A 111069-nucleotide genomic window follows, 5' to 3' on the forward strand; every position below is an offset into this window, starting at 1 on the left:
TCAGTGGTTTTTTCTTGTGTTCTTGGTGTTTGTGTGTCGTGTGGGGGTGGCGGGGGGGGGGGGGGGGGGGCCGGGGCCCGGGCGCGGGGGGGGGGGGGGGGCGCCCCCCCCCCCACGCCGGGTTCACGGGCTACGGGCTAGGAGTTCACGGGCTACGAATTCACGGGCTACGGGTTACGGCTTACGGGTTCACTTGGCGGTGAACTTCTCGTACTCCTTGAGGACCTCGTCCGTGGGTCCGTCCATCCGCAGCTCGCCGCGCTCCAGCCAGAGCACGCGGTCGCAGGTGTCGCGGATCGACTTGTTGTTGTGGCTGACCAGGAAGACCGTGCCGGCCTGCTGGCGCAGTTCGCGGATGCGGGCCTCGGAGCGCTTCTGGAACTTGCGGTCGCCGGTGGCCAGCGCCTCGTCGATCATCAGCACGTCGTGGTCCTTGGCCGCCGCGATGGAGAACCGCAGGCGGGCCGCCATGCCGGAGGAGTAGGTCCGCATGGGCAGGGTGATGAAGTCGCCCTTCTCGTTGATGCCGGAGAAGTCGACGATCTCCTGGTAGCGCTCCCTGATCTGCTCGCGCGACATGCCCATGGCCAGGCCGCCGAGTATCACGTTGCGCTCGCCGGTCAGGTCGTTCATCAGGGCCGCGTTGACGCCCAGCAGGGAGGGCTGGCCGTTGGTGTACACCCGGCCCCGCTCGGCCGGCAGCAGGCCGGCGATGGCGCGCAGCAGGGTGGACTTGCCGGAGCCGTTGGAGCCGATCAGGCCGATGGCCTCTCCCTTGTAGGAGACGAAGGAGACGCCGCGCACGGCGTGCACCTCGCGCACCCCCCGCTCCTCGCCCCGCCGCATGATGCGGGAGAGCGCGGCGGTGGCGCTGCCCTTGCCCTTCTTCGCGCCGTTGACCTTGTAGACGATGTGCAGGTCGTCCGCGATCACCGTCGGGACGCGGGGTTCCGCATGCTGCTCAGCCACGTCCGTACCTCTCCTCGGCCTTCCAGAAGTACACGAAGCCGCCGGCCAGGATCACCACGGCCCATCCCAGCGCCACCGCCCACACGTGCGGCGGCAGGTTCTCGGAGCCGTAGCCGTCGATCAGCGCGAAGCGGATCAGGTCCATGTAGACGGCGGCCGGGTTCCACTGGAGCACGTCGGCGATCCACTGCGGCCTGCCCTCGAGCATCGCCGGGATGGAGAACATCACGCCGGAGGCGTACATCCAGGTGCGGGTGACGAACGGCATCAGCTGCGCCAGGTCGGGGGTGTGCGCTCCGGCCCGCGCCATGATCAGCGCCAGTCCGGTGTTGAAGGCGAACTGGAGCACCAGCGCGGGGACGATCAGCAGCCAGGACAGCGAGGGCCGGCTGCCGAAGATCATCACCACCACGAAGAGCACGATCATCGACACCAGCAGCTGCTGGAGCTGCTGGAGGGCGAAGGAGATGGGCAGCGAGGCCCGGGGGAAGTGCAGGGCCCGCACCAGGCCCAGGTTGCCCGAGATGGCGCGGACGCCCGACATCACCGACGTCTGGGTGAAGGTGAACACGAAGACGCCGGTCACCAGGAACGGGATGTACACGTCCTTGGGCAGGCCGCGGCCCGCGTCCAGGATGAGCCCGAAGATCAGGTAGTAGACCAGCGCGTTGAGCAGTGGCGTCACCACCTGCCAGAGCTGGCCCAGCTTGGCCTGGCTGTACTGGGCGGACAGCTTGGCCCGGGAGAAGGCGACGATGAAGTGGCGGCGGTTCCACAGCTGACGCACGTACGCCGGGACCGGGGGCCGGGCGCCGCTCACGGTCAGGCCGTACCGGGCGGCGAGCTCCGCCGCCGTCAGGCCGTCGTCGGGCGACGGACGCGGACTCACCGCGACCGGGCCGTCATGCGTTGACTCACTCACTGCTCGAACTCTCGCTGTCTCGGGTGGATACGGCGTGTCGGGGGGCCGACGCGCCGATGCACGGGTGGGGACGGGCACGGCGGGCGCCGGGGGCGGGGCGAAGGGTACGGCCCCGGCCCGGTCCCGTCCGGTCCCGCTCCGACGAGCTTCTCAGATGACCGGGGGCCGGCCCAGTCGGGTCAGCCGCCACACGGTACGCCACCGCATCGGCCGGCGGGGACCGCACGGGCCGCTCCAGCCCTCCTTGAAGCCGCCGAACCACGCCTTGAGCGCGGACCCCGAACGGGTGCGCAGCAGGGTGAGCGCCATCCACACGCCCAGGTAGACCGGGACGAGCGGGGCGGGCAGGTTGCGGCGGGCCAGCCACACCCGGTTGCGCGCCACCATGCGGTGGTAGACCGCGTGCCGGGAGGGGGCCGTGGTGGGGTGGTACAGGACCATGTCGGCCCGGTAGTCGATCATCCAGCCGGCGTCCATGGCGCGCCAGGCCAGGTCGGTCTCCTCGTGCGCGTAGAAGAACGCGTCGGGGAGCCCGCCCACCTGGGCCAGGACCTCGGTGCGCACCGCGTTGGCGCCGCCGAGGAAGGTGGTGACCCGGGAGGAGCGCATCGGGTCGGAGGCGCGCAGCCGGGGGACGTGGCGGCGCTGGGTGACGCCGGTGTCGGGGTCGGCGATCCGGAAGCTGATGATGCCGAGCTCCGGGTCCGCCTCGAAGGCGCGGCGGCACAGCTCCGCGGTGTCGGTGCGGGCGAGCAGTCCGTCGTCGTCCAGGAAGAGCAGGACGTCGACGTCGGTGCCGCCGGGGCCGAAGGCCTCGATGCCGACGTTGCGGCCGCCGGGGATGCCGAGGTTCTCGGGCAGCTCCACGGTCCGCACGCCCTCGGGCACCTCGGGCACGGGCGCGCCGTTGCCGACCACGACCACCTGGACGGGGTCGCCCTCCTGGCGGGCCACCGAGTCGAGCAGCGCGCGCAGCTCGGCGGGGCGGTTGCCCATGGTGATGATGACCGCTCCCACCGTGATCGGCCGGGGGCCGTCGACGGGGGCTGCGTCCGGCTGGGTCCCGGTCACGGCGTCCTTCAGGGATTCGTTCATAGGGCGCTCACCGCAGTCTGCTCGAGGCGAGGATGGACACGAGGTGCAGCAGGGTCTGCAGGATCGCGATGCCTGCCAGCACGGCGATGCCGAGGCGGGTCCAGAACAGGCCGCCGCCGGCGATCAGGTCGGCGATCGCGACGACGAGGACGAACAGGCTCGCCTCGACGCCTCCGACCAGCCGGTGGAACTTCAGCGCGGCCGCCGCCCGGCGGGCCAGCGCCAGGCCGGAGGAGCGCGGCGCGGCGGCCTCGTCCCGCACGGCGGCCAGACCGCTGCGGCTGCGCGCCACGTCGACCAGGTCGGTCTCGGCCTTGATGAGGATGGCGCCCAGGGCGGCCAGCGTGCCCAGGAAGGCCCACAGCCACTCGGGGCTCTCCGCCCCGTCCCACAGGTCGGCGCCGCGCAGGCCGAAGCCGACCAGCAGCGCGGCCTCGGAGAGGTAGTGGCCGATCCGGTCCAGGTAGACGCCGGTGACGGAGGTCTGCTTCCGCCAGCGGGCGATCTCCCCGTCGACGCAGTCCAGCAGCAGGTACAGCTGGATCAGGAGGGCGCCGACGAGCGCCCCGGCGAGGCCCGGCACCAGGAGTGCCGCGCCCGCCAGGACGCCCGCCACCACCATCAGGTAGGTGAGCTGGTTGGGCGTCACCCGGGTGTTCACCAGGTAGCGGTCGACCCTCAGCGAGATCTCCCGCATGTAGAGGCGGCCCGCCCAGTGCTCGCCGCTGCGCCGGTCCTTCACCCCTGCGGGGTGGACGACGGGTCGCAGTTCAGCTACCGATGGCCTTGACATAGTCGGCGTACGCGTCCTTGATCTCGTCGGTCCGGAGGTCGAGGTGCTCGAGGATCGTGTAACGGCCGGGACGGGTCTCCGGCGCGTACTCCACGACCTTGACGAACTCCTCCGCGGTGAAGCCGATGTCCTCGGCGAGCACCGGCAGCGCGTGCCGGCGCAGCACCTCGGCCATCTGACCGGCCTCCTCGTGGGCGCCGCGCAGGTGCATGGCGAAGGCCGCTCCCAGACCGCACTGCTCGCCGTGGCTGGCGGCGCGGCGGGGGAAGAGTATGTCGAAGGCGTGGTTGATCTCGTGGCACGCGCCCGAGCAGGGGCGCGAGTCGCCGGAGACCGACATGGCGATGCCGCTGAGCGCCAGCGCCTCGGCGAGCACCTGGAGGAAACCGTTCTCCTCGATGCCGCCGGGGTGCCGGAGGACCGCCTCGCCGGCCTGGCGCGCTATGGCGGCGGCCAGACCGTCGATCTTCTCGCCCTTGACCCGGTTGGCCAGCTCCCAGTCCGCGACGGCGGAGATGTTGGAGATGGCGTCGCCGATGCCGGAGCGCACGAAGCGGCCCGGGGCCTCCCGGATGATGTCGAGGTCGATGACCACGGCGATCGGGTTGGGCACGCCGTAGGAGCCGCGGCCCGCGTCGTTGTCCAGGGTCGCGACCGGCGAGCACAGGCCGTCGTGCGCCAGGTTGGTGGGCACGGCGACGAGCGGCAGGCCGACCCGCGCCGCGGCGAACTTGGCGCAGTCGATGATCTTGCCGCCGCCGAGTCCGACGACCGCGTCGAAGCGGTCCGCCTTCATCTCGCCGGCCAGCCGGATCGCGTCGTCGAGCGTGCCGCCGCCGACCTCGTACCAGGTGGCGCCGGGCAGCGACGGGGCGAGCCGCTCCCGCAGCACGGCCCCGGAGCCGCCGCTGACCGCGACGGCCAGGCGGCCGGAGTGCGAGATCCGCTCGTCCGCGAGCACGGCGGCCAGGTCCTCGAGGGCGCCGGGCCGGATGTCGACGACGACGGGGGACGGGATGAGCCTCGTCAGTAGCGGCACGCGATCTCCCGCCCACGGGCCAGGTCCTCGTGGTTGTCGATCTCCACCCACGCGACCTCGCCGATCGGCGCGACGTCGATCTTGAAGCCGCGGTTGACCAGCTCCTGGTAGCCGTGCTCGTAGAACTGCTGCGGGTCGGTCTCCCAGACCGTCTTCAGCGCGTCGCCGAGCTCCGCGGCCGCGTCGCCCTCGATCAGCGTGACGCCGATGTACTCACCGGTGGCCTCCGCCGGGTCCATCAGCTTCGTGATCTTGCGGACGCCCTTCTCGGGGTCCACGACGACCTTCATCTCCTCGTCGGCGAGGTTCTTCACCGTGTCGAGGGCGAGGATGATCCTCTTGCCCTCGCCGCGGGCGGCGAGCAGCGTCTTCTCGACGGAGACCGGGTGGACGGTGTCGCCGTTGGCGAGGATCACACCGTCCTTGAGGGCGTCACGGCCGCACCACAGGGAGTAGGCGTTGTTCCACTCCTCGGCCTTGTCGTTGTCGATGAGGGTGATCTTGAGCCCGTACTTGGCCTCGAGGGCCTCGCGGCGCTCGTAGACGGCCTCCTTGCGGTACCCGACGATGATCGCCACCTCGGTGAGGCCGATCTCGGCGAAGTTGCCGAGGGTCAGGTCGAGGACGGTCAGGCTCTCCTCGTTGCCCTCGGGCCCCACGGGCACCAGCGCCTTGGGAAGGGTGTCCGTGTAGGGGCGCAGGCGGCGTCCGGCGCCTGCCGCCAGCACGAGGCCGATCATGCGGGTTCTCCTTCGTCGTGTACAGCGGGTGCGCCGGCCCGGTGGGCGGACACCCAATAGCGGATGCTCTCGACGAGCACCAGGACGGCCACGGCCACGGCGAGCGCCGTGAGTGCGACCGAGAACTGCGCCGCGGTCAGCAGCGCGGCGAGCACGGCGACCACGAGGGTGCGGCCCTCGTGACCCAGCGCCGCCCGCACCAGCCAGTGCGGGGGCGCGCCGGCGTTCCCGCGGATGCGGTACACCGTGTCGTAGTGATGGTAGGCGACCGCCGCCACCAGCCCGAAAGCCGCGGGAAGGGCTTTGTTCACTTCCGCGTCGGCCGCCAGCAGCAGAACGACGCCATACTCGGCGGCGCGGAAGAAGGGGGGAACGAGCCAGTCCAGCGCGCCCTTGAGGGGCCGGGCGACCGCGGCGCCGGAGAGCAGGGCGTAACCCGCCGCGCCGGCGACGGCGATCCAGGAGGCGCCGAAGAGTGCGGCGAGGATCACCACGAGCAGGGCGCCCGCGGCGGCGACGAACGGGGCGGATCCGGACGGAACGAGACGCCGGGTGAACCGGGCCGCGGTCTCGGCGAGGGGACCGCTGTCGGCGAGGTCGGCGAGCGCGCGGGCGGCGCGGTCGGTGCGGCGTGCCTTGCGGGTGAGCGAGCGCAGCAGCCGGCCGGCGGTGGTGTAGCAGGCGGCGAAGGCGCAGCCGATCAGCAGGACGACGAAGGTGATGCGCGGGGTGGATACCGCGGTGAGCACGGCGATCATCGCCCAGCGCTCGCCGATGGGCAGGACGATCATGCGGCGCAGCCACACCGTCCAGCCGAGGTTGTCCAGCTTGTCGGAGAGTGCCGCGGTGGGGCTGGTGTTCGCGGCGGCGTCGTGGTTGGCCTCGTTGAACGAGAAGTCGACCACGTGCCGGCAGGTCTGCAGGATCATCGCGCCCAGGGCCAGCGCCCACACGTCGTCCCCGCCGCGGGCGGCGCCCAGCGCCAGGCCCGCGTAGTAGGCGTACTCCTTGGCGCGGTCGAAGGTGGCGTCCAGCCAGGCGCCCAGCGTGGAGTACTGGAGCGAGTAGCGGGCCAGCTGACCGTCCGCGCAGTCCAGGACGAACGAGGCGATCAGCAGGACGCCGGCGGCGACGAAGCCGCCGCGGGTCCCGGTGGCCGCGCAGGCCGCGGCGACCAGCGCGGTGAGCAGCGAGGCGGTGGTGACCTGGTTGGGGGTCAGGCCGCGGCGGGCGCACCAGCGGGCGACGTACTTGGAGAAGGGGCTGATGAAGAAGGTGGTGACGAAGCCGTCGCGGGCCTTCACCGCCGAGCGGAGCCGGACGGCCTCCTCGTCGACGGCCGCGAGGGCCTCGCGGGTCGCCTGACGGTTCTGCGGGTCGCCGGGGGCGGCCGCGACCAGGCTGCCCAGTTCGGGCCGGTGCACCGGATCGCCGTCCGCCTCCAGGGCGGCGGCCAGCCGGTCGGCCAGGGTGCCGCCGTCCGCGGCGGCCGCGCCTCCGGCGTCCACGGCCGCGGAGCTGGCCCGGGCGATCGCGCGGGTGAGCGCGGTGCGCGCCTCGGGCTTGACCGAGACGGCGCCGGGGATCGCGGAGGCCGGGAACCGCGGGTCGGTGAGACCGAGGCGCAGGGCGTGCAGGTGACCCATGAAGCGGGCGTCGACGAGGGCGACCCGGCGGTCGCCCGGGACGGAGGCCAGCAGCGCCTCCGTCTCACCCACGTCGGCGGCGTGCCGCACCTCGAAGCCGAGGGCCCCGAGATCGTCCACCAGGGAGGATCCGGGAACCGGCGGACCGGTGACGATGGCGGTCGGCAACCGAACTCACTCCCTGGGATGCGGCGCGCCTGGGCGCCGGCGACGTTGCGTGGTGGCCTGCCCGGCGAGGGGCCGGTGCGTGTCGGCAGAGGTTATCGGATCGTCGGGCCCCCGCGATCACCGCCCGCCTTCCGGCCGATGACCTGCGCATCGTTTGCGCAGGTCAGAGGATATGACAACGGTGTTCAGCACCACGTTGCCCCTGGCCGCGGGACGTAGTTCACTGAGGGCGGCGGCGATCACGGAGGGGCGGTTCTCATGGGGTCCGGACATCAGCATGGCCATGGCGCGGGCGCGGGGGCCACGGTGACGGCGGCGTACCGCGGCCGGCTGCGGGCGGCGCTGGCGATCACGTCACTGGTGACCGTCGCGGAGATCACCGGCGGGCTGCTGGCCGGCTCGCTGGCCCTGGTCGCCGACGCCGCGCACATGGCGACCGACGCGCTGGGACTGGGCATGGCACTCCTCGCGGTCCGCTTCGCCGGCCGCCCGGCGAGCGGCCACCGCACCTTCGGCTTCGCCCGGGCGGAGATCCTGGCGGCGCTGGCGAACTGTCTGCTGCTCTTCGGGGTGGGCGGTTACGTGGTGATCGAGGCGGTCGGCCGTCTCCTGGAGCCGGCCGAGGTGGAGGGCGGCCTGACGCTGCTCTTCGGCGCCGTGGGACTGGTCGCCAATCTGGTCTCGCTGCTGCTGCTGATGGGCGGCCGGCGGGAAAGCCTGAACGTGCGGGGCGCCTTCCTGGAGGTCGCGGCGGACGCCCTGGGGTCGGTGGCGGTCCTGGTCTCGGCGGCCGTGGTGCTGCTCACCGGCTGGTCGGCGGCGGATCCGGTCGCCTCCCTGGTGATCGCCCTGATGATCGTGCCGCGCGCCTGGCGGCTGCTGCGCGAGACGGTGGACGTCCTGCTGGAGGCGGCCCCGCGCGACGTGGACCTGGCCGAGCTGCGGGCGCACCTGCTGGCGCTGCCGGGCGTCGACGACGTGCACGACCTGCACGTGTGGACGATCACCTCCGGGCTGCCGGTCCTCTCGGCGCACGTGGTGGTCGGCGCGGACGTGCTGGAGGGGCGGGGGCACGAGCGGATGCTGCGCGACCTGCAGTCGTGCCTGGGCTCCCACTTCGACGTGGCCCACTGCACCTTCCAGATCGAACCGGCCGGCCACGCGGCGCACGAGGCGGGGCTCTGCCACTAGGGCCTGTCCGGCCTGTGCGGCGGCGCGAGGCGTCCCCGGCGTCCGGCGTCCGGCGGCCGGCGGCCGGCGGCCCGGCGCTTCCCCGCGTCCGGCGGCCCCACGTCCCCGCAAGGACGCGCCCCGCCCGCGCCACCGGTTCCGGTACGGCAGACTAGGGGGCATGCCGAGCACACCTGTGAAGACGACGACGGACGAGACCATCCTCCTGGAGCTGGTCGACGAGCAGGGTGTGACCATCGGCACCGAGGAGAAACTCGCGGCCCACCGGGCGCCCGGTCTGCTGCACCGCGCGTTCTCCGTGTTCCTCTTCGACTCCCGGGGGCGGCTCCTGCTCCAGCAGCGGGCGCTCGGCAAGTACCACTCCCCCGGTGTGTGGTCCAACACCTGCTGCGGCCACCCCTACCCGGGCGAGGCACCCTTCGCCGCAGCCGCCCGGCGCACCTTCGAGGAGCTCGGCGTCTCCCCCGCACTGCTCGCCGAGGCGGGCACGGTGCGGTACAACCACCCGGACCCGGCCTCGGGTCTGGTGGAGCAGGAGTTCAACCACCTCTTCGTCGGCCTGGTGACCGGCACGCCCGGGCCGGACCCGGAGGAGGTCGGCGACATCGCCTTCGTCACGCCGGAGGAGCTGGAGAAGCGGCACGCGGCCGACCCGTTCTCGGCGTGGTTCATGACCGTGCTGGACGCGGCCCGGCCGGCGATCCGCGAGCTGACCGGCACGTCGGCCGGCTGGTAGGGCGGCCCCGGCGGCCCGGCGGTCTCAGTACGGCCGGGCCGGGCGCAGCGGCAGCGCCACCCAGATGATCTTCCCGCCGGTGGTGGTGTGCTCCACCTCGCAGGCTCCGCCGAACTCCCGTGCCGTCTCGCGGACCAGCAGCAGGCCCCGCCCGCCGGTCTGGCCGGTGTCCGCGACCAGCGCGGTGGGCCGGTAGGGGTGGTTGTCCTCCACGGACACCCGGATCCACTCCGGGCCCACCGCGACCTCCACCGCCAGCACGGGCGACAGCAGGGCGGCGTGGCGGACGGCGTTGGTGACGAGCTCCGAGACGATCAGCAGCAGGCCGTCGACCACGTCCTCGTCGGCCGGCACGCCTTGGCGCCTGAGCAGGTCCCGTACGGCCCGCCGCGCCTGCGGCACCGAGGCGTCCACGGCGGGGGCGGTGAACCGCCACACCCCCTCGTAGGACGCGTGCGCACCGGGGAGCGCGACCGCTCCCCCGGGCCCTTGGTGGCCCGGATCGTCGCCGCGCCCTCGGTCCTCCATCGTCCGGCCCCCGCCCTCGTGCTCGACTGTCACCACATGTCCGAGTGTGGGAAACGCCAGGTCACGGCCTGGACACTGACCACAAGACGTCGACTATCGACCACTTTTGATCGCTGACGTACGCCAAAGGCGGTTGCGAGACCATTCCTGCACGCCTTGCGGCGGCTTCGCGAACTCTTCCGCTTATTGGGGCGGAACGTCCCCTCCGCGCCCGCGGTCCTCGTGCCCGGCGGCGTCCTCGGCGGCCGTCCGGTGACCGGTCGCGGCGTTCCGGTCGGCGTCCGGGCGGCCCGCGTAGTAGGCGTCGCCCCCGAGGTCGCGGTCGGCGCTCTCCGCCTCGGTGACCATCCCGACCACGTTGCGGCCGCCGAAGCCGGTGGCGATCAGGCCCAGTCCGTCGAAGAGCAGGGCCAGCGAGAAGAAGGTGCCCAGCGCGTAGCGGCTGTCGCTGGGCCAGGCGTTCAGCACCAGGATGCCCAGCAGCAGGCCGAAGACGCCCTGCACCAGGGTCCAGCCGAACTGCGGTCCGCGCACCACCAGGCTGCCCACCACCCGGAAGACGCCGCCGGTGAGGAAGAGCAGGGCCGCGAAGAGGGTCAGGGAGACGGCGGCCGCCTCCGGCCGCACCAGGATCACCGCGCCGGCGGCGATGTTCAGCGCGGCGACCACCGTGCCCAGCCAGAAGAAGCCGGTGCCGCGCGCCTGCACGGCGTGCATCAGCCCGACCACTCCGCCGACCAGGAGCAACCAGCCGAACAGCAGCATGCTGGTGAGCGTCGCCAGCCCGGTGTAGAGGAGACCGACCACGCCGGCGATCACCAGCACGACCCCGAGCGCGGCCAGCCAGCCGAAGCCCCGGCTGAGCCGCGTCCTCTCGTCCTTCGCCCGGAACCTGCTCATAGGGGCCTCCTCGCTCGCCGTACACCCGTCGTGCCGCCGAGTACCCAGGCCGCCGGTACCATCCGCCGCATGCCCCATCTGTCGCACCGCGTCGCCGACGGCGTCGCCACCGTCGTGATCAGCCATCCCGCCCGGCGCAACGCCATGACCAACGCGATGTGGCGGGCACTGCCGCCGGTGCTGGAGGCGCTGGCCGCGGACGACGCGGTACGGGCCCTGGTCCTGACCGGTGAGGGCGCCACCTTCTGCGCGGGCGCCGACATCTCGGGGCTGCGCGACTCCTCGGAGGTGACGCGGCGGCTCGCGACGGAGGCGGAGGAGGCGCTGGCCGCGTTCCCCAGGCCGACCCTGGCGGCGATCCGCGGCCACTGCGTGGGCGGCGGCACCCAGCTCGCCGCCGCCTGCGACCTGCGCTTCGCCGAGGAGGGCGCCCTCTTCGGCGTGACCCCGGCCAAGCTGGGGATCGTCTACCCGTCCTCCTCGACCCGGCGGCTGGTGTCGCTGGTGGGCCCCTCGGGCGCGAAGTACCTGCTGTTCTCGGGCGAGCTCGTCGACGGCGAGCGGGCGCTGCGGACCGGTCTGGTGGACGAACTGCTGCCGGCCGGCGAACTCGACGCCCGGGTCGCCGCGTTCACCCGGATCCTGGTCTCCCGCTCGCGGCTCACCCAGGCCGCGGCGAAGGAGTTCGCCGACGGCCGCACCGACCGGGACGCCCACTGGGCCGCCGCCGCGCGGGCGAGCCGGGACCTCGAGGAGGGCGTCGACGCCTTCCTGGAGCGCCGCAGCCCGGAGTTCACCTGGCCGCGCTGACCTGCCCTCCGACGGGCCCCTGACCTGCCCCCCGGCCTGCGTGCCGACCGGCCCCCGACCTGCTCGCCGACCGGCCCCGCGCCCGGGTGTTCGCCCGGGTGGGCGCCGGGTTCCGGTGCCGGTCCGGGAGGAATCACGCATGTCCGCCGCGGGGCCGGTTACCTGTAGGGTCCCCGGCCCGGGACCTCCGGCCGGGGCTCCGAGGAAAGGTGACCAACCGTGTTCCGAGCTGTAGCGGACGTCCTGCGCCAGATCGCCGGCGCGATCGCCACCGTGGTGACGCTGCCCTTCCGGGCCGTGGCCCGGCTGTTCGGCGGCGCCTCCTCCACCGCCCGCGGTCGTCGCGCCTGAGTCGCACGAACCCGTCGATACGCGCGGGGGCCCGGCCCGACGGCCGGGCCCCCGCGCGTTGCGCATGCCCTCACCCCCTGTCGTCGGCGCGACCTGCCAGAATTGCCGCGGAACCTCGAGGCTTCAGAAGGCGGTACGGGAACGTGACGACACCCCTGGCAGCGTCCATCGAAGGCAGGATCGCCGAGGAACTCGGCGTACGGGAACGGCAGGTGCAGGCCGCCGTGGACCTCCTGGACGGCGGGTCGACGGTGCCCTTCGTCGCCCGCTACCGCAAGGAGGCGACCGGCGGGCTCGACGACGCCCAGCTGCGCACCCTCGAGGAGCGGCTGCGGTACCTGCGGGAACTGGAGGAGCGCCGCACGGCGGTCCTGGAGTCGGTGCGCGAGCAGGGCAAGCTCGGCCCCGAGCTGGAGGCGCGGATCCGGGAGGCGGACACCAAGGCGCGCCTGGAGGACATCTACCTCCCGTTCAAGCCGAAGCGGCGCACCAAGGCGCAGATCGCCCGGGAGGCGGGGCTCGAACCGCTGGCCGACCGGCTGCTGGCGGACCCGTCGGCGGAGCCGTCGGCCGTCGCGGCGGAGTTCGTCGACGCGGACCGGGGCGTCGCCGACGCCCAGGCCGCTCTGGACGGCGCGCGGGCCGTCCTCACCGAGCGGTTCTCGGAGGACGCCGACCTGATCGGCGAGCTGCGCGAACGGATGTGGACGCGGGGCCGGCTGGTCTCCCGGGTCCGCGAGGGCAAGGAGGAGGCGGGCGCCAAGTTCGCCGACTACTTCGACTTCTCCGAGCCGTTCGCCGAGCTGCCCTCGCACCGGGTGCTGGCGCTGCTGCGCGGCGAGAAGGAGGAGGTCCTCGATCTCGTCCTGGAGCCGGAGGAGCCGGTGGAGGGGCCTTCCTCCTACGAGGGGATCGTCGCCCACCGCTTCGGCGTCGCCGACCGCGGCCGGCCGGGCGACAAGTGGCTGAAGGACACCGTCCGCTGGGCCTGGCGGACGCGGATCCTGGTCCACCTGGGCATCGACCTGCGCCTGCGGCTGCGCACGGGCGCCGAGGACGAGGCCGTGCGGGTGTTCGCCGCCAACCTGCGCGACCTGCTGCTGGCCGCCCCGGCCGGCACCCGCGCCACCCTGGGCCTGGACCCCGGCTACCGCACCGGCGTCAAGGTGGCGGTGGTGGACGCGACCGGCAAGGTCGTCGCCACGGACGTGATCCACCCGCATGTGCCCGCCAACCGGTGGGACGAGGCGATCGCCAAGCTGGCCCGGCTGGCGCAGCAGCACGCGGTCGACCTGGTCGCCATCGGCAACGGCACGGCCTCCCGGGAGACGGACAAGCTGGCCGGCGAGCTCATCTCCCGCCACCCCGAGCTGAACCTCACCAAGGTGATGGTCTCCGAGGCGGGCGCATCCGTGTACTCGGCCTCCGCCTTCGCCTCCCAGGAACTGCCGGAGCTGGACGTGTCGCTGCGCGGCGCGGTCTCGATCGCCCGGCGGCTGCAGGACCCGCTGGCCGAACTGGTGAAGATCGACCCCCGCTCGATCGGTGTCGGCCAGTACCAGCACGACCTCTCCGAGGTGAAGCTGTCCCGCTCGCTGGACGCCGTGGTCGAGGACTGCGTGAACGGCGTGGGCGTGGACGTGAACACCGCCTCGACACCGCTGCTGGCCCGGGTCTCCGGCATCTCCTCCTCGCTGGCGGAGAACATCGTCCGCCACCGTGACGAGAACGGGCCGTTCCGCTCGCGCGCCGCGCTGAAGAAGGTGGCCCGGCTGGGGCCCAAGGCGTACGAGCAGTGCGCGGGCTTCCTGCGGATCCGCGGCGGCGACGACCCGCTGGACGCCTCCAGCGTGCACCCGGAGGCGTACCCGGTGGTGCGCCGGATGGTGAAGGACAGCGGGCAGGAGGTGGCCGCGCTGATCGGGAACACCTCGGTGCTGCGTTCGCTGCGTCCCGAGCGGTTCGTGGACGACACGTTCGGGCTGCCGACCGTGACCGACATCCTGAAGGAGCTGGAGAAGCCGGGGCGCGACCCGCGGCCGGCGTTCCGGACCGCCGGGTTCAAGGAGGGCGTCGAGAAGATCTCCGACCTGGAGCCGGGGATGATCCTGGAGGGCGTGGTCACCAACGTGGCCGCCTTCGGTGCCTTCGTGGACGTCGGCGTGCACCAGGACGGCCTGGTGCACGTCTCGGCGATGTCGCGCACCTTCGTCAAGGACCCCAGGGACGTGGCGAAGCCGGGCGACATCGTCAAGGTGAAGGTGCTGGACGTCGACATCCCGCGCAAGCGGATCTCGCTGACCCTGCGGCTGGAGGACGAGAAGACGGCCGAGCGTCCCGCCCGGGGCGAGCGGCAGCAGCGCGGCGGGCGCCCGCCGCAGCAGCGCCGCGCCAAGGAGGGCCGGGGCGGCGGCGGTGACGGCCGCCGGTCGCAGCCGCCCGCCGACGGGGCCATGGCCGACGCGCTGCGCCGGGCCGGCCTGCTCTGACCTGCCGCGCGGTGGCGGCCGGCCGGGCCTCGCGGGCCGGCCGTCACCGCGGCACGGCCGCCACCCGCACCTCTCCGGAGGTGCGCGCCACCAGGAAGGCGTCGCCCTTCAGGGCCTTGCGGTCCAGCGGGAGACGGTGGCTGCCGGACGGCAGCACGTCGTCGAAGGCGATGTGCTCGTGGGTCCGGTGGAGCCGGTCCAGCCGGTAGACGGTGAGGCCCACGCGGCAGTCGGAGCTGATCTCGACCACCGCCTCCCGTACGGTGGCCCGGAGTCCGGCGATCCGGCGCCCGCCCTCCGGGCGCCGGTCCAGCGCCTCCTCGGTCTGGGCCACCAGCAGCGGTATCACCGGGGCCAGGCCGCTGACGTACCTCACCTCGGCCCCCGCCGCGCGGAACGCGGCCCGGACCTCCTCGCGCCGGTCCTCGGTCACCGCCCGGCCGAACGCCACGACCGCGTAGGCGCGCAGTTCCTCCGTCGGCACGTCGGACGGGTCGTCGGTGATGTCGGCGCCTATGCCGATGGAGCGCAGTGCCGCGGCCAGCTTGTTGAGCACGGCGGCCCGCGCGCCGATCAGCAGCACCCGGCGGCCCTCCTCCCGGGTGCCGTCGGCGTGGTCCAGCAGGCCGGTCAGCGCCCGGCGGTACTCGGCGCCGCGGAAGCGGAAGGGCCCGAGGCCGTGGTAGCCGTTGAGCTGCAGGTCGGGCCGGTCGCCGGTCTGCCAGGCGAAGTCCCGCCAGACGTAGTCGTCCTCGCCCGCCCGCTCGATCACCGCGGTGACCGCCCCGCAGGCGAGGTCCGCGCACTCGGGGCAGCCGTAGATCAGGTAGCGGCCGCCGGGCAGCGGGGCCGGCGCCTCGAGCAGCAGCGCCCGCACCTGTGCGGCGAAGATCGCGGGCGGGACGTCGGCCGCGAGGGGTGAGACCGCGTCCAGGTCGGCGAGCCGGAACAGCAGGGGCTGCCCGTCGACCACGAAGTCGGTGAAGTCCCGGTGGGTGACCTGTGCCCCGCCCGCGAGGACCGCGCCCGCGCGGGTCGCCGGGGCCAGGGCGAAGGACGCGTGGGTCCCGTGCTCGGCAGCCATGGTGCGAGTATTCCCACAGTGCGGGCGCTCTGTTCCCGGTCCCGGGCATTCCGTTACGGTCCGCGCATGGAACGGTCTCGACCCTGTGAAGTGATCGTCGTCGGCGGCGGTGTCATCGGCCTGACCACGGCCGTGGTGCTGGCCGAGGGCGGGCGCCGGGTGCGGATGTGGGCGCGCGAACCGGCCGAGCGGACCACCTCGGAGGTGGCGGGCGGGCTGTGGTGGCCCTACCGGATCGAGCCGGAGGAGCGGGTCGGCGAGTGGTCGCTGGCCTCCTACGAGGTGTACGCCGCGCTGGCCGCCCGGCCCGGGGAGACCGGCGTGCGGATGGTGCCGGGGGTGCACGGCGGGGCCTCGCTCGACGGGCTCGGCCCGTGGGCCGCCCGGGTGCCGGGGATGCGCACGGCGACGCCCGAGGAGTGCCCGGGCGGCGGTCTGTGGGCGCGGGTGCCGCTGATCGACATGCGGGTGCACCTGCCCTGGCTGCGGGAACGTTTCCTCGCGGCGGGGGGCGTGGTCGAGCAGCGGGCGGTCACCTCGCTGGACGAGGCGGTCGCCGAGGCGCCGGTGGTGGTCAACGCGACCGGGCTCGGCGCGCGGGAACTGGTGCCGGACGCGTCGGTGCACCCGGTGCGGGGGCAGTTGGTCGTGGTGGAGAACCCGGGGGTGGACACCTGGCTGACGTCGGTCGCCGACGACAGCGCCGGGTCCACGTACTTCCTGCCGCAGCCGGGCCGGCTGCTGCTGGGCGGGACGGCGGAGGTGGGCGCGTGGTCCACCGAGCCGGATCCGGCGGTGGCGGAGGCGATCGTGGCCCGGTGCGCGGCGGTGCGGCCGGAGATAGCGGGGGCGCGGGTGCTGGAGCACCGGGTGGGGCTGCGGCCGGCGCGGCCCGCGGTGCGGCTGGAGCGGGAGGAACGGCCGGGCGGGCGGGCGCTGGTGCACAACTACGGCCACGGGGGCGCGGGCGTCACCGTGGCCTGGGGCTGCGCCTGTGAGGCGGCGGCGCTGGCGGCCTGAGCGCCCGCGAGCCCGGGCCGCGCCCGCGCCGCGCACCGGCGCGCAGCCCGAGCGCCCGCCCCACGCGTCCGCCCCGCGCAGGACACGCCCGCCCACGGGCCCGCGCCTGCCGCGCGCCCGCCTGCCGCGCGCGCCCGCCTGCCGCGGCACCGGCGGCACGCGCCCCGGGCGCCGCGGCACCGCTGCACGTCCCCGCACCCGGCGGCACCCGCCCCGGCCGTGGCGGGGCGGCGGCCGGGGACGGATCCCCGGCCGCCGCCCTGCCACGGGCCTGCCACGGACCCCGCGGTCAGAGCCGGTCGAGTTCCTCGCGGGTGATCTCGGTGAGGTCCCCGTCGGCCAGCAGCCAGCGGGTGATGCCGATCGAGTCCAGGAACGGCAGGTCGTGACTGGCCACCAGCAGCGCGCCCTGGTGGGCCTCCAGCGCATGCGTCAGCTGCCGCACGCTCGCCATGTCCAGGTTGTTGGTGGGCTCGTCGAGCATCAGCAGCTGCGGCGCGGGCTCGGCCAGGAGCAGCGCGGCCAGCGCCGCCCGGAACCGCTCGCCGCCGGAGAGCGTCCCGGCCGGCTGGTCCGCCCGGGCCCCGCGGAACAGGAACCGCGCCAGGCGGGCCCGGACCTGGTTGACGGTGGCGCCCGGCGCGAAGCGGGCCACGTTCTCGGCGACCGACAGCCGGTCGTCGAGGATGTCCAGCCGCTGCGGCAGGAAGCGCGCCGGCACGTGCGTGCGGGCCTCGCCCTCCGCCGGGGCCAGTTCCCCGGCCAGGGTGCGCAGCAGCGTGGTCTTGCCGGAACCGTTGCGGCCCACCAGGGCGACCCGCTCCGGCCCGCGAACCTCGAACACGCCTTCCAGCCGCGCCCCGTGGACCGGCCGGAGCTTCTCCAGGGTCAGCACGGTCCGGCCGGGCGGCACGGCGGTGGCGGGCAGGTCGACGCGGATCTCGTCGTCCTCGCGCAGCGCGAGCTCCGCCTCGTCCAGCCGCTCCCGCGCCTCGGCGAGGCGTTCCTGGTGGAGCGCCCGGTGCTTGCCCGCCGACTGCTCGGCGGCGTTCTTGCGCAGGCCCATCACGATCTTGGGCTCGCGCTTCTGCTCGGCCATCTTCTGGCCGTACTTCTTGCGCTTGGCCAGCTTCACCTGGGCGTCGGCGAGTTCCCGCTTCTGGCGGCGCACGTCCGCCTCGGCGGCGCGCACCGTGCGCTCGGCGGCCTCCTGCTCCGCGGCCAGGGCGGCCTGGTAGTCGGAGAGGTTGCCGCCGTACCAGGCGACCTCGCCGGAGCGGAGGTCGGCGATGCGGTCGGCGAGTTCCAGGAGTTCACGGTCGTGGCTGACCATGATCAGGATCCGGGAGCCGCCGCTCCAGCGGGCCACCGTGTCGTACAGCCGGCGGCGCGCGAAGACGTCCAGGTTGTTGGTGGGTTCGTCCAGCAGCAGCACGTCGGGGCGGCGCAGCAGCAGCGCGGTGAGCCGCAGCAGCACCGACTCGCCGCCGGAGAGTTCGCCGACGGTGCGGTCGAGGCCGAGGTGGCCCAGGCCGAGTTCGCCCAGGGTGGCCAGCGCGCGCTCCTCGACGTCCCAGTCGTCGCCGACCGTCTCGAAGTGCTCCTCGGCGGCGTCCCCGGACTCGATGGCGTGCAGGGCGGCGCGCCGGGCGTCGATGCCCAGCGCCTGGTCGACGCGGAGGGAGGTGTCGAGGGTGACGTTCTGCGGGAGGTGGCCGGTCTCGCCGGTCACCCGGACGAATCCGTCGGTGGGGGTGAGCTCCCCCGCGATCAGTTTGAGCAGGGTGGACTTGCCGGCGCCGTTGACGCCCACGAGCCCGGTGCGGCCCGCGGGGAAGGAGACGTCGAGGTCCTCCAGGACGGGCGTGCCGTCCGGCCAGGAGAACGACAGGGACGCGGCGGTGACGGAAGGGGCAGTGGTGGTGGACACGAGGCCTCGCGGTGGTGGGATGCGGTCGGGTGATCGCGTATCGAGACACCGTGCCGAGGCCTGAAGAGGAGAGGATCGGCCCTGCGGCGGCGGAGGACGGCTCAGACGTCCGAGGTCGCACACGCGACGCGGCAGCCCCGGGAAGAGGGGGGTGCGACGCGGTGTCTCATGACCTCAGACGAGCAACGTCCTTCTCCGATCGACGGCAACAGAACCACCGCCAGGTTACCCGCCGGCTCCCGCGGAGGCGAGCGAATTGTCCGGCGGCCCCGCCTGGCCGGCCCGCGGCCCCCTCAGAGGACGTCCCGCATCAGCTCGGCCAGGTCGTGGTCCAGGTCGAGGTGCAGGTGCTCGCAGCCGAACGGCACCAGGGCGGCGGTGGCCGCGAGGAACCGGCGCACCTCGTCGGTCGCGACGTGCACCACGGCCGCGCCCTCCGGGGAGTGGAACTCCAGCGCCGTGCGGCCGTCCTCGTAGGGCAGCACCCGCACGTCCCCCGCGCCGTGCGGGAGGCGCAGCCCCTCGGTCAGCAGCTCCCGGGCGAACGTCCAGCACACCTCGACCCCCTCGAGGGTGGCCGGGCCCGGGAAGGTCATCCGCACCGCGAAGGGATCGGCGGTGTCGTAGTGCAGCGTCGACGGGATCACCGTCATCCGCGGTGCCGCGGCGACGAGACGGGCCTGAACCGGGTGCTCGATGACGGTGGACAAACGTCTGCTCCCCCTAGTAGTCGGCTGGCCGAACGCCGGGCTGGTCGGACCCGCGCACTGGAACAGAGGCCGGACCGCGGCAATCCGTACACCCCCGCAGCGTGACCTGCGTCACCCGACCGAATCCCCCCGGCACCATTCCCCCACGGCATCTCCAGGACTCGTCCCCCGCATCGGCCGTCCCATGCGCGCGGACGGCCGTGCCGTTCGGCCGTCGCCGCGTGGCGGTCCCCCATGCCCGTACGGAACATGGGTAACCGTGCAGCTCCGGCATTCCCGACATGGAGGAGTGGCAGACCATGCCCCGTGGTTCCAGCCCGAAGAGGGAACGGCAGTACGAGCACATCAAGGACAGTGAGGAGTCGCGCGGCGCGTCGACCGGCCGGGCGAAGGAGATCGCGGCGCGCACCGTGAACAAGGAGCGGGCCCGGTCCGGAGAGTCGAAGAGCGCGAGCCGCACTTCCACGCAGGACAAGTCCTCGGGCAGCCGCGGCGGGCAGCGCTCCGGCAGCGGCTCCCAGGGGCCGACGTACGACCAGCTGTACCAGGAGGCCAGGAAGAAGAACGTCCACGGCCGCTCGGACATGAACAAGCAGCAGCTGCGGGAAGCCCTCGGCAAGTGATCCGGGCGGCCTCTGCGGCCCCGTGAGCCCTCCGGTCCGCCGGGGGGCTCACGTAGTCTCTTCGGCCGTGAACGACATCCAGGCCGTCACGGCGGCGACCGCGCGCGTGCCCGAGGACTGGCCCACCACCGAGGCGGCCGCCCTGGCCGTCCAGGACGAGCTGCGGGAACGGCTGGTCCTCGACGAGCCGGGCCCTCCCCCGGGCACCGGCCCGGTCACCGGTGTGGACGTCGCCTACGACGACGCGCGCGGTGTGGTGGCCGCCGCCGCGGTCACGCTGGACGCGGCCACCCTCGCGGTGACCGGCCGGGCCGTCGCCGTCGGCCCGGTGGCCTTCCCGTACGTTCCGGGCCTGCTGGCCTTCCGTGAGGTGCCCGCGGTGCTGGCCGCCCTCGGGGCCCTGCCCGGGCCGCCCGGGCTGGTGGTGTGCGACGGCTACGGCCTCGCCCATCCCCGGCGCTTCGGCCTCGCCTGTCACGTGGGGGTGCTCACCGGGCTGCCCGCCATCGGCGTCGCCAAGAACCCGTTCGTCTTCGCCGCGAGTCCGCCCGGTCCCGCCCGCGGCGACCACACCCCGCTGCTGCTCGGGGACGAGGAGGTCGGGCGCGCGCTGCGCACCCGGGAGGCCGTGAAACCGGTCTTCGTCTCGGCGGGTCACCGGGTCTCCCTGGAGAACGCCTGCGCGCACACCCTGGCGCTGACCCCGCGGTACCGCCTGCCCGAGACCACCCGGCTCGCCGACGCCCTCTGCCGCGCGGCGCTCAGGGAGGCCCTGGCCGGCTGAGGCGCCACGCCCGACTGAGCGCTTGCTTGCCCGGCTCTTGTGCGCGCCCCCGCACCTTCGTAGCATCACCGGTGTGACATCAGTGGTGTCACATGCGGGCACGCCCAGGCCGTGCCGCGAACAGTGGGGGCTGCGATGACAGTGGCGAAGGCGCCGCAGGACCCGGGAGACGGCCCCGGGACGGACGATCCACGAGGTCCGCTGGACGGCGTGCGCGTACTGGAGCTGGCGGGCATCGGCCCCGGCCCGTTCGCCGCCATGCTGCTGGGCGACCTGGGCGCCGACGTGGTGCGGGTCGACCGGCCCGGCGGGATCGCCGTCGCCCCCGACCCGGAGTACGACGTCACCAACCGCAACAAGCGGTCGGTGGTGCTGGACCTCAAGTCGCCCGAGGGCGTGGAGCGCGTCCTCGATCTGGCCGGTCGCGCCGACATCCTGATCGAGGGCTACCGCCCCGGCGTCGCCGAACGCCTCGGCGTCGGCCCCGACGCCTGCCGTGCCCGCAATCCGCGCCTGGTCTACGGCCGGATGACCGGCTGGGGCCAGGACGGCCCGCTGGCCGACCGGGCCGGGCACGACATCGCCTACCTGGCGCCCACCGGCGTCCTCGGCATGATCGGCGAGGACGGCCGACCCCCGGTCGTCCCGGTGAACCTGCTCGGCGACTTCGCGGGCGGCTCGCTCTACCTGGTGACCGGTGTCCTGGCCGCCCTGCACCACGCCCGCGCCACCGGCACGGGGCAGGTGGTCGACGCGGCGATCGTCGACGGCGCGGCCCACCTGTCGACGCTGATCCACGGCATGCTGGCGGCCGGTCAGTGGCAGGACCGGCGGGGCGCGAACCTGCTCGACGGCGGCTGCCCCTACTACGGCGTGTACGCCTGCGCCGACGGCCGCCACATCGCGGTCGGAGCGCTGGAGCCGCGCTTCTACGCCGAGTTCCTGGACCTGCTGGGCCTGCCCGGGCATCTGGACGCCCATCTCGACCTCGCCCGCTGGCCCGCCCTGCGGGAGGCCGTCGCCGCCCGCTTCGCCACCCGTGACCGCGACGAGTGGGCCGCCGTCTTCGAGGCCTCCGACGCCTGCGTGGCGCCGGTGCTCTCGCTGCGCGAGGCCCCGCACCACCCGCACCTCGCCGCCCGCTCGACCTTCGTCGAGCACTCCGGCATCGTCCAGCCGGCGCCCGCCCCGCGCTTCTCCGCCACCCCCACGAGCGTGCGGACCGGACCCGCGCGGTCCGGCGCGGGAACCGAGGAGGTGGCGCGGGACTGGGACCTGCCCGCCCTCCTGGGGGACACCCCGGGCCACGACGGCGCCCCCGCGTCCGACGACGACCACTCCGCACCCCTGCGAAAGGCTGACCAGTGAGCACCGAAGCGTACGTGTACGACGCGATCCGCACCCCCCGCGGGCGCGGCAAGGCCAACGGGGCCCTGCACGGCACCAAGCCGATCGACCTCGTCGTCGGGTTGATCCGCGAGATCCGCGGCCGTTTCCCGGACCTCGACCCGGCGGCGATCGACGACGTCGTCCTCGGCGTGGTCAGCCCGATCGGCGACCAGGGCTCCGACATCGCCCGGATCGCCGCGATCGCGGCGGGGCTGCCGGACACGGTGGCCGGCGTCCAGGAGAACCGCTTCTGCGCGTCGGGGCTGGAGGCGGTCAACATGGCCGCCATGAAGGTCCGTTCGGGCTGGGAGGACATGGTCCTGGCGGGCGGCGTGGAGTCGATGTCCCGCATCCCGCTGGGCTCGGACGGCGGCGCGTGGGCGATGGACCCGATGACCAGCCTGGAGACGGACTTCGTCCCGCAGGGCATCAGCGCCGACCTGATCGCCACCCTCGAGGGCTTCTCCCGCCGTGACGTCGACGAGTACGCGGCGCTCTCCCAGGAGCGGGCCGCCACCGCCTGGAAGGAGGGCCGCTTCGGGCGTTCCGTGGTCCCGGTGAGGGACCGCAACGGCTTCACCGTCCTGGACCACGACGAGCACATGCGCCCCGGCACCACCGCCGACTCCCTCGCCAAGCTCAAGCCGTCCTTCGCGGGCATCGGCGACATGGGCGGCTTCGACGCCGTGGCCCTGCAGAAGTACCACTGGGTCGAGAAGATCGACCACGTCCACCACGCGGGCAACTCCTCCGGCATCGTCGACGGCGCCGCCCTGGTCGCCATCGGCAACAAGGAGACCGGCGAGCGCTACGGCCTGACCCCGCGCGCCCGGATCGTCTCCGCGGCGGTCTCCGGTTCCGAGCCCACCATCATGCTCACCGGCCCGGCCCCCGCCTCCCGCAAGGCGCTCGCCAAGGCGGGGCTGACCGTCGACGACATCGACCTGGTCGAGATCAACGAGGCCTTCGCCTCCGTGGTGCTGCGCTACGTCAAGGACATGGGGCTCTCCCTGGACAAGGTCAACGTCAACGGCGGCGCCATCGCGATGGGCCACCCGCTCGGCGCCACCGGCGCGATGATCCTGGGCACGCTGATCGACGAACTGGAGCGCCAGGACAAGCGCTACGGCCTGGCCACCCTGTGCGTCGGCGGCGGCATGGGCATCGCCACGATCGTCGAGCGACTCTGATCCTCCCCAGCGGCCCTACGACACCCGAGACTTCAACGGAGACCCCGTCATGACCGAGAGCACCGCCATCCGCTGGGAGCAGGACGAGACCGGCGTCGTCACGCTGGTCCTGGACGCCCCCGGCCAGTCCGCCAACACGATGAACCAGGCGTTCCGCGTCGCCCTGCGCGCCGTCGCCGACCGCCTGGAGGCCGAGAAGGACTCGGTCCGCGGCGTCGTCGTCACCTCCGCCAAGAAGACCTTCTTCGCCGGCGGCGACCTGCGTGAGCTGATCAAGGTGACGCCCGAGACCGCCCAGGACCTCTTCGAGGGGGGCCTGGAGATGAAGCGCGACCTGCGCCGCATCGAGACCCTCGGCAAGCCGGTGGTCGCGGCGATCAACGGCGCGGCGCTGGGCGGCGGTTACGAGATCGCCCTGAGCTGCCACCACCGCGTCGCGCTCGACGCCCCGGGCTCGAAGATCGGCCTGCCCGAGGTGACCCTGGGCCTGCTGCCGGGCGGCGGCGGCGTGGTCCGCACCGTGCGCAAGCTGGGCATCACCGACGCCCTGCTGAAGGTGCTGCTGCAGGGCACCCAGTACGGCCCGCGCCGGGCGCTGGAGAACGGCCTGGTGGACGAGGTGGTGGACACACCCGAGGAGATGATCGCCCGGGCCCGCGCCTTCATCGACGCGCACCCCGAGTCGGCGCAGCCCTGGGACGCCCCGGGGTACCGCATCCCCGGCGGCACGCCGTCGAACCCGAAGTTCGCCGCGAGCCTGCCCGCCTTCGCGGCCAACCTGCGCAAGCAGACGGCCGGCGCCCCCTATCCCGCCCCGCGCGCCATCCTGGCCGCCGCGGTGGAGGGGTCCCAGGTCGACTTCGAGACCGCGCAGATCGTCGAGTCCCGGTACTTCGCCGAGCTGGCGGCCGGGCAGACCGCCAAGAACATGACCCAGGCGTTCTTCTTCGACCTGCAGGCCGTCAACTCCGGGGCCAACCGTCCGCAGGGCTTCGAGCCGCGCGCGGTCGCCAAGGTGGCCGTGCTCGGCGCGGGCATGATGGGCGCGGGCATCGCCTACTCCTGCGCCCGGGCGGGCATCGAGGTCGTCCTCAAGGACGTCACCGCCGAGGCCGCCGCCCAGGGCAAGGCGTACTCGGAGAAGCTCTGCGCGAAGGCCGTCTCCCGCGGCCGGACCACCCAGGAGAAGGCCGACGCCCTGCTCGCCCTGATCACCCCGACCGCGGACGTCCAGGACCTGGCGGGCTGCGACGCGGTGATCGAGGCCGTCTTCGAGGACACCTCCCTCAAGCACAAGGTGTTCCAGGAGATCCAGGACGTCGTCGCCCCGGACGCGCTGCTGTGCTCCAACACCTCCACCCTGCCGATCACGGAGCTCGCCGAGGGCGTCGAGCGCCAGGCCGACTTCATCGGCCTGCACTTCTTCTCGCCGGTCGACAAGATGCCCCTGGTGGAGATCATCAAGGGCGCGCGCACCGGCGACGAGGCCCTGGCCCGCGCCTTCGACCTGGTGCGCCAGATCCGCAAGACCCCGATCGTGGTCAACGACTCGCGTGGCTTCTTCACCTCCCGCGTCATCGGCCACTTCATCAACGAGGGCGTGGCCATGGTCGGCGAGGGCGTCGACCCCGCCTCCGTGGAGCAGGCCGCGGCGCAGGCGGGCTACCCGGCCAAGGTGCTGAACCTGATGGACGAGCTGACCCTGACCCTGCCGCGCAAGATCCGCAAGGAGACCAAGGAGGCCGTCGAGGCGGCCGGCGGCACCTGGACGGCCCACCCGGCCGAGGCCGTGGTGGACCGGATGGTCGACGAGTTCGGCCGCACCGGCCGCAGCGGGGGCGCCGGCTTCTACGACTACGTGGACGGCAGGCGGGCCGGGCTGTGGCCGGGGCTGCGCGAGCACTTCACCGAGCCGGGGCACACCATCCCGTTCGAGGACATGCAGGAGCGGATGCTGTTCTCGGAGGCGCTGGACACCGTCCGGCTGCTCGAGGAGGGCGTGCTCACCTCGGTGGCCGACGCCAACATCGGCTCCATCATGGGCATCGGCTTCCCGGCGTGGACCGGCGGCGTGCTCCAGTACGTCAACGGCTACCCGGGCGGGCCGGCCGGCTTCGTGGCCCGGGCCCGGGAGCTGGCGGAGAAGTACGGCGACCGGTTCCTGCCGCCGGCGCTGCTGGTGGAGAAGGCCGAGAAGGGCGAGGTCTTCACCGACGCCCGCTGATCCCCCGCCGGCGCGACCCCGTCGTCCGGCACCACCCCGTCGTCCGGCACACCCCCGTCGTCCGGCACGACTCCCGGCGGCCGGTCCCGTTCTCAGGGCCGGCCGCCGAGCCAGCTCTGCAGCTCCTGTCGGAGCGACCGCTGGAAGGCGGTCAGCAGCGCCTGCACCACCAAGGGCTGCATGTGGACGGAGAGCGACCGCACGGCGTCCGGTTCCCGTTCCGCCGACGCCTCGCGGAGAAGTCCGGAGAGCGCCTGCGCTGCCGCCCGGGAGTGCTCCATGAGGACTTCCCGGGCGGCCAGCAGCGTCTCCTGGGCGAACGGCATGTCCAGCAGTTCGACGCCCAGCCGCAGCAGCCCGGTGTCCACCCGGTGGGTGCCGTCGCCGTCGGGTTCCACGCCTTCCAGGACGCCGAGCTGGGCGAGCCGCTCGAGGTCGGCCGCGTCCAGTGCGCGTCCGGCCAGGCGTTCCAGTTCCGCGCGGTCCAGGCGCTCGCTGGTCTCCGGCGCCCAGGAGGCCACCACCGCGCGCTGCAGGGCGAGGTCGTGCGCGGTCACGTCGGGGGGCAGTCCGCGCAGGTGGCGTTCGACGCCGGCCAGTGTCATGCCCTGCCGCTGCAGTTCCTCGATCAGCGCGAGCCGTGCCAGGTGTCCGGGACCGTAACGGCCGACCCTGCGGGGCCCTATCTCCGGCGGCGGCAGCAGCCCCCGGGTGCTGTAGAAGCGGACGGTGCGGACCGTCACGCCCGCGCGCGCGGCCAGTTCGTCGACCGTGAGCGTCGGCTCCTCCGTGTCGGTCCTCATGCGGAACAGTATTGCTGTCTCACCGGGTGTGCGAAAGGCGTCGTGTGACACCCGCCACTGCACATTGTCATGCGGAATGAGAGATTCACCTGCGGTCCGCATCCCCGCCGGGCGCCACAAGCGCAGGTGGAGCGGCCGCAGCACCTTTTCCAACACCCCGTGCCAACAGCGAAGCGGGGCGCACAGAGTGGAACACGCGTGAGCAAGGACGTCGCGACCGCGACGGCTGAAGAAGCCGTCGTGAGCACCGACCTGACCGCCGAACCGCCCGCGGACGCGGGCGACGCCGGTTACAGCAAGGACCTCAAGGCCCGCCACATCAACATGATCGCCATCGGGGGAGCGATCGGCACCGGCCTGTTCCTCGGCGCCGGCGGCCGCCTGAACAGCGCCGGTCCCGCGCTCGCCCTTGCCTATCTGGTCTGCGGCGTCTTCGCCTTCTTCGTCGTCCGGGCGCTCGGTGAGCTGGTCGTCTACCGGCCCTCCTCGGGCTCCTTCGTGTCCTACGCCCGCGAGTTCCTCGGGGAGAAGGGCGCCTACGTCGCCGGCTGGATGTACTTCGTCAACTGGTCCACGACCGGTATAGCCGACATCACCGCGGTGGCGCTCTACACCCACTACTGGAGCATGTTCTCCGACATCCCCCAGTGGGTGCTGGCCCTCGCCGCGCTCGCCGTGGTGCTGGTGGTGAACCTGATCTCGGTGAAGTACTTCGGCGAGATGGAGTTCTGGTTCGCGATCATCAAGGTCGCCACCCTGGTGCTCTTCATGCTGGTGGGCGTCTTCCTGCTGGTCACCCAGCAGGACGTGGGCGGCACCACCCCGGGTCTGTCGGTGATCACCGACAACGGCGGCTTCCTGCCGCACGGTGTGCTCCCGGTCGTCCTGGTGATGCAGGGCGTGGTCTTCGCCTACGCCTCCCTGGAGCTGGTGGGCACCGCGGCCGGCGAGACCGCCGAGCCCCGCAAGGTCGTCCCGCGCGCGGTGAACTCGATCATGTGGCGGGTCGGCCTCTTCTACGTCGGCTCGGTGGTGCTGCTGGCCCTGCTGCTGCCGGGTTCGGTCTACTCCGGCGACGAGAGCCCCTTCGTCACCGTGCTCTCCCGGATCGGCGTGCCGGCGGCGGGCGACGTGATGAACCTGGTGGTCCTGACCGCCGCGATGTCCTCGCTGAACTCGGGCCTGTACTCCACCGGCCGCATCCTGCGCTCCATGGCGGCCGCCGGTTCCGCCCCGAGGTTCACCGGCGTGATGAACCGGAACCAGGTGCCCTACGGCGGCATCATGCTGACCGGCGCGGTCTGCGTCCTGGGCGTGGGCCTGAACTACCTGATGCCGGGCCAGGCCTTCGAGATCGTGCTCAACGTCGCCTCGCTCGGCATCATCAGCACCTGGGTGATCATCATGATCTGTCACCTGGTCTTCGTCCGGCGCGCCAAGGCCGGCCTGCTGACGCGGCCCGCCTTCCGGCTGTGGGGCAGCCCGGTGACGGAGATCGTCACCATCGCCTTCCTGGTCTCGGTGCTGGTGCTGATGTGGGGCGACCCGGAGGTGGGGCGCAAGACGCTGCTGCTCATCCCGGTGATCGCCGTGGCGCTGGTGCTCGGCTGGTTCGGCGTGCGCCGCCGGGTCACCCGTGCGGAGGACTCCGGGATCTCCGCCCCGACCGGGCGCTGACCGTGTGCCGTGCGGCCGGGCGGGTGGCCCGGCCGCACGGGGACGGTGGCAGGGGGGTTACGCGGGTGAGAAACGCGGGATACGTGGTAGCTGCGTAGCGGAACCAATCAAGATCCGCTCGGCGAAAGGTGCCGCAGTGTCGCAAGACGCCCCCAATCCGTCACAACACCACCCCAAAGGGTCCCTGCCGGGCACGGAGGCCGGCCTGCCCGGACCTCAGCGCCGGGGGACCGACTGGGTGGTCTTCGGGGTGACCGCGGCGCTGACCCTCTCCTTCGTCCTGTGGGGAGCCTTCGGCACCGACTCGCTGGAGAGCGTGTCGGGCAACCTGCTCGGGGAGCTGATCCACACCTGCGGCTGGGCGTTCGTCCTGGCCGCCTCCGGCTTCGTGATCTTCGCCCTCTGGCTGGCGATCAGCCGCTACGGCCGGATCCACCTCGGCTCGGAGCACGAGAAGCCCGAGTTCCGCACGGTGTCCTGGGTCGCGATGATGTTCAGCGCGGGCATGGGCATCGGCCTGATGTTCTGGGGCGTGAGCGAGCCGCTGGCCCACTACGTCGACGCGCCGCCCGGGACCCGCCCCGGCAGTTCCGGCGAGCGGATGTCGAACGCCATGGCGACCACGCTCTTCCACTGGACGCTGCACCCGTGGGCGATCTACGCGGTGGTGGGTCTGGGCATCGCCTACAGCACCTTCCGCAAGAAGCGCCGTCAGACCATCAGTTCCGTCTTCACCCCGCTGATCGGCCGCCGGCACGCCGAGGGCGCGGTCGGCCGGATCATCGACATCCTGGCCATCGTCGCCACCGTGTTCGGCTCCGCGGCCTCGCTCGGCCTGGGCACCCTGCAGATCGGTTCCGGTCTGGAGGAGGTCGACTGGCTGGGCACGGCCGGCACCGGTCTGCTGGTCGCCATCATCGCCGTGCTGACCCTGGCGTTCGTCGCCTCGGCGGTCTCGGGGGTGGAGCGGGGCATCCAGTGGCTGTCCAACACCAACATGGTGCTGGCGCTGCTGCTGGCGGTGTTCGTGTTCGTGGTGGGGCCGACGATCGTCATCCTCGACCTCCTGCCCACCTCGTTCTTCGCCTACATCGGCGAGCTGCCGCAGCTGGCCGGGCGCACCGAGATCAGCGGCGGCCCGACCGTCGACGCGTGGCTGTCGAGCTGGACGGTCTTCTACTGGGCCTGGTGGATCTCCTGGACGCCCTTCGTCGGCATGTTCATCGCCCGGATCAGCCGCGGGCGCACCATCCGCCAGTTCATCGGCGGTGTGATCCTGGTCCCCAGCACGGTGAGCCTGCTCTGGTTCGCGATCTTCGGCGGCACGGCCATGCGGCTCCAGGAGCGGGGCGCGCTCGACGACGCGACCACGGTCGAGGGCCGGCTCTTCGCGGTGCTGCGGGAGTACCCGATGGCCACGGTCACCTCGCTGCTGGTGATGATCCTGGTCTCCATCTTCTTCGTCTCCGGTGCGGACGCGGCCTCGATCGTGATGGGCACGCTCTCCCAGCGCGGCGCGCTGGAGCCGCAGAAGTCGGTGGTGATCTTCTGGGGCGTGGTCACCGGCGCGGTCGCCGCGATCATGCTGCTGGTCGGCAGCGGCAAGGGGGACGCGCTCACCGGCCTGCAGAACCTGACGATCCTCGCGGCGGCGCCGTTCGTCCTGGTGATGATCGGGATCTGTGTGGCCCTGATGCGGGACCTGCGCCGCGACCCGCTGATGCTGCGGGAGGAAGCGGCCAACGAGGCGCTGGAGGACGCGGTCGTGCAGGGCTACCGCAAGTTCGACGGGGACTTCGAGCTCCAGGTCCGGCCCGCGCAGGGCACCGGCCCCTCCTCCGGCTCCACCGTCGCCGAGGACTCCCCCCTGTGACCCGGGCGCCCGCGGGCCCCCTCCCGACGACCGAACGTGAGGCAACGATGCTGACCACCGACTTCGTCCCCGGCTCACCGAACTGGGTCGACCTGGGCACGCCCGACATCAACGTGGCGATGACCTTCTACGGCGGCCTGTTCGGCTGGCAGTTCCGCTCGGCCGGTCCGGAGGCGGGGGGCTACGGCTTCTTCACCTCCGGCGGACGCACCGTGGCCGGCGGCATGGAGCTTCCCGCCGACACGGCGCCGCCGTCGTGGACGGTCTACTTCCGCTCGGACGACCCGGACGCCACCGCGCGGGCGGTCCGGGAGGCCCAGGGCTCGGTCGTCATGGAGCCGGACGACGTGATGGACAAGGGCCGGATGGCGGTCTTCACCGACCCGATGGGCGCGTGGTTCGGCGTCTGGAGCCCCGGGACGCTGGCGGGGCTGGACGTCACCGGGGAGAACGGCGCGCTGTGCTGGGTGGAGCTGCACACCACGGACGTGGCGGGGGCGGCGGGCTTCTACCACTCGGCGCTGGGCTGGGAGACCTCGGCGGTGTCCTTCCCGGGCGGCTCGTACACCGCCGTCACCCCGGTGGGCACCGGGGAGGACGGGGCGTTCGGCGGCTACGTCGGAGCGGCGGGCGACAAGGTGGAGGGCGGGGCGCACTGGCTCCCGTACTTCGCCGTGGCCGACGTGGACGCCGTCACCGGCCGGGCCCGCGAGCGGGGCGGCGAGGTCCGGGTGGAGCCGGTCGACATCCCGGGGGTCGGGCGCATGGCCCACCTCGTCGACCCGCACGGAGCCCGCTTCGCGGTCCTGCGCCCGGACCCCTCGCAGAGCTGACTCCGTCCCGCGTCCGCCCGTGCCGCTCCGGCGGCGCGGGTGCTCCGGCGGCGCGGGCGGGCGCGGGCGTCTCAGGCCTTCCTGGCGCGGCTCGGCTGCACCCGCTTCGGCTCACCCGGCATCTTCGGGTACTCCGGCGGGTACGGCAGGTCGCCGAGCCCGTGCTCCGCCTCGTCGCGGCGGGCGAGGTCGAGCAGCGGCTGGAGGGAGAAGGCGTGCTCCTCCATGTCCGCGTGGACGTCGCCGAGCTCGGCGTACCGGGCGGCCATGGTGCGGATGTCGAAGTCCTCGGGGCGGGCCTCCCCCACCTCCTCCCAGCGCAGCGGCGCCGAGACCGGGGCGTGCGGGCGCGGCCGGACGGAGTACGCGGAGGCGATGGTCCGGTCCCGTGCCGTCTGGTTGTAGTCGACGAAGATCTTCTCGCCCCGCTCCTCCTTCCACCACTTGGTGGTGACCCGCTCCGGCATCCGCCGCTCCAGCTCCCGGCCGGCCGCGATCGCCGCGCGCCGCACCTCGGTGAAGGTCCACCGCGGCTCGATCGGCACGAAGACGTGGACGCCGCGGCCGCCGGAGGTCTTGGGCCAGCCGCGCACGCCGTGCTCCTCCAGGACCGCGCGGAGTTCGTGGGCCGCGGCGACGGCGTCCTCGTACCCGGTGCCGGGCTGCGGGTCGAGGTCCAGGCGCAGTTCGTCCGGCCGGTCGACGTCGGCCCGCCGCACCGGCCACGGGTGGAAGGTGATGGTGTTGAACTGCACGGCCCAGACCACGGCGGCGATCTCGGTCGGGCACATCTCGTCGGCGCTGCGGCCGCTGGGGAAGGTGATGTGCGCGGTGGGGATCCAGTCGGGGTGGTTCTTCGGGACCCGCTTCTGGAAGAACCACTCCCCCTCGACGCCGTCGGGGAAGCGCTGGAGGGTGGTGGGCCGCTCGCGCAGGGCGCGCACGACGCCCGGACCGACGGCGAGGTAGTACTCGGCCAGGTCCCGCTTGGTGTAGCCCTTCTCCGGGAAGAGCACCTTGTCCGGGTGGGACAGGCGCACCTTCCGTCCTCCGGCGTCCAGTTCCACGGCGTCGTCACCCATGTGTGCCACGGTAGGCGTGCCCCGGGCGGCGCGCACACCCAGAATCGACCCCATGGACCTGCCGGTGATGCCGCCCGTGAAGCCGATGCTCGCCAAGTCGGTGGCGAAGATCCCCGAGGGGATGCACTACGAGGCCAAGTGGGACGGCTTCCGCGCACTCGTGTTCCGCGACGGCGGGGAACTCGAGCTCGGCAGCCGGACGACCAAACCGCTCACCCGCTACTTCCCCGAGCTGGTGGCCGCCCTCGAGGAGCGGCTGCCGGACCGCTGCGTGGTGGACGGGGAGATCGTGATCGCCCGGGAGGGGCGGCTGGACTTCGACGCGCTGACCGAACGCATCCATCCGGCGGACTCCCGGGTCCGCATGCTGGCCGAGCGCACCCCGGCCTCGTTCGTCGCCTTCGACCTGCTCGCGCTGGACGACGAGTCGCTGACCGATCGGCCGCTGACGGACCGGCGGGCGCTGCTGGAGCGGATGCTGCACCGTGTGGAGCCGCCGGTGCACCTGGCGCCCGCGACGGAGGACATCGAGGTGGCGCGGCAGTGGTTCGAGCGGTTCGAGGGCGCCGGGCTGGACGGGGTGGTGGCCAAGCCGCCGACGCTGCGGTACCGGCCGGACGAGCGCGCCATGTTCAAGATCAAGCACGAGCGGACCGCCGACGTGGTGGTGGCCGGCTACCGGCTGCACAAGAGCGGGCCGGTGGTCGGCTCGCTGCTCCTGGGCCTGCACGACGACCAGGGGGTGCTCCAGCACGTGGGGGTGTGCGCCGCGTTCACCATGAAGCGGCGGGCGGAGCTGGTGGAGGAGCTGGAGCCGCTGCGCCTGGAGGACGTGACGGGGCACCCGTGGGCGGCGTGGGGCGACGCGGCGGCGCACGAGACGGCCCGGCTGCCGGGGGCGCCGAGCCGCTGGTCGGGGAAGAAGGACCTGTCGTGGGTGCCGCTGCGGCCCGACCTGGTGGCCGAGGTGGCGTACGACCACATGGAGAACGGGGCGCGGTTCCGGCACACCGCGCGTTTCCGCCGCTGGCGTCCGGACCGCACCCCGGGGAGCTGCACCTTCGCCCAGCTGGAGGAGCCGGTGCGCTACGACCTGGCCGAGGTGCTGGGCATGGAGTGAGGGGCCGTCAGGGGTTGATGACCACCTTGACGGCGCCGTCGCGCTTCTTCTGGAACATGTCGTACGCCTCGGGGGCCTCGGAGAGCGGCACGTGGTGGGTGGCGAAGTCGTCGACGCCCAGCGGGTCGCCGTCGGTGAGCAGCGGCAGGATGTCGTCCGTCCAGCGCCGGACGTTGGCCTGGCCCATTCGCAGCTGGATCTGCTTGTCGAACAGGGTCAGCATCGGCATGGGGTCGGCCATGCCGCCGTAGACGCCCGAGAGCGAGATGGTGCCGCCGCGGCGCACCATCTCGATGGCGGTGTACAGCGCCGCCAGCCGGTCGATGCTGAACCGCTCGGCGAGCGGGCCGCTGATCTTGTTGGGCAGCAGCGCGGTGGCGTTCTGGGCCAGCCGGGCGACGGCGCTGCCGTGCGCCTCGGTGCCGACCGCGTCGACGACCGAGTCCGGGCCGCGTCCGCCGGTGGCGTCCCGGACGGCGGCGACCAGTTCCTTCTCGCTGTCGAAGTCGCGCAGGTCGTAGGTCTCGACGCCGCGGTCCCGCGCCCGGCGCAGCCGGTCGCCGACCAGGTCGACGCCGATGACCCGCTCCGCGCCCCGGTGCAGGGCGATCCGGCAGGCCATGTCCCCGATCGGGCCGAGGCCGAGGACGGCCAGGGTGCCGCCCGGCGGGACGGACGCGTACTCGACGGCCTGCCAGGCGGTCGGCAGCACGTCGGAGAGGTAGACGTAGCGGTCGTCCGGCGGCCCCTCGGGCACCTTGATCGGCCCGAAGTGCGCCTGCGGGACGCGCAGGTACTCCGCCTGGCCGCCGGGAACGGCGCCGTAGAGGCGGGTGTAGCCGAACAGCTGGGCGCCCATGCCCTCACCGGTGACCTGGGTCGTCTCGCACTGGGTGTAGAGGCCCTGGCCGCACATCCAGCAACTGCCGCAGGAGATCTGGAAGGGCACCACCACACGGTCCCCGGGCGACAGGTTGGTCACCCCCGGCCCCACTTCCTCGACGATGCCCATCGGCTCGTGGCCGAGGATGTCACCGGGGGTCATGAAGGGGGTGAGGACCTCGTAGAGGTGCAGGTCGGAGCCGCACAGTCCGGTGGAGGTGATCCGGACGACGGCATCGGTCGGTTCCTCGATCGTCGGGTCGGGGACGGTCTCCACCCGGACGTCCCGCTTGCCCTGCCAGGTCACTGCCTTCATCGCGTGCGACTCCCTGCTTCGGCGTGCTCTCGTCCGTGCGACGGGTACCCGGACGGCCTACACGAAACCGGCCGTACCGGCACGGGTCGCCCACCGGAGGTGCGGTGGAGGGCGCGCCGGGGTAAGGCCCTGACGGACCGGCTCAGGCATATGGACCGATGATCGGTGGGCGGTGGGGCGCGATGGGCACGAGGTGCACGAGGGGCACACCGGCAGCCGGGAGAGCGACGGGTACCGGGCGAGCGACAGGGCCCGGTAAAACGAGAGCACTGCTCGCCTCCGCGATCGCCGCTCTCGTCGTGGCGTCGGGCTGCACCGGCGGCCCCTTCGATCCGGAGGGCTCCGAGACCACCTCGCCCGCCTCGGCCCGCCCGCCCGACGAGGTGCTGGCCGTCAAGATCGACAACGTGCTCCCGGCGCGCCCGCAGACCGGGCTGGCCCAGGCCGACGTCGTCTACGCCGAGCGGGTGGAGGCGGGCCTCAGCAGGCTGATGGCGCTCTACGCGACCAGGCTCCCCGAGGCGGTCGGCCCGGTGCGCAGCGCCCGGGAGACCGACCTGCGGCTGCTGCGGCAGTTCAACGAGCCGGTGCTGGCCTACTCGGGGTCGCAGAGCCGGCTGCGGCCCCTGATCGAGTCGGCGCCCCTGCGGGCGGAGTCCCCGGGCAACCGGCCGGAGGCCTGGTACCGCGACGACGCGCGCCCGGCGCCGCACAACCTGTACCTGCGGCCGCGCCGCCTGGTGGACGGGCCCGCGGGGCGGGAGGCGCTGACCGCCGCGGGCTTCCGCGAGGGACCCGCCCCGGCGGGCGGCGACCCGGAGGAGCGTCGCACCGTCACCTTCCCCTCCGCGCGCTTCGCCTTCACCTGGTCCGCGGAGCGGGGCGGGTGGCTGGTGGAGACCGACGGCCGCCCCACGACGGACGGCGGCGTGCAGCTGGCCCCGCCCACCGTGATCGTGCAGTACGTGACGGTGCGGGCGTCCGGCTTCCAGGACCGGGGCGGCAACAACACGCCCTTCAGCGAGACGGTGGGCACCGGGACCGCGGACCTGCTGCGGGACGGCAAGGTGTGGAAGGCGCGCTGGCAGCGCGCCACGGAGGCCGACGGCACCCGGTTCACCACGGAGGGCGGCGCGCCGGTGAACACGGGCGACGGGCAGGTGTGGGTGGTGCTGGCGGAGCGGTGAGGGGGCGTCCCCGGCCGAGCGGTGAGCGGGTGTCGCCGGCCGGGCGGGGCGCGAGTGTTCCCCGGCCGGGCGGAACAGGGGTTGAGCCGGCCGACGGAACGCGGGGGCGCCGGCCGGGCGGAGCGCGCGTCCCCAGGTGTCCCCGGCCCCGGGCAGGCGCCGCCCGGGGATACGGGCCGGGCCGCCACCGGCCGTGCACCGACCGCCGGCGGCCCGGGTGTCGCCGCTCGGACCGTGTCGCCGCTCGGGCCGTGTCACCGTCCCCGCGGCGGGGGCCTCACCGCAGCAGGCGGGTCGGGACCGCGTCCGCGAGCGCCCGGTATCCGGCCGGGTTGAGGTGGAGGTGGTCCCCGGTGTCGTAGGCGGGCAGCAGCCTGGTGGGCGCCTCAGGGTCGCGGACCGCGCGGTCGAAGTCGACGACGGCGTCGAACACCCCGCTGTGCCGGATCCAGTCGTTGACCCGCTGCCGGGCCCGCTCGCGGTGGCCGGCCGGGTCGTCGTACATCTCGTTGCCGCCGAGGGGCGTGAGGGTGGCGCCGTAGACGGCGAGGCCCTGGGCGTGGGACCGCTCGACGATCTGGCGGTAGGCGGCGATCAGGTCGTCGGCGGTGGCCTGCTGGGCGGAGGCGGTGGCCTCGGCGGTGCCCAGGTCGTTGACGCCCTCGAACACCAGCACCCACCGGGCGCCGCTGCGCACCAGGACGTCGCGGTCGAGGCGTGCGAGCACGTTGGGGCCGAGGCCGTCGCGCAGCACGCGGTTGCCGCCCGCGCCCTCGTTCAGGACGGCCACCTGGTCGGTGGCGGGCGAGCGGAGCAGACGGCGGTGGAGCTGGTCGGTCCAGCGGTCGTTGCCGTTCGTGGTGGAGCCCCGGCCGTCGGTGAGCGAGTCCCCGATCACCACCAGCCCGGCGGCGCGCGGGGTGTCCACCAGGGTCTCCACCCCGCTGAGGAAGTACCAGTGGTCGGTGCGGGTGGCGCCCGGCAGGTCGGCGGCGGTGGTGTGGTCGCCCCGCAGCAGGTGCGAGGTGGTGCGGGAGCCGGGGTGCGAGGTCACCGACGAGGAGGACTGGCCGTCGGCGAGGTAGACCGTCACGGTGAGGTTGGTCCCGGCCGGCACCTCCATGTCCACCGGGTCGGAGACCACCTGGGCGCCCGTCGGCACCACGGTCGCGGCCCGCCCGGCAAAGGTGACCTGCCGTGCGGTGCCGGGCTCGATCGCCGGGACGCCCGCCGCGCCGCCGGACGGCAGCGCCACCGAGACCCGGGTCAGCGGGAGTTCGGCCCCGCCGAAGGCGTTCGAGAAGCGCAGCCGCAGCTTCTCGCCCGCCACGGTGGTGCGGACGGTCTGCCGCAGGGTGCTGTCCTTCAGGACCGACTCGCCGTCCGTGAAGGGCGCCGGCGGCATGTTGTGCGGCTCGGTGAGCTGGGGCATGGAGACCCAGGTGTCCACCCAGCGGTCACCGCCGGGGCCGACGCCGGGCTCGCGGCCGCGGTCGGCGTCCGCCCCCGGAGCGCCGGTCGCGGTGGCCGCCACGGTCACCATGACCACCACCGAGGCGACCGCTGCGGTGCGGAGCAGGGCCCCGGCACGGAGCCGGAGCCGGGACCGCACGGCCACGCGGCTCCATCTTTCGCGAAACGAGGACGAGGACGGCATGGGGCTCCCTCACGATGCGCGGCTCCGCGCCCCACGCCGTGGTGCCGGACCGGCGGGGGACGCCTGTTCGAAACTTTCGGCACGTACGCGAAAGTTTCCGCGACGGAAGCTACGGAGGACGGCCCCGGGCGTCAACACCGCGGACAAAATTGACCGTTGGGACGACAGAGCGGCCGCCCGGACCAGGCGAACCCACGGAAGAAGGTCCCGAAAGTTTCGGAGGGCCGGAGCCGCTCCGCCGGTCAGCCCTGGCCAGGCTGCCGGAGTGTCTCCGCGGCCTCGGAGACCCTGCGGATGAGGCCGACGAAGAGGTCCTGCTCCTCGGCGCTCAGCGGGGCGAGCAGCACCTGGTTCATCCGCGCCGCACGGACCGCGAGCCGGCGGTGGAGGCGCGCGCCCTCGTCGGTGAGGCGCAGCAGGTAGCGGCGCCCGTCCTGCGGGTCGCGGACCTTGTCGAGGAGGCCGCGGCGGGTGAGCCGGCCGACCACCTCGGCGACCGTTGAGCGGTCCAGCGACACCCGCTCCCCCACCGTGCGCTGGTCGAGGCCGGGCTCGGCCGTCACGGCGCTCAGCACCGCGAACTGCGGGGAGGTGATCTCCTCGGAGACCATGGTGTTCCAGAGCAGGGTGTGGGCCTGCTGCAGACGCCGGGCGAGGTGCCCGGGATGGGTGGTGACGTCCACCGCGGCCATGCGCTCTCCCGTGGGTGCCGTTTTTCGTTGGTGCACTGAACAATACCCACTCGGCCGCAACCGCGCCGCCTCTCCGCCCCGAACACCACCCCCCTGTTTCCCTGGCAATCGGCAACGTCTTGACTCCCGGGCGGCAGCGGTGAAAGCGTGTACCCGCCCCGCCGAGATCATCAGTGCACTGACTGATTGCCTGATTGCTCCGGTCCGGCCGGGTCGTGACCGCGGTGGGCGCGGTCCGAAGGGGTGTGCCGGCCTCTTCGGCCCGTCTCCCGCCCGACGAAGGCCTCGCGAGCGAAGGCCGACCGAACGAAGGAGAGTCGCCGCCACCATGGCCCTCACCCAGCACGACATCGACAAGGAGATCGCCGCCGAGCGCGAGGCCTACGAGCAGCGCGTCGCGGACGGCGCTCCGGTGCAGCACCACCCGGACCGCGGGTACGCCCCGTACCGCTCCTCGGTGCTGCGGCACCCCAAGCAGCCGCCGGTCAACATCGACGTCACCAAGGACCCGGAGCTGGTGGAGCTCTCCTCCCCCGCCTGGGGCGAGCGGGACATCACCGAGATCGACAACGACCTGACCCGCCAGCACCGCGGCGAGCCGGTCGGCGAGCGCATCACCGTCGAGGGCCGGCTGCTGGACCGCGACGGCCGCCCGGTCCGCGGCCAGCTCGTCGAGATCTGGCAGGCCAACTCGGCCGGACGGTACGCCCACCAGCGCGAGCAGCACGACGCCCCGCTGGACCCGAACTTCACCGGCGCCGGCCGCACCATCACCGACGCCGACGGGTTCTACCGGTTCACCACCATCCAGCCGGGCCCGTACCCGTGGCGCAACCACACCAACGCCTGGCGGCCGGCGCACATCCACTTCTCTGTGTTCGGCCGGTCGTTCACCCAGCGCCTGGTCACCCAGATGTACTTCCCGAACGACCCGCTGTTCCCGTACGACCCCATCCTGCACGCGGTGACCGACCAGGCCGCCCGGGAACGCCTGGTCGCCCGCTACGACCACAGCCTCTCGGTGCCGGAGTTCTCCCTCGGCTACCGCTGGGACATCGTGCTCGACGGCCCGAGCGCCACCTGGATGGAAGAAGGACGCTGACCGCCATGACCGACATCGCCACGCAGGACACCACCGGCGGCGAGGCCGTGCTCCCGACGCCCTCGCAGACCGTCGGCCCCTTCTACGGCTACGCGCTGCCCATCCCGGACGGCGGGAACATCGCCCCCGTCGGCCACCCGGACACCGTCACGGTGCACGGCTACGTCTACGACGGCGAGGGCAACCCGCTGCCGGACGCGCTGGTCGAGCTCTGGGGCCCCGCCCCGGACGGTTCCGTGCCGACGGCGACCGGCTCGATGCGCCGCGACCCGGCCTCCGGCGGCTTCCTCGGCCGCAACGGGCTGGAGTTCACCGGCTGGGGCCGGATCCAGACGGACGCCGACGGCCACTGGGTGGCCCGCACCCTGCGCCCCGGCGCGCGCGGCGGCAACGCCCCCTACATCGCGGTGTGCGTGTTCGCCCGCGGCCTGCTGATGCACCTGTACACCCGGATCTACCTGGCGGGCGACGACGCGGCGCTCGCCGCCGACCCGGTGCTGCGGCAGGTTCCGGACGACCGGCGCTCCACGCTGATCGCCGAGGAGCAGGCCCCGGCGACGTACCGTTTCGACATCCGCCTGCAGGGCGAGAACGAAACGGTCTTCCTGGAGTACCAGTGACATCGCTGCACCACCCCGCGCCCGACGCCGGTCTGCTCTCCCCCGGGCGGGCCGGCTCCCCCGCGGCCGAGGCGACCGGCGACGCCGCCTTCCTGGCGGCGCTGCTGGAGGCCGAGGCCGCGCTGACCCGCGCCCAGGCGTCCCTCGGGCTGGTGCCCGCGGAGGCCGCCGCCGCGGTCGCCGAGGCGGCGGTCCCCGACCGGTTCGACCTGGTGGACCTCGCCCGGCGGGCCGCGTCCGGCGGCAACCCGGTCATCCCGCTGGTCGCCGACCTCACGGCGGCCGTCGGGCCGGAGCACGGGCCGTACGTGCACCGGGGCGCCACCAGCCAGGACATCATGGACACCGCCGCCATGCTGGTGGCCGCCCGCACCGTCGACCTGGTCCTCGCCGACCTGGACCGCACCGAGGGCGCGCTCGCCCGGCTGGCCGCGGCCCACCGCGACACCCCGATGCCGGGGCGGACCCTCTCCCAGCACGCCGTGCCGACCACCTTCGGGCTGAAGGCCGCCGGGTGGCGTTCGCTGGTGCTGGACGCCCGGGACCGGCTGCGGACCGTCCGTGCCGCGCTCCCCGTGCAACTCGGCGGCGCTGCGGGCACGTTGGCCGCGTTCGCGGCGTACGGGGCGGAGGATCCGCGGGAGTTGGTCGCCGCCTACGCCCGCGAACTGGGCCTCGCGGAGCCCGTGCTGCCCTGGCACACGCTGCGCACGCCGGTCGCCGACCTCGCCGGGGCGCTGGCGCTCACCACCGGCGCCCTCGGGAAGATCGCCGCCGACGTCCTGGCACTGGCCCGCACCGAGATCGCCGAACTCGCCGAGCCGACCGGCGGCGGATCCTCCGCGATGCCGCACAAGGCGAACCCGGTACGGTCCACCCTGATCGCCTCGGCGGCCCGCCGCGCCCCGCAGCTCGCCGCCACCCTCTTCGGCTCCCTGGTCGCCGAGGACGAGCGTCCGGCCGGCGCCTGGCACGCCGAGTGGGAGCCGCTGCGCGACCTGCTGCGCCTGGCCGGCTCGGCCGCCCACCAGGCCGCCGGACTGGCCGAGGGGCTGCGGGTGGACGCCGCCGCGATGCGCGCGCATCTGGGCGTCACCCACGGCCTGATCGTCTCCGAGCGGCTCTCCATCGAGCTGGCTCCCGTGCTGGGCCGGTCCCGGGCCAAGGAACTGCTCACCGAGGCCGCGCGGCGGGCCTACGCCGAAGGGCTGCCGCTGCTCGACGTCCTCTCCTCGGAACCCGAGTTGAGGAATCTCGACCTGGCGTCGGCGACCGACCCGGCCGACTACACGGGGTCCGCCGCCGCCCTCACCGACCGTGCTCTGGAGCGACGTTGACCGAGAAGCCGCTGAACCACCGTGCCGAGGGCCCCGCTTCGGGCGAACCGCTGCTGCTGGGGCCCTCGCTGGGCACCTCCCTGGCCCTGTGGGACGCCGTCGCCCCCGAACTGGCGGCGACCCACCGGGTGATCCGCTGGGACCTGCCCGGACACGGTGCCTCCCCGGCCGACCGGATCGGTCCGGGTGCCACCGTCGCCGACCTGGCGGGGCTGGTGCTGGAGCTCGCCGACGGCCTGGGCGTGGAGCGGTTCGCCTACGCGGGCGTGTCGCTGGGCGGGGCGGTCGGCCTGCACCTGGCGATCCACCACCCCGAGCGGGTCTCGTCGCTGGCCGTCATCTGCTCCTCCGCCCACTTCAACGGCGCCCGGCCCTGGGAGGAGCGGGCGGCCACGGTCCGCCGGGGCGGGCGGGCCGCGATGGAGGAGCTCGCCGGATCGGCCGACGCGCGCTGGTTCACGCCCGGTTTCACGGTGCGGCGGCTGGTCGAGGACCACCGGGCCGCCGACCCCGGCGCGTACGCCGCCTGTTGCGACGCGCTGGCCGCGTTCGACGTGCGGGAGCTGCTCGGGTCGGTGCGGGTGCCGACGCTGCTGATCGCCGGGCGGGACGACCCGGCGACGCCGCCGGCCCACCTGCGGGAGATCGCGGACGTGGTGCCGGGGGCGACGCTCACGGAGATCCCGGGCGCCTCGCACCTCGCCCCGGCGGAGCGGCCGGAGGCCGTGCTGGCGGCGCTGCGGGGGCACCTCACCGGGTTCGCCCGGCGGGGCATCGCGGTGCGGCGCGAGGTGCTGGGCGACGCCCACGTCGACCGGGCGCAGGCCCGGCAGACGCCGTTCACCGCGCGGTTCCAGGACTTCATCTCGCGGTACGCCTGGGGCGAGATCTGGACCGACCCCACGCTCTCGCGGCGGGAGCGGTCCATGGTGACGCTCACGGCACTGGTGGCGCACGGGCACCTCGACGAGCTGGGGATGCACGTGCGGGCGGCTCGGCGGAACGGGTTGTCGGCCGACGAGATCGGGGCGGTCCTCCTCCAGGCCGGCGTGTACCTCGGCGTGCCCGCCGCCAACTCCGCCTTCGCCGTCGCCCAACGCGTCCTCGCCGAGGACGACACCGCCTGACCCCGCCCTCGCGGTGCCCCCGCCGTCCTGCGGACCGGGCGCGGGGGCACAGGCTCAGGTCGTGGTGGTCAGGTGCTGGAGGGCCGTGCGGGCGCGGTGGGAGAGGGCGTCGGCGCCGCAGGAGTCGGCGAGGGTGAGCCCCCGCCGCAGTTCGGCGACGGAACCGGACAGCTCCCCGTACTCCACCCGCGCCGCCGCGTGCTCGTACTGGCACGGTGACTCCTCGAGCAGCTTCGCGGCCCGCGCCGCGAGCTCCACCGCCCGGGGCCGCGGCGCGAGCGCCGCCTCGCACCGCAGCGCCTCCCCGATCGCCGTCCACGTGCCGAACCGCTCCGCGCCCGCCCGCACCGTCGCCGCCAGCTCCCGCGCCCGTTCCGGGTCCCGGTCGGCCAGCGCCCGCGCCAGGTCGGCGGCCCAGGGGGCGACGAGGTGGTTCCGGTGGCCCCGCTCGGCGGCGGTGCGCCCCGCCGCCTCGAGTTCCTCGACGGCCTCGTCCACGCGCCCGGCCGCCAGCAGCAGCCGGCCGCGGATGGACCGGGCGTCCGGCAGCAGGATCGTCGACGGGTACGGCGTCCCGAACCGGTAGCGCTCGGCGACCTCCATCGCCTCGTCGTGGTGCCCGCGCGCGATCAGCGTGTCGATCAGGTTGCAGAACGCCGTCCAGTGCAGCGGCAGCCGGTACCCCACCCGGTCGGCGAGCCGCAGCGACTCGCGCAGGGTGGACTCCGCCTCCCGCAGCCGTCCCCGGCGGCGCAGGGCGAGTCCGAGGTAGCCGTAGGAGAGCGAGACGTGGCCGCCGCTCCAGCCGGCCGTCTCGTACTCGCGGACCGCCTCGGAGAAGAGCGCCTCGGCGCGGTCCAGGCGGTCGGTGTAGGCGTAGATGGCGGCGATCATCAGCGGCAGTTCGAAGCCCCAGTCGCTGTCGGTCCAGCTCAGGCCTGGAGCGAGCCGGCCGTTGACGAGGGCGCGGTCGCAGATGGCCACGACCTCGTCGGCGTCGCCGCCGTGCATGAGGACGTCGAAGCCGTGCAGGATCAGCAGGGCGCGCTCGGAGTTGTCGCGGCCGGTGCAGGCGGCGGCGAGTTCGGCCAGGTGCTGGGAGCGGCCGGGCGAGTCGACCTCGGCGGCGTGGATGCCCTGCCAGAGGAACTGGCATGCCTGGAGCCGCAGTCGGGCGGGTCCCTGGGCGTGCCGGCCGGCCTCCGCCTCGACGGTCCGGACGGCCTCGCCGACCTGGTCGTTGTGGAGCAGCGCCTGGGAGAGCCGGACCACCGCGTCGACGCGCTGGCCGACGTCGAGTCCGGGCAGGGCGAGCGCGTCGCGCAGGTGGGCGATGGTGACGGCGGGCGCGGTGAGCAGGGTGGCGCAGCCGAGTTCGTAGAGGACCCGGGGGTGGACCTCGGGGCTCGGGGGCTCCATGAGGGCGCGTTCCAGGCAGGCGCGGGCGGCCACGGGCGCGCCGACGGCGAGGTGGGCGCGGGCCGCCTCGCGGAGCTGCTCGACGACCTCCTGGTCGTCGTCGGGGTGGACCTGGAGGAGGTGCCGGGAGGCGGCGGCCGCGCCGCGGCCGGAGTCGGTGACGATGCGGGCGGCGATGCCGTGCATGGCGGTGCGCAGGCTGTCCGGGATCGAGTTGTAGACGGCGGACTCGATGAGCGGGTGGGTGAACTCCAGCTCGCCGTCACCGGCCTGCTGGTTGAGCGGGTCGGGAGTGGTGAGGATGCGGGCCTCGCAGAGGATGCGGGCGCAGCGCCCGGCGGCGGCCGGGGTGAGCGTGGCGAGCCGGGCGACCAGGTCGACGGTGATGCCTGCGCCGAGGATGGCCGCGGCCCAGGCGAAGCGCGTGGCCTCGATGCCGAGTTTGTCGAGGCGGGAGACGAGGCCGCCGCCGCGGGCGGCGCGGTTGAGGTCGCGCAGTTCGTGGGCGGACGCCTCGACGGGCTCCATGTCGCAGTCGCGGACCTTGGCGAGGAGTTCGACGGTCTCGTACGGGTTGCCTCCGGTGACGGCCCACACCTCGCGGCAGAACGGGTCGTCCGCGTGTTCGCCGATCGTGGCCCGGGTGAGCCCGGCGGTGGCCTGCGGGGTGAGCAGCTGGAGGGAGGTGACCGAGCCGGCGACGTCGACGATCCGGTCGAGGTAGGCGGCCCGTTCGCCGCTCGTGCCGCCCGGGCGGCTGGCCACCAGGACGAGGACGGAGGTGTCCTCCAGGCGCCGGCCGAGCTCGGCCAGCCAGCGGAGGGTCTCCAGGTCGGCCCAGTGGGCGTCGTCGACCAGCAGCACCAGCGGGTACTCGCGGCGGGCCAGCCGGCGCAGGACGGTGACCAGGCCGTCGCAGACCGAGCCGGGGTCGGGCTGCCCGATGCCGGGTTCGGCGAGGCCGAGGGCGGGGCCGGCGATGTCGTGCCAGTCGCCGAGGTATTCGCGGGCCTCCTCGGGGAGGAGTCCGAGCAGCGCGGGCTGCAGGAGCTGGCGCACCACGTTGTACGGGACCGACCGCAGGGTCTCCCCGCCGCGTGCCGACCAGACGGTGCAGCCGCGGAGTTCGGCGATGCGGTGGGCCCGGGCGAGCAAGGTCGTCTTGCCGAGGCCGGCGTCGCCCCGCAGGACGAGGAAGCGCCCGGCGGGGGCGTGCCCGGTGCACAGGGCGTCGACGGCCTGTTCGATCGCGGCGACCTCGTCGTCACGTTCCCAGAGCGAGGCCGCACCGGGCCTTTCCTCCGTCAATTCCGACCCCTCCCCAGGTCACACGGACGACGTATGTGGTCCGAGCCTAGCCCGCCGCGCGCCGGACGGCGGTCAGCTCCGCGGGAAGTGTCGCCGGGCGGGACGCCCGGCGCGCGCGGAGCCGGCGCCGTCCCGCCGGGCGGGTGCGGGACCGAGTATCGTCTCTTCGCCGACCCTCCGGTTCCTTCTTCACGCCTGCCCCATACCTTTGTCGCATGACGCAGGCTATTCCTCCCGGGTGGTACCCGGATCCCGGGCACACGAGTGACGGCCCCCGCGGCGTGCGCTGGTGGGACGGCGGGGCGTGGACGCAGCACATCCTGCCCGCGGGCGTGCCGGTGCCGCCGGGGCCTCCCGCGGCCGACGCCTCGGCACAGGCGATCGCGGCCCACCCCACCCTGGCGGGGCCGGACTTCACGGTTCCGGCCTATCCGGCCTACCAGGGCTACCCGGTCCACGGCGCCCCGCCGGCTCCGCGGCGCCGGCGGGGCGCGCTGGTCGCCGGGATCGTCGCCGCGGTCGTGGTGGTGGCCGGCGGGACGGCCGGAGCCGTGCTGGTGCTGAACCAGACGGACGGGGACCGGTCCTCGGCGTCCGCTCCGGAGGAGCCGGGCGGTCCGGGCGACGACGGCGTGCCCGGCGAGGAGGGCGCGCCGGGGAGCTCCGAGGAGATCACCGACGGGCCGGTGCCGGACCCGGCGAACGGCATCAGCCTGCCGCTGCCGGACGGCTGGACGGGCTCCGCGCACGAGGCGGGCGCGCAGATCGGCTTCGACGAGACCTACCCCTGCCCCGGTGCGCCTTCCAAGGACTGCACCCCGGGCGGCGCCTACTCGCTGGGGGCGGAGGGCCTGGGGCTGGACGGTTCGGCGCGGGAGGTGGCGCTCGCCGACATCGCCGCCAACATGGAGGACTCCTACGGCGGCGACACCTACGGCTCCATCACCTCGCACAAGGAGCTGGACGCCGGTCCGGTGACGGTGGCCGGGCAGAAGGGCTACCGGGTCCGCTGGTCGGCGGTGACCGAGAAGGGCGCCGACGGGATCGTGGAGTCGGTGGCGTTCCCGTCCCCGGCCGACCCCGGGCGCATGGTGGTGGTCCGGTTCGGCATCGACGCGGGCGAGGACCTGTCGGTGATCGACGAGGTCGTCGACGGCATCGAGGAGTCGGAGCTGGGGGCCGCGCCGGGTACCGGCAAGGAGGTCTGACGGGCGTCGGAGGGGCCGGTCCGGTGCGCGGGAGCACGGAACCGGCCCCTTGGCGCGTCCGGGAGCCGCCGCGCCGCGGCACATGGCCGCGCGGACGCCCGAACCCCCCGGCGCGGGTGCTGGGGCGGTCTGCCGCGGGTGCGGGGAGCGGGCCGGGTTCAGTCCGCGTCGTGCGCGGCCGGGGACACCAGCGACAGGTGCCCCCGGGTCCGCCCCTGACGGACCGGCCAGACGGCCCGCGGGTCCGGCTCCGGTTCCGGCGCGGGTTCGGGCAGGACCAGCGTCATCCGCTCGTACCCGAGTTCCGCGAGGGCGGAGGGCGTCTCCACCACCAGACGGCACTCGAGCACCGTCCCCTGGCGCCCGGGGCACATCAACGGCCGCAGCGCGCCGTCGTGTTCGCGGGCGGCACGCTCCCCCACCAGGTGGGTCCAGTGCGGGAGTCCCTGCCGGTAGGCGGCCTCCATCAGGGGGTCCTCGGCGATCTCCCGGCGGACCGCCTGGAGCACCGGGTCGTCCGCGTGCCGCTCGCTGAGGAAGGCGAAGCGGGCGAGGGCGGGCAGGCACCACCGGACCTCGCGGTCGGCCAGGACCAGGCCGGCGTCGGGGTGGAAGAGCACGAAGCGCAGGAAGTTGTCGCCGGGCATGGCGGTGGGGTGCGGCCCGACCGGACGGAACAGCTCGGCGAACGCCGTGTTGGCGAGCACCACGTCCCAGCGACGGTCCAGCAGCACCGAGGGGAACGCCACGCCCTCGAGGAGGGCGGCGTAGTCCCGCAGGTAGGCGTCGTCGGGACCGGGCCGCGGTTCCGGGCGCCGGCCTCCAGCCCGAGCTGTCATCGGGAGGTCCCCCTCTCGGCTCCGGCCCCGTCGGCGCCCCGATCCTTGCCGTCGGGAGCAGCGCGTGTCAACCATTGTGGCATTTCAGGGGTGTTGACGGCTGGATCCGGCCACAGTTGTGGCGGAACCTGGAGGGTCGCGTGGTGCCCGGCTAGTCTCACCAGGTCCGGACGGACAGGACGCGGGAGAGATCGCGGTGGCTGGTGACATGGAGGACCGGGGCGTCGGGGACGCCGCCCCGCTGCGGGCGGTGACGGCCCGGGTGTCCTCGCTGGCCGACCGCCTCGGGGTGCCGCGCGGCGAGGTCTTCGACGTGGCGCGGCTGTCCGCGGCGTCGGGGGTCCCCGAGGGCACGGTGAAGACGCTGCTGAGCGGCCGGGCGGGCGGGGAGCGCGACGTGCAGACCCGTTTCCTGCACCGGCTGGACCTGCTGCGCCGCACCCGCCTCAGGCCGGACGGCCGCCGCTACACCCAGCGCGAGATAGCCGACGGCGCGGGCATGTCCCGCCAGCAGGCCGGCGCCCTGCTCAACGGCGACCGGCGGCCCACCATGGAGCACTGCGACGCCCTGCAGCGGTTCTTCGGCGTGCACGCGGGCTTCCTGACCGCCGAGGACCCGGAGGCGCTGGCCGACGCACTGCAGTGCACCGAACGCGAGCTGCTGCGGCGCCTGGCCGACCGCGAGGGCCGGGAGCCCGCGCCGCCTCCCGCCGCTCCGCCCGCCGCTCCGGCCGCCGCTGTGTCGGCCACCGCGGGCGACGGGACGGAGGTGGGCGAGGACGCCCTGGAGCGCCTGCTGCGCGACCACGGTGTGCGCGGCATCGCCTGGCGGGCGGCGCAGCTCCCCACCGACCAGCACCGGGACAAGGTCGCCGAGTGGCTGGACATGCTGCTGGAGAGCGTCCGACGGCCGGGGCCGTGACCTTGGGCGTGATCAGGATGCTGCGCACCCGCAGGGAGATGGCCCGCCTGTGCGACGCGCTGCTGGCCGGCCTGAGCGTTCCGGCCGCCGCCGGACCGGAGGAGACCCACCGGGCGCTCTGCTCGGTGATGAGCGGGCTGCGGGGCCGTCCGGTGCGCTTCCGCACGGCGGTGTTCCCGCCGGGCACGGCCAGCGGCCTGTGGATCGACCTCGCCGACCAGGACGTCGTGGTGGTCGAGGAACGCACCGCGCCGGGGCACCAGTTGGTGATCCTGGGGCACGAGCTGTGGCACATGGCGGCCGGTCACCGGGGCGGCCCGGGAGACGGGGCGCAGGTCGCCGCGCGGACCCGGTTCGACCGGCACGAGGAGGCGGAGGCGGAGCGTTTCGGCCTGTTGCTGGCGAGCCGGTTCCGCGCGTGGACGCCGGCCCCGCCGCCGGTTCCCGGGCCGCCGGTTCCCGGGCCGGGGGCCCCGGCCGCCCACGACCGGTCGTTGCCCGACGGGCTGGTGGGCCGGATCGAGGCGTCCCTGGGCGGTGCGGGCGGCGCGTCCGGGCGCGGGGCGGGCGGCCGGTGAACGACGCCGGCTACTACGTCCCCGCCCTGGCGCTGGCCGTGCCCCTGGTGCTCAAGGGCCGCAGCGCGGCCTCCTGGCGGGACCCGCTGGTGCGGTCGGTGTGCGCGCTGCTGCTGCTCACGGCCCTGGCGTTCGCCTTCGCCGCGCCGCCCACCGTCGTCGCCGTCAACCGGCTGACCGGGGTTCCCAACGCCTCGGCGCCGCTGGTGTACGCGCTGCTCACCGCCGTCTGCGCGGCCGGCCTGGTGCTGATCGTCAGCTGGCGCGGCGGTCCTCCGGGTGAGGCCCGCCGGCTCATCGTCCGCTGCACGGCCGGTGCCGGCGCGGTGATCGCCGTGCTGGTGGTGCTGTTCGCGCTGGGCGACGCCCCGGTGGAGCGGCTGCGGGACTTCGACACGTACTACGCGACGACGCCGTTCCTGCGCGAGATGGTGGTGCTGTACCTGCTGTCGCTGCTGACGGCGGGGGTGGCGATGAACGTGCTGTGCCTGCGCTGGCGGCGCCGGGTGGGCGGCCGGCCGCTGCGGTCGTCGCTGCTGCTGATCGCCCTGGGCTTCGGTTTCTGCGCGCTGTACTCGGTCGCCAAACTGCTCGCGGTGGCGGCGCGTTGGGCGGGCGGGAACCTCGACGGACTCAGCACCAGGGGGGCGCCGGCGCTGGCCGCGCTGGGCGGGGTGCTGTGCGCGGCGGGCTTCTCGCTGCCGCTGCTGTGGTCGTTGCCGACCCGGCTGCTGGGCGACGTCTGGTCGGCGTGGCGTTCCTACCACGCGCTCACCCCGCTGTGGCGGGAGCTGCGTCCGGTGTGCGCCGCCGGTGAGGAGGCCCGGGCCGCCGTGCGGGTGGGGTGGTGGTCGCCGCCGTCGCTGCGGGCGGTGCGGCGGCAGGCCGAGATCCACGACGCGCTGCTGGTGCTGTGCCCGCACTTCGACCCGGCGGTGCGCGAACGGGCCCGTGCCGCGGCGGTGGCGTCGGGGGCGGGGGCGGAACGGGCCGGGGCGCAGGCCGACGCGGTGATGGTGCTGGTCGCGGTCCGGGCCCACGGGGCGGCGTGGCACGCGGACACCGCCGGTCCGGGTACGGCCGGGCCGCCCGCCGAGGGCCCGGAGGACCTGGTGCGGCTCTCCCGGGCGTTGCGCGCGCTGCGGGCGTGACGCGCTGTCAGTGGTGCGCGGCAGGCTGGTGGGGAGGATCCGCCGACCGGCCGAGGAGATGCCGAGGATGACCACCACCACCGTGCCGACCGACCGTGAACGCCGGGCCGCGCAGGCCTATCTGCGGCTGCTGGGCGCGGTCCGGGCCGCGTTCGCCCAGGCGGGAGGGCCGGCGCCGGTTCCGCCCGCGGTGCTCGAGGAGGCCGACCGGGCGCTCCGCGAGGCCGGACTGGCGGGCAACGAGGAGGCGTTCCTCCGGCGGGTGGGCCGTTAGGGCGCCTCGGGCGGATCGTGCACGTGGGTCGCGTGCCGCGCGGGGCGGTGCGGGAGCGGCGGCGGGCGCACGACACGCGGTAGGGCGTTCCGTAACACACGCGTAGCAGTGACGCGTCCCACGAAGCTCTATGATCGGCCCAACACCACCGCAGTGCCCCTGGGTTCTCTCCCGGCGGTTCGGTGTCCCTGCGTCCATGTCCCGGCCGGTCCGGCGGCTTCGCCGTGCCCGCACACCCGAAAGGCGGCCTGAATGATCTCTCGCGTACGCGTCTGGCTCAACCGCACGTACGCGGAGAACGTGTTCTTCATGGACCAGTTGCGGAGAAACCCGCAGGACCGGGCGGTGGAGATCCACGCGACCCACGGGGACCCGGATTCGCCGGTGCCGGCCGCCGCCGACACGGCGGCGATGGAGCCGGAGGGCCTCTCCCCCGCCGCGTACGTCGAGTTCGCGCTGGACCAGTGCGCGCGGCGCGGCATCGACGTGTTCGTGCCGCGGCTGCACCAGGAGGCGATCGTCGGGCACCGCGCCGAGTTCGCGGCCCTGGGCACGGCGCTGCTGGCGCCGACGGCCGAGGGGGTGGCCGCCTTCCAGGACAAGGCGACCGCGTACGAGCGGGTCGCCGCGCTGGGCGTGCCGGTGCCTCCGTGGTTCCGGGTGCGCACGGCGGACGAACTGGTCGTCGCCGTCGAGAAGCTGGAGGCCGACGGGCACGAGGCCTGCTTCAAGCCGGCCGCCGGCGCGGGCGGGGTGGGGTTCCGGATCGTCACTCGGGAGCCGTTCTCGACGGACCAGTTGAACGGCTTCCCGAGTCCCCGCGTCCCGCTCGACATGGTGCTGGGGGCGCTGCGGGCCTCCGGTGACGAGGTCAACTGGCTGGTGATGCCGCGGCTGGAGGAGCCCGAGGTCTCGGTGGACTGCCTCACCGGCACGGACGACCGCGTCCGGATGGCGGTGGGCCGCACGAAGAACGGGCGGCGGCGGGGCTTCACCCTGGACGAGCGGTGGATCGCCCCGGCGCGGCTGGTGGCCGGGCGGTTCGGGCTGCACCACCTGGCGAACGTCCAGTTCCGGATGTTCCGCGGGGAACCGGTTCTCCTGGACGTCAACACCCGTGCGGCCGGGGGACTCCACCAGCTGTCGCTGTGCGGCCTGAACGCCCCCTGGGCCGCGGTCCGGCTGGCGCTGGGCGAGGACCCCGGCGATCTGGAACCGCCGTTCCTGGGCGCGGACTACGCCGTGGTGGCGGGCCCGCAACGGCTGCGGCCCGCGGGCGCGCCGTGGGACGAGGAGGAGCTCCCGGCGGCCCTGCGCACCGTTCCGGCCCAGTCCGCCTCCCCGGAGACCGGGGCCGCGACGGCCTCCTCCGCCTCGGCGGCGGCGGGCGCGCCCGCCTGACGGAGAAGCCCGCAAAAAATAATTTCCCGAAGGTGTATCAGAAGGTGTCCGGCGCGCTCTTAACGGTGCGGGGGATGGGGCGGGCGCCGCGCCCGGGGGGAGTGCGGCACCCGCCCCACCATGAAGCCGGGGGCCCCGGGTCTCACCTGAGAAAGGCGAGACCCGGGTGGGCTTCGCGGTATCCGTCCAGGAGCCTGCGCGCGACGGTGACCGAGTCGACCAGCGGATGCAGCGCGAACGCCTTGAGCGCCGCCGCCCGCGACCGGGTCTCCGCCGCGGCGATCACCTCGCGCTCCACCGCCTTCACCGTGGTCACCAGACCGGCCGCGTGGCCGGGCAGCGGCGCGGCGGGCTCCGGGTGGGCGCCGTTCGCGTCCACCCGGCAGGGCACCTCGACGACGGCGTCCTCGTCCAGGCCGGGCAGGGCGCCCCGGTTGCGGACGTCGAGGATGAGCGTGGCCCGTTCGTCCCGGGCGATGGCCCGCATCAGCGCCAGCGCCACCTTCTCGTAGCCGCCGGAGAGGTCCTCCTCCTCACGCTCCCCCGCCCCCGCCGTGTCGCGGTTCTCCGCCATGTAGGTGGCCTCGCGTTCGGCCAGGGTGCGGTTCCACAGGTCCAGCGCGGGCGCCCCCGGGCGGCCCGCCTCCGCATAGAAGCGGGCCTGCTGGTCGCGCAGGAACACGCCGCGGGTCCGCTCGGCCTCCTGGTAGGCGCGGACCGTCTCGCGGTTGAAGTAGTAGTAGTGCAGGTACTCGTTGGGGACGGCACCGAGCGCCCGCAGCCAGTCCGCGCCGAACAGGCGGCCCTCCTCGAACGATCCGAGCAGGTCCGGGTCGTCCAGCAGCCGGGGCAGCAGGTCCTGGCCGTCGACGCGCAGGCCGCGGACCCAGCCGAGGTGGTTGAGCCCGGCGTAGTCGACGAAGGTCCGCTCCGGGTCGGCGCCGAGCACCCGGGCGAGCCGGCGGCCGAGGCCCACCGGGGAGTCGCAGATGCCGATCACCCGGTCGCCGAGCGTGCGGGACATCGCCTCGGTGACCAGTCCGGCCGGGTTGGTGAAGTTGATGACCCAGGCGTCCGGGGCGTGGCGCCGGACCTCCCGGGCCAGGGCGACCGCCACGGGCACGGTGCGCAGGCCGTAGGCGACGCCGCCGGCTCCCACCGTCTCCTGCCCCAGGACGCCCTCGGCCAGGGCCACGCGTTCGTCGGCGGCCCGGCCGTCCAGGCCTCCGACGCGGATCGCCGAGAAGACGAAGTCCGCGCCGGACAGGGCCTCGGCCAGGTCGGTCGTGGCCACCACCTCCGGCGCGTCGGCGACTCCCTCGGCCTGCTCGGCCAGCACCCGGACCACGGCGGCGAGCCGCCGCCCGTCCACGTCGTGCAGCGCCACCCGGGTGATCCGCCCGGGTCCCCGGTCGGCCAGCAGCGCCCCGTACACGAGCGGCACCCGGAAACCGCCCCCACCAACGATCGTGAGCCTCATCCCGCCAACCTAACGCGGTCGGCGGACGGGGACGGGCCCGAGGGACCCTGAGGGACGCGGTGTGGGCCCCCGCGAGGACGGGAACCCCTCACGGGGTGACCGGCGGCACCGCCCTGACCTGCGGGGAGGCGTGCGGGGCAGCGTCGCCGCATGGCCCGCGGCCCGGCGCGGTACTCGGCCCTCACCCGTCCGCCCTCACCCGTCCGACGAGAAAGTAGATGATCACATTGACCGAAGCGACCGGAACGGTGGGCACCGCGCGCCGCGGGGCCGGCGGTCCCTTCCTGGGCAGGACCAATCCACTGCGCGATCCCCGGGACCGCAGGCTCCCCCGCATCGCGGGCCCGTCCGGACTCGTCATCTTCGGCGTCACGGGCGACCTCTCCCGCAAGAAGCTGATGCCGGCCGTGTACGACCTGGCGAACCGGGGCCTGCTCCCGCCCGGTTTCTCCCTGGTCGGCTTCGCCCGCCGGGAGTGGGCGGACCAGGACTTCGCCCAGGTGGTGCACGACGCCGTGGAGCAGCACGCCCGGACCCCGTTCCGCGAGGAGGTCTGGCAGCAGCTCGCCCAGGGCATGCACTTCGTGCCCGGCGACTTCGACGACGACGCGGCGTTCGAACAGCTCCGTGAGGCCATCGAGCAGCTGGACACCTCGCGCGGCACCAGCGGCAACTACGCCTTCTACCTGTCGGTGCCGCCGCGGTTCTTCCCCCGGGTGGTGCAGCAGCTGGAGAAGCACGGTCTGGCGCGGGCACCCCGGGGCTCCTGGCGGCGGGCCGTCATCGAGAAGCCGTTCGGTCACGGTCTGGCCAGCGCCCGCGCGCTGAACGCGCTGGTGCACGAGGTGTTCGACCCGGACCAGGTGTTCCGGATCGACCACTACCTGGGCAAGGAGACCGTCCAGAACATCCTGGCGCTGCGCTTCGCCAACCAGATGTACGAACCGGTGTGGAACCGTTCCTACGTCGACCACGTGCAGATCACCATGGCGGAGGACATCGGCATCGGCGGCCGGGCGGGCTACTACGACGGCATCGGCTCGGCGCGTGACGTCATCCAGAACCACCTGCTGCAGCTCCTGGCGCTCACCGCGATGGAGGAGCCCGCCGCCTTCGACGCGGAGTCGCTGCTCACCGAGAAGCTGAAGATCCTCCGGGCGGTGCAACTGCCGGAGGACCTGGGCGAGCACACCGTGCGGGGCCAGTACACGGGAAGCTGGCAGGGCGGCGAGCGGGTGCTGGGCTATCTGGAGGAGGACGGCATCGACCCGTCGTCCACCACCGACACCTATGCCGCGATCAAGCTGGAGATCGACAACCGCCGCTGGGCGGGCGTGCCGTTCTACCTGCGCACCGGCAAGCGGCTGGGCCGCCGGGTCACCGAGATCGCGGTGGTGTTCCAGCGCGCCCCGTACTCGCCGTTCGACTCCACGGCCACGGAGGAGCTCGGTTCCAACGCGCTGGTGATCCGGGTGCAGCCCGACGAGGGCATGACCGTACGCTTCGGATCGAAGGTTCCGGGCACCTCCATGGAGATCCGGGACGTCTCGATGGACTTCGCCTACGGCGAGTCCTTCACGGAGTCCAGCCCCGAGGCGTACGAACGGCTCATCCTGGACGTGCTGCTGGGTGACGCCAACCTGTTCCCCCGCACCGAGGAGGTCGAGGAGTCCTGGAGGATCCTGGACCCGATCGAGGAGTACTGGGCCACGCACGGCGTGCCCGCGAAGTACCCGGCGGGCAGCTGGGGTCCCCCGGAGGCCGACGAGATGCTCGCACGAGACGGACGGAGCTGGCGCAGGCCATGAAACTGGACCTCACCGACACCACGGCCGGAGACGTCAACAAGGCGCTGCTGCACGCGCGCCGGGCGTCGGGCACTCCGGCCGTCGGCATGGTGCTGACCATGGTGGTCGTGATCGACGAGGAGTACGCCTACGACGCCATGAAGGCGGCGCGGCAGGCCTCGCAGGAGCACCCGTCGCGCACCCTGGTGGTGATCCGGCGTCACCCGCGGGGCCCGCGGGACCGCACCCATCCGCGGCTGGACGCGGAGGTGCGGGTGGCAGCGGACGCGGGTCCGGGCGAGACGGTGGTGCTGCGGCTGTACGGCGAGGTCCGGGAGCACGCCCAGTCGGTGGTGCTGCCGCTGCTGCTGCCGGACGCGCCGGTGGTGGTGTGGTGGCCGGTCGAGGGACCGGAGAGCCCCGCCGAGGATCCGCTGGGGGCGCTGGCGCAGCGCCGGATCACCGACATGGACGCCGGCGCCGACCCGCTCGGCGCCCTGGAGCTGCGGGCGGCCCACTACGCGCCCGGTGACACCGACCTGGCGTGGACCCGGCTGACGCTCTGGCGTTCGGCCCTGGCCGCGGCCCTGGACCAGGAGCGCGCGCCGGTGCGCGGCATCGTGGTCGAGGCGGAGCCCGGCAACCCCAGCGCGGAACTGCTGCTGCGCTGGCTGCGGGCCAGGCTGCGGGTCCCGGGTGAGGTCAGGCCCTCCGAGGGTCCGGCGATCACCGCGGTGCGGCTGTCGACCGACCAGGGCGACGTGTCGGTGGTCCGGGAGGAGGGACCGCTGGCCACGCTGACGCTGCCGGGGCAGCCTCCGCGCAACCTGGCGCTGAAGATCCGGCCGACGTCGGAGCTGATCGCCGAGGAGCTGCGCCGGCTCGACGCGGACGACATGTACGAGATCGCCCTGCGCGGCGACGCGGGCGCGGCGGCGGGCGAGCAGGCCGAGGCCCGGCCCGTGTGACGGGACGGGAGCGGCGCGCCGCCCGGTGCGGGCGGCAGCGGCGGACCCCGTCGGAAGACCAACAGGAGGAAGTGGACGACATGCAGCTCGGACTCATCGGTCTCGGCAAGATGGGTGGCAACATGCGCGAGCGGATCCGCCGCGCGGGCCACACCGTGCTCGGGTACGACCGGGACCCGGACCTCTCCGACGTGGCCAGTCTGGCGGAGCTGGTCGACTCGCTGGACGCACCCCGGGCGGTGTGGGTGATGGTCCCGGCCGGACCGGCCACGCAGTCGGTGATCGACGAGCTGTCGGGGCTGCTGGACGCCGGTGACGTGGTGGTGGACGGTGGCAACTCGCGCTGGACGGACGACGAGAAGCACGCCGCGGAGCTGGCCGAGAAGGGCATCGGCTTCGTGGACTGCGGCGTCTCCGGCGGCGTCCACGGCCTCGCCAACGGCTACGCGCTGATGTACGGCGGCGAGGCCGAGCACGTGGCCAAGGTCCAGCCCGTCCTGGACGCCCTCAAGCCCGAGGGCGACTTCGGCGCCGTGCACGCCGGCAAGGTCGGCGCCGGCCACTTCGCCAAGATGGTCCACAACGGCATCGAGTACGCCATGATGCAGGCCTACGCCGAGGGCTGGGAGCTGCTCGAGGCCGTGGACTCGGTCACCGACGTCCGGGAGATCTTCCGCTCCTGGCGCGAGGGCACCGTCATCCGCTCATGGCTCCTGGACCTGGCCGTCAACGCCCTCGACGAGGACGAGCACCTCGACAAGCTCCGCGGCTACGCCCAGGACTCCGGCGAGGGCCGCTGGACGGTCGAGGCCGCCATCGACAACGCCGTCCCGCTGCCCGCCATCACCGCCTCGCTCTTCGCCCGGTTCGCCTCCCGCCAGGAGGACTCGCCCCAGATGAAGATGATCGCCGCGCTCCGCAACCAGTTCGGCGGACACGCCGTCGAGGCGGCCGGCCGGCCGGCGGCGAGGTAGGCGGGACGTGGGAGACCTTCTGCTGCTGCGGCACGGCGAGACGCAGTGGAGCGCGGCGCGCCGCCACACCAGCCGCACCGACCTGCCGCTCACCGCGCGCGGCGAGGAGGAGGCAAGGGCGGTGGCGCCGTTGCTGGCCGGGCGGCGCCTGGCCGCGGTGCTGACCAGTCCTCGGCTCCGCGCCGTCACCACCGCACGGCTGGCCGGCTTCTCCGGCGCGCGGACCGAGCCGGAGATGCGGGAGTGGGAGTACGGCGCGTACGAGGGCCTGATGACGGAGGAGATCCGCCGGGAGCGCCCCGGGTGGAACATCTGGACCGACGGCTGCCCGCCCTCCGCGGACGGGCATGCCGGTGAGCTGCCGGAGGAGGTCGGCGCACGCGCGGACCGCGTCCTGGACCGCGTGGAACCGCTGCTGCGGGCCGACGAGGGCGACGTGCTGCTGGTCGCCCACGGCCATTTCCTCCGGGTGCTGACCGCCCGTCGGCTGGGGCTGCCGGCCACCGAGGGCAGGCTGTTCCAGATCCAGACCGGCACGGTCGGCCGGCTCTCCACCGAACACGGCCGCGCGGTGGTGGCGGTGTGGAACGCCCGCCCCGGTGGCACGGGCCTGTAGCGCCCGCGCCGCCGGGCCGGCCGGCCCGGCGTCAGCCCAGGGCGCCCCGCGGGATCCCGTAGGCGCGCTCCACACGGATCCGCAGCACCAGGCGCCGGTCCCGCACCATGGCCGCGCGGTACTCGTCCCAGTCGGGGTGCTCGCCGGCGACGTCGCGGTAGAGGCGTATCAGTTCCTCCACCGCCTCGTCGTGCGGGTCCCGGGCGACCTCGCTCAGCTCCGCAGTCCCCTCCGCCACCGTGTACGCCCAGCGGTCCTGGCTGGTCACGTGGTAGGAGGCGCGGGGGTCCCTGCGGAGGTTGCGGGTCTTGGCCCGGTCGTCGGTGACGGAGATCCGGATCAGGCGTTCCTCCGGGTAGTAGGCGTGGTTGACGTTGGACAGCTGGGGCCGGCCGTCGGACCTGAGGGTCGCCAGCACTCCGCCGTCGGCCTCGGAGAGCAGGGCGAGCAGGGCTTCTTCGCTCATACCCGCCGAACGCCTCCCGCGCCCGCGGTGTTCCCCGAACGGCCCGGTCGGGTCTGACATTGCGCCGAACGGGGTATCTCGGAGCAGCTTTTGCGGAACGGACACGGAAGGCGAGGAGCGATGGTGGCGACCCCGGGGTCGGTGTTGCGGCAGGAGATCGGTCCGGACGAGGCGGGACTCGACCCGGCCCGGCTGGAGGAGCTGGACCGGGTGCTGGCCCGGCACGTCGACACCGGCGGCCTGCCGGGCTACCTGCTGTCGGTGGCGCGGGCCGGCCAAGTGGCGTGGCTGACCACCTACGGCAGCCGGGACCTGGCGGCGGGTCTGCCGGTGGAGCCGGACACCCTGTGGCGGATCTACTCGATGTCCAAGCCGGTCACCTCGGTGGCCGCGATGACCCTGGTGGAGCAGGGCCTGCTCGGGCTCGACGACCCGCTGGAGCGCCACCTCCCGGCCTTCGCCGGGCCGCGGGTGCACGTGGCGGGCGAGGGCCCCTCCCTGCGGACCCGCCCCGCGGACGGCCCGGTCCTGATCCGCCACCTGCTCTCCCACACGGCGGGCCTGACCTCGGCCTTCTACCACGCCCATCCGGTGGACGCCCTCTACCGGGAGGCGGGACTGCACGCCTCGGTCCTCCCCGGCGGCGATCTGGCCGAGACCTGCGACGCCTACGCGCGGCTGCCGCTGCAGTTCGAGCCGGGGAGCCGGTGGAACTACTCGGTGGCCACCAACGTGCTGGGACGGGTGATCGAGGTGGTGTCGGGCCGCCCGCTGGACGAGTTCGTCACCGCCCGGGTCCTCGCGCCGCTGGGCATGACGGACACCGGGTTCCAGATCGACGACGAACAGGCCGGACGCCTGGCCGAGCTCTACGGCGACGGCGACGACGGGAGGCTCCAGGTCGTGCCCGGCACACCGGTGCGCGGGCGGCCCCGCTTCCTGTCCGGCAGCGGCGGGCTGGTGGCGAGCGCGGGCGACTACCACCGCTTCATGGAGATGCTCCGGCGCCGCGGCGAGCTCGACGGGGTGCGGGTGCTGCGCCCGGAGACCGTGGACCTGATGACCCGCAGTCACCTCCCGGAGGGCGCGGATCTCCGCGGCTTCGGCTGCCCGGCCCACGACGAGCCGGCCAACTCCGGCGTGGGCTTCGGCCTGGGCTTCTCGGTGGTGGTGGACCCCGCCCGGACGGAGTCGCCGTCCTCGGCGGGGACCTTCGGCTGGAAGGGGGTGGCGACCACCGCCTTCTGGGTCGACCCGGTGCGGGACATGACCGTGCAGTTCATGACGCAGGTGCGCCCCCGGCGGTCGCGGATGATCTACCCGGACATCCGGCGGCTGACCCACGCGTCCGTCGTGGACTGAGTGGACCGACCGGGCGGGAACGGGGCGAGTCGCTGCGGGCGTCGGCGAGCGGCACGCGCGGTTCGTCTCGCCCCGCGCCCAGTTGCCCAACCAGTCCCCGGAACTGCGGGACTGCTGAACTCCGGTCCCACCGGAACGGTCGGGCCCGCGCCGGCCACCCGGCCGGCATGGGCCCGTTCCGCCCGGGCGCGTCCAGGACGCGCCCGGGCGGCCGGCGGGGCACCGCCCCGGGGCGTCGGCCCCGGGGCACCGCTCAGCCCTGGCCGGGGGCCGGGGCGTAGCCGGCCGGGCGGGAGACGAACGTCCCCCGGCCCCGGGTCCGGCCCCGCAGCGCGGCGGAGTAGCCGAACAGCTCCGTCAGCGGGACCACCGCGTCCACGACCGCCGTCCCCGTCCGGATCCCGGAGTCGTGCACCCGGCCGCGGCGTGCCGCCAGGTCGCCCAGCACCCCGCCGAGGAACTCGGCCGGCACGGTGACGGTGACCTCGGCCACCGGCTCCAGCAGACCGAGGCGGCAGGCGTGCAGCGCGGCCCGCAGGCCGGCCCGCCCGGCGGTGCGGAAGGCGTTCTCCGAGGAGTCCTTGACGTGGGTCGCGCCGTCGGTGAGGACGACCCGCAGCCCCGTCACCGGGTGTCCGCCGAGAGGACCGTCCAGGAGGGCGTCCCGGCACCCCGCCTCCACCGCGCGCACGTACTCCGGCGGCACCCGTCCGCCCGTCACCGCCGAGCGGAACGCGAACCCGAGCCCGTCCAGCGGCTCCACGTCGAGCACGACGTGCGCGAACTGGCCCGCGCCGCCGTCCTGTTTGACGTGCCGGTGGACGAACCCGGCCACTCCGGCGACCACCGTCTCCCGCAGCGCGACCCGGGGGCGTCCGACCGTCAGGTCCGGTCCGCCCGAGCGGCGGGCCTTCTCGACGGCCACCTCCAGGTGCAGCTCGCCCATGCCGGACAGCAGGGTCTGCCCGGTCTCCGGGTCGGTGCGCACCGTCAGCGACGGGTCCTCCTCGGCGAGACGGGCCAGCGACTCGGCGAGCCGTCCGGTGTCGGTGGAGCGCACCGCCTCGACGGCCACCGACACCACCGGCTCGGCCGGTGCCGGGGGTTCCAGCACCAGCGGATGCTCCGGGGCGCACAGCGTCGCCCCGGGGCGCGCCTGCTTGGGACCGGCCACCGCGACGATGTCACCGGCGACCGCGGCCTCCACCTCGGTGTACCGGTCGGCGCGCAGCCGCAGCACCCGGGCGACGCGTTCGGTCCGCCCCGTCGTCGTGTCCCGCACCACGTCCCCCTTCCTCAGCGTGCCGGAGTAGATCCGCAGGCTGGTCAGCCTGCCGGTCCGGGTGGCGTTCACCTTGAACGCCAGGGCGGCGAGCGGCCCTTCGGGGTCCGCCTCGCGGCGTGTCTCCGCCCCCTCCCAGGTGCCGGCCACGGGCGGCAGGTCCAGCGGGGACGGCAGGTAGTCGGCCACCGCGTCCAGCAGCGGCTCCACGCCCTTGTCGCGGTACGCGGAGCCGCAGAGCACCACGACGGCGTCGCCGGTACGGGTCAGGTCCCGCAGGGCGGTGCGCAGGGTGTCCGCGCCCAGCGCGCCGTCCTCGCAGAACTCCTCGAGCGCTCCGGCGTGGAGCGAGGCCACGGTCTCCTCCAGCGCGCGCCGCCGCCGCGCGGCCTCGGCGAGCAGGGCCTCGGGGACCGGCTCCTCGACGGGCGCCTCGGCGCCCTCCGGCCACACCAGCGCACGCAGGCCGAGCAGGTCCACGACGCCCCGGAAGCCGTCCGGTGCCCCGAGCGGCAACTGCACCGCCAGCGGCGCCGGATGGAGCCGTTCGCGGACGGCGGCGACGGCCGCGTCGAGGTCGGCGCCGGCCCGGTCCATCTTGTTGACGAAGACGATCCGGGGCACTCCGTGCCGGTCGGCCTGCCGCCACACCGCCTCGCTCTGCGGCTCGACCCCGGCGACCGCGTCGAGGACCACCACCGCGCCGTCCAGGACCCGCAGCGCACGCTCCACCTCGTCGGCGAAGTCGACGTGGCCGGGCGTGTCGATCAGGTTGATCCGGCAGCCGTTCCACTCGCAGGTGACGGCGGCGGCGAAGATGGTGATGCCCCGCTCGCGCTCCTGGGAGTCGTGGTCGGTGACGGTGGTGCCCTCGTGCACCTCGCCGCGCCGGTGGACGGCGCCGGTGGCGTAGAGGATCCGCTCGGTGACGGTGGTCTTGCCCGCGTCGACGTGGGCCAGCACGCCCAGGTTGCGGACGGCGGCGAGGGTGACGGTGGAACCGCGGACGAGGTCGTTGCGCACGGCCTTCGGCCTTTCTGGTGGATGATCCGGTCCTGGGGACGCGCGATCACCGCCGGGCCCGCGCCACGCCGCGCGTGCGGGCGTGGTTCAGCGGGACGGGGCGGACGTCCGGCGCCGGCCGCGCAGCGGGCGCCGGAGCACCGGGGACACCAGGATCACCTCGTACCGCGAACGGGGAACGACGGCTTCGGCACGCTGACGCACGGCCTGTCCCCCTTCACTCGTCACGGTCGGCTCCCGGGTGGGTCCGTGGACGCGGACACGCGGCCAACGGAGGGCAAAAACCCGGGTGTTGAGGCGAGTGTAGGGTCGGACCACGGACAGGGCACCGCATTTTCCCGCGCGGTCGACCGGCCCCGCGGAACGTCCGGTTCGCGGTAGGTTCGCCCTACGTTCGTCTTCCGAGGAGCCTGTGAAGCGCATGTCCATCAAGGTCAGTGTGGTCGTCCCGGTGTACAACCCAGGTCCGTACATCGAGGACTGCGTGAACTCCCTCCTGCGGCAGTCGCTCGCGCCCGGGGAGTTCGAGGTCGTCTTCGTGGACGACGGATCGACGGACGGCACTCCCGCACGCCTGGACGCGCTGGCGGCCGAGCACCCCCACGTCCAGGTGATCCACCAGGAGCCCTCCGGCTGGTCGGGCAAGCCGCGGAACGTCGGCATCGAGGCGTCGGGCGGCGAGTACGTGATGTTCGTCGACAACGACGACTACCTGGGCGACGAGGCCCTGGAGCGGATGTACGACTACGCCGTGAAGAACGGCTCGGACGTCGTCATCGGCAAGATGGCCGGCAAGGGCCGCCCGGTGCCGGTGGAGCTGTTCCGCAGGAACCATCCGCGGGCGACGGTGGAGAACGCGCCCCTGATGGACAGTCTGACGCCGCACAAGATGTTCCGGCGCGCCTTCCTGGACCGGATCGGCCTGCGCTTCCCGGAGGGCCGGCGGCGGCTGGAGGACCACGTCTTCATCGCCGAGGCGTACCTGCGGGCCGAGACGATCTCGGTGCTCAGCGACTACGTCTGCTACTACCACGTCAAGCGCGAGGACGCCTCCAACGCCGGCTTCCAGCGCTTCGACCCGGTCGGGTACTTCAAGAACCTGCGGGAGGCGCTCGACGTGGTCGAGCGCCACACCGAGCCCGGTGCGCTGCGTGACCGGATGTACCGCCGCTGGCTGCGCAACGAGATGGTCGAGCGGATGCGCGGCAAGCGGCTGCTGGTCCTGCCGGACGACTACCGGCGGGAGATGTTCGCCGAGATCCGGGACGTGATCAACGAGCGGTTCGGGCCCTCTGTGGCGGAGCCGCTGGCTCCCACCCAGCGGGTGGTGGCGGCGCTGGTCGCGGCCGACCGCTACGAGGACACCCTGGCGTTCGCCCGGTGGGAGGCCTCGCTGGCCCCCCGGGCCGCGGCCACGGCGGTCGGGTGGGAGAAGGGCGTGCTGCGCGTCGGCCTGGAGGCCGGTTACACCGCCGACGGCGCCCCCATGACCTTCCCGGCCGACGGTGCGCACCCGGCTCCCGAGGGGGCTCCCGAGGACGTGTCCTCGGCGATCGCCTGGGTGCTGGCCGACGCCACGGAGCGGTTCGGCTCGGCGAGTGTGGACGTGGTGGTGCGCGAGCGGTCGACCGCCGCGCAGTTCTACCTGCCGGTCGAGGTGACCGGGGAGGCGGAGCCCGTCGACGGGGACGCCGGGCGGGTGGAGCTGCGGGTGCGGGCCTCGGTGTCGATCGACCCGGTGGTCGCGGCGGGCGGGTCGCCGCTGCGGCCGGGCCTGTGGGACCTGTTCGTCCGGGTCAAGATGGGCGGCTGGGCCCGCGAGTGCCGGATCGACCCGGCTCCCGGCGCGCCGCGCCCGGCCGGGCCCGCCGCCGTCACGGCCGGCAGCGTGGTGCTCCCGTACTGGACGGCCCGGGACACCCTGTCGCTGGACGTCGACAAGGCATCCCGGAACCTGCGTCTGGACCGGCTGTCCCCCGCCGACGTCACGGTGTCCGGCGCCCGCCTGCGCACGACGCTGCCGCTGCACGTCGCGGACCGCACCGAGGTGCTGCTGCGGCTGGCCGCCCCGGCCGGCGAAGCGGCGGCCCAGGAGGTGCCCGCCGCCCTCGCGCCGGGCGGCGACGCGGCGGCGGGCGCGGTGCTCGAGGCGGAGCTGCCGCTGGACCGCCTGCCGCGGGAGGTCCCGCTGCGGCTGTCGCTGGCCTCCGACCCGCGTGCGGCGTCCCCCCGGTTCCTGGCTCTTCCGGTGACCCTGCGGGCCACGGACGACGGGGTGCAGGTGCGCCACGCGGCGCTGCCGCGGGCCGCGCGGCCCGAGCCCGGTCTCCTGCTGCGTCTGGGGCGCCGGCTGCCGCTGCCGGCCCGCCGCGCGGTGGTGAAGGTGACGGACACGCTGGCACCCGGTCTGCGGGTGCGGCTGACCCATGGGAAGAGGGACTGAGTACGTGCGACCGCTGACCATCGAGGGAACCTGGCTGCTGGAACCGAAGGTCTTCCCGGACGACCGGGGAACCTTCCACGAGTGGTTCCGGGGGCGGGAGTTGTACGAGGCCACCGGTTACCGGCTGCCGCTGGCGCAGGCCAACTGCTCGGTCTCCCGGCGGGGCGTGCTGCGGGGGGTGCACTTCGCCGACGTCCCGCCCGGGCAGGCGAAGTACGTGACCTGCGCGCGGGGCGCGGTGCTGGACGTGATGGTGGACGTGCGGGTCGGCTCCCCGACGTTCGGGCAGTGGGAGTCGGTCCGGCTGGACGACGAGAGCCGTCGCGCGGTGTTCCTGGCCGAAGGCATCGGGCACGCGTTCATGGCGCTGACCGACGACGCCACGGTGCTGTACCTGTGCTCCACGGGCTACTCCCCCGGCCGGGAGCACGGCGTGCACCCGCTCGACCCGGAGCTGGGCATCGTCTGGCCGGACGGCATCGAGCCGGTGCTGTCCGACAAGGACGCGGCGGCGCCCTCGCTGGCGGAGGCCCGCGCGGCGGGCCTGCTGCCGGTCTACGAGGAGTGCGTCGCGTACTACGAGAAGCTCCGCGGCGACGAGTCCGTCTGACGCGCGAGGATCCGTCCGACGCGCGAGGACGGCGACGGCCGGGACCCTTCGAGGGGTCCCGGCCGTCGCCGTTCGCGCCGTGTGTCAGGCGGACTCGCCGTTCAGCCGGTCCACGGCCCTGCTCAGCTGCTCCCAGCCCTTGGCGCGCTTGGTGCCGCGGTTGCGGGCGTGGACGAGCGGCTTCCAGAAGGCGGCGCCCAGCAGGTCCTCCGCCCGGACCGCGGTGGTGCGTCCGAGGATGGACTCGGGCACCTTCTGCGGGTCCGGCACGTCGAACTCGGCCATGATCTCGTCGTACTTGTCCTGCAGCACGGTGCTGGTGGGGTCGGCGCCGAAGACCACCAGCTGACCGGTGGGCTGCGTGTCGACGAGCACCGTCCTCAGGTCGGGGCGGTAGCGCCGCAGGATCTCGACGATCTTGTAGACGTCGCCGGTCCACGCGCCGGTGTGGCGGTCGCGGGCGGCCTCGTCGACGTTCCGGGGCAGCATGTCGTCGAGGACGATGACGCTGGACCAGTCCGAGTGCTTCTCGACGTTGATGAAGTCGCGCAGCGCGTACTCGAAGAGGTGCATGCCGTCGATGAAGGACAGGTCGAGCGTGACGTCCTGCCAGTAGCCGAACGGGCTGCGGTTGCGGGCGATGTTGCGCAGCGGGTGACGGCCGCCCTTGAGGTGGCCCAGCGGGTTCTCGCGGGCGAAGAAGTCGTCACTGGTGGCCTTCACCAGGTGGACGTCGCAGCGGACCTCCGTGACCACCTTGAAGGCGGGGTCGATGGCGATGCTGGGGACCCGGGACAGGGTCAGGCTGCGACCGTCGTTGACGCCGATCTCCAGGTAGTTCCGGTTGGCGCAGGTGTTGTGGAGTTCCTTCAGGAACTCGTGGCGCTTCACGAACTGGACTCCTTGCGGATGAGCGGAAGGGCAACATGCAGGGCGGTGCGCCAGTCTCGCAGCGGCGGCAGCCCGAGGTGCCGCCACCGGTGGTGGCCGAGGGCGCTGTAGGCGGGACGGGGCGCGGGCCGGACGAACGCCTCGCTGGTCACGGGGCGCACCCGGGCCGGATCCGCGCCGAGGAGGCGGAAGACCTCCTGGGCCAGGTCGTGCCAGGTGGCCTCGCCGGAGCTGGTGGCGTGGAAGATCCCGGTCGCCCCCGGGTCGTCCCTGACGAGGCGGAGGCCGAGTTCGGCGATCCGCTCGGCGACGTCGGCGCTCCAGGTGGGCTGGCCCCGCTGGTCGGCGACGACGTCCAGGGTGTCACGGCGGGACTCGAGCTCGGTCATGGTGCGGACGAAGCTCCTGCCGTGCACCCCGTACAGCCACGCGGTGCGCACCACGGCGCTCCGCCCGGGCAGTTCGGCGAGGACCGCCCGCTCGCCGGCCAGTTTGGTGCGGCCGTAGGCGGTGCGCGGACCGGTCGGGTGGTCCTCGGGGTAGGGGGTGGTGCGGGACTCTCCGTCGAAGACGTAGTCGGTGGAGAGGTGGATCAGCCGGGTGGCGTCCTGTCCGGCGCAGGCCCTCGCCAGCAGGCGGGGACCGTCGCCGTTGACGCGCAGGGCGGTCGCCTCGTCCTGCTCGGCGTCGTCGACGGCCGTGTAGGCGGCGCAGTTGACGACGACGTCGGGCCGGTGCGCGGCGAGGGCGGCCCGGACGTCGTCCTCACGGGTGATGTCCAGGTCGGCGCGGCCGAGGGTCACCACCTCCTGGCCGCGTTCGGTCAGTTCCTCGGCGGTGTCCCGGCCCAGCATGCCGGCGGCGCCCGTGACGAGCCATCTCATGCGCGCTTCTCCGTACTTCCTCAGCTCCGTCTGCGGTTCCGGCCGGTCATCCGACGCCGGCCCGTTCCTTCAACGGCTCCCACCAACTCCGGTTCTCCCGGTACCACCTGACGGTGTCGGCGAGACCGGTGGAGAAGTCGTGCCGGGGATGGTAGCCGAGTTCGGTGCGGGCCTTGCTCCAGTCGACGGAATACCTGAGGTCGTGTCCCTTGCGGTCCTCGACGTACTCGACCATGTCCCAGTCGGCGCCGCACGCTTCGAGGAGCAGGCCGGTCAGCTCCTTGTTGGAGAGCTCGGTGCCGCCGCCGATGTTGTACACCTCGCCGGATCGGCCCTGCGTACGGACCAGTTCCACGCCCTGGCAGTGGTCCTCGACGTGCAGCCAGTCGCGGACGTTGCGCCCGTCCCCGTAGAGCGGCACCTTCCGCCCGTCGAGGAGGTTGGTGACGAAGAGCGGAATCACTTTTTCGGGGAACTGGTGCGGGCCGTAGTTGTTGGAGCAGCGGGTGATCCGCACGTCCATGCCGTGGGTGCGGTGGTAGGCCAGGGCGAGCAGGTCGGAGGACGCCTTGCTCGCCGAGTAGGGCGAGTTGGGGGCCAGCGGGTGGCTCTCGGGCCAGGAGCCGGACTCGATGGAGCCGTACACCTCGTCGGTGGAGATGTGCACGAAGGGGCCGACGCCGTGGCGCAGCGCGGCGTCCAGCAGGGTCTGGGTGCCGACGACGTTGGTGAGCACGAAGTCCGCCGCGCCGTCGATGGACCGGTCGACGTGCGACTCGGCGGCGAAGTGGACGATCTGGTCGGCGGCGCCCGTCAGCTTGTCCACCAGTTCGGCGTCCCGGATGTCGCCCTGGACGAACTCCAGCCGCGGGTGGTCCAGCGGCAGGTTGTCGAGGGTCCCCGCGTAGGTGAGCTTGTCCAGCACGGTGACGCGGACGTCCGCCGTGGACTCCGCGGCGAGCAGGCCCCGGACGTAGGTGGAGCCGATGAAGCCGGCGGCCCCGGTGACGAGGAGGTTCGTGGAGGTCATGGCTGGATTCGCACCTTGCTGTGGTCGCCGAGAACGAGACGGTGGGCGCTGGGGACGCCGGGCGCGGTCTGGGTGGTCACCTCGGCGTGGCGGCCGATGAGGGAGGACTCGATCCGTCCGACGCCGCGGATGGCGGCGTCGCGCAGCACGATGGAGAACTCCAACTCGCTGTCGCTGACGGTGCAGTTCTCGCCCACCGACGTGAACGGCCCGATGTAGGAGTCGCTGACCCGGGTGCCGGCGCCGATGATCGCGGGCCCGACGATCCGCGAGCGGGTCACCCGCGCGCCGGGCTCGACGACGACGCGTCCGACCGTCTCGCTCTCCGCGTCGACCTCGCCGTCGTTGCGGGACTCCAGCGACTCGAGGACCATGCGGTTGACCTCGAGCATGTCGACGACGTTGCCGGTGTCCTTCCAGTAGCCCTGGATGACGGTGGACCGCACCGCGGCCCGGTCGTCGATCAGCCGCTGGATGGCGTGGGTGATCTCCAGCTCCCCGCGCCAGGACGGCTCGATGGCACGGACGGCCTCGTGGATCCGCGAGGTGAAGAGGTAGACGCCGACCAGCGCCAGATCGCTCTGCGGCCGTTCCGGCTTCTCCTCGAGGGCCACCACCTGCCCTTCCGCGTCGAGCACGGCGACGCCGAAGGCGCGGGGGTCGGGCACCTTGGTGAGCAGGATCTGCGCGTCGGGGCGGCTGGCGCGGAAGTCCTCGACGATGTCGTCGATGCCGCCGACGATGAAGTTGTCGCCGAGGTACATGACGAAGTCGTCGTCGCCGAGGAAGTCCCGGGCGATCAGCACCGCGTGGGCCAGCCCCAGGGGCTTCTCCTGCGGGATGTACGTGACGCTGAGGCCGAACTGCGAGCCGTCCCCGACGGCAGCGCGGATCTCGTCGGCGGTGTCTCCGACGATGATTCCGACCTCGGTTATGCCGGCATCGGCGATGGACTCCAATCCGTAGAACAGCACGGGCTTGTTGGCCACCGGCACGAGCTGCTTCGCCGACGTGTGCGTGATCGGCCGCAGTCGTGTGCCGGCTCCACCTGACAGGACGAGAGCCTTCATCTGTCCCACACTAGCCGCGACTTCGCCCGTCAGGGAGCAGACCGCGGGATGCGGCGATCATTTCCCGCTTCCGCGTGACGCACCGGGCCGGCCGGCCCCCGTCCGGGCCCCTGACCTGCCCGTGACCCCTCCCCTGACCGGCCCCGGAGCGACCGGCGGGAGGCCGTCGCGCCTGCCCGGGATTTTTCTTCCGCCGCCGTACAACCTTCCCGGCCGTTCGGTGGTCGATGGTCGTGTGCGGTGGCTTTCCCGCACTCCGCCACCATCACCGGTCTACGGCTTCGACACGTCCTGTTGACGATGTCAACACCAAATGGCAGTGGCGGATATCTACACGGTCGTGTAGCGTTCTGCACACGGCGCACCGCTTCGTCGGGGGGACGAACCGGTGCGTCTCGGGGGGACCCGAGAGATCCCGGGGGGAATCCGGGGGGATGAGGGATCAGGGGCCGACCGGTCCCGGCGTGACCTGGGGGGGACACGCCGGGGCCCGGCTCGGAACGCCCGTACCGGCCGCGTCTCGCCCATGAGGCGAGTGACGCCCACCTTCGACGCCGTTCTCGGCGACCTCGACGACCTCGACGAACGTTGTCTCCCGTCTGCGACCTGCCCGCGCCGACCGCGCTCGAGCGCCGGAGCGGCACCGCCGGCTGCACGGGACCTTGTTCACCACGGGGGAATCCGGTCGAGGAGGGGTTCGGCCCAGGTGGTGAGTTGCAGGGCGGGGCGTGAGGCGGTCCGGGTGTCGCCGGCGGCGAGTTCCGCGACGGCCCGGCCACCGTGCGGGGCGGGCAGCAGCACCGCACGGGTCCGTCCGCGCAGGCCGACGCGGAGCAGGTAGCGCAGTCCCTCGATGTCGACGAGGCCGCACTCCCCCGCCGGCCAGTCGACCGGCTCGTCGACCTGGTCGACCTCCCATCCGGCGCGGCGGGCGGCTTCCATCCACGCCCCCAGCGTCTGGACGCGGTCGCGCGCCACGGACTCGCTGGGGCGGGTGATGATCTGGATCGGGTCGGGCCTGTGGTCCATCGACTCCCCCTGCGGCGCGGGCTCCTGAGGCGCGTTCCGCCGTCCGCGGTCCGCCGCCTTCCCCTGCTCCTTCCCCGCCGGGGGCCGGACCCCGCCACCGCGGCCGCAGGGGGGGCGGGGCGCCGCCGGCCCGCCCGGGGGGCGTCGGACGCCGGGGGCGGGGCGCCGGACGCCCGGCGGGGCGCTCCCGCCGGGCCTCGCGCCAGACCCCGTGCCGAACCCCGCGTCAGGCCTCGCGGCCCGGGGCGAGCGCCCCGTTGCCCAGTCCCTCGCCCGCGAGTTCGCCGATCCGCCGCGTGAGGTCGGCGATCTCCCGCGCGCACTGCTCGAACTCCCGCAGGGTGCGGAACGCCGCCCCGTAGCGCCGCTGTTCCTCGATGTCCATCTGCGGTACCCGCGCACCCCGCCCGTCCGGGCGGAACGTGCCACTGAGCGAGGTGGACCGCCGCACGTTGGCGGACGACCGCAGGAAGCCGCGCAGATAGTCGGTGTCGAGCTGGTCGCTGACCGAGACGGGTTCCTCCCCGCCGTGGGCGACCAGACCCGCCCGGGCCAGCTCGGCGACGCTCACGGTGGAGTTCTCCAGCGAGCCGGGCCCCCGGCCCTCCGCCAGTTCCGGCAGCAGCCGCCCGAGCCGCGCCAGGCGTTCGTCGAGCTGCCGGCGCAGGTCCTCGTACTCGGCGGCGAAGTCCCGTCCGGTGTCCTCGACATGGCGCCCGGGGGTGAGGTCCACGGTGTCGTCGAGGAGGTCGATCAGCGCGACGTCCGCGACCTGCGCCGGTTCCGGTTCCAGCGGCCCGTCCGGGTCGTTGGCGGTGAGGTCGACCATCCGCACGGCGGTGGCGGCGTCCCCCGGGCCGGCCGGGCGGCGCAGCTGCCACAGGTGGACCGGCTGGGCGTGCGAGGCGGCGGTGCCGGGGGCGAGCGCGGTGACCTGGGTGAGGATGCCGCGCCGGACCAGCTCGGCGCGGATGCGGCGGCCCGCCTTGCGGTAGGCGACCGAGGCGGGCATCACCATCAGCACCCGGCCGCCGGGGGCGGTGTGGGCGTAGGCGTGCTGGAGCCAGGCGAGTTCGCTCTCCGCCCGCGACGGGGTTCCGAGTTCCCAGCGGCGGTCCAGGAGGAGTTGTTCGCGGCCCCAGTCACTGTCGCCGACCGGCGGGTCGCAGACCACCAGGTCGGCCTTGAGGTCCGGCAGGCGGTCCTCGCGCAGCGAGTCGCCCACGACGATCTCGACCCCGGCGCGGCCGGTGAGGTCCGAGCGCAGCTGGGCGAAGCGGGCGCTGTCGGGGTCCAGCTCCTGCCCGAGGCGTCGCGGCCCTCGCTCGGGGCCGACTCTCAGCAGGAGGGTCCCGGTGCCGCAGGCCGGGTCGAAGATCACGGCGTCCCCGGCCACCGGTCCGGCGACGTGGCGCACGGCCCGCACCACGCGGGCGGTGGTGACCTGGTCGGAGGCGGCGCGGCGGACGGAGTCGGTGAACCGCTCGGCGAGGCCGGTGACGAGTTCGGCGGCGGATCCCCGCTCCAGGAGCCGCCCGACCAGCCGCACCACCTCGTCGGGCAGGGGCGTGGCGGCGTCCGGGTCGTCGACGTGGGCGGCGGTGTCGGCCAGCGCGGTGATCATGTCGTCGCCGTAGAGGCCGCGCAGCGTCTGCCAGAGCCGCACCTCCTCGGAGACGTCCTGGCCCTTGCGCTGCTTGTCCAGCCACGCCTGGATCTGGGCCAGGTCGAAGAGCGGGCTGTTGGGGCCACCACCGGCGGGTTCGGGGAAATCGTCGTACCGCCGTCGCCAGTTGGAGACGGCGGCGCGGGTGACGCCCGCCAGCCGGGCGATCTCCGAGCCGGTCACCAAAGCCGCCGCCGCCTGGTTCCCAGCGCTGTCAGTCATGCGGCCCACCGTACACAGGGCTGGGGGAAGTGTTCAACGACGCGGCTGTTGACATCGTTCACGGTGATTGCTCCGGCCGGGTGAAGTGCTCGGGAAGGCCGGATTCGGACGTTTGACCTCGGCGCATCCGGTGAGGCGCTCGCCCATGTCAACGGCGACATCCACCGCGCACCGGCCGGCGTCCACCCCGTCCTGCGAACCGCCCGACACGCGTGACGCGTTCTTCGACAACGCCAAGTACCTGGCGATCGTCCTGGTGGCGGTCGGCCACATCTGGGAGCCGCTGCGGGAGGGCGACCGCGGGCTCCTGGCCCTCTACTTCTTCGTCTACGCCTTCCACATGCCGGCGTTCATCGTTGTCTCCGGCTACTTCTCCCGGTCCTTCGACGCCTCGCCGGGCCGTGTCCGGCGGCTGGTGACCGGCTTCGTCGTCCCCTACGTCGTCTTCGAGACGGCGTACGCGCTCTTCACCCGCTGGTCCGACGACGACCCGCAGCGGCCGGTGACCCTGCTGGACCCGACCTATGTGACCTGGTTCCTGGCGGCGCTGTTCGTCTGGCGGCTGACCGCCCCGCTGTGGAGGGCGCTGCGGTGGCCGCTGCCGGTGGCGCTGGGGGTGGCCGCGCTGGCCGGCGTCTCGCCGTCGATCGGCGAGGACCTCGACCTGCAGCGGGTGCTGCAGTTCCTGCCGTGCTTCGTGCTGGGGCTCTGTCTGCGCCCGGAGCACTTCCGCCTGGTGCGGCACCGCCTGGTGCGCCTGCTGTCCGTACCGGTGGCGTCGGCGGGGCTGGTCGTGGCGTACTGGGCGGTGCCCCGGATCGACCAGGGCTGGCTCTACCGCAGCAGCGCGGCGCAGCAGTTGGGCATGGCCTGGTGGGCCGGGCCGGTGATGACGCTGCTGCTGTTCGGCGTCTCGCTGGCCCTGGTGGTGTGCTTCCTCGCCTGGGTGCCGGCCCGCCGGACCTGGTTCACCGCCCTCGGCGCGGGCACCCTGTACGGCTATCTGCTGCACGGCTTCTTCATGAAGTTCCTCGCCCACACCGGCTTCTACGACCTGCTGCGGCCCTACGGCCGCCCCGGCCTGCTCGCGGTGACGCTCCTGGGCGCCGTGGTGGTGACCGCGCTGTGCACGGCGCCCGTGCGGCGGCTGTTCCGGCCGGTGGTGGAGCCGCGGGTGGAGTGGGTGTTCCGGAAGCAGGGGCGCGGGGCGCCGCGGGGGCAGTGAACACCCCGCCCCCCACCCGCACCCGGCGCGGCCTAGGGGCGGGGCGCGGGTCAGGCGGTGGGCGCCTCGGCGACGACCGCCCAGGTCCGGTGCGGGATGTGCAGCAGGTCGCCGGGGAAGCGGTCCCGCAGGACGGCCGTGAGCTCCTCGGAGAAGACCCGCACCTCCTCCTCCGGGAGGCTGGCGCCCACACCGGCGCTGGCCCGGATCCGGCCCACCCAGTCCTGCGGGGTGTAGGGCACGTCGAGGTCGAAGGAGAACGTCCCGATGCCGCGGAACCCGGCTGTCGCCAGGTCGGTCGGCCAGCGCGGGTACAGGCCGGTGCCGCCGGCCATGGACCAGGCCGGGTTGTGGGCGAGGATCAGTTCCTCCGTCGCGGCGACCACGTTGCCCGGCAGCGGCAGCCAGTCGAAGTGGGCGATCACCGCCCGGCCGCCGGGGCGCAGCAGCCGCCGGACCTCGGCGGCGGCCCGCGGGCCGTCGAACCAGTGCCAGCACTGGCCGGCCGTGACGATGTCGAAGGCGGCGTCGGGCAGGCCGGAGTCCTCGGCGGTGCCGACCCGGTACTCGACGGTGACGCCCGCCTCGGCGTCCAGCCGGCGGGCCTGCTCGAGGAGGGGCGCCGCCGGGTCGACGCCGGTGACCCGGCCGCCGGCCAGGGCGAGGAGCCGGGCGAGGCTGCCGGTGCCGGTGCCGATGTCCAGGACGTCGCGGCCGTCCGCCTCGACGCCCTCGCGCTCCAGGCGGGTGATCAGCTCGGGCGGGAACCCGGCGCGGTGGCGCCGGTAGTCCTCCGCGGTGAGTCCGAAGTCCGGGCTGCTGCGGTCGCCGCGTTCCATGACTGCTCCCTTGCTCAGCGAAGGTCCTCGCACAAGATCGTCCGCCGATCCTCGCCCAGGACGGGCGCCGCGGGACAGGACGGCTCGTGGAGAGTTGGATCACAGAGCGGCTGCAACCCGCGCACCGGTCGTGGTGCGATGGCGGGCATGGACGCCACCACACTGCTGCGCGAGACGCTGGAGCTGACCGAGCGGGGCACCGGGCGGGTGATCCTCGGCATCGCCGGGGCGCCGGGGGCCGGGAAGTCGACCCTGGCCGAGTACCTGGTCGCGGCCGCCGGGGAACGCCTGGGCCCGGGGAGCACGGCGTACGTCCCGATGGACGGCTTCCACCTCTCCAACGCCCAGTTGGAGCGGTTGGGCCTGACCGCCCGCAAGGGCTCGGAACCGAGCTTCGACGGCTGGGGGTACGCCGCGCTGCTCCGGAGGATCCGGGACCGGGACGACGGGCCGGTGTACGCCCCCGGCTACTCGCGCACCCTGCACGAGCCGGTGGCGGCGCTCCACGTGGTGGAGCCGTCGGCCCGGCTGGTGGTCACCGAGGGGAACTACCTCGCCGTTCCCGAGGGGCCCTGGCCGCGGGCCCGGGCGTGCCTGGACGCGTTGTGGTTCCTGGACGCCCCCGAGGCGCTGCGGGAGGAGCGGCTGCGCGCCCGCCACACGGCCACCGGTTCGGCTCCGGAGGTCGCCCGGTCCCGGGTGACGGGCAACGACCGGCCGAACGGGGAGCTGGTCGAGTCCACCCGGAACGCCTGCGACCGGGTGATCACGCTGGAGCGCCCGCCGGCCCCTCCGGGGTGACGGCGCCCGATGCGGCGGCGAGGGTGGCGCGGGGCGGCCCGCGGGGATCGGGTTCCCGCCGGCCGACCCGCGCGGGCCGCCGCGCGGTCAGCGGATGTCCCGCCACTGCGGGTCGGTGGCGATCTCCCGGAGCTCCGCGACGGTGAGCGCCGGCGTCTCGCGCGTCACGGCCGTGTCCTGGGCGCCGGAGTTGAAGGCGCTGATCACCACCCGCCTGCCGTCGGGCCGGATGGTGTCGACGGTCCACATGACCCCGCCCTCCACGCCCTTCTCGCCGGGTCCCTGGCGCTCGACGACCTTGGTGCCGTCGGGGAGGGTCTCGGCGTCGGCGCCGAAGAGCTGGTGCTCCACGTCCGACATGTCGGCCTGCACGTTGATCTGGACCAGGCTCGCGCCCCGGCCGTCGTCGAGCACCAGGAAGGCGTACTGGGTGTCCTGACCGCCCTGGTCGACGACCTCGACGTCGTCGGGGAGGAGGGAGACGAGGGTCTTGCGGATCGCCTTGCCGGACGGGTCGGCCGGCGGGGTGTCCGTGTCCTGCGACGGGGCCTGCTCCTCCCGCTCCTCCGACGCGGGACGGACCTCGGCGAGGGCTCGCCAGACGGGGGCGGTGGCCACCGTCCGCAACTGCTCGATGCTCAGCGGCGGTCGGGGCCTGGTGACCGGTGCGTCCTTCTGCGCCTCGGCGTTCCACTCACCGACCGAGACGTGGTGTCCCTGGGGGGTGACGAGGTCCGCCGCCCACCACCTGGTGTCCGCCCGGCCGTCCGGGTACTCGTACCCCTGGAACAGCATGAGCGTGGATCCGTCGGCGAGCTTCTCGGTCCGGCAGGCGTCGTGGCGGACCTGGGCCTTGTCGGGGCAGGTGGTCGTCTCCCGCGCCTGGGTGCTGCCCGGTTCGACGCGGTTGAGGCTGACGCCGACCGCACCGCCGCCCTCGCCGTCGTCGTACACGAGAGTGGCGTAGGGCGGCAGGGGGTGCCGCTCGCTGCCGGCGCCCTGCTCCTGGCTGGTCGTGCCTTCCGGGAGCAGGTCCTTGAGGGTGCGGATCATCTCCTCGGCGGTGACGCCGGCGCCGACGGTCCCGGCCGCCGGGGAGGAACCTGCCGGGGCGGAGCCGGACGAGGCGGCGCTCACGGGCCGCGGGTCGTCCGCTCCCCCGGTGCCCGGGAGGAGCAGCGCGCCGCTCACGCCGGCGCAGGCGACGGCGGCCGCCCCGGCCAGGACGGTGGCCCGGCGCCGGGCCAGGAGCCTGCGGCCGCGGGCCGCTCCGGCGGCGGCGAGGTCCCGGCCGGGCCCGAAGCCCGTCCCGGCGTCCTGGAGGGCGCGGGCGAACCGGTCCTCGAAGAGGTCGTCGTGTTCCTTGGACTCGTCTGCGGGCATGGCGGATCACCGTCTCCGTGCTGGTGGTGGGATGGGTGGGTCGTGCGGTGGGTCAGACGGCCGCGTACTCGTGCAGTTCCTCGCCGAGCAGGGCCCGCAGCCGGCCGAGGGCGCGGACGCAGCGGGTGCGCACGGCGGCCGAGCTGGTGTTCATCACGTCGGCGGTCTCCTGGACGCTCCGGTCCTCCCAGTAGCGCAGGACGATCACGCAGCGGTCCTTGGCCGGGAGCCGGGCCAGGGCGTCGACCAGGGCCAGCCGGGTGTCGGAGTCCACGCCGCGTGGTGCCGCGAGGTCCGGGAGGGCGTCGGTGGGCCGTTCGCCGCTCCTGCGCAGCCGCCGGTGGGTCAGGAACGTGCGGTGCAGCACCGTCTGGGCGTAGGCCGCCGGGTTGTCGGTGCGTGCGACGCGGCTCCAGCGGACGTACAGGCGGCCCAGTGCCTCCTGGACCAGGTCCTCGGCGAGGTGGGTGTCACCCCCTGTCAGGAGGCAGGCGGAGCGGTGGAGATGGCTCGCCCTCGCCGTGACGAACTCGGTGTACTCCTCCATCGCCCGACCGCTCCTCATCCGCGCCCCACCCTCTCCCGAACCTGTCTCACCTCCTTGACGCGGCACCGGCCCGCAGATGTTTCACCCCGCCGGAAAGTTCTCGGCGGCCGGCGCCGGTATCGTCGCGGCCCATGACCGGGAACCGCTACCGCTTCGTCGGGCCGGAGGAACTGCGGGCGTCGGTCCGCCCGGAGCGGCGGGGCAGGGCGATCCGGGGGCCCGGCGATCTGCGGGAGCCGGACGTCGGGGAGGTCTTCACCTACGTGGTGGACCTGCGGGGCCTGCTGCGGCTCGCGCCACGGCGCAGCGAGCACGTGGTGTGCGCGGGAGGGGAGCCGGTCCTGGCGGCCGGGGAGATCCGCTTCCGCGCGGACGGCGGGGGCGGCACGGACCGCCGGGGCGGCGGGGACGGCCCGGCGGTGGCGGGCGGCCGGGTGGTGGCGGAGGTGAGCAACCTGTCGACCGGGTACTGCCCGGACGTGACGTCCTGGCAGGCCGTGGCCGCCGCGCTGGACGCGGCGGGGATCGGGCGTCCTGAGGGGTTCACCGACCCGGTGGTGTTCCGGTGGTGTCCCTCCTGCCGGCAGGTCCAGATCGTGCGGGACGCGTACTTCGTGTGCGTCTTCTGCGACGGGGACCTGCCGGAGGAGTGGAACGCCGACCGGGCGGCGGGTCCTCAGTAGAGCTTGGCGACGGACGTGCGCGCGGTGTCGCGGAAGGCGGCGACGGGCGCGTCGGCGAACCGGCCCATCCGCCCCCACTGGACCACGGTCACCGTGCGGTCGTCGCGGCCCACCGAGAACAGGTGGATGTCCTGGGTGTACTCGGTGTTGACCTCGACCGCGTACAGCCGGGCGCCCTCCTGGACCTTGACCCGGCCGAGACGGGTCAACTCGGCCTCGGTGTGGGGGTACTCCGCCTCGGTGCGCCCGGCGCACTCCTCGACGGTCCGCCGGAGCAGTCCGGCCAGGGCCTTGGCGGAGGCGCGGTCCTTCTCGACGACCGTCACCTGGCGGGCTCCGGTGTCCAGGTCGGTCCAGAACTCCCGGTGCAGGGAGGTCGCCCCGGGCAGCGCCTGCCCGTAGCAGAACGGCACCGGGTCGGGCACTCCCGCCGTGACCTCGCCGCCGTACCAGTCGGACGAGGGGTGCGGCGGCAGGTCGGCGGGGGCGAGGAACCGCGGCGTCGAGGCCGTGGACGCGGCGGTGGCGGTGGTGGCGGGAAGGATCAGGGCGAGCGCCGTGGCGGCGATCACGGCGGTGGTGGTGCGGCGCATGCGGGTGCCTTCTCTCTGCGAGCAGGGCGTGCGGGTCCCGCGCCCGGGCGGCCGTGTCCCGTGGTGCCGACCGGCGGACGTCGTCCCCCTTCTTCCGGGTAGGACACGCGGGAACGGGCCTTGGTTGCGCCCGGACTTGTCACCCTTTCAGGTGATCGCCGCCCGGTTCCTCGAGCACCGCCCGGAGCCACCGGGCGGTCGCCGGCGGCTCGCCCTCCGCGATCGCGAGCCCGGGGTTCCCGGGCCACAGCCGCCCCCAGGCGGCGGCGCGGGTGAGGGCCGCCAGCCGCAGCGCGATGGTGAGTCCGCGCCGCAGGTCGCGCGGGGTGCGGCCGGGGCCGGTCCAGGCGTCCAGGTAGGCGTCGCGCAGCCTCGGCAGCTCCTCGTCGCCGTGGGCGCGCCGGAAGGTGCGGAAGGTGACCAGCAGGCTGCAGAACGGGTGGGTGACGGAGGAGTCGCCCCAGTCGAAGAAGGTGTACCGGCCGGCCTCGGGCCGCAGGATCTGCCCGCCGTGGAGGTCGGAGTGGTCGAGGGAGTCCCCCACGCCGAGCGCGGCCAGTTCGGCGGCGGCGCGGGCGATCTCCGGGCGGGCGGCCTCCAGGCGGGCGACCTCGGTGGGGGCCAGGTGGACCGCGTTCTCGGCGAGGAGCCGGTCGAGGAGCGCGGGCAGTTCGGCGGTCCGCGCGCCGGGCACCCCGAGCGCGGTCAGCCGGCCGGTGCGGTCGAGGAGGGTCCGCTGGACCTCGGCGTAGCGGGGCAGAAGCTCTTCCCAGGCGCGCGCCGCCTCCCGCGGTGCGGCCCCGGCCAGGGCGTCGCGCAGGACGGGCCCGCCGTCGGGGAGCAGGGACCACCCGCGGTCCGCGTCGACGGCGAGCGGGCGCAGGACGTGCTCCGGCGCCAGGCGGGCCAGTTCCTCGCCGAGGCCCGCCTCGAAGGCGCTCGCCGGCGGGTTGGCCTTGAACCAGACGTGCGCGCCGTCGTGGAGGGGGATCCGCACCAGGACGGACCAGGGGCGCAGCCGGACCGTGGGCCTGCCGCCGGGGCGCAGTCCGTGCGCCGTGAGGCCGCGGGCGGTGAACTCCTCGACGGCGGTCCGCCAGGCGGCGTCACCCCAGGGGGTGACGGCGTCGGGCCAGTCGCCCGGGTCGACGGTCGCGTCGGTTGTCGTCGTCTGCCGCATCGGGCCATTCCAGCAGGGTGACCGTGCGTGCGACCAGCGAATTCGCGCCCCGGCGGCAGCGCCGGGGGTGGGACGGCCGTCCGGGCCGCCCGGGGGCGGGGCCGTTCGTGCGGAGTGTTGGTCCGGGAATGCGAGGGATGTCTGAGCCTACTCTGCAGCGTTCGTATCGGCTGATCATCGGACGCCGCGGGGCGGCAGCCCCGCAGGCAGGCGGTCCGGGGCAGGAGCGTGGCGCATGAGGTGCGAGGTTCGGGCGATCACCCGCGAGGAGCATCTGGACTTCGTCCGGGAGCGGCCGTCGGTGAGCCATCTGCAGGTCCCGGCCTGGGGCGACGTCAAGGAGGACTGGCGGCCGCACTCGCTGGGCTGGTTCGGTCCGGACGGGCGGATGGTGGGGGCGGGGCTGGCGCTGCTGCGGCCGATGCCGGGGATCGGGCGCTCCCTGGCGTACCTGCCGGAGGGCCCGGTCGTGGACTGGGACGACGAGGAGCTGGCCGAGGGCCGGCTGCGGCCGATGCTGGACCACCTGAAGGGGCTGGGCGCGTTCACCGTCCGGATGGGCCCGCCGGTGGTCTCGCGGCGGTGGAGCGCGGAGCGGGTCAAGGAGGCGATCCAGGATCCGGCGGCGCACCGCCTGGCGGACGCGGAGCCGAGCGCGCGGGAGGAGCGGGCCGGGGCGGTCGCCGAGCGGTTGCGGCAGGCCGGCTGGCGCCCGGCGGGCGAGGGCGGCGCGGGCGGCTTCGCCCTCGGCCAGCCCCGCCACGTGTTCCAGCTGCCGCTGGCCGGGCGGTCATTGGAACAGGTCCACGCCGGGCTGAACCAGCAGTGGCGGCGCAACGTCAAGAAGGCGGAGAAGGCCGGGGTCAAGGTCGTCGAGGGCGACGGCGAGGACCTGGGCACCTTCCACGAGCTCTACCTCGAGACGGCGGAGCGCGACGGTTTCACCCCGCGCCCCCTGGACTACTTCCGCCGGATGTGGGACGCGCTGCGCGCGGAGGAGCCGGGCCGGATGCGCCTCTACCTGGCCTCCCACGACGGCGAGACGCTGGCGGCCGCCACCATGCTCACGGTCGGCGAGCACGTCTGGTACTCCTACGGCGCCTCCACCGCGCGCCGTCGCGAGGTGCAGCCGAGCAACGCCCTGCAGTGGCGCATGATCTCGGACGCCCACGAACGCGGGGCAGCCGTCTACGACCTGCGCGGGATCACGGACACCCTGCGGGAGGACGACCCGCTGCTCGGCCTGCTCCGCTTCAAGGTCGGCACCGGCGGCGAGGCGGTGGAGTACCTGGGCGAGTGGGACTACCCGATCAGCAGGCCGCTCCACAAGGCATTTGAGGTGTACCTGGCTACTCGGCGCCGGGAAGGGTGAACGGCAGGTAAACAGCCGCCCCCTCGCGGGCCCTCCGAACCCCGCGTCCATGGTCAACTTGATGTGACAAGTAGGCGATTGCCGGAAATCGCTGATCAACCTCTCCTCACGATTCGGTCACCTCCAGGCAAGTCGAGACACACAACGTCCCTATAGTGTCCCGGAGTTACCGCCCTGCTGCGCTCCGGCCTGCCGAGGAGTAAGACGATGACCCTGTCCCGAGTCCGCTCGGTCGCGTTCGTCTGCGCGCTGACGAGCGGGGCGCTCGCCGGCGCCACGGCCTTCGTGGCCCCGGCGGACAGCTCGGAGGCGCTGCTGTGGAGCGTCGGAGGCGGTGGCGCCCTGGTGACGCTCACCGCCGGGCTGGCCGCCTGGTTCCGGTCCCGTGAGCTGCGCGCGGTGGAGCGGTACGCCGAACTCGAGGCGGACGCCGTGCGGTTCGCCGACACCACGCTCCCCGCGGCACTCGCCCGGGTGGCCGAGGGCGCCACCGCGGAGCGGGTGCTGGCCGAGTTCACCGCCACCGGCGGGCAGGCCGGGCTCGCGCCCGTCCGGCCCGAGCACCTGCGGGCGCTCCAGGGGGCGGTCCGCGCCCTGAGCCGCAGCGAGGCCCGTCGGGCCGCCGCCCTGGCCGCCTGCGCCAACGCGGCCGGGCGGATGCAGGCCATCTCCACCTCCACCCTCGCCGAGCTGCGCGAGATGGAGGAACGCCACCACGACGGCGACGTCCTGGCCGATCTGCTGCACGTCGACCACCGCACCGCGCAGGCCGGCCGGCTGGCCGACTCCATCGCGGTGCTCAGCGGCGCCCGCTCGGGCCGCCGCTGGGCGCGGCCCATCGCGGTGGAGTCGGTGCTCCGCGGCGCCATGGGCCGGATCGCCGGTTACCGGCGGGTGCGGATGCGGGCCGTGCCGCCGACCCTGGCGGTGGCCGGCCACGCGGCCGAGGGCGTGATGCACGTCCTGGCCGAACTCCTGGACAACGCCTGCAACTTCAGTCCGCCCAGCACCGAGGTGCACACCTACGTCAGCGAGGTTCCGGCCGGTCTGCTGATCACCGTCGAGGACAGCGGGCTGACCATGAGCGAGTCGGCGCTGCGCCGGGCGGAGCAGGCGGTCTCCGGGCGGACGCCGGACCTGTCGTCGCTCACCGGCACGCGCCTCGGCCTGGCGGTGGTCGGCCACCTGGCGCGCAAGCACGACCTCAAGGTGTCGTTCCGCCCCTCCGCCACGGAGGGCACGGCGGCCCTGGTGCTGATCCCCCGTCACCTGGTCTCCCGCATCGAGGAGCCCGCCCCGGCCGTGGCGGACGCCGACGCGGCCACCGAGGCGGCCGGCCGGACCGCCGACGCCTCGGGCCGGCCGCCCCTCGCGCGCCGCACCTCGGGCGCGATCCCCAGCCAGCGCACCCCCGCGACCTCCCAGGCCGGCGCCGACGCGCTCCCCCGGCGCGGGACGGCCGCCTCCTCACCGGCCGCCGCCGGGTCCGCAGAGGCCACCGGGACCGCAGGCGCCACCGGGACCGCCGGAGCCGCCGGGGCCGCGCTGCCCAGGCGCCGTCGCGGCCAGACCTTCGCCGCGGCCCACCCCGAGGGCCTGCCGGGCTCGCACGGCGCCGCGGGCGACGGCGGCGCCCGGCCGGCCGCCCTCCCCCGACCGGCCGCGCACGGTGCGCGGTTCCACGCCTTCCGGACGGCCGTGACCGGCCAGGCCGGCACCGCGGACGCAGCCCCCCGCGCGTCCGACTCGGCGACCGCCGAGGAGAAGCAGCCCCGTGAAGCCCCCGCAGGCGCCGACACCCGAGGAACCGACTGATGACCCACGACCACAGCCGCATCGCCGAGCTCACCTGGCTCCTGGAAGGGCTGCTGGAACGCACCCCCGGAGCACGCCACGCCCTGGTGCTCTCCCGGGACGGCCTGAAGCTGTGCCACTCCCCCGAGCTGACCGTCGACCAGGCCGACCAGCTGGCCGCCATCTCCGCGGGCATCCAGTCGCTCGCCCAGGGCGCCTCGGCGGAGTTCGGTAACGGTGACGGCGGTGTGCGGCAGTCCATGACCGAGTTCCACGGCGGGCTGCTGTTCATCGTCGAGGCCGGGGCGGGCGCCCACATCGCGGTCGTCGCCGAGGAGACCGCGGACCCGGGGCTGGTCGGGCACACCATGCAGGAGCTGATCGAGCAGCTCGGCGAGCACCTGAGCTCGCCGCCCCGGGAGGGCTCCGAGACGGCCGTCCAGGCCGCCACGTCGTGAACCGTCCCGGGCCCGACGACCGGCCGGACCGGCTGTACACCCTGACCTCGGGGCGCAGCCGGCCCTCCCGGGAGGACCTGGACCTGGTGACGCTGATCGTCGCCGAGAGCGGACCGGCGGCCGGCCTGTCCTCGGAGCTCTCGGAGATCCTGCGTCTGTGCGTCCACCCCACCTCGGTGGTCGAGATCTCCGCCGAGCTCGGCCTGCCCGTGTCCATCACGAAGATCCTCGTCTCGGACCTTCTGGACGCGGGCCGGGTCACCGCCCGTCACCCGCGGTACACCGCCTCCGGCCGCCCGGAGCTGGACCCCGCCACACTGGAGAAGGTGCTCGTTGGACTCCGCGCTCTCTGAACCCCGGCCCGTGCCCGACGAGCCGCGCGCTCCGCTCGGCGACCGGGCCAGCAACGGCCTGAAGATCGTGGTCGTCGGCGGCTTCGGCGTCGGCAAGACGACCATGGTCCGTTCGGTCAGCGAGATCCGTCCCCTCAACACCGAGGAGACGATGACGCGGGCCGGCGTCCCCACCGACGACACGCGCCATGTGCCGGACAAGACCGGAACGACGGTCGCCTTCGACTTCGGGCGGATCACGCTCGACGAGGAGACCGTGCTCTACCTGTTCGGCGCGCCCGGCCAGGAACGGTTCTGGTTCCTGTGGGACCGCCTGTTCGCCGGGACCATCGGCGCGGTGGTGCTGGTCGACGACCGCCGTCTCGACGAGTCGTGGTACGCCATCGACCGGCTGGAGCACCACGGCACGCCGTTCGTGGTGGCCCGCAACGACTTCGGGGGTCCTCCGCACAGCCTCGAGGAGATCCGGGACGCGCTCGACCTGGACCCGGGCATCCCCCTGGTCGACTGCGACGCCCGGTCCCGGGAGTCCAGCAAACAGGTCCTGCTGACGCTGGCCGAGCACCTGCAGACCCTTCATGGGGCCCGCGCGACGGCCCCCGCCCTGTGAGGACCGGATGAACACCCCTGCCCAGACCTCAGCGCACGGCGGCCTCTGCCCCGTGAACCTGCTGGCGGACGAGCGTTTCCACACCGCGCCGCACGACCAGTACCGGGACCTGAGGGCCCGGTTCGGCCCGGTGGTGCCGGTGGAGTTCGCCGGCTTCCCGGCGTGGCTGGTCATCGGCTACCGGGAGCTGCACCAGGTCACCAGCGACCCGGAGCTCTTCCCCCGGGACGCCGGCCTCTGGAACCAGTGGCCGAACGTGCCGGCGGACTGGCCGCTGCGGCCCATGCTGGGCGAGCGTGTGCCCTGCGTGTACTTCACGGTGGGCGAGGAGCACCGTCGTCACACCCGGCTGGTGAACGCGGTGCTCGAGCAGACCGACGCCTTCGAACTCCGCCGCGAGGTGGAGGAGCTGGCGGACCGGCTGATCGACGCCTTCTGCGGGCGCGGACAGGCGGACCTGGTGGAGGAGTTCGCCATGGCGCTGCCCATCCTGACGCTGGCCCGGCTGTGCGGCTTCGCGGACGAGGACGGCCCGCGCATCGCGCGGATCATCCAGCGGCTCTCCGACGCCGGTCCGGACGCCCAGAAGGCGAACGACGAGTACGGCGAGTGCATGCGGGAGCTGCTGCACTCCAAGCGGGAGCGGCCGGGGCCGGACGTCGCCTCCCGGATGCTCGCCCACGACAGCGGCGAGGACGCGCCGTTCACCGAGGAGGAGATGGTCTGGGACCTGCGGGCCGTGGTGGCCGCCGGTTACCTCCAGACGACGGACTGGATCGGCAACTCCATCCGGCTGATGCTCACCGACGTCCGCTTCGCGACGGCGCTGGGCGGCGCCCGGCACAGCATCGCCCAGGCCATGAACGAGGTGCTCTGGGAGGACACCCCCTCGCAGATGCTGCCCAACCGGTGGGCCGCCCGCGACACCACGCTGGGCGGACGCGTGCTGCGGGCGGGCGACCTGATCCTGCTCGGGTACGGCGGCGCCAACCTGGACCCGCACGTGCGCCAGGACCTGTCGGCCGACCGGAACGTGGTGGCGTCCGGCAACAGCGCCCATCTCTCCTTCAGCCACGGCGAGTACCGCTGTCCCTTCCCCGCCCAGGAGATCGCCGAGATCATCGCGCGGACCGGTATCGAGGTGCTCCTCGACCGGCTGCCCGACCTGGAACTGACGGTCCCCGCCGAGTCCCTGGAGCGCCGGCCCTCGCCCTTCATGCGGGGCTTCACGTCGCTGCCAGTGCGTTTCACCGCCGTTCGGACCGTTGGAGACCACCGATGAAGTGCCCTTACACCGGCGCCACGACGACCGTCGACCCCATCGTCATCGACCCCATGGTGCGGGACCTGGCCGGCGAGACCGCCCGCCTGATCGCGTCCGGCCCCGTCGTGCCGATCGACCTGCTGGGCGTGCCCGCCTGGTCGGTGACCCGGCACGCCGTGGCCCGGGAGCTGCTGCTCGACCCCCGCCTCGTCAAGGACCTGAACCAGTGGCGGTTGTGGCGGGAGGGCGTCGTCACCCGGGAGTGGCCCCTGATCACCATGATCGACGCGGGCCGCTCGATGTTCACCGTGGACGGCGCCGACCACCGGCGGCTGCGCGGCAAGACCGCGCAGGCGCTGACACCCAGACGCATCGAGGCGATACGCGACGACATCGCCGCCTTCACCCGCACGCTGCTGGACGCCATGGAGGAGGCGGGCCGTGACGGCTCGCCCGTCGACATGAAGGCGGTCTTCGCCCAGCCGCTGCCGATGCGGGTGGTGTGCCTGCTGCTGGACGTGCCGGAGGAGAGCCAGCCGTGGCTCGCCGACGGCTACAAGCGGTTCTTCTCCATGCTCACCCCGCACGAGGAGCGGCTGGAGATCCTGGAGACCTTCGACCGGTGGTACCTCGACCTCATCCGGGAGCGGAAGGCGAACCCGGGCGACGACCTGCTCAGTGCGCTGATCCACAGCGAGGAGGGCGGCGAGCCGCTCGGCGAGGACGAGGTGCTCGGCAACCTCAAGGCCCTGGTGGCCGCGGGGCACGAGACCACCATCGACCTGATCACCAGCGCGGCCCGCGCCCTGCTGAACCACCCGGACCAGCTCGAACTGGTGCTGAACGGGAAGGTCTCGTGGGAGGCGGTGATCGAGGAGACCCTGCGCTGGGACCCGGCCAACACCCACCTGTTGATGCGCTTCCCGACGGAGGACCTGACCGTCGGCGACACGGTGATCCCGAAGGGCGACGGGGTGGTCATGTCGTACCGGGCCATCAACCGGGACCCCGAGCAGCACGGCGCGGACGCGGACAGCTTCGACGTCACCCGCGAACTGCCGATCCGTCACATGGCCTTCGGGCACGGCCCGCACATCTGCCCCGGCGCCGCCCTCTCCCGGCTGGAGGCGGCCATCGCCCTGCCGGCGCTGTTCGAGCGCTTCCCGCGGATGCGGATGGCCGTGGCGGACGAGGAGATCCAGAACCTGCCGGTGATGACGCAGAACGACCTCACCGCGTTCCCGGTGTTCCTGGGCTGACGTCCCGGCCGGCCCGTCCCCGGAGCCCCCGGCCCCTGGCGTCCTCGCCGCCGGGGGCCGGGGGCCCGGCGTCCTCGCCGCCGGCCGGGGCTCCGGCGCGTCCGGGTCAGGCGCGGTTCGCGGCCAGGTGGCCGAAGCGGTGGGCGACGGTGCGCCAGACCTCCGCGGCGGCCGGCTCGTCGCGCCGGGCGCGCTCCAGCAATTCTCCCCGGTCGAAGCCGTTGCGGGCCAGCCGGTCGGGGTTCCAGTGGGCGATCCGCCCGGCGGCGACCTCCGGGTGGAACTGGACGCCCCAGGCGGTGGACCCGACCCGGAACGCCTGGTGGGGGCAGGTCGTGGAGCGGGCCAGCCAGGCGGCGTCGGGCGGCAGCACGGTGATGGCGTCCACGTGGTGCTCGATGGCGGTGACCTGTTCGGGCAGGCCGTGGAAGAGCGGGTCGTCGGCGACGGCGGGCAGCAGGGTGAGCGGTGTGCTGCCCGCCTCGGGGGTGCCGTGCTCGGCGCGCACCTCCCCGCCCGCCACCTGGGCCAGGAGCTGGCCGCCCAGGCAGATGCCGAAGTAGGGCAGGCCGCTGCCCAGCGCCTCGCGGGCGAGGGCGCGCGCGGCGGGGAGCCAGGGGGCGCGTATGTCGTCGTCGGGCATGAGGGGGCCGCCGAGTACGACCAGCGCGGCGTACCGGCCGGCCAGGCCGTCGGGCAGCGCGGCGCCGGTGTGGGCCTCCACCACCTCGCAGTCGAGGCCGGTCTCCCCCAGCCAGTCCTGCCAGCGGCCGGGGCCGCCACCGGGGAAGTTCTGGACGACGAGGGCGGTCGGTCGGGGCATGACGGGTCCTTTCGGGGGAGGGAAGGTGGGCCGGTTCCGGCGTCCATGATCCCTGCCCGTGACGGGGGTCCGGTCGGCGGCGTGCTGCGCGTAGGCTCGGGCCCGGTCCGGGAAGGGACTGGAAGGGCCGGGAAGGGCCAGGAAGGGAGCAGGGGTTGGAGACGCGTACCGGCCGTCCTCGGGCGACGTCCCGCGCGGCGCTGGAGCGGGTCGGCTTCCGGCTGTTCGCGGAGCGGGGGTTCGAGGCGACCACCGTGGAGGACATCGCCGCGGCGGCCGGCATAGGCAGGCGCACGTTCTTCCGCTACTTCGCCTCCAAGAACGACCTGGTGTGGGGCGACTTCCCGGCCCAGCTGGAGCGGCTGCGCGAGCTGCTGGAGGCGGCGCCGCCCGGGACGCCGGTCCTCGACGCGCTGCGGGACGCGGTGGTGGCCTTCAACCGCTACGGCCCGTCGCCGGGCTGCTGGCCGCCGGGCCGCTGGCCGCGCTGGCCCGGCGGCCGGGTGTCGTCGGCCTGCCTCCCGGGGTCCTGGAGGACGACGCGGCACTGGACGCCTGGGTCCGCGACCGGCTCGGCACGGCGCAGCACACCTGCGGGACGGTGCCGATGGGGCCGCCGGACGCGTCCGGGCGGGCGGCGGTGGACCAGTTCGGGCGGGTGCACGGCCTGCGCGGCCTGCGGGTCGCGGACACGTCGATCCTGACGCCGCTCCCCGGCGCGGGCCCGCCGCGACCGCCGTGCTGATCGGCGAGCGCCTGGCGCGGGCGATCGCCGACGGGGACCGGGGCGGCGGCACGCTTCTTCCCCCGCCCGGCGGCGGCTGCCAGGATGGCGGGGCCACCGGCGCGGGGTGGTGAGCCGAAGGGGGAACGCAGCATGTCCGAAACGGTTGCGGAGGAGCGGCGGCAGGAACGGCTCGTCGCGGCGTTGCGCGACGCCGGGGTCCGGTGGGGCGAGGTGACCGACTGCCGGATGCTGGGCGGCGGCACGTTCAGCTCCGTGTTCCGGGTCGGGACGGCGGACGGCGCCGGTCTGGTGGTGAAGCTGGCGCCGGCTCCCGACCGGCCCGTGCTGCGCCACGAACGCGGCATCCTCGCCACCGAGGCCTGGTACCTGCGGACGGCCCGTGAGCGGACGTCCGTCCCCGTGCCCACCGTGCTGGCGGTGACCCCGCCGGGCGGCCACGGCCTCGGCGACCACCTGGTGACCGCCGAATGCCCCGGCACTCCCTGGGCGGAGCTGCGCGACGACGTCGACGCCGACGGCCGGACGCGGCTGCGGGAGGAACTGGGACGCCACCTGGCCGGGTTGCACTCGATCACCGGTGCGGACGGGTTCGGGCTTCCGGCGCTCCCGTTCGGCCCGCTGCGGCCGGTCTGGCGTGACGCCTTCCTGGAGATGGTGGACGCGGTGCTCGACGACGCCGGCCGGTTCGCGGTCCCGCTGCCCCGGTCCGCGGACGAGATCCGGAAGATCCTCGGCGCGCGGAGCGACGTGCTCGACGAGGTGACGACTCCCCGGCTGGTCCACTGGGACCTGTGGGACGGCAACATCCTCGCCGAGCGCGGGCCGCGGGGGCCGCGCGTCACCGCGTTGATCGACGCGGAGCGCGCCTTCTGGGGCGACCCCGTCGCCGAGTTCGTGTCGCTGGGCCTCTTCCACGACGTCACCCGGGACGAGGCCTTCCTGAGCGGTTACCGCGCCGCCGGCGGGCCCGTGACGTTCGACGCCGCGGCCCGTCGGCGCCTCGCGCTCTACCGCGCCCACCTGTACCTGATCATGTGGGTGGAGGCCCGGCCCCGGAACTTCGACGCCGGGCATCTGGCCTGGCTGGAGCGGGACGTCTTCACGCCCCTCGGCCGGATGCTCGACGCCTGGTCCCGGGGCGAGGGCCCGGTGGAGCACCACTGGTCTAGGGAATGAGCACCAGGCGGATGGGGTTGCCCTGCTTCGCCTCGAGGCGCTCCACCGCCTGCGCCGCCTCGGCGAGCGGGAGCGTGCCGCTGACCGACCGGGAGAACTCCAGGCGTCCCAGTTCGCTGAGCCGGACCAGGTCCGCCACGTGGCGCGGCTCGGAGCCGTAGTGGCCCAGGATCTGCTTGCGCGCGTACTGGAACCGGCCGTCGTTCTCCACGGTGAGCGCGCCGCCGCTGATGCCGACCAGCACCAGCCGCCCGCCCACGCCCAGGGCCTTGAGCGCCTGGACCCGCACCGGGGCGACGCCCGCGAAGTCGATGGCGGCGTCCAGACCCAGGCCCTTGGTGGCGGCGGCGATCCTGGCGTCGAAGTCCGGGTCCCCCGGATCCAGCGCGAGGTCGGCGCCGAACTCCAGCGCCCGTTCGCGGGCCGCCTCGACCGGGTCGACGGCGACGATCGGCGCCGCGCCCATGAACCGCAGCAGCTGCACCCCGTGCACGCCGAGTCCGCCGACGCCCCAGACGCCGACGGACTCGCCGGCCTTGACGCGTCCGGTCCACTCGATGGCGCCCCAGGGGGTGGACACCGCGTCGGGGATGATCGCGGCCTGTTCGTCGGGCAGCATGTCGGGGATCGGCAGCAGTACCTCGGCGGGGGCGACGACGTACTCCGCCCAGCCGCCGTCGTAGTCGACGCCCATCGTCCACACCACGTCACCGACGTGTTTGCCGGCGCCGACGATGACCCGGGTGCCGGGCTCGACGCCGACGACGCCCGCGCCGAGCTCGTCGACCTCGCCGGCCACCTCGTGCCCGAGGGTGACCTCGTCGCCCTGGAGCAGCATGGGGCGCAGCAGGCCCTCGATCAGGTGGACGTCGGACAGGCACACCCCCGCCGCGCGCACCCGCACGCGCACCTCACCGGGTCCCGGGTCGGGGACCGGGACCTCCTTGACGGCGAAGGTCTTGGTGGCGAAGTTCATCCGGCCCGCCAGCATGGTGCGGCTCATGACGTGCGTTCCTTCCCGTTCCCGGCCGTCGGGCACGTTGGGGCCGGGCCCTGGAGGACCTCGGCGGCACGGCCTGTTCGACGGCCTCGTCGACGTGCTCATGGAACCATGTGCCCCGCGGGGCGACCCGCATCGCCGCTCCGTCGCACGGGCCGCAGGCCGGGGCCGCGCGTGGGCCGCCTGTCGGGCCGCCCGCGCCGCGGCTGCGGCGGCCGCGGGGCGCCTGCGCCGTGGCTGCGGGGCGGCTGCGGCGGCTGCGGCGGTCAGTCCCGGGCGCAGTACAGGTAGAGGTGCGGCTCGGGTTCGCCGTCGGGGTGGGCCGGGGTGAAGAGCACGGAATGCTCCTCGACCACCCGGAGGCCCGCGCGCCGGGCCAGCTCAGCGAAGCCGTCCGCCGCGAAGCTGCTCACCCGCACGGGATGGCCCATGAAGGCGTGCGGCACGTCGTCCACGTCCACCGGCACGGTCGCCAGCACGGCCGCGCCGCCGGGCCGGACGGCGCGGGCCAGACGGCCCACCAGCTCCTCCTGCTCGTCGCGGGTCATCTGCAGCAGCGAGAAGTAGACCGTCACGGCGTCGAGCGACCCCTCGTCGAGCCGCAGTTCGCGGACGTCGGCGAGCGTGAAGCGGGCCGCGGGGACCTGCCGGGAGGCGAGTTCGACCATCACCGGCGAGACGTCGACCCCGAGGACGTCGTGTCCGGCGGCGGCGAGCACCTCGGCGGTGGGCCTGCCCGTGCCGCTGCCCACGTCGAGCACGCCGCTGCCCGGGGCGAGCCGCCCCAGCAGCCACTCCAGGGAGGCGTGGTGCGCCTCGGAGCCGGCGAATGCCTTCTCGTACTCGGCGCCCAGCGCGTCGAAGAGGGCCTCGGGGCGGGGGCGGGCGGTGCCGCCGTCGGCTTCGGTCATGGCGGCATCGTTCCACCGGGCGGGAGGGAGGACAATGGGGCCGTGCCCACCTTGCTGATCGTGCATCACACCCCCTCGCCGAGCTGCCAGGCCATGTTCGAGGCGGTCGTCTCCGGGGCGAGCGACCCGGAGATCGAGAACGTCCGCGTCGTCCGGCGGGCCGCTCTGGCGGCGACCGCCTCGGACGTCCTGGAGGCGGACGGCTACCTGCTCGGCACGCCGGCCAACCTCGGTTACATGTCCGGCGCCCTCAAGCACTTCTTCGACCAGATCTACTACCCGTGCCTGGACGCCACGCGCGGCCGCCCCTTCGGGTACTACCTGCACGGCAACAACGACGTGACCGGCGCGGCGCGCGCCGTCGAGTCCATCGCCACCGGGCTGGGCTGGAGGCGCGTCGCGGAACCGGTGACCGTGACCGGGGAGCCGGGCAAGGCCGGGGCCGAGGCGTGCTGGGAGCTGGGGGCGACGGTCGCGGCGGGGCTGATGGACTGACCCGGCCCCGGGCGGCCGGGGGCGGCCGGCCGGGATTCCCGCCGTCAGCACTTCTCGTCGGTGCGGACCACGCCGAACTGGTACACCACGCGTCCGTCCCCGCCGAGCCGGTGGGCCGTGCAGACCGTCCACAGTGCGGGGTCCTCCACCGGCCGGTCCGCGCCGGTGGCGTCCGTGAAGCGGACGTCGGTGTCCTGGCCGAGCTGCTCCATCACGCCCTGGGCGTTGCCGCCCTCCCAGTCGCCGGTCAGGTCCGCGAGGGTGCTCAGCGCCTCCGGCGGGGCGGCCGCCGCCGGGGATCCGGAGGCGGTGGTGCCGTCGGCCCCGGTGTCGGGCGTCGAGCCGCAGGCCGTCGCTCCCAGCAGGGCGAGGGCGAGCACGGCGACCGGGCGGGCGGTCCTGGAACGAATGACGGTCTGGCGCATGGTCCCTCTCGGAACGGGGCCGGTGACGGCCGAGGACGGGAACGCCGGCCCCGGACGACCGTGCCGACGGCCACCGGGGGCGGGAAGATCGAACCCTACGCCCGACGGGCCGGCCGCCCTCCGGCGGGTCCCCGGCGACGGTCACGCCAACTGCCGCACGGACATCAGCAGGTGACGGTGCGTCACCTCACGTGAGGCGTCGTCGTCCTCGGGAACGCCGCCCAGCAGGACGCGCTGCGCGGGTCCCAGCAGCTCGAAGCGGATCCGGTCGGCGGTGAAGGTCTGGAGCGCGTCGAGCAGGTACTGGGGGTTGAAGGCGACGGAGATCTCCGGCGCCCCGGTGAGGGTGGCCGGGATCCGCTGGGAGGCCACGTCGTCCTCGTAGCCGGCCTGCAGCAGCAGACGTCCGTCCGCCGAGAAGTCCAGGCGTATCGGACTGTTGGGCTCGGCGACGACACCGACCCGGCGGACCGCCTCGCCGAGCGGCTCGCGCTCCACCAGGGCCACCGAGGCGTCGTCGAGGACGAACAGCTTGTCGTAGCGCGGGAGCCGGCCGTCCAGCAGCCGCAGGGCGCTGCGCATCCCGGCCGCCTCGAAGGAGACCAGGCCGCTGCCGCCGCCCGCGTTCATCCCCACCCGCAGCGTCCCGGAGCGCGCGGCGGCCCGGGCGAGGTCGGTGAGCCGCCTTCCCGGCAGGACGGCCTCCAGGTCGTCGGCCGCCGCGTCGGGCTCGGGCTTCCACGGCAGGGAGCGCACGGCGTAGCGGTAGCGGTCCGACGCGCTGAGGGTGAGCCGGTCGCCGTGCACGCGGAGCTGGACGCCGGTGAGGACCGGCAGGCTGTCGTCCCGGCCGGCGGCGACCACCACCTGGCCGACCGCCGCCGCGAACCCGGCCGCGTCGACCTGGCCCCGTATCTCCGGGAGGGCGGGCAGCGCCGGGTACTCCTCCAGCGGCAGGGTGGAGAGGCCGAAGCGGGTGCCGCCGCCCTCCACGGTGAAGCGGGAGCCTTCCAGGGCGCAGGCGACCCTGCCCTCGGGCAGCACCTTGCAGATGTCCGCCAGACGGCGGCCGAGGACGAGCACGCGCCCCTCGGCGACCGTGTCGGCGGGGGCGTCGGTCTCGGCGAAGGCCTCGTGGTCGAAGCCGGAGACCCGGAGCCGTCCGGTGCGGGCGTCCAGCAGCAGGCCGCCGAGGACCGGCACCGTGGAGCGTGCCGGCAGCGACCGGGCCGCCCCGGCCACGGCCTCCGCCAGCGCGCTCCGCTCGATCGTGAACTCCATGGCGCCCATCCCCGTCGGGTCGTCGGTCAGGTGACGCCCTTCACGCTACGGACCACCACTGACAACGCCCGGTCCGCGAGTGCAGGCCCGGTTCGGCGGTCGGTGGCGCCCGGGCCCCGGGGCCGGGCGTGCAGTCAGCCGCCGGTCGCGGCCAGTTCCTCCTCCAGCCAGGTGCGGCCGCGGGTGCGCGGGGCGATGCGGGTGCCGCCGAGGAGGGCGGTGAGGCGGTCGGCCTCGGCGGCCACCGCCTCGCGGGCGTCGGCTCCGGCGTCCTCGAGGAAGCGGTGCACGACGCGGCCGTCCGGGTCGGTGGCCCAGCCGCCGACGACACGGCCGTTCCACCACACGGACGGCCCGATGTTGCCCGCCCGGTCGAAGAGCCGGGGGCCGTGCGGGCCGAGGAACCACTCGCGCCGCTGCCAGCCCATCGGCGTGGGGTCCAGGGCGGGCAGCAGGGCCGCCCAGGGCTCGGGTTCCGGCACGGGGTCCTGGTCGTCGGCGAGCAGCAGCCCCGGCGTGCCGTCGAGGTCGACCTCCACCCGGTCGAGCCCGGCCAGGGCCTTGCGGGTCCGGGTGCGGGTCCAGCCCGTCCACCACTGGAGGTCCTCCGCGGGCGCGGGCCCGAAGGACCGCAGCCACAGCCGGGCCAGTTCGGTCTCGGCGTCCGCGACGGGGAGGTCGGCGAGTCCCTGCGGGCACCAGCGCTCCAGCGGAGACCACCGGTACTGGTGGGAGGTCCACGACCCGCGGGGCCGCCCGCGCACCGCCCGGCCGTCGGCGGCCAGCAGGAGCAGCAGCCGGGCGGCGACGCTCGGCCGGGCCTGGTTGCGGCTCCCCCTGCCGAGGACCACCCGTTCGGCCAGGCGGGGGTCGTCGGAGGCGAGTTCGGTCGCGGTGGCCTCGCCCCGCTGCCGCAGCGATGCGAGCGCGGCCTCCTCGGCGCCGGCCAGCCACCGCCGCGCGCCGGGTTCCGTGCCGCCGCCGAGCCCGGAGTCGGCGAGGAGCGTGACCAGTTTTCGTCGTTCCCTGGCCGCGACCTCGCGGGAGCAGGCGGCCTGGAGGACGGCGGCCCGGTCGAGGGTGGTGACGAAGACGGTGCGGCGCATGGCCAGCAGCCGGATCAGGGTCCGGTCGTCGTAGAGCGCGCGCTCGACCTCGGCGACACCGCAGCCGGCGGTCCGCGCCCAGACGGAGAGGTGGACCGACGACGGGTCCGTGCCGTGCAGCGCGACCATGGCGCGGGCGGCCCCGGCCGGGTCCGCCGCCCGCTCCCCGGGGGCCAGCAGGTGCCGCCGGCCCAGCCGCGCCCGGCGCTGTTCCGCCGTGATCGCCCGCATCGGCGTCGACCCCTCCTCGCGGGCTCCGCCCGCCGTTCGTGTGACGCGACGGCCTGGCCGGGCGCGCGCGGGAAAAACGAAAGGCAAGGAGAGCGCTCTCCTTGCCGTGCTCAACTTATAGCGCACCGGGGGGCTTGCCACAAGCCCCCGCCAGGGCCGCAGAATCCGTGGTCCGATCACACCGCGGTGCACCGGGCACCACGGTTCCGGAGGTGTCTCGGTGAACGAGCGGTACGTGCTGGACCTACGCGCCGTCGACGCGGCGGACCTGTCGTCGGTCGGCGGCAAGGGCGCCCACCTGGGCGCGCTGTCGCGCGTCGAGGGGGTGACGGTGCCGGACGGCTTCTGCGTGACGACGGAAGCCTTCCGGCGCGTTCTGGCACAGGACCCGTCGATCGGGGAGCGGATCGACCTGCTCTCCCGGGCGCACCCGGACGACCGGGAGTCGGCCGGGGAGTCGGCCGCCGCCGTCCGCCGGGCGATCGGGCGGATCACCGTCCCGGACGACGTCGCGACGCGGATCACCGACGCGCTCGCCCGCTACGGCGAGGGGGCCGCGTACGCCGTGCGCTCCAGCGCGACCGCGGAGGACCTGCCGACGGCCTCCTTCGCCGGCCAGCAGGACACGTACCTGAACGTGGTGGGGCGGGCGGAGGTGCTCCGGCACGTCGTCCGGTGCTGGGCCTCGCTGTTCACCGAGCGCGCCGTGACCTACCGCCGCCGCCACGGCGTCGACGACCGCGAGGTGCGCATGGCGGTGGTGGTGCAGCGGATGGTCGAGCCGAGCGCCTCGGGCGTCCTGTTCACCGCCGACCCGGTCACCGGGAACCGGAGGGTCGCCACCGTGGACGCGGGTTTCGGCCTCGGTGAGGCGCTGGTCTCCGGCCTGGTGAACCCGGACGTCTACCAGGTGCGGGACGGCGAGGTCGTCTCCAGGACGGTCAACGCCAAGCACCGTGCCGTGCTCGCCCGGCCGGACGGCGGCACGCGGGACGTCGAGATCGCCCCGGAGCGGCAGCGGGTGCCGGCGCTGACCGACGAGCAGGTGGTGCGGCTGGTGGAGCTCGGACGCCGCGTGGAGGCGCACTTCGGCCGCCCCCAGGACATCGAATGGTGCCTGGTCGGCGACGACTTCGCGCTGGTGCAGAGCCGGCCGGTCACCACGCTCTTCCCGGTCCCGGAGGCCCCCGACGGGGAGAACCGCGTCTACGTCTCCGTCGGCCACGGGCAGATGATGACCGACGCCATGAAGACCCTGGGGCTCTCCCTGTGGCGGACGACCGCCCTGGTCCCGATGCACGAGGCCGGGGGGAGGCTCTTCGTCGACGTCACCCGGCGCCTGGCCTCGCCCGCGAGCCGTGCCGCGCTGCTGGACGCGATGAGGACGGGGGGTGACCCGCTGGTCGGGGACGCCCTGGAGACCCTGCTCGGGCGCGACGGCTTCGTCCCGTCGCTGCCGGACCCGGCGCCCGCGGATCCGGCGGCCGGTGGCCCGGCGGCCCCGCCTCCCCCGCTGGAGACCGATCCGGCGGTCGTCACCGAGCTGGTCCGGCGCAGCGAGGCCTCGCTGGCGGCCCTGGAGCGCGACCTCGCCACGCGGAGCGGTCCGGCCCTCTTCGACTTCCTGCGGGAGGCGTTCGAGGAGCACAGGCGGGTGCTCGCCGATCCGCTGAGCCATCAGGTGATCATGGCGGGCATGGAGGCCACCTGGTGGCTCGACGACCGGCTGCTCGAGTGGCTGGGTGAGCGGAACGCGGCCGGCACGCTGACCCTGTCGGCTCCGGGCAACGTCACCTCGGAGATGGGTCTGGCCCTGCTCGACGTCGCGGACGCGATCCGCCCGCACCCGGAAGTGGTGGCCTTCCTGGCGGACGTCGAGGGCGAGGACTTCCTGGACGGGCTGGCGAAGCTGCCGGGCGGCCCGGAGGCGCGCGAGGCCCTGGAGGCCTACCTCGACCGGTACGGCGTGCGGTGCGTCGGCGAGATCGACATCACCAGGCCCCGCTGGCGCGAGCGGCCGTCCACGCTGCTGCCCGCGATCCTCGACAACGTCAGGAACTTCGGGCCCGGGGCCGCCGCGCGGCGCTTCGAGGAGGGCCGGGCGAAGGCCCTGCGGAAGGAGCGGGACGTCCTGGCGCGGCTGCGCGCCCTGCCGGACGGCGAGCGCAAGGCGGACGAGACCCGGCGGATGATCGAGCGGGTCAGGACCTTCATCGGGTACCGGGAGTACCCGAAGTACGCCATCGTCCGCCGCTACTTCCTCTACAGGCGGGCCCTGACGGCGGAGGCGGAACGCCTGGTGCGGGCCGGGGTGGTCCCCGACGCCGAGGACGTCTTCCACCTCACGTTCGAGGAGTTCCACGAGGCGGTGCGCACCCAACGGGTGGACCGGGGACTCGTCCGGCGGCGCGCGGAGGAGTTCCGCGCCCACCGGGCGCTCACGCCGCCCCGGGTCCTCACCTCGGAGGGCGAGGCCGTCACCGGGTCGTACCGGCGGGACGGCCTCCCGGACGGCGCCCTGGCCGGGCTGCCGGTGTCCGCCGGCACCGTCGAGGGCCGGGCGCGCGTGGTGCTCGACCTGGCGGACGCCGATCTCGCGGCGGGCGACATCCTGGTCACCGCCTTCACCGACCCCGGCTGGTCCCCGCTGTTCGTGGGCGTCGCGGGCCTGGTGACGGAGGTGGGCGGCCTGATGACCCACGGGGCGGTGATCGCCCGGGAGTACGGTCTGCCGGCCGTGGTGGGCGTGGACGGCGCCACCCGCCTGATCCGGGACGGGCAGCGGATCCGGGTGCACGGCACCGACGGGTACGTCGAGATCCTCGGCTGACGACGCCGGCCGCCCGCAGGTCGCGCCGGGCATACGATGGCCGTGAGGCACGACGACGGGCGGAAGCGAGGCGGGGCAGATGAGCAACACCGAGGTACATCCTCCGGAGGTGCTGTGCACGTCCGCCCCGGGGCCCTCCACACGGGTGGAGATCCTGACGCCGCGCTCGGTGCCGCTGGGCGGCCCGCGGGCGATGACGGTACGGCGGACGCTGCCGCAGCGGGCCCGTTCGCTGATCGGCGCCTGGTGCTTCGCGGACCACTACGGCCCGGACGACGTGGCGGAGACCGGCGGCATGGACGTGGCCCCGCATCCGCACACCGGGCTGCAGACGGTGAGCTGGCTGTTCACCGGCGAGATCGAGCACCGCGACAGCCTGGGCAGCCACGCCATGGTGCGCCCGGGCGAGGTGAACCTGATGACCGGCGGGTACGGCATCGCGCACACCGAGGTGTCCACCCCGTCGACCACGGTCCTGCACGGCGTCCAGCTCTGGGTGGCGCTGCCCGCCGAGCACCGTGACGCGCCGCGCGACTTCCGCCACCACGTGCCGCGGTGCGTGGAACTGCCGGGCGGCGCGGGTGAGATGCGGGTGTTCCTCGGCTCGCTGGTCGGCGAGGTCTCCCCGGTGCCGACGTACACGCCGCTGCTGGGCGCCGAGTTGATCCTCGCGCCCGGGGCGAACCTGAGCCTGCCGGTGGACGAGCGCTTCGAGCACGGCCTGCTGCTGGACGCCGGTGCCCTCACCTTCCCGGGCGGCAGCCGACTCGCACCGGCCGAACTCGGTTACCTGGCGCCGGGCCGCACCACCCTCGACGTGACGAACCCGAGCACGGAGGAGTCCGCGCGGGTGATCCTGCTGGGCGGCCCGCCGTTCGGCGAGGAGATCGTCATGTGGTGGAATTTCGTGGGCCGTTCGCACGAGGAGATCGCGGAGGCGCGGGCCGGGTGGGAGGAGCGCTCCGACCGGTTCGGCGTCGTCGAGGGCTACCCCGGCGACCGGCTGCCCGCTCCGGCCCTGCCCAACATCCGTCTCCAGCCGCGGAGGAACCCCGTGCCCCAGACCCCGCCCGCCCCGGACGAGACCACCCAGGTCCGTCTCGCCGCCGAGGCGCACCGCTACGAGATCCTGGTCGAGGGCACGGTCGCCGGCTTCACCGAGTTCCGCGACCACGGCTCCCGGCGGGTCTTCTTCCACACCGTGGTCGACGACGCCTACGCCGGGCGCGGGCTCGCCTCGATCCTGGTCCGCGAGGCCCTGGAGCACGTGCGCGCCAGTGGCATGCGCCTGGTCGCGATCTGCCCGTACGTGGCCAAGTACCTGACGAAGCACGACGGTTACCGCGACATCACCGACGAGGCGACCCCCGAGGTGCGGGCCTGGCTCGCGGCCGAACTCGACGCCTGAGCACGGGCGTCGACGCGACCCGTTCACCTGCCCGTCGCCTCCCGGGCGGCTGGCGGACTCCCGGGGCGCACGGACGGCGGGCACGCTCGCGCTGTCCGTCCGGACGTCGACCCCTGTGACCCGGGAGCCAGTTGTGACGACCCGCAGCAGCAGAACGCGCATCCTCTCCGCCGCATCCCTGGCCGCCGCCGTGGCGGTGGTGGCCGCCACGCTGGGCGTGGCCCCGGCCGCCGGGGCGGCCGGCCGGTCGGGAGGTGCACTTCCGGGGGTCACTCCGCGCGCGCAGACCCCGGCGGTCTTCGACGACGAGGAGGGCGGCAACGCCGACGCCGACGACCCGGCGATCTGGCGGCACGCGGCCGACCCGGACCGCAGCCTGGTGATCACGGCCGTGAAGGAGGGCGGGCTGCGGGTCTACGACCTCGACGCCCGTGAGGTGCAGGCCGTCGCGGCCCCTCCGGCGCCCTCCCCCGCCGACGCCCCCGGCCGCTTCAACAACGTGGACCTCGTGCACGGCCTGCGGCTGCCGTCGGGCCGGGCGGACCTCGCCGTGACCAGCGACCGGGGCACCGACCGGTTGCGGGTCTACCGGATCGACGGTGACGCCCCCGGCGCCCCGCTGACCGACGTCACCGACGCCGCGGCCCCGCGCATCTTCACCGGCTCGCAGGAGGAGGTGAACGAGGAGCGCACCGCCTACGGGCTCGCCACGTACACCGACCCGCGGTCGGGCCGCTCCTACGCCGTGGTCAGCCGCGCCGGGACCACCGAGCTGGCACTGCTGGAGCTGACCGCCACCGCCTCCGGCGAGGTCGGCTACCGCACGGTCCGCACCTTGGCCCTGCCCGCCGGCTTCCGCCTGCCCGACGGGACGTCCTGGTCCCCGTGCGGGGAGCCCGGCGAACTGCCGCAGGTCGAGGGCATGGTGGTGGACCCGGCCACCGGCGCGCTCTACGCCGGCCAGGAGGACGTGGGTGTCTGGCGGCTCTCCGCCGACCTGCGCGGCAAGCCGCAACTCGTCGACAGGGTGCGGGAGTTCGGCGTGCCCGCCCGATACGACGAGGCGAGCGAGGAGTGCCTGCCGAGCGGTGCGGACCCCGGCTTCGGCGGCGCCCGCCTCGCCGCCGACGTGGAGGGCCTGACGCTGCTGCCCGGCCGGGCGGGCGGCCCGGCCCGGCTCCTCGCCTCCAGCCAGGGCGACGACAGCTTCGCCGTGTACGACCGCGGCCGGTACGCGGGCGGCTTCCGTGTGGTGGCGGCGTCCGGGGACGAGGCGCTGGACGGCGTGGAGGAGTGCGACGGCGCGGCCGTGCTGGACGCCCCGTTGGGCAGCCGGTACCCGGACGGCCTGCTGGTGGTGCAGGACGGCCACATGTCGCCGGAGGACGGCGACCGGGAGGCCACCGGCTTCGCGTTCGTCGACCTCGCCGATGTCCGGGCGGCCCTGGGCGACCGGCGTTCCTGAAACGGGTGCGGGCACGGGTCCGGGCGCCGGTCCGTGCACCCGGTCCGGGGCGGGGCCCCGCCGAGCCGGAGCCTCGCCGAGCCGTGGCCCCGCCCGGGCTCCGCACCGGCCTTCGCGCGGTCTACGCGGACCCGGGGCCGGACCTGCCCTCGCCCGCGCCCGGCCCGCCCGCCCCCGACTCACCGGCGCCCGACTCACCGGCGCCCGGCTCGCCCGTGCCCGGTTCCGCCATCTTGCGGTGGAAGAGCCCCTTCACCTTGTCCGGCATCACCTTCTGCACGGTGCCCTGGGCCTTGGTCTGGGCGGAGCCGGTGACCAGCTTCTTCCGGCCCTTGGTGACGGCCTCGAACGCCTGCCGGGCCACCTGGGCGGGGTCGTCCTTCTCCATGGTGCCGATCCGCGTGTCCTCCATGCCCGCGCGGCGGAAGAAGTCGGTGTCGGTGGGGCCGGGCATGAAGGAGGTGACGGTCACGCCGGTGTCCTTCAGTTCCTCCTGGAGCGCCTGGGCGAAGGACTGCACGAAGGACTTCGAGGCGTTGTAGACGGACTGGAAGGAGCCGGGCGACAGGGAGGCGACGGACGAGGTGAACAGCATCCGTCCCTCACCGCGCTCCACCATCCGCCGCAGCAGCGGCTTGGCGAGCAGGACCGTGGAGGTCACGTTGAGGTCGATCACCTCGCGGTCGTCGTCCGGGTCGGTGTCCACGAAGGCGCCGCCGCTGCCGACCCCCGCGTTGAGCGCGGCCACGTCCACCGCGAACTCTCCGGCGACGGCCGCGACCCGGGCCACCGCCTCCGGGTCGCGGAGGTCGGCGCGGAGGGCTCGCACATCCGCGCCGGTCTCCCGCAGCCGTGCGGCGGCCTCCTCCACGGCCTCGTCCTCGGCGTTGATCAGCAGGTCGTAGCCGTGTTCGGCGAACTCACGGGCGAGCTCGAAGCCGATGCCGCGGGAGGCACCGGTCACCAGCGCGACCGGTCGGCGGCTGCCGGGGTCGCCGGGGGCGGGGGTGCTTGCGTGCGTGTTCATGGGAGCGGGGTAACCGTCCCGCCCGAGGTCATGCGCCGGCAGGGTCCTCCTCCCCCGGCCGCCGGGGCCGTACGGCCAGCAGGGCGACGTCGTCGGTGGCGTCGGCGCCGAGGCGGATCAGCAGTTCGTCGCAGAGGGTGCCGAGCGGGGCGTGGGCGAGGGCCGCGGCCTGGTCGCACAGCCTCCGCAGCGAGTCGTCGAGGTGCTCGTGCCGCCGTTCGACCAGGCCGTCGGTGTACAGCAGCAGGGTCGCCCCTTCGGGGATGTCCACCGAGGCGCCGGTGCGCGGCAGGTCGTGGCCGGTGCCGAGCATCAGCCCGTCGTCCTCCTCGAGGAGGCGGGCCCCGTCGTCGGGGTGCACCAGCAGGGGCGGCAGGTGTCCGGCGGAGGAGAAGTCGAACCGCCACCGTCCGGGGGTGTGCTCGCGGACGATGCCGTAGACGCAGGTCGCGGTGGTCGACGAGCGCAGGCTCCGGTCCGCCGTGTCGAGGCGGCGCAGCACCGCCTCGGCGGGTTCCTGCCGGTCGAGGGCGATGCCGCGGAGCATGCTGCGGAGCTGGCTCATGGTGATCGCCGCCTCCAGGTCGTGTCCGGCGACGTCGCCGATGACCAGGGCGGTGTGCCCGTCGGGCAGGAGGAAGCAGTCGTACCAGTCGCCGCCGACCTGCGTGGTGACGGAGGACGTGGCGTAGCTCGCGTCGATCTCCAGCCCGGGCACCTGGGGCAGGGTGGGCAGCAGGTCTCGCTGGAGCCGTTCGGCGATGTACCGGGTGCCCTCGAAGAGGCGCTGGTTCTCGACGGCGAGGGCGACGGACCGCGCGAGGTCGTCGATGAAGGCGAGGTCGTCCTCGGCTAAGGGGCGCTCCGGGTCGTCCCGGACGAGGGTGAGGGCACCGAAGATCTGCCGGCGGGCGCGCAGCGGGGCGACGACGGCGCTGGTGGCGCCGATCTCCTCGAACAGCCGGCGGTAGCCGGAGTCGAGGGCGCACTCGCCCGGCCGGGAGGGGATGTCGGGGGCGAGCAGGAGGGGTCCGGCGCCGCGGAGGGTGCGGGCGAGCGGGCCGCGTGCCTTGTCCGACATGGCCGGCAGGCGGCCCTCGGACCCGCCGGGCCTGACCTTCCGGGGGTCGCGGTGCGTGACGCCGGTCCGTTCCACGGAGTCGCCGTCGAGCAGGTCGACGACGCACCAGTCGGCCAGCCGCCTGACCAGGAGCTCGCAGACGGAGTGCAGTCCCCGCCCCAGCTCGGAGGCGTCCGCGAGTTCCCGGCCGACGTCGGCGAGCAGGCCGAGCCGGTCCATGGCCTCCATCGCGGCGACGGCGGCGACCGGGCGGCGCCCGAACTCCGGCAGTCCGGGGCCGGCCTCAGGGGTCTGCGGGGGCGGGTGCGGGCGGCCGAAGGGCTCGGTGGTCTCCCTGGCGGGGATGACGGGCCGTCGGCGCGCGGGCCGCGGTTCCGGGCCGAGAGCTGTGCTGCGGAGCACCATCTGGCCGATGAACACGGTGCGCCCGTCGGCCATCTCCTGGCAGTGGATCAGCAGCCGCACCGGTACGAGGTGGCCCTGGTGGTGGAGCGCGGGCAGCGGCACGGCGCGGCCCAGGATGCGCGGCCGGCCGCTCAGCAGCAGGGAGTGGTAGGCCGCGAGGTGCCGTTCGCGCAGGTGCTCGGGGATCAGCGCGGTGAGCGGCCGGCCGACCAGGTCGTCGAGGTCCCAGCCGAGGAGGTCGGCGGCGGCCGTGTTGGCGGCGATGATCAGGTTGTCGTCGTCGGCGACGACGGTGGGCAGGCGGCTGCTGTGGACCTGGTCCTCGTCCCAGGGGACCAGGTCCAGCGGGCTGGCGGAGGGGTCGCGGGGCACCACGGTCCAGGCGGTGGGCAGCGAGCCGTCGGCCTGTCCGGCGATCTGGTCGAGCAGCCAGTCCTGCAGCGCCTGGCTCTCCGGCAGGGCGGGCCGGGTGAGCAGGAGTTCGTCGCGGCCGGCCTCCTCGGCCGTGTCCAGCACCCGGCGCAGCAGCCGGACGGCCGGGGCCACGTCGGCGGGCAGCACCAGGCTGACGGTGCGGATGTCGGCGACGCCCGGCCGGTCGCGGAGGGCGACGGCGACGGCGGTGCTGATCAGGTTGTTGGTGTCGTGCGCGGCCAGCAGGTCGTCCGCGTCGATGCCGAGCCGGTCGCCGATCGCCCCGGCGAGGAGGAGTTCGCGCAGCAGGGCGTGCCGGTGCTGCTGGGAGGTGACGTGCAGGGCCTGCGGCAGGTCGATCAGCACGACGGGAACGGTGGCGCCGGCGGACAGCGGGCCGGGCTCGGTCCAGCGGGAGCGCCCGCCGGGGGTCCCGTCCGGCAGCAGTTCGAACCAGACGCGCTTGGTGGACTCCTCCTGCTCGACGCCGTGCCGGTCCGCGAGCTCGGACACCACGCCGAGGCCGCGGCCGGTGCCCGCGTTGGGAGGGCAGTCGCGGGGCAGGGGCAGCAGGTCGGGGCGGTCGTCGGCGACGTCGACCCGGATGCGCGGCCCGTCGACGCGGACGGTCACCTCGATGCCGGTGCGGGTGTGCAGGACGCCGTTGGTGACGAGTTCGCTGGTCAGCAGCCGGGCGGTGGCCGCCGTCTCCTCGGGGACGGACGCCTCGTCGAGGACGGCTGCCACGAACCGGCGGGCGGCGGGCACGCTGTCCGCCCGCCGCCCGTCGAACCGCCGGGATCGCGGCGCTCCGGGCGACGGCGGGCTGTCCATGGGAACCAGTGTGCCGCCGCCCGGCGGGGTGTGCGCGGGCCCGCCGCCGGACGGGCTACGGCCGGGGGCCGGCGCGCCTGGCGGGGGTCCCGGCGCGGGTCAGCGCAGGGCGTCCTTGAGGATGCGGGCCACGTCGGCGAGCAGTGCGTCGTCGCGGGGCGCGTCCCGGTCGGGCTTGGTGGTCAGGACGGCCATCACCAGGGGCGTGCCGTCCTCGGTCCACACGACGGCGACGTCGTTGAGCGAGCCGTAGGTGTCGGCGGCGCCGGTCTTGTCGGCGACCGTCCACTCCGGCGGCAGGCCGGCCCTCAGCCGCGCGTCGCCGGTGGTGTTGCCCAGCAGCCAGGAGGTGAGCAGTTCCCGGTCGGCCCGCTCCAGGGCGCCGCCGAGCACCAGCCGCGCGTAGGTCTCCGCGATGGCGGCGGGCGTGGTGGTGTCGGTCTCCCGCCAGGCTTCGCCGGAGTTCAGCTCGGGCTCCCACCGGTCGAGCCGGGTCACCTGGTCGCCGAGCGAGCGGGCGAAGCGGGTGATGCCGTGCGGGCCGCCGATCTGCCGCAGGAGCAGGTTGCCGGCGGTGTTGTCGCTGTACCGGACGGCCGCGTCGCAGAGTTCCCGGATCGTCATGCCGGTGGCCAGGTTGGCGCGGCAGATGGCGGTGGGTTCGACGAGCTGGGCCTCGGTGTAGCGGATGCGCCGGTCGAGGAACGTGCCGTCGGTGTCGCGGTCGCGCAGGACCGCGGCGGCGGCGAGCGTCTTGAACACGGACAGCATCGGGAACCGCTCGTCGGCGCGGTGCCGGACGGTGACCCCGGTGGCCGTGTTCCACGCGAGAACGCCCACGCGGGCGCCGTGCTGGTCCTCGAGTCCGCGCAGGCGGGCCGACGGCGTCCCGGGGGCGTCGTCCGCGGCGCGGGTGTCCCGCGCGGCGCGGGTGTCGTGCGCGGCGGCCGCGGCGGGGCCGGCGGCGAGGAGGGTCATGGTCGCCGCGGTGGCGGTGAGCAGGGTGCGGCGGGTGGGAGCCGGCACAGCGCGGCGGGTGGGGCCGAAGGCAGGTGCGTCGGAAATCGCTCTCTCCGTTCCTCGGTGATCATCCATCCCGTGCCACGACGCCGCTCCCCCGCTCCCCGGTTCCCTCGGCCGCCGGTCCGGCGCGGCACCGCGCGCCGGCCTCTCAGGACGCCGCGACGAGGTCGGCGTTGAGGGCGGCGCCGGCCATCAGGCCGGCCGCGGACGCGACGGTCACCATGGCCGCGAGGTCCGCGGCGTTGCCCGCGGCCCAGACGCCGTCGATCTCGGTCCGGCCCTGCGGGTCCGCCGCGACGAAGGTTCCCAGCGGGTGTTCCGTGAGCGTGCCGCCCAGCTGCTCGTAGAGGTCGCCGCGTGCGAGGAACCGGGGGCCGACGACCACGGCGTCCGCCGCGATCTCCCGCCCGTCCGCCATGCGCACGCCGCGCAGGGTGCCGTCCTCGTCGTCGACCAGGCGTTCCACGGTCCCGTCCACCACGTGGATCCCGCGGGCGGCGAGCCGTGCGAACGTGTCGTCCTCGGGTTCCGGCATGGTGTTGCGCAGGAGGGTGACGTCCTCGCTGAGCTGCCGGAACAGCTGGGCCTGGTGCGGCGCGTGCGGCCCGGTGGCGAGCACGGCGATCCGCCGGCCGCGGACCTCCCAGCCGTGGCAGTAGGGGCAGTGCAGCACGCTGCTGCCCCAGTGTTCCCGCACGCCCGGGATGTCGGGCAGTTCGTCGACGAGCCCGGTCGCCAGCAGCAGCCGGCGGGCGCGGACGGCGCCGCCGCCGGCCAGGGTGACGAGGAAGCCGTCGTCGGTGCGGCGGGCGGTCACGGCGCGGTCCTCGACGATGCGGGCGCCGTACCCCTCGGCCTCGCGGCGGCCCGCGGCCAGCAGGTCCAGGGGCGCGACGCCCTCCTGGCCGAGGACGTTGTGGGCGCCGGCGGCGGGCGCGTTCCTGGGGTGGCCGGCGTCCACCACGATCACCTCGCGCAGGGACCGGGACAGGGCGACGGCCGCGCTCAGGCCGGCGGGGCCGCCGCCCACGATCAGGACGTCGGCGGTGGCCGTGGTGTCGTGCGGTTCGGTGGTGGTCATGGGGGTCACGGAGGTCATGGGTGTCTCTCTCCTTCGTGGGTGGGGCGGTCAGGACCGGCGGGCGGCCCAGACGGTGCGGACGGAGCGGGGGACGAGGTCGCGGCGGTGGCCGAGGTGGGCGGGGTCGCCGGGGGTGAGGAGACGGTCGAGGGCGGCGAGGTCGTCGGGGGCGAGCCGGTCCTCCAGGGCGACGCGGAACCGGCCGAGCACCTGCTGGGCGTAGTGGGCCGACTCCTCGCCCGCGGGGTCTTCCGCGGTGACGGTCCAGCGCTCGACGGGCCCGAACCCGGCCCGCTCCAGGTCGTCCCGCCAGTCGGGGTGGGCGTTCCAGCCGGCCCGGGCCGCCAGGTCACGGCAGCGGTCCTCCAGGCCGGGGCGCCCGGCGCCCGCATCGTCCGGGAGGAACCGCGGCATCCCGTCGGACTCGACGACGACGAGCAGGCCGCCCGGCGCGATCGCCGCGTGCAGGTGCCGCAGCAGGGCCGCGGGGTCGGCGACGTGGTGGAGCGAGGAGGAGGCCCAGACGAGGTCGAGCGGGGCGAGGCCGGCGGGCAGGCCGGCGTCCAGGTCGGCCGGGAGGGTGCGCACCCTGTCGCCGAGGCCGGCCTCACGGGCCGCGGCCGTGACCCGGTCGAGCATCACCGTCGACAGGTCGACGGCGGTCACCCGGGCCTCGGGGAAGTGCCGTGCCAGGGCGAGCGTCCCCTGTCCGGGTCCGCTGCCGAGGTCGGCGACGTTCCGGGGCCGGGAGGGGCCGAGGGCGGTCACGGCGCGGGTCAGCGCCTCCTCCAGGGCCGGCCCGAAGGCGCGGGCCTCGAGTTCCAGCAGCCCGGCGTGGGCGGTGTCGCCCGCGTGGTCGTGGTGGTGTCCCGCGTGGGCGGCGTCGCCGCCGTGGCGGTGCTCGCCGTGCCGGTGCTCGCCGTGCCGGTGGTGCGGGTCGGGGTGAGCATGGTGGGGGCCGTGGGCGGGTGCGTCGTGGTGCGTCATGTCGTCCACCGTAAGGCGGCCCATGCCCTAGAGGCATACACTCTTGCCCATGACGCAAGAAGTCGACCTGGACGGTCTCATCAGGCAACGGATTCGCAGCCTGCGGCATGCCCGCGGCTGGTCCCTCGACGCCCTTGCGGTGCGGGCCCACCTCAGCCCGTCGAGTCTCAGCCGGATCGAGACCGGGCACCGCCGGATCTCGCTGGACCAGCTCGTCCCGATCGCCCGGGCGCTGGACACCACGCTGGACCAGCTGGTCGAGTCCCCGTCCGACGAGGACGTAGTGATCCGCCCGCAGCCGGCGCACACCCCCGGGATCACCCTGTGGCTGCTGTCCCGGGAGGCGTCCCTGCACGGGGTGACGGTCGCGAAGATGCGGATCTCGCCCGACCTCCCGTTCCGCCCGGACAGCCTGAAGGTGCACCCGGGCCACGAGTGGTTCACGGTGCTCTCCGGGACGGCCCGCCTGCACCTCGGCGACCGCACGATGCTGGTGCAGGCGGGGAACGCCGCGGAGTTCTCGACCATGACGCCCCATGCGATCCGGGCACACGAGGGCCCGGTGGAGATCCTCACCATCTTCGACCACAACGGGGAGCGGTCCCACCTGCACGCCGGCGAGCACGGCGTGCAGCCGTGAGACTCAGCCGCCGGTCGGGGTGAAGAAGTCACCCAGGGCCGCTGCGAGGGCCTCCGGCGCCTCCTCGGCCATGTGGTGTCCGGAGTCGATGCCGTGACCGCGGGCGTCGTCGGCCCAGTCGCGCCAGATCTCCAGCGGGTCGCCGTGGAGCTCCTCGAGGTCGTCCCGCAGCGACCAGAGGATCAGCGCGGGGCAGCGGACACGGCGGCCGGCCGCACGGTCGGCCTCCTCGTGGGCCCGGTCGACGGTGAGTCCGGCGCGGTAGTCCTCCAGCATGGCCCGCACGACCTCCGGGCGGCGCACCGCCTCCAGCCGCTCGGCGTGGTTCTCCGGCCCCATGGCGTCGGGGTCGCCGCGGTACCAGGCGTCGGGGTCGGCGGTGATGACGCGTTCCGGGACGTCCGGCTGGGCGAAGAAGAACCAGTGCCACCACCGGGTGGCGAAATCGGCCCCGGCGCGGGCGAGGTGTTCGCTGATCGGCAGGCAGTCCAGCAGCGCCACCCGGGTCACCGCCTCGGGGTGGTCGAGCGCCAGCCGCAGGGCGACGTACGAGCCGCGGTCGTGTCCGGCCAGCAGGAACCGCTCGTGCCCAAACTCCCGCATCACCGTGAGGAGATCACCGGCCATCGCCCGCTTGGAGTGGGCGCTGTGGTCGGGTGCGGGGGCCGGGCCGCGGGAGCGGCCGTAGCCCCGCAGGTCGGGGCAGACGACGGTGAACCCGCGGTCCACCAGCAGCGGCGCGACCCGGTGCCAGGTCGCGGAGGTGCGCGGGTGCCCGTGCAGCAGCAGGACGGGCGGCCCCTGCCCGCCGTGGCGGAGGAAGACCGAGGCCTCCCCGGTGTCGATCCGGGTCTCGGTGAAGTTCGCGAACATGGTGCCACCCTCCCGCCGTCGGCCGTCCTCCGGCGGGCAGCCGGGTACCCCGGCGTGCCGCGTCCGTGCCTCGCCGTCGCCGTCCGAGCCGGCGTCTACCGTGAACGCATGACGACGACACAGCAGTTGAGCCTGGTGACCCTGGGCGTGCGGGACCTGGGGACGAGTCGCCGCTTCTACAGCGAGGGGCTGGGCTGGAGTCCGCTGCTGGCGGTGGACGAGGTGGTCTTCTACCAGGTGGGCAGGGGCCTGGCGCTGGGTCTGTTCGGCCTGGACGACCTGGGGGCCGACATCGGCCACCCGGCCACCGCCGGCACCCCGTTCACACTGGCGTGCAACGTGGGCTCGGCCGCGGAGGTGGACGAGGCGATGGCCCGGGCGGAGAGGGCCGGGGCGCGCATCCTCAAGCCGGCGCAACGGGCCGCCTTCGGCGGGTACCACGGCTACTTCGCCGACCCGGACGGCCACCGCTGGGAGGTCTGTCACAACCCCGGCTGGTCGGTGGCGGAGGACGGCACGGTCTCGCTCACGGCGGTGGACCCGGCGAACCCGGCCTCCGCCGAGTAGACCTCCCACCAGCGTTCCCGTTCGGCGCGGGCGAGTTCCGCGTCGTAGGCGTCGGCGTCGAAGTGGTAGGCGGGGGGCGGCTGTTCGAGGGCGGGCGCCTCCCAGTCGGCCCACTCCACGACACCGCCGCAGCGCCACACGACGACGGACAGCCACCCGCAGCATCCGCCCGTGCACCCGGGTTCACCGAGCGCGACGCGGCGCGGCTCCCCGGTGGCGCGCAGCGGGGACGGGCGGCCGGGCGGCAGCAGAACGACGGCCGGCCGTCCCCGCCCGCCCGGGCCCACCGCCGCCTCGACGGCCTCCTCCCCGTCGATCCACACCCGGACGGTGGGGACGGGGTACCGCGGACCGGGCGGCAGGACGCTGATCTTCAGGTCGTCGAACACCGCAGCAGCCTACGCGGGGCCGGGTGTGGCCGAAAATGTGCGGGTGCGCCCCGGCCGCCCCGGCTGATCTTGAATGATGGCGGCGGCGGCCGTCCGGCCGCGGAAACCGAACAGGGGGGAGGCTCCGTGAGCCATCCGTTCGAGACCGGCGGCGGCACCGTGACGCTCTGGAACGCCGGGGACGAGGTCGGCGCGGCCTACCGGGAACACGCGGAGGGCGCCGCTCGGCGGCTCGGTGTCCCCAGCGGGCTGACCCGGACGCCGCGCGGCGACGAGGTCGACCCCGTGGTGTTCGGCCGGTTCGTCCAGGCCCAGTACGACGCGTACTTGGGCGTCGGCGGGGGCACCGACGGCACGGTCCTGCGTGGCCTCGCACGAGGGCTGCTGCTCGCCTCGGCCGTGTTGCTGGAGGCGGCGGGCGGCAGGGTCGCGCGCAGGCCGGGGGCGGCCGACGACGACCTGGTGGCCGGGCACGCCCGGTATCGGGACGCCATGGACCTGCCGCGCCGCCCCGCCGCCTGGCAGCCGCTGCCCAAGGGTCCTGACGCCGCCGCCGGGACCGGTTCCGCCGTTCCGTCGCGGGAGGAGGCGCGCTCGGCCACGGTCGTGGTCCGGCCGGGGGTGACGCTCGTGCACGACGACCTCGGGCCCGCGGACGGCGTGCCCGTGCTGCTGGTGCACGGGCACCCCTTCGACCGGAGCATGTGGCGGCCGCAGGCCGAGGCGCTGGTCGCGGCCGGGTATCGGGTGATCCTGCCGGACCTGCGCGGGTACGGCGCCAGCCCGGTCGCCGCGGGCGGGACGGTGTGGTCGGACTACGCGGAGGACCTGGCCGCGCTGCTGCGGCGCCTGGAGGTGCCCCGGGCCGTGGTGGTGGGGCTGTCGATGGGCGGGCAGATCGCCATGGAGTTCCACCGGCTGCACCCGGCGCGCACGGCGGGGCTGGTGCTGGCCGACACCTCCCCGGTGGCCGAGACCGAGGAGGGCCGGCGTGTGCGGAACACCCTCGCCGACCGGCTCCTCGCGGAGGGCATGGACGGGTACGCCGCCGAGGTCCTGGACCGGATGATCACGCCCCGCCATGTGACCGAACTGCCCGAGGTGGCCGCCCGGGTGACCGGCATGATGCGCGCGACCGTGCCTGCGGGCGCCGCGGCGGCACTCCGGGCGCGTGCCGAACGCCCCGACTACCGGGCCTCGTTGGCCGACACGCGGGTGCCGGTGCTGCTGCTGGTGGGCGCGGAGGACACCTACACGCCCGTCGCGGAGGCGGAGGCCACGCACCGGCTGATCGACGGGTCCGTCCTGACCGTCGTGCCGGACGCGGGCCATCTGCCCAACCTGGAGCGGCCCGAGCGGTTCGACGCCGGGCTGCTGGCCTTCCTCGACGCCCACCGCGAGGAGTTCGCGCCGCCCCACCCGCTGCTGTCCCTGCTGCTCGACGCCGCCGAGGGCCGCTTCCCGGAGGCCGACGGGGCGGTCACCGTCCTGCCCCGGCCGCCGTTCGGGCCGGAGTGCTCGGTCGGTCTCACCGGTCACGCGATGGTCGCCACGTCGCTGCCCGCCGGCCGGGTGCTCGCGTTGGGCCCCGACGGCTTCGGCGGGTCGCTCGCACCGGACTTCCTGCGGGGCCTGGCGGGACCCTCCGGGGTGGTGGGGACGATCGACGTCGTGCTGGTCGCCCGCGGCGCCGGCGGCCCGGCCCGGCTGCGCCCGCTGTCCGGCCTGGACGAACACCCCCGGGTGCGGCACGCCCGCCGGCTGCGGCGCTCGGTACGGGTCTTCGGCGATCCGCGCGGCCTGGTGACCCTGGCCGAAGGGCTCGCGGGGCGCACCGAGCTGAGCATCGAGCTGGCTCCGGGCGAGGAGCACGCCCGCGGCCACGGCCGCTCCCTGCTGACCGACGCGCTGACCCTGCTGCCGGTGAACGCGCCGGTGTTCGCCGCCGTGGCCCCCGGCAACGCCCGCTCGCTGCGCGCCTTCCTGGCCGCCGGGTTCGTCCCGCTGGGTTCCGAGACCCTGATCGAACCGGCCCGCCCGGACGCCTGAGGCCGCCCGCGGGCGTGCGCCGCGGCCCCGTGTCGGCGGAACGCGGGCGGCGCACGCCCCGGCTCAGTCCGCGGGAGCCGGGGCCGCGGGCGGGACGGGACGCAGGGCGAGCAGGGCGATGTCGTCGGCGCCGTCCGCGCCGAGGCGGATCAGCAGTTCGTCGCAGAACACGTCAAGCGGCTCGCGGGCGAGGTCGGCGGTGTGCCGCCGCAGCCGTTCCAGGGAGCTGCCCAGGCCCTCGTCCCGGCGCTCGATCAGCCCGTCGGTGTAGAGGAGCACGGTGGAGCGGGGCGGGTCGCGGGGGATCACCGTCCAGGCGGTCGGGTACCCGCCCGCCGGCTGCCCGGCGATCTGGCCGAACAGCCAGCTCCGCAGCGCCCGGACGGCGGGGAGGGCCGGGCGGGCCAGGAGCCGGCCGCCGCGGGCGGCCTCCTCGGCCCGGTCCAGCACCCGGTGCAGTACCAGGACCGACGGGGAGGCGTCCGCGGGGACCGAGAGGGTCAGGGAGCTGGTGCCGCCCTCGGACGGCGGCTGCTCGTCGAGGGCGGTGGTCACCCAGGAGCCGATCATGTGGTTGGCGTCGTTGGCGACGTACAGGTCCTCCCGCCGGACCCCGAGGTCGTCGCCGGCGCAGGCGGCGAGCGTCAGCTCGCGCAGCAGTTCGTCCCGGTTGCGGTGGGAGGCCGCGTAGAGGGCGCGCGGCAGGTCGATCAGCGTCACGGTGCGCCGCGGTGCGGCGCTCGCCGCGGCGCTCCCCCAGCCGGAGTCCTCCCGCGCGGTGCCCGGGGGACCGATCTCGCACCAGACCGTCTTGCGGTCGGCGCCGGTCTCCACGCCGTACCGGGTGGCCAGCCGCTGGACGACGGTGAGGCCGTGGCCGGTCGCCTCGTACGGCTG

At 74.3% G+C, this 111069-nt stretch carries 97 protein-coding genes and 6 pseudogenes (1 of these 103 only partly in view); 55 read left to right on the forward strand and 48 right to left on the reverse strand.

The annotated features are described in order from the left end of the window. Positions 1-189: 189 nt before the first annotated feature. The 7 genes from ACWD3O_RS18595 to ACWD3O_RS18625 all read right to left on the reverse strand — a co-directional run bounded on the left by ACWD3O_RS18595 (position 190) and on the right by ACWD3O_RS18625 (position 7372). Positions 190-969: an ABC transporter ATP-binding protein gene (locus tag ACWD3O_RS18595; protein ID WP_451408619.1), complete on the reverse strand. Its 780-nt coding sequence runs from the start codon at positions 967-969 to the stop codon at positions 190-192. Further along, complete coding sequence (locus ACWD3O_RS18600) at positions 962-1891, reverse strand: ABC transporter permease (protein ID WP_451408620.1); 930 nt, start codon at positions 1889-1891, stop codon at positions 962-964. Before ACWD3O_RS18600 ends, ACWD3O_RS18595 begins: the two co-directional genes overlap by 8 nt. A gap of 150 nt (positions 1892-2041) precedes the next feature. Beyond that, positions 2042-2914, reverse strand: coding sequence for a glycosyltransferase family 2 protein (locus ACWD3O_RS18605; protein ID WP_451416735.1), 873 nt, complete (start codon positions 2912-2914; stop codon positions 2042-2044). Positions 2915-2993: 79 nt separating this feature from the next. Beyond that, the gene (locus ACWD3O_RS18610) at positions 2994-3779 is read right to left on the reverse strand and encodes a CDP-alcohol phosphatidyltransferase family protein (RefSeq protein ID WP_451416602.1); all 786 of its coding nucleotides are present in this window, start codon (positions 3777-3779) and stop codon (positions 2994-2996) included. Further along, entirely contained in the window at positions 3757-4818 is a 1062-nt protein-coding gene (locus ACWD3O_RS18615; protein ID WP_451416603.1) for an iron-containing alcohol dehydrogenase family protein, read from the reverse strand. The genes ACWD3O_RS18610 and ACWD3O_RS18615 overlap by 23 nt, the downstream gene beginning before the upstream one ends. Further along, positions 4806-5558, reverse strand: a complete 753-nt coding sequence (locus ACWD3O_RS18620) for a phosphocholine cytidylyltransferase family protein (protein WP_451416604.1) — start codon at positions 5556-5558, stop codon at positions 4806-4808. The genes ACWD3O_RS18615 and ACWD3O_RS18620 overlap by 13 nt, the downstream gene beginning before the upstream one ends. Beyond that, positions 5555-7372, reverse strand: a complete 1818-nt coding sequence (locus tag ACWD3O_RS18625) for a DUF5941 domain-containing protein (protein WP_451416605.1) — start codon at positions 7370-7372, stop codon at positions 5555-5557. Before ACWD3O_RS18625 ends, ACWD3O_RS18620 begins: the two co-directional genes overlap by 4 nt. Positions 7373-7630: 258 nt before the next feature. On the opposite strand from ACWD3O_RS18625, the gene ACWD3O_RS18630 reads away from it, so the two are divergent. Both ACWD3O_RS18630 and idi read left to right on the forward strand, forming a co-directional pair. Beyond that, positions 7631-8563: a cation diffusion facilitator family transporter gene (locus ACWD3O_RS18630; protein WP_451408625.1), complete on the forward strand. Its 933-nt coding sequence runs from the start codon at positions 7631-7633 to the stop codon at positions 8561-8563. 160 nt (positions 8564-8723) lie between these two features. Further along, positions 8724-9299, forward strand: coding sequence for an isopentenyl-diphosphate Delta-isomerase (gene idi, locus ACWD3O_RS18635; protein WP_451408626.1), 576 nt, complete (start codon positions 8724-8726; stop codon positions 9297-9299). Between the two features lie 24 nt (positions 9300-9323). On the opposite strand, the gene ACWD3O_RS18640 is transcribed toward idi, so the two are convergent. Beyond that, the gene (locus tag ACWD3O_RS18640; RefSeq protein ID WP_451408627.1) at positions 9324-9863 is read right to left on the reverse strand and encodes an ATP-binding protein; all 540 of its coding nucleotides are present in this window, start codon (positions 9861-9863) and stop codon (positions 9324-9326) included. A 147-nt stretch (positions 9864-10010) separates the two neighbouring features. Continuing rightward, complete coding sequence (locus ACWD3O_RS18645) at positions 10011-10727, reverse strand: HdeD family acid-resistance protein (protein ID WP_451416606.1); 717 nt, start codon at positions 10725-10727, stop codon at positions 10011-10013. Positions 10728-10796: 69 nt separating this feature from the next. Here ACWD3O_RS18645 and ACWD3O_RS18650 point away from each other — a divergent pair, with 69 nt between their 5' ends. The 3 genes from ACWD3O_RS18650 to ACWD3O_RS18660 all read left to right on the forward strand — a co-directional run bounded on the left by ACWD3O_RS18650 (position 10797) and on the right by ACWD3O_RS18660 (position 14377). Next, positions 10797-11537, forward strand: a complete 741-nt coding sequence (locus ACWD3O_RS18650) for an enoyl-CoA hydratase/isomerase family protein (protein ID WP_451416607.1) — start codon at positions 10797-10799, stop codon at positions 11535-11537. A gap of 219 nt (positions 11538-11756) precedes the next feature. Continuing rightward, positions 11757-11888 carry an LPFR motif small protein gene (locus tag ACWD3O_RS18655; RefSeq protein WP_356134637.1) on the forward strand — a complete coding sequence of 44 codons (132 nt, stop codon included), beginning with the start codon at positions 11757-11759 and terminating at the stop codon, positions 11886-11888. 143 nt (positions 11889-12031) lie between these two features. Then, positions 12032-14377 carry a Tex family protein gene (locus ACWD3O_RS18660; RefSeq protein WP_451416608.1) on the forward strand — a complete coding sequence of 782 codons (2346 nt, stop codon included), beginning with the start codon at positions 12032-12034 and terminating at the stop codon, positions 14375-14377. A gap of 43 nt (positions 14378-14420) precedes the next feature. Here the strand turns inward: ACWD3O_RS18660 and ACWD3O_RS18665 are convergent, their stop codons facing one another. After that, positions 14421-15461, reverse strand: coding sequence for an oxidoreductase (locus ACWD3O_RS18665; protein WP_451416609.1), 1041 nt, complete (start codon positions 15459-15461; stop codon positions 14421-14423). Between the two features lie 66 nt (positions 15462-15527). Here ACWD3O_RS18665 and ACWD3O_RS18670 point away from each other — a divergent pair, with 66 nt between their 5' ends. Next, a complete protein-coding gene (locus ACWD3O_RS18670; RefSeq protein WP_451416610.1) occupies positions 15528-16481 on the forward strand; it encodes an NAD(P)/FAD-dependent oxidoreductase in 954 nt (317 codons plus the stop codon). 289 nt (positions 16482-16770) lie between these two features. On the opposite strand, the gene ACWD3O_RS18675 is transcribed toward ACWD3O_RS18670, so the two are convergent. Further along, the gene (locus ACWD3O_RS18675; protein ID WP_451416611.1) at positions 16771-18411 is read right to left on the reverse strand and encodes an ABC-F family ATP-binding cassette domain-containing protein; all 1641 of its coding nucleotides are present in this window, start codon (positions 18409-18411) and stop codon (positions 16771-16773) included. Between the two features lie 293 nt (positions 18412-18704). Then, positions 18705-19121 (reverse strand): SsgA family sporulation/cell division regulator, encoded by a 417-nt coding sequence (locus ACWD3O_RS18680; protein ID WP_451408634.1) that lies wholly within the window; start codon positions 19119-19121, stop codon positions 18705-18707. Between the two features lie 299 nt (positions 19122-19420). Between ACWD3O_RS18680 and ACWD3O_RS18685 the strand changes: the two genes are divergently transcribed. From ACWD3O_RS18685 to ACWD3O_RS18705, 5 genes are all read left to right on the forward strand, one after another. After that, a complete protein-coding gene (locus ACWD3O_RS18685; RefSeq protein ID WP_451408635.1) occupies positions 19421-19744 on the forward strand; it encodes a plasmid stabilization protein in 324 nt (107 codons plus the stop codon). 67 nt (positions 19745-19811) lie between these two features. Next, positions 19812-20528 (forward strand): endonuclease V, encoded by a 717-nt coding sequence (locus ACWD3O_RS18690; RefSeq protein ID WP_451416612.1) that lies wholly within the window; start codon positions 19812-19814, stop codon positions 20526-20528. Positions 20529-20663: 135 nt separating this feature from the next. After that, positions 20664-21896: a CaiB/BaiF CoA transferase family protein gene (locus tag ACWD3O_RS18695; RefSeq protein ID WP_451416613.1), complete on the forward strand. Its 1233-nt coding sequence runs from the start codon at positions 20664-20666 to the stop codon at positions 21894-21896. After that, positions 21893-23107: an acetyl-CoA C-acetyltransferase gene (locus tag ACWD3O_RS18700; RefSeq protein ID WP_451408638.1), complete on the forward strand. Its 1215-nt coding sequence runs from the start codon at positions 21893-21895 to the stop codon at positions 23105-23107. The genes ACWD3O_RS18695 and ACWD3O_RS18700 overlap by 4 nt, the downstream gene beginning before the upstream one ends. A 49-nt stretch (positions 23108-23156) precedes the next feature. Beyond that, positions 23157-25331: a 3-hydroxyacyl-CoA dehydrogenase NAD-binding domain-containing protein gene (locus ACWD3O_RS18705; RefSeq protein WP_451416614.1), complete on the forward strand. Its 2175-nt coding sequence runs from the start codon at positions 23157-23159 to the stop codon at positions 25329-25331. Positions 25332-25423: 92 nt separating this feature from the next. On the opposite strand, the gene ACWD3O_RS18710 is transcribed toward ACWD3O_RS18705, so the two are convergent. Next, on the reverse strand, positions 25424-26134 hold the full coding sequence (locus ACWD3O_RS18710) for a MerR family transcriptional regulator (protein WP_451408640.1): 711 nt from the start codon (positions 26132-26134) through the stop codon (positions 25424-25426). 198 nt (positions 26135-26332) lie between these two features. On the opposite strand from ACWD3O_RS18710, the gene ACWD3O_RS18715 reads away from it, so the two are divergent. The 3 genes from ACWD3O_RS18715 (at position 26333) to ACWD3O_RS18725 (ending at position 30517) form a co-directional block, all read left to right on the forward strand. Then, positions 26333-27811, forward strand: coding sequence for an amino acid permease (locus ACWD3O_RS18715; RefSeq protein WP_451408641.1), 1479 nt, complete (start codon positions 26333-26335; stop codon positions 27809-27811). Positions 27812-27947: 136 nt separating this feature from the next. Continuing rightward, the gene (locus ACWD3O_RS18720) at positions 27948-29684 is read left to right on the forward strand and encodes a BCCT family transporter (protein ID WP_451408642.1); all 1737 of its coding nucleotides are present in this window, start codon (positions 27948-27950) and stop codon (positions 29682-29684) included. Between the two features lie 47 nt (positions 29685-29731). After that, positions 29732-30517: a VOC family protein gene (locus ACWD3O_RS18725; RefSeq protein WP_451416615.1), complete on the forward strand. Its 786-nt coding sequence runs from the start codon at positions 29732-29734 to the stop codon at positions 30515-30517. Between the two features lie 71 nt (positions 30518-30588). On the opposite strand, the gene ligD is transcribed toward ACWD3O_RS18725, so the two are convergent. Then, a complete protein-coding gene (ligD, locus tag ACWD3O_RS18730; protein WP_451416616.1) occupies positions 30589-31599 on the reverse strand; it encodes a non-homologous end-joining DNA ligase in 1011 nt (336 codons plus the stop codon). Between the two features lie 52 nt (positions 31600-31651). Between ligD and ACWD3O_RS18735 the strand changes: the two genes are divergently transcribed. Beyond that, positions 31652-32719, forward strand: coding sequence for an ATP-dependent DNA ligase (locus ACWD3O_RS18735; RefSeq protein WP_451416617.1), 1068 nt, complete (start codon positions 31652-31654; stop codon positions 32717-32719). Positions 32720-32726: 7 nt separating this feature from the next. Here ACWD3O_RS18735 and ACWD3O_RS18740 read toward each other — a convergent pair whose 3' ends face one another. Continuing rightward, positions 32727-33917, reverse strand: a complete 1191-nt coding sequence (locus ACWD3O_RS18740) for a zinc-dependent alcohol dehydrogenase (RefSeq protein ID WP_356138754.1) — start codon at positions 33915-33917, stop codon at positions 32727-32729. 182 nt (positions 33918-34099) lie between these two features. Here ACWD3O_RS18740 and ACWD3O_RS18745 point away from each other — a divergent pair, with 182 nt between their 5' ends. Next, positions 34100-35104 (forward strand): DUF3048 domain-containing protein, encoded by a 1005-nt coding sequence (locus ACWD3O_RS18745; protein WP_451416736.1) that lies wholly within the window; start codon positions 34100-34102, stop codon positions 35102-35104. A gap of 277 nt (positions 35105-35381) precedes the next feature. On the opposite strand, the gene ACWD3O_RS18750 is transcribed toward ACWD3O_RS18745, so the two are convergent. Beyond that, positions 35382-36683 carry an SGNH/GDSL hydrolase family protein gene (locus ACWD3O_RS18750; RefSeq protein WP_451416737.1) on the reverse strand — a complete coding sequence of 434 codons (1302 nt, stop codon included), beginning with the start codon at positions 36681-36683 and terminating at the stop codon, positions 35382-35384. 320 nt (positions 36684-37003) lie between these two features. Continuing rightward, positions 37004-37453, reverse strand: a complete 450-nt coding sequence (locus ACWD3O_RS18755; RefSeq protein WP_451416618.1) for a MarR family winged helix-turn-helix transcriptional regulator — start codon at positions 37451-37453, stop codon at positions 37004-37006. A gap of 328 nt (positions 37454-37781) precedes the next feature. Here ACWD3O_RS18755 and pcaH point away from each other — a divergent pair, with 328 nt between their 5' ends. From pcaH to pcaDC, 4 genes are read left to right on the forward strand one after another with little or no spacing between them, the layout of a single operon-like run. Then, positions 37782-38555, forward strand: a complete 774-nt coding sequence (gene pcaH, locus ACWD3O_RS18760) for a protocatechuate 3,4-dioxygenase subunit beta (protein WP_451408648.1) — start codon at positions 37782-37784, stop codon at positions 38553-38555. 5 nt (positions 38556-38560) lie between these two features. Next, a complete protein-coding gene (gene pcaG, locus ACWD3O_RS18765) occupies positions 38561-39175 on the forward strand; it encodes a protocatechuate 3,4-dioxygenase subunit alpha (protein ID WP_451408649.1) in 615 nt (204 codons plus the stop codon). 5 nt (positions 39176-39180) lie between these two features. Beyond that, positions 39181-40512, forward strand: coding sequence for a 3-carboxy-cis,cis-muconate cycloisomerase (pcaB, locus tag ACWD3O_RS18770; RefSeq protein ID WP_451416738.1), 1332 nt, complete (start codon positions 39181-39183; stop codon positions 40510-40512). Beyond that, entirely contained in the window at positions 40509-41639 is a 1131-nt protein-coding gene (pcaDC, locus tag ACWD3O_RS18775) for a bifunctional 3-oxoadipate enol-lactonase/4-carboxymuconolactone decarboxylase PcaDC (protein ID WP_451416619.1), read from the forward strand. The genes pcaB and pcaDC overlap by 4 nt, the downstream gene beginning before the upstream one ends. Positions 41640-41693: 54 nt before the next feature. Here the strand turns inward: pcaDC and ACWD3O_RS18780 are convergent, their stop codons facing one another. Continuing rightward, on the reverse strand, positions 41694-44366 hold the full coding sequence (locus ACWD3O_RS18780; RefSeq protein WP_451416620.1) for an ATP-binding protein: 2673 nt from the start codon (positions 44364-44366) through the stop codon (positions 41694-41696). A 215-nt stretch (positions 44367-44581) separates the two neighbouring features. Here ACWD3O_RS18780 and ACWD3O_RS18785 point away from each other — a divergent pair, with 215 nt between their 5' ends. Then, a complete protein-coding gene (locus tag ACWD3O_RS18785; protein WP_451408652.1) occupies positions 44582-45574 on the forward strand; it encodes a DUF2510 domain-containing protein in 993 nt (330 codons plus the stop codon). A gap of 158 nt (positions 45575-45732) precedes the next feature. On the opposite strand, the gene ACWD3O_RS18790 is transcribed toward ACWD3O_RS18785, so the two are convergent. Continuing rightward, a complete protein-coding gene (locus ACWD3O_RS18790; protein ID WP_451416621.1) occupies positions 45733-46413 on the reverse strand; it encodes an MmyB family transcriptional regulator in 681 nt (226 codons plus the stop codon). 208 nt (positions 46414-46621) lie between these two features. Between ACWD3O_RS18790 and ACWD3O_RS18795 the strand changes: the two genes are divergently transcribed. From ACWD3O_RS18795 to ACWD3O_RS18815, 5 genes are all read left to right on the forward strand, one after another. Next, a complete protein-coding gene (locus ACWD3O_RS18795) occupies positions 46622-47335 on the forward strand; it encodes a helix-turn-helix domain-containing protein (protein ID WP_451416739.1) in 714 nt (237 codons plus the stop codon). Between the two features lie 38 nt (positions 47336-47373). Beyond that, complete coding sequence (locus ACWD3O_RS18800; protein WP_451416740.1) at positions 47374-47913, forward strand: toxin-antitoxin system, toxin component; 540 nt, start codon at positions 47374-47376, stop codon at positions 47911-47913. Next, complete coding sequence (locus ACWD3O_RS18805) at positions 47910-49064, forward strand: MAB_1171c family putative transporter (RefSeq protein WP_451416622.1); 1155 nt, start codon at positions 47910-47912, stop codon at positions 49062-49064. The genes ACWD3O_RS18800 and ACWD3O_RS18805 overlap by 4 nt, the downstream gene beginning before the upstream one ends. Before the next feature lie 67 nt (positions 49065-49131). After that, positions 49132-49338: a hypothetical protein gene (locus ACWD3O_RS18810; protein WP_451416623.1), complete on the forward strand. Its 207-nt coding sequence runs from the start codon at positions 49132-49134 to the stop codon at positions 49336-49338. A 252-nt stretch (positions 49339-49590) separates the two neighbouring features. Next, positions 49591-50739, forward strand: coding sequence for an ATP-grasp domain-containing protein (locus ACWD3O_RS18815; protein WP_451416624.1), 1149 nt, complete (start codon positions 49591-49593; stop codon positions 50737-50739). Positions 50740-50881: 142 nt separating this feature from the next. Here ACWD3O_RS18815 and ACWD3O_RS18820 read toward each other — a convergent pair whose 3' ends face one another. Then, entirely contained in the window at positions 50882-52219 is a 1338-nt protein-coding gene (locus ACWD3O_RS18820; protein ID WP_451408657.1) for a 6-phospho-beta-glucosidase, read from the reverse strand. Positions 52220-52437: 218 nt separating this feature from the next. Between ACWD3O_RS18820 and zwf the strand changes: the two genes are divergently transcribed. The 4 genes from zwf to ACWD3O_RS18840 all read left to right on the forward strand — a co-directional run bounded on the left by zwf (position 52438) and on the right by ACWD3O_RS18840 (position 56564). Continuing rightward, complete coding sequence (gene zwf, locus ACWD3O_RS18825) at positions 52438-54027, forward strand: glucose-6-phosphate dehydrogenase (RefSeq protein WP_451416625.1); 1590 nt, start codon at positions 52438-52440, stop codon at positions 54025-54027. Next, positions 54024-54974, forward strand: coding sequence for a glucose-6-phosphate dehydrogenase assembly protein OpcA (opcA, locus tag ACWD3O_RS18830; RefSeq protein ID WP_451408659.1), 951 nt, complete (start codon positions 54024-54026; stop codon positions 54972-54974). Before zwf ends, opcA begins: the two co-directional genes overlap by 4 nt. Positions 54975-55045: 71 nt before the next feature. Then, positions 55046-55948 carry a phosphogluconate dehydrogenase (NAD(+)-dependent, decarboxylating) gene (gene gnd / locus ACWD3O_RS18835; RefSeq protein ID WP_451408660.1) on the forward strand — a complete coding sequence of 301 codons (903 nt, stop codon included), beginning with the start codon at positions 55046-55048 and terminating at the stop codon, positions 55946-55948. Between the two features lie 7 nt (positions 55949-55955). Then, positions 55956-56564 (forward strand): histidine phosphatase family protein, encoded by a 609-nt coding sequence (locus ACWD3O_RS18840; RefSeq protein ID WP_451408661.1) that lies wholly within the window; start codon positions 55956-55958, stop codon positions 56562-56564. Positions 56565-56595: 31 nt separating this feature from the next. Here ACWD3O_RS18840 and ACWD3O_RS18845 read toward each other — a convergent pair whose 3' ends face one another. Next, positions 56596-57030, reverse strand: a complete 435-nt coding sequence (locus ACWD3O_RS18845; protein ID WP_356132170.1) for a PPOX class F420-dependent oxidoreductase — start codon at positions 57028-57030, stop codon at positions 56596-56598. A gap of 120 nt (positions 57031-57150) precedes the next feature. Here ACWD3O_RS18845 and ACWD3O_RS18850 point away from each other — a divergent pair, with 120 nt between their 5' ends. Both ACWD3O_RS18850 and ACWD3O_RS18855 read left to right on the forward strand, forming a co-directional pair. Next, positions 57151-58392: a serine hydrolase domain-containing protein gene (locus ACWD3O_RS18850; protein WP_451408662.1), complete on the forward strand. Its 1242-nt coding sequence runs from the start codon at positions 57151-57153 to the stop codon at positions 58390-58392. 40 nt (positions 58393-58432) lie between these two features. Further along, a pseudogene (locus ACWD3O_RS18855) lies at positions 58433-58510 on the forward strand (SCO5389 family protein); the annotation flags it as partial. Between the two features lie 135 nt (positions 58511-58645). Here ACWD3O_RS18855 and fusA read toward each other — a convergent pair. Further along, a complete protein-coding gene (gene fusA / locus ACWD3O_RS18860) occupies positions 58646-60697 on the reverse strand; it encodes an elongation factor G (protein ID WP_451408663.1) in 2052 nt (683 codons plus the stop codon). A gap of 421 nt (positions 60698-61118) precedes the next feature. On the opposite strand from fusA, the gene ACWD3O_RS18865 reads away from it, so the two are divergent. Together ACWD3O_RS18865 and rfbC are read left to right on the forward strand one after the other, a co-directional pair. Next, complete coding sequence (locus ACWD3O_RS18865; protein ID WP_451416626.1) at positions 61119-63140, forward strand: glycosyltransferase; 2022 nt, start codon at positions 61119-61121, stop codon at positions 63138-63140. A 4-nt stretch (positions 63141-63144) separates the two neighbouring features. Continuing rightward, a complete protein-coding gene (rfbC, locus tag ACWD3O_RS18870; protein ID WP_451408665.1) occupies positions 63145-63750 on the forward strand; it encodes a dTDP-4-dehydrorhamnose 3,5-epimerase in 606 nt (201 codons plus the stop codon). Positions 63751-63834: 84 nt separating this feature from the next. On the opposite strand, the gene ACWD3O_RS18875 is transcribed toward rfbC, so the two are convergent. The 6 genes from ACWD3O_RS18875 to ACWD3O_RS18900 all read right to left on the reverse strand — a co-directional run bounded on the left by ACWD3O_RS18875 (position 63835) and on the right by ACWD3O_RS18900 (position 70542). Next, positions 63835-64641 carry a class I SAM-dependent methyltransferase gene (locus ACWD3O_RS18875; RefSeq protein ID WP_451408666.1) on the reverse strand — a complete coding sequence of 269 codons (807 nt, stop codon included), beginning with the start codon at positions 64639-64641 and terminating at the stop codon, positions 63835-63837. Next, on the reverse strand, positions 64638-65525 hold the full coding sequence (gene rfbD / locus ACWD3O_RS18880; protein ID WP_451416627.1) for a dTDP-4-dehydrorhamnose reductase: 888 nt from the start codon (positions 65523-65525) through the stop codon (positions 64638-64640). Before rfbD ends, ACWD3O_RS18875 begins: the two co-directional genes overlap by 4 nt. Before the next feature lie 46 nt (positions 65526-65571). Beyond that, the gene (rfbB, locus tag ACWD3O_RS18885) at positions 65572-66555 is read right to left on the reverse strand and encodes a dTDP-glucose 4,6-dehydratase (RefSeq protein WP_451408668.1); all 984 of its coding nucleotides are present in this window, start codon (positions 66553-66555) and stop codon (positions 65572-65574) included. Beyond that, positions 66552-67625: a glucose-1-phosphate thymidylyltransferase gene (locus ACWD3O_RS18890; RefSeq protein WP_451408669.1), complete on the reverse strand. Its 1074-nt coding sequence runs from the start codon at positions 67623-67625 to the stop codon at positions 66552-66554. Before ACWD3O_RS18890 ends, rfbB begins: the two co-directional genes overlap by 4 nt. A 666-nt stretch (positions 67626-68291) precedes the next feature. Then, positions 68292-68654 (reverse strand): hypothetical protein, encoded by a 363-nt coding sequence (locus ACWD3O_RS18895; protein ID WP_451408670.1) that lies wholly within the window; start codon positions 68652-68654, stop codon positions 68292-68294. Positions 68655-68880: 226 nt separating this feature from the next. Beyond that, positions 68881-70542, reverse strand: a complete 1662-nt coding sequence (locus tag ACWD3O_RS18900) for an N-6 DNA methylase (RefSeq protein ID WP_451416628.1) — start codon at positions 70540-70542, stop codon at positions 68881-68883. A 145-nt stretch (positions 70543-70687) separates the two neighbouring features. On the opposite strand from ACWD3O_RS18900, the gene ACWD3O_RS18905 reads away from it, so the two are divergent. Beyond that, a complete protein-coding gene (locus ACWD3O_RS18905; RefSeq protein ID WP_451416629.1) occupies positions 70688-71767 on the forward strand; it encodes an acyltransferase family protein in 1080 nt (359 codons plus the stop codon). 50 nt (positions 71768-71817) lie between these two features. Here the strand turns inward: ACWD3O_RS18905 and ACWD3O_RS18910 are convergent, their stop codons facing one another. Beyond that, positions 71818-72606: a class I SAM-dependent methyltransferase gene (locus ACWD3O_RS18910; RefSeq protein WP_451416630.1), complete on the reverse strand. Its 789-nt coding sequence runs from the start codon at positions 72604-72606 to the stop codon at positions 71818-71820. 147 nt (positions 72607-72753) lie between these two features. On the opposite strand from ACWD3O_RS18910, the gene ACWD3O_RS18915 reads away from it, so the two are divergent. After that, complete coding sequence (locus tag ACWD3O_RS18915) at positions 72754-73407, forward strand: nucleoside/nucleotide kinase family protein (protein ID WP_451408674.1); 654 nt, start codon at positions 72754-72756, stop codon at positions 73405-73407. 87 nt (positions 73408-73494) lie between these two features. Here ACWD3O_RS18915 and ACWD3O_RS18920 read toward each other — a convergent pair whose 3' ends face one another. Both ACWD3O_RS18920 and ACWD3O_RS18925 read right to left on the reverse strand, forming a co-directional pair. Beyond that, a complete protein-coding gene (locus ACWD3O_RS18920) occupies positions 73495-74790 on the reverse strand; it encodes a hypothetical protein (RefSeq protein ID WP_451416631.1) in 1296 nt (431 codons plus the stop codon). Positions 74791-74842: 52 nt separating this feature from the next. Then, complete coding sequence (locus ACWD3O_RS18925; RefSeq protein ID WP_451408676.1) at positions 74843-75355, reverse strand: SigE family RNA polymerase sigma factor; 513 nt, start codon at positions 75353-75355, stop codon at positions 74843-74845. A gap of 113 nt (positions 75356-75468) precedes the next feature. Here ACWD3O_RS18925 and ACWD3O_RS18930 point away from each other — a divergent pair, with 113 nt between their 5' ends. Next, a complete protein-coding gene (locus tag ACWD3O_RS18930) occupies positions 75469-76020 on the forward strand; it encodes a hypothetical protein (protein WP_451416632.1) in 552 nt (183 codons plus the stop codon). Here the strand turns inward: ACWD3O_RS18930 and ACWD3O_RS18935 are convergent. Further along, positions 76014-76613, reverse strand: coding sequence for a hypothetical protein (locus tag ACWD3O_RS18935; RefSeq protein ID WP_451416633.1), 600 nt, complete (start codon positions 76611-76613; stop codon positions 76014-76016). The two genes, ACWD3O_RS18930 and ACWD3O_RS18935, sit on opposite strands and share 7 nt — an antisense overlap. A 139-nt stretch (positions 76614-76752) precedes the next feature. Then, the gene (locus ACWD3O_RS18940) at positions 76753-77793 is read right to left on the reverse strand and encodes a phosphotransferase (RefSeq protein ID WP_451416634.1); all 1041 of its coding nucleotides are present in this window, start codon (positions 77791-77793) and stop codon (positions 76753-76755) included. A gap of 235 nt (positions 77794-78028) precedes the next feature. On the opposite strand from ACWD3O_RS18940, the gene ACWD3O_RS18945 reads away from it, so the two are divergent. The 7 genes from ACWD3O_RS18945 to ACWD3O_RS18975 all read left to right on the forward strand — a co-directional run bounded on the left by ACWD3O_RS18945 (position 78029) and on the right by ACWD3O_RS18975 (position 84903). Next, the gene (locus tag ACWD3O_RS18945) at positions 78029-79165 is read left to right on the forward strand and encodes a lipid II:glycine glycyltransferase FemX (protein WP_451416635.1); all 1137 of its coding nucleotides are present in this window, start codon (positions 78029-78031) and stop codon (positions 79163-79165) included. A 207-nt stretch (positions 79166-79372) separates the two neighbouring features. Then, on the forward strand, positions 79373-80980 hold the full coding sequence (locus tag ACWD3O_RS18950) for a sensor histidine kinase (protein ID WP_451408681.1): 1608 nt from the start codon (positions 79373-79375) through the stop codon (positions 80978-80980). Then, complete coding sequence (locus ACWD3O_RS18955; protein ID WP_451408682.1) at positions 80980-81417, forward strand: roadblock/LC7 domain-containing protein; 438 nt, start codon at positions 80980-80982, stop codon at positions 81415-81417. Before ACWD3O_RS18950 ends, ACWD3O_RS18955 begins: the two co-directional genes overlap by 1 nt. Next, positions 81414-81770, forward strand: coding sequence for a DUF742 domain-containing protein (locus ACWD3O_RS18960; protein ID WP_451408683.1), 357 nt, complete (start codon positions 81414-81416; stop codon positions 81768-81770). The genes ACWD3O_RS18955 and ACWD3O_RS18960 overlap by 4 nt, the downstream gene beginning before the upstream one ends. Beyond that, complete coding sequence (locus ACWD3O_RS18965) at positions 81751-82380, forward strand: GTP-binding protein (RefSeq protein WP_451408684.1); 630 nt, start codon at positions 81751-81753, stop codon at positions 82378-82380. The genes ACWD3O_RS18960 and ACWD3O_RS18965 overlap by 20 nt, the downstream gene beginning before the upstream one ends. 7 nt (positions 82381-82387) lie before the next feature. Beyond that, positions 82388-83662 (forward strand): cytochrome P450, encoded by a 1275-nt coding sequence (locus ACWD3O_RS18970; protein ID WP_451416636.1) that lies wholly within the window; start codon positions 82388-82390, stop codon positions 83660-83662. Further along, positions 83659-84903 carry a cytochrome P450 family protein gene (locus tag ACWD3O_RS18975; protein WP_451408686.1) on the forward strand — a complete coding sequence of 415 codons (1245 nt, stop codon included), beginning with the start codon at positions 83659-83661 and terminating at the stop codon, positions 84901-84903. The genes ACWD3O_RS18970 and ACWD3O_RS18975 overlap by 4 nt, the downstream gene beginning before the upstream one ends. Before the next feature lie 106 nt (positions 84904-85009). Here the strand turns inward: ACWD3O_RS18975 and ACWD3O_RS18980 are convergent, their stop codons facing one another. After that, entirely contained in the window at positions 85010-85726 is a 717-nt protein-coding gene (locus tag ACWD3O_RS18980) for a type 1 glutamine amidotransferase (protein WP_451408687.1), read from the reverse strand. A 331-nt stretch (positions 85727-86057) separates the two neighbouring features. Here ACWD3O_RS18980 and ACWD3O_RS18985 point away from each other — a divergent pair, with 331 nt between their 5' ends. Continuing rightward, positions 86058-86471, forward strand: coding sequence for a GMC oxidoreductase (locus ACWD3O_RS18985; protein ID WP_451409029.1), 414 nt, complete (start codon positions 86058-86060; stop codon positions 86469-86471). A gap of 132 nt (positions 86472-86603) precedes the next feature. Beyond that, entirely contained in the window at positions 86604-87650 is a 1047-nt protein-coding gene (locus ACWD3O_RS18990; RefSeq protein WP_451416637.1) for a phosphotransferase family protein, read from the forward strand. Here ACWD3O_RS18990 and ACWD3O_RS18995 read toward each other — a convergent pair. Together ACWD3O_RS18995 and ACWD3O_RS19000 are read right to left on the reverse strand one after the other, a co-directional pair. Then, positions 87640-88653, reverse strand: coding sequence for a zinc-binding dehydrogenase (locus tag ACWD3O_RS18995; RefSeq protein ID WP_451416638.1), 1014 nt, complete (start codon positions 88651-88653; stop codon positions 87640-87642). The genes ACWD3O_RS18990 and ACWD3O_RS18995 overlap by 11 nt on opposite strands. A gap of 263 nt (positions 88654-88916) precedes the next feature. Continuing rightward, on the reverse strand, positions 88917-89561 hold the full coding sequence (locus ACWD3O_RS19000) for a class I SAM-dependent methyltransferase (protein ID WP_451416639.1): 645 nt from the start codon (positions 89559-89561) through the stop codon (positions 88917-88919). Between the two features lie 42 nt (positions 89562-89603). Here ACWD3O_RS19000 and ACWD3O_RS19005 point away from each other — a divergent pair, with 42 nt between their 5' ends. Continuing rightward, positions 89604-90056 carry a flavodoxin family protein gene (locus ACWD3O_RS19005; RefSeq protein WP_451408691.1) on the forward strand — a complete coding sequence of 151 codons (453 nt, stop codon included), beginning with the start codon at positions 89604-89606 and terminating at the stop codon, positions 90054-90056. Positions 90057-90100: 44 nt separating this feature from the next. Here the strand turns inward: ACWD3O_RS19005 and ACWD3O_RS19010 are convergent, their stop codons facing one another. The 3 genes from ACWD3O_RS19010 to ACWD3O_RS19020 form a co-directional block, all read right to left on the reverse strand. Beyond that, positions 90101-90481 (reverse strand): hypothetical protein, encoded by a 381-nt coding sequence (locus tag ACWD3O_RS19010; protein ID WP_451408692.1) that lies wholly within the window; start codon positions 90479-90481, stop codon positions 90101-90103. Positions 90482-90622: 141 nt separating this feature from the next. After that, entirely contained in the window at positions 90623-91762 is a 1140-nt protein-coding gene (gene dnaN / locus ACWD3O_RS19015; protein WP_451416640.1) for a DNA polymerase III subunit beta, read from the reverse strand. Between the two features lie 134 nt (positions 91763-91896). Next, positions 91897-93099, reverse strand: coding sequence for a winged helix DNA-binding domain-containing protein (locus tag ACWD3O_RS19020; RefSeq protein WP_451416641.1), 1203 nt, complete (start codon positions 93097-93099; stop codon positions 91897-91899). 220 nt (positions 93100-93319) lie between these two features. Here ACWD3O_RS19020 and rph point away from each other — a divergent pair, with 220 nt between their 5' ends. From rph to ACWD3O_RS19040, 4 genes and pseudogenes are all read left to right on the forward strand, one after another. Then, positions 93320-95929 (forward strand): rifamycin-inactivating phosphotransferase, encoded by a 2610-nt coding sequence (rph, locus tag ACWD3O_RS19025; RefSeq protein ID WP_451416642.1) that lies wholly within the window; start codon positions 93320-93322, stop codon positions 95927-95929. 79 nt (positions 95930-96008) lie between these two features. Next, a pseudogene (locus ACWD3O_RS19030) lies at positions 96009-96983 on the forward strand (pirin family protein); the annotation flags it as partial. Further along, positions 96984-97337, forward strand: coding sequence for a GNAT family N-acetyltransferase (locus ACWD3O_RS19035; RefSeq protein WP_451416741.1), 354 nt, complete (start codon positions 96984-96986; stop codon positions 97335-97337). A gap of 133 nt (positions 97338-97470) precedes the next feature. Continuing rightward, entirely contained in the window at positions 97471-98802 is a 1332-nt protein-coding gene (locus tag ACWD3O_RS19040; RefSeq protein ID WP_451416643.1) for a phytase, read from the forward strand. 121 nt (positions 98803-98923) lie between these two features. On the opposite strand, the gene ACWD3O_RS19045 is transcribed toward ACWD3O_RS19040, so the two are convergent. The 5 genes from ACWD3O_RS19045 to ACWD3O_RS19065 form a co-directional block, all read right to left on the reverse strand. Beyond that, positions 98924-99829, reverse strand: a complete 906-nt coding sequence (locus tag ACWD3O_RS19045; protein ID WP_451416644.1) for an SDR family NAD(P)-dependent oxidoreductase — start codon at positions 99827-99829, stop codon at positions 98924-98926. 28 nt (positions 99830-99857) lie between these two features. Further along, positions 99858-102563 carry a SpoIIE family protein phosphatase gene (locus tag ACWD3O_RS19050; protein ID WP_451416645.1) on the reverse strand — a complete coding sequence of 902 codons (2706 nt, stop codon included), beginning with the start codon at positions 102561-102563 and terminating at the stop codon, positions 99858-99860. A 99-nt stretch (positions 102564-102662) separates the two neighbouring features. After that, on the reverse strand, positions 102663-103541 hold the full coding sequence (bla, locus tag ACWD3O_RS19055) for a class A beta-lactamase (protein WP_451416742.1): 879 nt from the start codon (positions 103539-103541) through the stop codon (positions 102663-102665). A gap of 193 nt (positions 103542-103734) precedes the next feature. Next, positions 103735-104685 carry an NAD(P)/FAD-dependent oxidoreductase gene (locus ACWD3O_RS19060; protein WP_451416646.1) on the reverse strand — a complete coding sequence of 317 codons (951 nt, stop codon included), beginning with the start codon at positions 104683-104685 and terminating at the stop codon, positions 103735-103737. Positions 104686-104715: 30 nt separating this feature from the next. Then, entirely contained in the window at positions 104716-105654 is a 939-nt protein-coding gene (locus ACWD3O_RS19065) for a class I SAM-dependent methyltransferase (protein ID WP_451416647.1), read from the reverse strand. A gap of 49 nt (positions 105655-105703) precedes the next feature. Between ACWD3O_RS19065 and ACWD3O_RS19070 the strand changes: the two genes are divergently transcribed. Then, positions 105704-106294, forward strand: a complete 591-nt coding sequence (locus ACWD3O_RS19070; protein ID WP_356132063.1) for a helix-turn-helix domain-containing protein — start codon at positions 105704-105706, stop codon at positions 106292-106294. 3 nt (positions 106295-106297) lie between these two features. Here ACWD3O_RS19070 and ACWD3O_RS19075 read toward each other — a convergent pair whose 3' ends face one another. Beyond that, positions 106298-107167 carry an alpha/beta fold hydrolase gene (locus ACWD3O_RS19075; RefSeq protein ID WP_451416648.1) on the reverse strand — a complete coding sequence of 290 codons (870 nt, stop codon included), beginning with the start codon at positions 107165-107167 and terminating at the stop codon, positions 106298-106300. A 108-nt stretch (positions 107168-107275) separates the two neighbouring features. On the opposite strand from ACWD3O_RS19075, the gene ACWD3O_RS19080 reads away from it, so the two are divergent. Next, positions 107276-107734 carry a VOC family protein gene (locus ACWD3O_RS19080; protein WP_451416649.1) on the forward strand — a complete coding sequence of 153 codons (459 nt, stop codon included), beginning with the start codon at positions 107276-107278 and terminating at the stop codon, positions 107732-107734. Here the strand turns inward: ACWD3O_RS19080 and ACWD3O_RS19085 are convergent. Continuing rightward, entirely contained in the window at positions 107650-108123 is a 474-nt protein-coding gene (locus ACWD3O_RS19085) for a hypothetical protein (protein ID WP_451416650.1), read from the reverse strand. The two genes, ACWD3O_RS19080 and ACWD3O_RS19085, sit on opposite strands and share 85 nt — an antisense overlap. A 126-nt stretch (positions 108124-108249) precedes the next feature. On the opposite strand from ACWD3O_RS19085, the pseudogene ACWD3O_RS19090 reads away from it, so the two are divergent. Further along, a pseudogene (locus ACWD3O_RS19090) lies at positions 108250-108606 on the forward strand (DUF6086 family protein); the annotation flags it as partial. Positions 108607-108729: 123 nt separating this feature from the next. Beyond that, positions 108730-109509 (forward strand): annotated as a pseudogene (locus ACWD3O_RS19095) (alpha/beta fold hydrolase); the annotation flags it as partial. A gap of 726 nt (positions 109510-110235) precedes the next feature. Here the strand turns inward: ACWD3O_RS19095 and ACWD3O_RS19100 are convergent. Both ACWD3O_RS19100 and ACWD3O_RS19105 read right to left on the reverse strand, forming a co-directional pair. Next, positions 110236-110466 (reverse strand): annotated as a pseudogene (locus ACWD3O_RS19100) (SpoIIE family protein phosphatase); the annotation flags it as partial. 519 nt (positions 110467-110985) lie between these two features. Beyond that, positions 110986-111069 (reverse strand): annotated as a pseudogene (locus tag ACWD3O_RS19105) (ATP-binding protein) (its annotated part continues 279 nt past the right edge of the window); the annotation flags it as partial.

Source organism: Streptomyces sp. NPDC002640, assembly GCF_053592575.1.

What these genes read in the sequence shown, in the direction of transcription:
- ACWD3O_RS18610 (WP_451416602.1), bottom strand. Translation starts at nt 3,779, where the DNA reads ATGTCAAGGCCATCGGTAGCTGAACTGCGACCCGTCGTCCACCCCGCA.
- ACWD3O_RS18620 (WP_451416604.1), bottom strand. Translation starts at nt 5,558, where the DNA reads ATGATCGGCCTCGTGCTGGCGGCAGGCGCCGGACGCCGCCTGCGCCCC.
- ACWD3O_RS18630 (WP_451408625.1), top strand. Translation starts at nt 7,631, where the DNA reads ATGGGGTCCGGACATCAGCATGGCCATGGCGCGGGCGCGGGGGCCACG.
- idi (WP_451408626.1), top strand. Translation starts at nt 8,724, where the DNA reads ATGCCGAGCACACCTGTGAAGACGACGACGGACGAGACCATCCTCCTG.
- ACWD3O_RS18645 (WP_451416606.1), bottom strand. Translation starts at nt 10,727, where the DNA reads ATGAGCAGGTTCCGGGCGAAGGACGAGAGGACGCGGCTCAGCCGGGGC.
- ACWD3O_RS18650 (WP_451416607.1), top strand. Translation starts at nt 10,797, where the DNA reads ATGCCCCATCTGTCGCACCGCGTCGCCGACGGCGTCGCCACCGTCGTG.
- ACWD3O_RS18665 (WP_451416609.1), bottom strand. Translation starts at nt 15,461, where the DNA reads ATGGCTGCCGAGCACGGGACCCACGCGTCCTTCGCCCTGGCCCCGGCG.
- ACWD3O_RS18670 (WP_451416610.1), top strand. Translation starts at nt 15,528, where the DNA reads ATGGAACGGTCTCGACCCTGTGAAGTGATCGTCGTCGGCGGCGGTGTC.
- ACWD3O_RS18685 (WP_451408635.1), top strand. Translation starts at nt 19,421, where the DNA reads ATGCCCCGTGGTTCCAGCCCGAAGAGGGAACGGCAGTACGAGCACATC.
- ACWD3O_RS18695 (WP_451416613.1), top strand. Translation starts at nt 20,664, where the DNA reads ATGACAGTGGCGAAGGCGCCGCAGGACCCGGGAGACGGCCCCGGGACG.
- ACWD3O_RS18705 (WP_451416614.1), top strand. Translation starts at nt 23,157, where the DNA reads ATGACCGAGAGCACCGCCATCCGCTGGGAGCAGGACGAGACCGGCGTC.
- ACWD3O_RS18710 (WP_451408640.1), bottom strand. Translation starts at nt 26,134, where the DNA reads ATGAGGACCGACACGGAGGAGCCGACGCTCACGGTCGACGAACTGGCC.
- ACWD3O_RS18725 (WP_451416615.1), top strand. Translation starts at nt 29,732, where the DNA reads ATGCTGACCACCGACTTCGTCCCCGGCTCACCGAACTGGGTCGACCTG.
- ligD (WP_451416616.1), bottom strand. Translation starts at nt 31,599, where the DNA reads ATGGGTGACGACGCCGTGGAACTGGACGCCGGAGGACGGAAGGTGCGC.
- ACWD3O_RS18735 (WP_451416617.1), top strand. Translation starts at nt 31,652, where the DNA reads ATGGACCTGCCGGTGATGCCGCCCGTGAAGCCGATGCTCGCCAAGTCG.
- ACWD3O_RS18740 (WP_356138754.1), bottom strand. Translation starts at nt 33,917, where the DNA reads ATGAAGGCAGTGACCTGGCAGGGCAAGCGGGACGTCCGGGTGGAGACC.
- ACWD3O_RS18745 (WP_451416736.1), top strand. Translation starts at nt 34,100, where the DNA reads ATGGGCACGAGGTGCACGAGGGGCACACCGGCAGCCGGGAGAGCGACG.
- ACWD3O_RS18755 (WP_451416618.1), bottom strand. Translation starts at nt 37,453, where the DNA reads ATGGCCGCGGTGGACGTCACCACCCATCCCGGGCACCTCGCCCGGCGT.
- pcaH (WP_451408648.1), top strand. Translation starts at nt 37,782, where the DNA reads ATGGCCCTCACCCAGCACGACATCGACAAGGAGATCGCCGCCGAGCGC.
- pcaG (WP_451408649.1), top strand. Translation starts at nt 38,561, where the DNA reads ATGACCGACATCGCCACGCAGGACACCACCGGCGGCGAGGCCGTGCTC.
- ACWD3O_RS18785 (WP_451408652.1), top strand. Translation starts at nt 44,582, where the DNA reads ATGACGCAGGCTATTCCTCCCGGGTGGTACCCGGATCCCGGGCACACG.
- ACWD3O_RS18790 (WP_451416621.1), bottom strand. Translation starts at nt 46,413, where the DNA reads ATGACAGCTCGGGCTGGAGGCCGGCGCCCGGAACCGCGGCCCGGTCCC.
- ACWD3O_RS18795 (WP_451416739.1), top strand. Translation starts at nt 46,622, where the DNA reads ATGGAGGACCGGGGCGTCGGGGACGCCGCCCCGCTGCGGGCGGTGACG.
- ACWD3O_RS18800 (WP_451416740.1), top strand. Translation starts at nt 47,374, where the DNA reads ATGGCCCGCCTGTGCGACGCGCTGCTGGCCGGCCTGAGCGTTCCGGCC.
- ACWD3O_RS18810 (WP_451416623.1), top strand. Translation starts at nt 49,132, where the DNA reads ATGACCACCACCACCGTGCCGACCGACCGTGAACGCCGGGCCGCGCAG.
- ACWD3O_RS18815 (WP_451416624.1), top strand. Translation starts at nt 49,591, where the DNA reads ATGATCTCTCGCGTACGCGTCTGGCTCAACCGCACGTACGCGGAGAAC.
- ACWD3O_RS18820 (WP_451408657.1), bottom strand. Translation starts at nt 52,219, where the DNA reads ATGAGGCTCACGATCGTTGGTGGGGGCGGTTTCCGGGTGCCGCTCGTG.
- zwf (WP_451416625.1), top strand. Translation starts at nt 52,438, where the DNA reads ATGATCACATTGACCGAAGCGACCGGAACGGTGGGCACCGCGCGCCGC.
- opcA (WP_451408659.1), top strand. Translation starts at nt 54,024, where the DNA reads ATGAAACTGGACCTCACCGACACCACGGCCGGAGACGTCAACAAGGCG.
- ACWD3O_RS18845 (WP_356132170.1), bottom strand. Translation starts at nt 57,030, where the DNA reads ATGAGCGAAGAAGCCCTGCTCGCCCTGCTCTCCGAGGCCGACGGCGGA.
- ACWD3O_RS18850 (WP_451408662.1), top strand. Translation starts at nt 57,151, where the DNA reads ATGGTGGCGACCCCGGGGTCGGTGTTGCGGCAGGAGATCGGTCCGGAC.
- ACWD3O_RS18865 (WP_451416626.1), top strand. Translation starts at nt 61,119, where the DNA reads ATGTCCATCAAGGTCAGTGTGGTCGTCCCGGTGTACAACCCAGGTCCG.
- rfbD (WP_451416627.1), bottom strand. Translation starts at nt 65,525, where the DNA reads ATGAGATGGCTCGTCACGGGCGCCGCCGGCATGCTGGGCCGGGACACC.
- rfbB (WP_451408668.1), bottom strand. Translation starts at nt 66,555, where the DNA reads ATGACCTCCACGAACCTCCTCGTCACCGGGGCCGCCGGCTTCATCGGC.
- ACWD3O_RS18890 (WP_451408669.1), bottom strand. Translation starts at nt 67,625, where the DNA reads ATGAAGGCTCTCGTCCTGTCAGGTGGAGCCGGCACACGACTGCGGCCG.
- ACWD3O_RS18895 (WP_451408670.1), bottom strand. Translation starts at nt 68,654, where the DNA reads ATGGACCACAGGCCCGACCCGATCCAGATCATCACCCGCCCCAGCGAG.
- ACWD3O_RS18900 (WP_451416628.1), bottom strand. Translation starts at nt 70,542, where the DNA reads ATGACTGACAGCGCTGGGAACCAGGCGGCGGCGGCTTTGGTGACCGGC.
- ACWD3O_RS18905 (WP_451416629.1), top strand. Translation starts at nt 70,688, where the DNA reads ATGTCAACGGCGACATCCACCGCGCACCGGCCGGCGTCCACCCCGTCC.
- ACWD3O_RS18910 (WP_451416630.1), bottom strand. Translation starts at nt 72,606, where the DNA reads ATGGAACGCGGCGACCGCAGCAGCCCGGACTTCGGACTCACCGCGGAG.
- ACWD3O_RS18915 (WP_451408674.1), top strand. Translation starts at nt 72,754, where the DNA reads ATGGACGCCACCACACTGCTGCGCGAGACGCTGGAGCTGACCGAGCGG.
- ACWD3O_RS18920 (WP_451416631.1), bottom strand. Translation starts at nt 74,790, where the DNA reads ATGCCCGCAGACGAGTCCAAGGAACACGACGACCTCTTCGAGGACCGG.
- ACWD3O_RS18925 (WP_451408676.1), bottom strand. Translation starts at nt 75,355, where the DNA reads ATGAGGAGCGGTCGGGCGATGGAGGAGTACACCGAGTTCGTCACGGCG.
- ACWD3O_RS18930 (WP_451416632.1), top strand. Translation starts at nt 75,469, where the DNA reads ATGACCGGGAACCGCTACCGCTTCGTCGGGCCGGAGGAACTGCGGGCG.
- ACWD3O_RS18935 (WP_451416633.1), bottom strand. Translation starts at nt 76,613, where the DNA reads ATGCGCCGCACCACCACCGCCGTGATCGCCGCCACGGCGCTCGCCCTG.
- ACWD3O_RS18940 (WP_451416634.1), bottom strand. Translation starts at nt 77,793, where the DNA reads ATGCGGCAGACGACGACAACCGACGCGACCGTCGACCCGGGCGACTGG.
- ACWD3O_RS18945 (WP_451416635.1), top strand. Translation starts at nt 78,029, where the DNA reads ATGAGGTGCGAGGTTCGGGCGATCACCCGCGAGGAGCATCTGGACTTC.
- ACWD3O_RS18950 (WP_451408681.1), top strand. Translation starts at nt 79,373, where the DNA reads ATGACCCTGTCCCGAGTCCGCTCGGTCGCGTTCGTCTGCGCGCTGACG.
- ACWD3O_RS18955 (WP_451408682.1), top strand. Translation starts at nt 80,980, where the DNA reads ATGACCCACGACCACAGCCGCATCGCCGAGCTCACCTGGCTCCTGGAA.
- ACWD3O_RS18970 (WP_451416636.1), top strand. Translation starts at nt 82,388, where the DNA reads ATGAACACCCCTGCCCAGACCTCAGCGCACGGCGGCCTCTGCCCCGTG.
- ACWD3O_RS18975 (WP_451408686.1), top strand. Translation starts at nt 83,659, where the DNA reads ATGAAGTGCCCTTACACCGGCGCCACGACGACCGTCGACCCCATCGTC.
- ACWD3O_RS18980 (WP_451408687.1), bottom strand. Translation starts at nt 85,726, where the DNA reads ATGCCCCGACCGACCGCCCTCGTCGTCCAGAACTTCCCCGGTGGCGGC.
- ACWD3O_RS18990 (WP_451416637.1), top strand. Translation starts at nt 86,604, where the DNA reads ATGTCCGAAACGGTTGCGGAGGAGCGGCGGCAGGAACGGCTCGTCGCG.
- ACWD3O_RS18995 (WP_451416638.1), bottom strand. Translation starts at nt 88,653, where the DNA reads ATGAGCCGCACCATGCTGGCGGGCCGGATGAACTTCGCCACCAAGACC.
- ACWD3O_RS19000 (WP_451416639.1), bottom strand. Translation starts at nt 89,561, where the DNA reads ATGACCGAAGCCGACGGCGGCACCGCCCGCCCCCGCCCCGAGGCCCTC.
- ACWD3O_RS19010 (WP_451408692.1), bottom strand. Translation starts at nt 90,481, where the DNA reads ATGCGCCAGACCGTCATTCGTTCCAGGACCGCCCGCCCGGTCGCCGTG.
- dnaN (WP_451416640.1), bottom strand. Translation starts at nt 91,762, where the DNA reads ATGGAGTTCACGATCGAGCGGAGCGCGCTGGCGGAGGCCGTGGCCGGG.
- ACWD3O_RS19020 (WP_451416641.1), bottom strand. Translation starts at nt 93,099, where the DNA reads ATGCGGGCGATCACGGCGGAACAGCGCCGGGCGCGGCTGGGCCGGCGG.
- ACWD3O_RS19045 (WP_451416644.1), bottom strand. Translation starts at nt 99,829, where the DNA reads ATGAACACGCACGCAAGCACCCCCGCCCCCGGCGACCCCGGCAGCCGC.
- ACWD3O_RS19050 (WP_451416645.1), bottom strand. Translation starts at nt 102,563, where the DNA reads ATGGACAGCCCGCCGTCGCCCGGAGCGCCGCGATCCCGGCGGTTCGAC.
- bla (WP_451416742.1), bottom strand. Translation starts at nt 103,541, where the DNA reads ATGACCCTCCTCGCCGCCGGCCCCGCCGCGGCCGCCGCGCACGACACC.
- ACWD3O_RS19060 (WP_451416646.1), bottom strand. Translation starts at nt 104,685, where the DNA reads ATGACCTCCGTGACCCCCATGACCACCACCGAACCGCACGACACCACG.
- ACWD3O_RS19065 (WP_451416647.1), bottom strand. Translation starts at nt 105,654, where the DNA reads ATGACGCACCACGACGCACCCGCCCACGGCCCCCACCATGCTCACCCC.
- ACWD3O_RS19070 (WP_356132063.1), top strand. Translation starts at nt 105,704, where the DNA reads ATGACGCAAGAAGTCGACCTGGACGGTCTCATCAGGCAACGGATTCGC.
- ACWD3O_RS19075 (WP_451416648.1), bottom strand. Translation starts at nt 107,167, where the DNA reads ATGTTCGCGAACTTCACCGAGACCCGGATCGACACCGGGGAGGCCTCG.
- ACWD3O_RS19080 (WP_451416649.1), top strand. Translation starts at nt 107,276, where the DNA reads ATGACGACGACACAGCAGTTGAGCCTGGTGACCCTGGGCGTGCGGGAC.